The following is a 115,343-nucleotide window of genomic DNA, read 5'->3' as shown; positions in this document are numbered from 1 at the left end:
TGATGTTGGGTTTGCAAGATTCTTTCCTGCGATATCAGGAGCTGAGCCATGAACCGCTTCGAAAATCGCACAATCTTCACCGATATTGGCACCTGGAGCCATACCCAAACCGCCGACGAGGCCAGCACAAAGGTCAGACAGGATATCACCGAAAAGGTTAGTTGTTACGATAACGTCAAACTGGTGTGGGTTCATCACTAATTGCATACAGCAGTTATCTACTATCATTTCAGTTGATTCGATATCTGGGTAACGCTCACCGACTTCACGTGCGACCTTAAGGAATAAGCCAGAAGTTGATTTCAATATATTAGCTTTGTGAACCGCTGTTACCTTTTTACGGCCTTCGCGGCGCGCTAGTTCGTATGCGAAAGTTACGATTTTCTCTGCACCTTCGCGCGTGATCTTGCTCATTGCTTCAGCTTCGTTACCATCTTCTGAAACGACCTGACCCAAACCTGAGTACATACCCTGCGTATTTTCACGCACAGTGATAATGTCAATGTCGTCATAACGCGCTTTAGTGCCTTTAAAGGACAACACAGGGCGAAGGTTCGCATATAACTTAAATTGCTTACGTAAGCTTACGTTTATAGAGGTAAATCCTTCACCTACTGGAGTAGTCAGTGGACCTTTTAGTGCTACTTTGTTTTTAGCGATAAGATCTAAGGTCTCTTTTGGTAACAACTCGCCGTGATTCTCAAGTGCCATTAATCCAGCGTCAGCATAGTCATACACAAAGTCACAGCCGGCTTTATCTAAGATTTTAATCGTTGCGTCGATAATATCCGGGCCGATGCCGTCACCACGGATCACCGTGATACGTTGTTGTGTCATGAAATATCCTCTTAATCTGTTCATTTTATCTGTCGAAGCCGGCCATTTTACTTGATCGCGCGCAGCGCGAACAGTATTTATCTTCGAAATAAATATCAATAATGGCTAAATTAGTTGAAGTTCACCGGAGATTGCAGATATTCGCTCTGTTTTTCTAACAATTCATGGAGTTTGGATTCTGTTAGCGATAATCGGCTACAGGCAGATTGATGGTGAGAAAACAGCGCAGAATTATCAACTTCACCCTGGTGTAGCCACATGCGCGTTAGATAGGAAGCGATGGTTAAGCAGTCATGGTACGGTTGCTTAGCTTTGTTTTTACCTGTAGTTGAGGAAAACGTATTGGTTATTTCCGATTCTAGGTTCCACGCTTTGGCAAGAGTATAGGCGTGCTCTGTGAGGTTAATATTTAATTCATTGGGAAGTAGTGAGTCGACACTATTAATATCACTATCATCATAACGCCAATGATTGATCAGGCGGAGCGGGGCATGGGTGAAAAACGCAGAAGCGTGGATCAATGCGATTAAGCTAAATTGTTGGGGAATGCCCAATTTACAGCTCTCAGCTATTCCCGCCGCAAGCATACGATAGCAATTTACAAAGGACTTAAATTGCAAGTGTAAAGGGAACTGCGCCGCGCTCAAACGCTGCCATAAAACGTGCTCAGTCAGTACTGCTGCTATCCGTTCCATACCATGGGTCATGATAGATTGTTTGATATTGCTGACGTTAATATTGAGACGGTTTAATTGCGTAGCGGAATGGTTCAATAGTTGAGTAAATAAGGCGTTGTTATCGATTAGCTTCGCTATTTTTATAGGCTCTACATCGGGCAAACGGAGCGCTTTTAACACGTCCAATAAGTCAGCCGGTGGTCTTTGAATGCTATAAGCCTTCACATACGCTGAGCCAGCAAATTTGGCAGTTTTTGGGGTTTCGTAAAAATGTCGAAGGCGATTCACCGGCACGCGCTTTTGCAATTGAACGTGTGAGTAAAACTCAGCAGGTTTAATGCTTCTTATCTGCAGTTTGGTTTTATTTCCGTCTGTTGCAACAGGTGCTGCTATGGTTATTTGCTCACCAGTAGCATGCAGTAGCGCATAAGAACGAGACCGTTGCTTAACGAGTAAACCGGAATACACCGGAGAGCTCGGGCACAGAATAGGCTCTACGATTTGAGCCATATCATTATTCTGCCGAACTTCCTTTTTAATTGCGCTAAAAAGACTGGAAGGTTGCATGTTGGCTTTAGCAGCCAGTGCTTCTGCTATCCGCATAGCACTTACGATGATGTTGTAAATGCACCAGTCGACACGGCCAAAATCGACAATCACCGGTGTATCGGTTGGCTGCAAAGATTTTCTAAGAGCCCACTGAAAAACCTCAAAATGGTCAGTGTTAGTGGCTTGGATACAGCGTTTGGTTAAACGTTGCCTTTGTTCATCTTTACTGACTTTGCGTAATCCTGACGCCAATATTTGCCCAGCTAATACATGTTGTAGAAAGGTATCGCTAATGCGATGCCCTTTGGCAAACAACAACACTAGATTCAGTGATATAAGCCACCGGTGAGCGGTATATTTTGCGTAGATAGCTTCGCATTGAGCAAAGCTAAGATGTGCATCCGTGACCCACGCTTTAAGGAAACTATCGGCCAGCGTCAGCGACGTTTTGACCGATTGAGACGAACTTGATTCTTGATTACAGTCTCGCTGGAATTGAACAATTGCTTGAACAACCTGTTCTATTTTGGCAGTAGTTACTGTCATCCCTCAAGGAAGTTCAGGTAAACGCCATCGCCCCACGCAATTAAAATGTCATCTTCGAACAACAGCGGGGTGCATTCGTTTTGCGTGGTTATGCCATCAGACTTCATATGCTGAGTACGGTAAAACATGACCTGCATCATGCCATCACGCGTCTTTTTAGCTTCAGTAATATCTGGCGAACCTAATAATGCGAGTATTTCCTTTTTTGACGTGCCAAGGTTGAGTTTTGCAATTTGTACTTTGTTGTACTGCTCCCGATCCTCCCAATCCATATCATCTGGGCTGTCAGGAAAGAATGACACGACCGAATAGACAAACACTGCATAAAGAGCAAAACCGCCGATAACCATTTTGATTACTTTGCTATTCATGTTTCTGTTCGACTCCAACTAATTTGATCTTAACCCGGCAAGCTTAAAACGGCATGACAAAAATTTAAACATTAATTGTGTAACAAGGTTCGTATTTGCTACCTGGCAGTTTCATTCGTTGCTGTTCCACAAAGGACTGCAGCAAGGTGTCGATCATCTTCATCAATTCAGGGTCGCCTGACAAGTTGAATGGGCCTTGTTGCTTAATTTGCGCGACTGTTGACGCTTTTATGTTGCCAGCAACAATGCCTGAAAAAGCTTGTCTTAAGACGGCTGCGAGTTCAGCAATGGGTTGGTCGCGGTGTAATTCAAGCGCCGCCATCGACTCATGTGTCGGTTCAAATCGACGTTGAAAAATGTTGTCTATTTTGAGCGACCAGTTGAAACTAAACGAATCGCCAACAGCTCGGCGATATTGTTCTACTTTTTCGCGCCCTAATCGCATGCTACGAGCGACCTCTCGCGGGTCATCAACAATAATCTGGTATTTGTCCTGCGCCGCTTTACCTAGCGTGGCTCCGACAAATTTATCAATGGCCTCAAAATAGCCGGCGCTACTGGCGGGGCCGGTTAAAATAAGAGGGAAGGGGTGTTGCGAATTGTGTTCATGCATCAGTATGCCAAGGATGTACAGAAGTTCCTCCGCTGTACCCACACCACCGGGGAACACTACAATGCCATGTGCCGCTCGCACAAATGCCTCTAAACGCTTTTCAATGTCGGGCATGATGATCAGTTCGTTAACGATGGCGTTTGGCGGCTCTGCGGCAATGATACTTGGCTCAGATATACCGATATAACGGCCTTTGCGGTAACGCTGCTTAGCATGACCAATTGCGGCGCCTTTCATGGGGCCCTTCATGGCACCTGGGCCACAACCGGTACAAATATTCATCTCGCGTAAACCGAGTTGGTAGCCAACTTCTTTGGTATATTGATATTCCTCATTACCAATAGAGTGACCGCCCCAACACACGACTGTGTTGAGTTCATCGTTTCCTTCTAGGGCATCGGCATGGCGCAGCATATCAAACACCATGTCGGTGATGCTCGTGGCTGTAACATCAGATAAACGTCTAGCTACCGTAGGCTCACATTCTGCAATACCGTTATATTTAACGTGCATGTATAGAAGATCACGAAGAACCGAAAACAGGTGTTCATGTACACCTGCGATCAAACGACCATCCACAAATGCAACTTCTGGTGGATTGATCAACTCCATTTTGACGCCACGCTCACGGCGCAACAGTCGCACTTGAAACGATTCGTACGGGGCAAACAGGGTTTCAGAATCGTCTTCGTCAACACCGCTATTTAAGACCGCTAAACAGCAATAGCGAAAAATGTCGTAAAGATCACTGTTAGCTGTTTCGGTTAGTAATGTAACTTCACCTTGGGAGAGCTGGCTGATCCAGCCCACTGGGTTAAGTTGGACTCGTGTCATAATATTCAATACTAATCACTTACTATTTGGTTACGGCCATTGTTTTTGGCCTTATATAAATGCCCGTCGGCGCGATCAAATACGGTTTCTATACTATCGCTTGAATTAAACTGCGCGACGCCAAAAGATGCTGTAATGGTAACGGGCTCTTGTTTAAATTTAAAAGGTAATGCGGCGAGCTTCCGGCGCAGTTCGTCCAGCGGCTCTAAAATGTCACTTAATGAGCTGTCAGGGAACAATGCGACAAATTCTTCTCCTCCCCAACGCGCAAGGAAATCAGTTTTGCGCAGGTTGGATTTTAACTGTTTTGCGATCACTTGAAGTGTTTTATCGCCTGCCGCATGGCCGTATTTGTCATTGATTTGCTTAAAATGGTCGATGTCGATAACCGCAATGCACAGTGGTGTTTTATGTCGTTGCCAGCGATTAAATTCTTGTTCTATGCGCTCGTTGTAGGCGATCCTATTTGGGATGCGAGTTAGTGGATCTGTGTGGGTTTGCGTGCGTTGTTCTATCAGCTTTTTACGGTATTTAAGCGTGGTTTTTTCCATAGAAGATAACTCGCGCTGCAGGCTTTCGAGCAACGTAATGAGTGCTTTCTGCTCTTCTTTGTCTGCTTCTTTACGCTCATCCATGGTGGTTTGAATTTTGGTTAAGTACTGTTGTGCCTGATTCTTTAACGCACTTAAATCTTCAGATTTAACAACCGCATCGCCCAAGTCATCAATGTGAGTTTGCAATTGTGCATCTTGCTCAATTTTTTGTTCTAATTTCTGCTGAGCAACGCTTATTGTAGAGTCGATATCCTTGTTCATTTTGATGAGCGATTGATGCAACTGATCGATAACGCGAACATTGACACCGACTTCTTTGACCACTTCTTTTACGATCAAGCGTATAAAGACTAAACAGCATTCCATCAATTCGTTGGCAGATAAACCGTCTAGTAACTTATTGCGTATATCAGCGAGCTGCTTATCTTTCGGATTCTTCTGATAATAAGGCTCTATCAGTTGTTGTAACTCATTGCTGATCGCGCTGTGCAATGAGGCATCAATCGGTATTTCGACCTTGTCTGTTGATCCAGTATCTTTACCTGCGGCTTGTTTACTTGCTTTGACTTCTTTTTGCGGGTGAGTATTGTCCAGCGCCTGTTGATAAAGCTGCATTGCCTGCTCAAATTGCGGAAAAGACGAAAACATATCGCCATTGTGCATACTCAATGAAGACAAAAAACGAGCCGTTTCAGATTTCAAATTATCCGGTATCGATGCAATACCTTGCAATCGTTTTACTGCAGATTCAAGACGCCCTAATGTTTCTGAGGTTTGCTTTTTAACGGTTTTGGCATTTTGCATCAGTAACTGATTAATCTTACCGATGCTGACTGTCGCGAGCGTATAGTTAGGGGTTCCCGAGATATGACTTCTAAGGACCTTCATTTCTTGGTCAATGCTGTCGTTGGCACCCTGATAAAAATTCGATAAACGAATAATGAATTGGGCCAACTGCTCGTTCTGTTGTTTGAGCGCGTCTAGTTGCTTTTTACTCAAGATGTCCTTCTTGTTTGAGTACGAACCCTATGCCGTAAGCATTGCGCGAAAATCCAACAACGTCAATTATTTGATGAGGATAAACCTAGTGGTCTAAGTTGTTATAGATCAACAAAGACCACGTTTCCCTATGCGCTATTGTCGAGCGAGACGCAAATTAGCGTAAGGCTGCTCAAAGTTAGAACGAAACGGGTTGATATCTAAACCTCCGCGACGGGTATAACGCGCATACACCGTAAGCTTTTCCGGTTTGCAAAGGCGCATGATGTCAAGAAAGATGCGTTCAACACACTGTTCATGAAATTCATTGTGCATGCGGAAGGAGATCAAATATTTCAGCACTGCACTGTGGATCAAGCGCGGACCTTTGTAATGAATTAACACGCTACCCCAATCCGGTTGGTTGGTGATCAAACAATTAGATTTAAGCAAGTGACTGACCAGTGTTTCTGTCACGACTTCATCTGATGTTTCTAACAGTGTCGGACAATAATCGTAGGTATCAATATCGACATCTAGATCATCTATACAGTTTCCGATGAGAGGATGAATGGTCATTTGGCTAAAATCCCGTGGTGGGATCAGTTTCACATCAACTGTGGCACCTGCACACTTGGATAAGTCGCGTTGAATGGTTTGTTCAACCTCTTCTTCGCTGGCAAACGTCGACTGGTTAAAGCTATTTAAATATAACTTAAAAGACTTACTCTCAATTAAATTAGGGGAATATGCAGGTACCTGACACTGCATTATAGCGATGAGTGGCTTACCTTTCTCATTCAACCAAGACAGTTCATAGCCATTCCAAATATCGACACCGTGAAAGGGGAGAGCATCGTCCTCTAAATCGATAGTCTGTCGATTGATTTTACGCGGAACGGCTTGCAGCAGTTCTGGTGAATATTGCTCAATATATTCAACCGATTTCCCAAGGGTTAATGCACTCATTTCATCTGATGGTGGCGACTTTTCTGACATAATTTAAGGTGTTTCCTACGATTTATTGCTTTCTTCGCGGTATGATACCAGCATATTGTTAGAGAGCTGAATTTGAATGATACAAAATATTGATCACGCGATGGATGAGTTTGTCCAAGGTTATATTAGCGCAGGAGCATTGACGCCGATTGAATTTGACTCTGAGTGGCTGTCCCCGTGTGTGCAAGTCAGCGCAAACGATGGTGATTATGTTGATTGGAAACCAGTGCTGCAAAACGGACTGTGCCAATTTGGCGATATGGAGAAGGCACTTGAATTGACACTGGATGAGCAATTTAAAGCGTTTTTTTGTCGCTATTTTAGTGACCATCTTGAAGCGAGCAGTGAGCACGGCAATCTAACCCTTTTACAAGTGTGGAATGTTGATGATTTTGAACGACTACAGCAGAACTTAATTGGTCACGTGTTAATGAAGCGTCAATTAAAGCAGGCTGAAACACTCTTTTTTGCGCTGACAGATGAAGAAGATTTTATCATTAGTGTTGATAATGCTTCTGGGCGAGTTGTGCTTGAACAAGTGGGTAAAGAGCCGAGTAAAGTGTTGGCAGAAAACGTCGCTGAGTTTATTGCATCATTGCGCCCATTAACTCGCTAATTACAGCAAAGACTGGATATGCGTTAAGTGATCTTTCAGCGCCTGAAGCTCGGCTTCGGTCGATTCAATGCGTTGCATTAAAGATCTCACTTCTACGCGCAAATCATGACTGTAAGACGACATGGAAGCTGTTTCGGCTTTGTTGGGCGTTTTGGGGGCTTCCTGACCACGCTTAAGTAACAATTCTGCTTTATCTTGATTCTGCCACCATTTAATGGTTTCAATTGCTTGCGGCAAACTGGTTTTTTGCTGGGATTTCGCCCTAAGTAAACTGGTAGTAGGCTCTATACCTTTTGCGTAGAGCGATATGCACAACTGCTGTAGTTCATTATTCACGTCTAATGCACCTGATTGGACAACGTAATGTTAGTGTCAGAATTTAACCAAAATCTGTGTAATCGTCTTTGGCGACGCTTAGGATACATGACAAATTTGATACTGCCAGTAGTCAAAAACACTAAAAATTAGTGGTATAGGCGTTTAGGTTGTCGTGATTGTTCATGGGTAAATGTTTAAAGTTTATATAAATCAATGACTTAAATAAGTGGCAAGCATTTTGTAAGAGACTACGCAAATTACTCAAACAAGCATGCTATTAAGGAATATCTCAAATGCTAAAGAAATCTCTCATTGTTTGCGCGATGTGCGCACCATTATTTTTATCAGGTTGTGTTGTTTCAGTAGGTGGTGATGGTGATGGTTATCATCAGGGCAACTGGGAAAAGCGAGAGAGCAACAATCGTCGCCATATCAGTAAGCTAGACACTTCTATGACGCTAGAAGCAGTGTCTTCACGTATGGGGATGGCTGATTTTGATGAGTTTTACCAGCGCGACGGCTCTGACTTCCGCGTACTTTATTACCGCACTCAACGCTCACAAGGTGACGGTATTACCTCTAAAGACGAGTGCACGCCATTAGTATTTAAAAATGGTGTGTTAATTGGCTGGGGCGAGTCTGCACTGCGCGAATATCTTTAATGATCGCCTGCGCTAGCGCTATTTCATTGCGCTAGCGCAAGTAAACATCAATTTCTACTTTTTAATACTTTACAAATCGTTAACAAAGCCCCACTGTATAAAAATCAATCGTGAATACTGTTGCATGCGTTAGGAGCATTAAGATGGGGCAACAAGTCGTTAAACTCTCTCCAGAAAAAGTTAAGGCAAGTTACCTTACAGCAGAAGATCTTAAGGTTGCTGCGTCAATTTTGTACAACGCCTATTTTGATGACCCATTGTTTGTGGATATTTTTGATGCCGAGAAAGAAGGCTACGAAATACGCCTTCGTTCAGCAATTCGAGAAGAATTGCATGCGTTTTGGATAGGCAAACAGCCGATCATTGGGTTATTTGATGGTGAGCGACTCATCGCTGTAGCCTGTTTAATAGCGCCTGATGCGGCATTTGGTGCTGGCAGATATTGGCACTGGCGTTTAAAAATGTTGCTCACGGCGGGCTTTCTTGGCACCAAGCAAATGATCGAAAAGGAAGAAAAGGTGCGTACCTGTATGCCTGCAGAAAGCTACCACATGTTATCGTTTATTGGTGTACATCCAGATTATCAAGATCAGGGATTAGGTCACGTATTAATGAATGCTATCGATAGCGTGCTACTTGAAGATGATAAAAGCCAAGGGGTGGGAGTATACGTTACGTTGCCCAAGTGCCTGTCGTTTTTCAAAGGTGGTCATTACGATTACGAGCAAGAACTCACATTTAGCAAAATTACGGGGCACATCATGTTCAGGCCTCGCCCAGAAGGGCAATAACACGATACAAAACCTTGTAAGAGATCGCTTACATGAGCGTAGGCGATTCAGGTTTCTTTCTTAGGTTTTACGCCTACCCTAATCCTGTAACCTTTTGTTTTTAAACGTTTGTTTAGGCGCTTCACTTTAAATGGACATAATTTCTTACTTTTCTTTGAAAATTCATAGCGCGACATTTTCTCATCTCGATATAGTTATCGTGTCACAAGGAAACACGACATGTCAGGAAGACATAAGGACAGCTCAGGACGCTCTATGGATTGGAGCTGTAAGCCAGGAAGACTTGCACTATAGGGAATGAGTCAGGATGACGTGGATAACCCAGGACAGTTTCAGGATGAAACCCCCATTGCACGGATGAATGGGATAGATGGAAAATAAGGAAAGGACCTACTCAGGATGAGTAGCTCACTTAGGACGAGTGAGAAAAGAAGGAAAGGGGTGTATACGGATTTTAATCGGGAAGATTTCAGTAGCAATGGAACGCAGAGAGGGACGCTCGAATTTCTAAAGGCGAAGCAGAGATGCTTCGCCTTTTTCATGTGAACCGAGTCTACTTAAGACTAGTTGTGTCAGTAACTTTAATATCTTTTTTTATAGATAAGTTTAGTGCAGCAGCGCAAATAAAGCCCCAGAAGGGAGTGACGACACCGTTAAATAGAACATGTCCTGCTATTGTGGCGATAAATATTAAGACAATAAAAGATGCATTCGCAGCCAGAACGATGGGAGTATCTAGATTTTTTGTCAACCTAAAATAAACATAGCAATAAGAAAGAAACACAACAAAACAAAATCCACTTCCAAATAAAACAAACATATCGACTACATCAAACTCTGTTCGAGTTGACTTCAATGCTTCAAGCGATCCCGCATTAAACCCTAAAAGCAATTCACTTAAACTAGATTGAAGAAAGTAGGGGACTATATGAAAGTACTTTTCTTCTCGTCCCGAAAACAATAATCGCTGAACGCCTCCTTGCTCGTAAAAGTGTTCCATTCGAGTGAATAGAGGAGAGTTTGAAATACTCTCTAACATGAAGGTAAACGCTATAGTTAAAGCGCCTAAATAAGCAAATATCCAAATGAATGTTTTAATGTCAGCACGCATGGTAGCAATCAACGTAGCAGCAATAAAAACGCCTAAAATTCCACTTTTAGTTCCAATCAATGCTGCTATCAACATAAAGAATAGACTAGTTGCTATGTACCGTATGAATGACTTTTTAATGCTTCTAGCAAGAGATACAGATGCCGTTAGAACAACAATTCCAGAAAGAGCGTTTCCACCGTAAAAGAAGCCTTTAGCACCGAAATCTCCGTATGATGTAGTACCAAATCCGACTAGTGAAAGTATAATATTCAAAACTACTGTGGCCGTTGCGGTGTTTACAACTCGGTACACAGTCAGTTCATTTAGTGAAACAAATTGCGTTAAAACTGAAAGTACAGCAAAAAAGTATATGACTTTAAGGCCTTCCTGAAAGGCATGAATGAATCCTATATCGTCAATAAAAACAAACCTAAGCATTGCCCATGCTGTGAAAACACTGAAAAGTACACACAAGTATCTCAGAGCTATGGGTGAATATACAGTTGAATACGCGAATAAGCACAACAACAAAAGTTGCTTGTAAGCAACCGACACAATGCTGGGAAAGTTCAGTTCTGAAACAAGAAAGCCGTTGATGGAGTCGACAAGAAGATACATGGAAAAAAGTAATAATATGAAGCGTTCAAGACTTACTTGCCTTAGAGCCATGTTCTCAAAATTCATTCGTTAACTTGCTTCCTGCCATGTTTCCCAATTTTAACATTACGGCGAACAATGATAGCGGGGTTTCCGGCAACTATTACGTTTGATTCCAAAATTGACTTATTTACTATCGAACCGGCGGCAACTACAACATTGTCTACGATGACCACTCCGGGTAAAATAATGGACTTTGCCCCAATAAAAACGTTGTTGCCAACCTGAGTTGAAACATGGCGTCGATTAATGTAATCATGACTCAACAGCATTGCATCCGCAGCCACGTAGCAATATTTCCCAATTTTTAGGCCTTTCGGATTGGTTTTATCTAATTGGGCTTTTAAGCTAATTACAGTCCCCTCTCCAATATTTATTCCAAATATTGTTCTTAAGATAAATAAATTTAGAGAAACAACGCTATCCCGAATAATATTTCTTGTTTTTACGAATATATTTTTTTTGAATGTCATTTATTCTGGCTTTTTCGTGGTGTAATTAAGAAGTGGAGGATCAGGCCAAACAATGTCATACCAGTCGATAAAAACACGAAAAATAGAACTAAAAGAAATCTATTTGGTTCACTTGGTTCTATTGGTATATAAGCCGGGTCTAAGACATCGAAAATGTAATCATCAGAAATTTCGGCGAGCATGAGTTGTTTCGACTGCTCTTGAATTAAGCGGTAAAAAACTTGACGCATCTCTTGATTACTTGTTTTAGTTATTTGGCCTTCAAGATACGTTATACCTTGCTGCAGCCTTTGAATGTCTCTGGATCGCATCGCCATATTCAGCTCGCTGACAAGTTTTCTCAACCAAGCTTCTGATAAAGTAGGAGATAGGAATTGAATACTGATAGTCACAATGCCATTAGATTTGTCTCTGTCAATTTCAATCAGCTTTGTAAATCTATTGAAAAGCTCTAAATCAGAAGGAGGGGATATACTTCCGCTTCTTCCAAGCCTGACCCATTTGCTGTTTTCTGTGTCGTAGATTTGAGGGTCAATTTCCAGTTTATGAGTTTCGGAATTCCATTCCTTCCCAGCGATTAAAGGTACCTGAATTTCATTGTCTTTTATAAATTTCGTTAAAAATATTCTTGTTTGAAGATACTCAATGGCCAGAGCTACTTTGTCTCCACTGTTGTTCGGGATATTTATTCCCGCGAGAGATGCGAGCCCACCAAATTGAGCCGTCATGTTTGATAACGCTGAACTATGTGAACCTTCTGTTGGAGCTAGAGTAATTTCAGATTTGTATTCATTGGGCATACTAAAAGACCAAATTGTAGACACTACAAGAGCGCAAAAGGATATTGTTAATACGTAGTATTTTTTAAACCATAAAAATTTAATTAGATGATAAACGTCATATTCATTTGTTCGATATTGCATAAGGTGCACAAGAAACCTAAGTAAAAGACAGGCTGATAGTGTTAGTTTAAAGTCTTTACTTGGTTAAAAAAAGCTAATTAGCTAACCAGAACTATAAGTTGTCTAGATTCTTCTCAATCATTCACTGAAAATGCTTCTTAATCCTCTTTGCTAGTAGCCAGTCGCTTTTTCTTTCCATATTACTTCCTATTGAAACATATATTTACAAAGCTGTTGCCCAAGTCATGAATATTCTATCGATAAGAGTTTTGGCTTCGACTACCATCAATCTCGATTATAAAAAAATTAGGAAGCGAGATAGGTGAAGTTATTCAAGACAATGTTGATTGGAACCGCAGTAGTGGTTCAATCCTCACTGCCGATCATGGCAATGGCAAATCCAAACGAAAATACAACCACTCAGCAACAAGTTCAGTCTGCTCATGACCGTTTGTTTGCGTTATTTGCAGATTCTGATGAGCGTCAGTTAGCGTTAAACCCTATCTCGGGTTTATTTCGCGGTGATATGAGGCGAGCGCATCGATTAGGTGACTATTTGACTGACTCGCAGTACATCGCCTCTCGCACCGATACGCTACTTAATCTGGAAATGCTCAAACATATTGACCGTGAACAGTTAAACGACACTGATAAATTGGCTTACGATGTATTTAAGTATGATCAGGAACAGGCGTTGAATGGTTTGAGTGAAGAGATCCGGGCTTTGACTGCGGTACGCCCAGTCAATCATTTCAGTGGTTTTCATACTTTTTATCCGACGTTCGCCAGTGGTAGAGGGGCTGCGCCTTTTAAAACGGTAAAACATTATGAGGACAATTTATCCCGTCACAAAGATTATATTGCGATTAACGATCGCGCGATTGACTGGTTTAAACGCGGAATGGAAAGTGGTGTTTTTGAAACTAAATTAACCATCGACCGCGTGATCAAACAATTGGATACGCAACTGGCAATTCCTTTGAAGGAGTCCCAGTACTGGGGGCCAGTCACTATGTTCCCAGAAGACTTTAGCGCAGATGATAAAGCCCGTTTAACTAAAGCATATGAGCAGGCTACGCAGGCACTTTATGACGCCACAACACGTATGCGCGATTTCTTACGCGACGAGTACCTGCCTGTCGCGCGCGAAACGATTGGCTTAAGCGACATGAAGGGCGGTAAAGCGCTATATCAACAGCTCGTGGAAAGCACTACCACTTTACCGTTAACACCGGACTACCTGCATGAGTTGGGTTTAAAAGAGGTGGAACGTATTAAAACTGGTATGCTGGAAATCAAAGATGAGGTGGGTTTTTCAGGGACACTGAATGAGTTTTTTAATTACGTTCGCACGGATCCTAAGTTCCAGCCGAAGAGTAGAGAAGGTTTAACAGAAAGTTATTACACCATTGGCAAACAGGTGGACGAGAAAATTGGTGATTACTTCTCATTGCTGCCGAAGTCAGCGCTAGAAATAAAGCCATATGATCCTTCAATCGAGCAATTCAGTGCGGGAGGTTCATACCAGAGAGGGACACCCGATGGTTCACGCCCGGGTACTTTTTACTTCAATGCTTATGATCTGCCTAGCCGTTTAACAACGGGCAACGTAACCTTGTACTTACATGAAGGCGCCCCGGGTCACCATTTCCAAATTAGCCTTGCACAAGAGAACGAAGCCTTACCTGCGTTTATGCGTTTTGGTGGCAACACCGCATACGTAGAAGGTTGGGCGCTGTATGCTGAAACCTTGGGTTATGAAATGGGATTCTTTGAGAACCCGTGGAATCGTTACGGCACATTGCAGGATGAACAGTTACGTGCAATGCGTTTAGTCGTCGATACCGGTATTCATGCTAAAGGGTGGAGTCGCGAACAGGCGATCGATTTTATGCTAGATAACTCAGGCATGACACGTACCGAAGTAGTCGCAGAGGTTGAACGCTATATTGCGATTCCTTCTCAGGCGCTGGCTTACAAAGTGGGGGCTTTGAAGATCCAAGAGCTTCGCGGTAAAGCCGAAGCAGCCTTAGGTGATAAATTTGATATTAAAGGTTTCCACGCACAAGTGTTAGGTACTGGGGCCTTACCACTGGCTGTTTTAGAACAGAAGATTGATCGCTGGATCAGTGCGCAAGCGAACTAATTAGCAAACTAATGCCATGTGACCCATCAGGCCGAAACATAATGAGTATTGAGTCTGTTAGGTAAATGGCTGAAGTGGTCCTATATAGCCCGGTATAGTCGAGAGATAACACCGGGCTTTTTATTGAGCGTTTATTGGATTATTAGTTTGAGCTAATTGATAGGGTATGCGGGGACATCAATGTTGGTAACCGTTTTACCTTGCATGTAAAACCAACCTTGACTCAATGATTCTCGATTGGCAGAAAACTCAAATGCGTAGCGGCTCTTCCATACCGGCATACCTCGGTAGAATCCTGGCCGAGTGTGATCTCTGGCCACGCTAACAAGCTGTAAATTATGTTGTTTGCAGTACTGTGCGGCATATCGATTTGCCAGCTCAGTCATGGCGCGGATTTGCCAAAATTGCAGGGCAACAAGTCCGATAATTAGCAGTATGATGAGATCGTATATGTTCATTTATGATTAACTCTGACTGAATAGCCAACCTATTGCGGTGGATAAACGCTCGCTTCTTTTGGGGTTACGGATTGCCGCCAGTACCTGAGTACGGATATCGGGGATTTGTGCCAGATCAGCAAACAAACCAATGAAAAAGTCAGGCGAGTTACTCGCTTTAGCTGCATGCTCAAGAAACATCATCAGACGCTCTTCTTGTAGTAATGACCAATGACGACCAGCGATAACAATAAGCGTATCTTGGCTCACATGTTCTTGCGACAACAGACTGGTAACTACCTTGACGCGAGGCGCTGCAATTTCTGCTTGGGCCAGACTGCGTAAACACCACAAATTAAACTCAGTGTCTCCGGCTTCAGGAGAGAACAGTTCAGCAATATGGTTGGCAAGCTGATTGTCGATGGGTTTGTTTTCGAGTCCGCTGAGCAAGTGCTTTTGCACCGGGGCTGGGTATTTGTGTGAAAAGTTGTCTAGCCAGTTAAACCAATCTGCGTTTGACCCAAAGTGCACGCAGTCTGACAAACCTTGTACCGATATCTTTTGCCAGTCGAGCAGGTGGGGCGTATCCAAATATTGTTTACTGACTGCGAAATCTTTGCCTGTCGGTAACCCGCATGCTCGTCGAGAAAGCGCATTAAAATCAGCCAGTTGTTGTTGAGTTGGCGTAAAAATGTATGGGTTGTCATGTACTTTACTGGTGCTCTCAAGCGACTGAGATACATCTTGCTTGCTTTCAGCAAGTGCAGTAACCACGAGCTCTAAAAAGTGTCGGCGCGCAGCATCGACTACTTTGCCTTGTTCATCCAGTGGCAATTTGAGAAACCAAATATAGCGCTGCTCAGATAATTGCTGATTCCAATAGGTGATCCCTGTCCATTGATGCTGTTGACGAGGATAAGGCGCAGGGCGAGTACCGTTTTCAATTTCCAAAAATTGCTGCGACGGGATCTCGCGAATACCACGTCCCATATCAAACACTCGATAATCAGTGCCTGCGTGCAACAAAAACTCACTAATGGAATCGATGTTTTTTGACAATTTGACTTCTCTCTGTTTGAAAAATTTTGGCATTATACACACTGACCGTTTTTACAGCGACAGCAAGTTAATCTTGCACGAACGATTAAGGTAATGGTGTGACACTGCCTATTATATATCGGGATGAACACCTGATTGCCGTTGACAAGCCTGCAGGGCTATTAGTACATCGTAGTATGATAGCCAAGCGTGAAACTGAATTTGCCATGCAAATGGTACGAGACCAAATTGGCCAGTATGTATTTCCTGTGCACCGACTTGACCGCCCAACGTCTGGTGTATTGTTGTTTGCGTTAGACAGCGCTACCGCAGCGCTTTTGACTGAGCAATTTTCACAACGTGAAGTTGGAAAAAGCTACCAAGCGATAGTCAGGGGACACATGCCTAGGGCATGGGATATTGACTATCCGCTAAAGGAAATATTGGATCGCAAGACAGATCGTAAAGCGCGACAAGATAAGCCGCCTCAGCCAGCGTTCACTGAGTGCCATTGTATTCAGCGTTACACTATTCCGTTGCCGGTTGGGCGGTATGAAGGGGCAAGATTCTCGTATATTGATTTATTTCCCAAAACGGGGCGAAAGCATCAATTGCGCCGCCATATGGCACATATTCGTCATCCTATAGTCGGAGATACGACGCATGGAGACGGAAAACAGAATCAATTTTTGCGTCACCACTTTAATTTTCAACAATTGGCCCTAACATGTACTGAGATGACATTGCAGCATCCGCATTTGCGGCAAAAGTTGGTGCTAAAGGCAGGTTTATCCCCTGCATTTGCTCAGTTAATAGATAATTGGCGAGTATTTGTTGATGCTGGCAATGCTAATTTAGACATAAACAAGAAGACAAACGAATGAAGAAGCTTTCTATTTTTGCCGGTTCGGTATACGGCAACGCACAGCATGTAGCTGAACAAGTTCAACAAGCGCTGGAAGAAAAAGGCGTTGAGGTTGCGCTTTTTGAGGATCCCGCGGTTGATGATTTTTCACAAGCCGAAGCGGTGATGGTGATCACATCGACAACAGGGCAAGGGGATGTGCCGCCAAACTTAGAGTTTTTCTATTCTGAGTTGCGGGATCAATTTCCATTGATGTCGGGTAAGCCATTTGCCGTTGCGGCATTAGGTGACAGCAGTTACGGTGATACGTATTGTGGCGGTGGACGTCAATTTCAGGAGTTATTGCTGGAATTGCAAGGGCAGCCGGTTGTGGACATGTTAGAAGTCGATGCGATTGAAACGTTAGAGCCTGAGAGCGAAGTCGTGCCCTGGGCCTTGGCCGCGGTAGAAAAAATGTAACCATGAATTACTTGCCAACGTGCGCGTTGATAGGCGCTAACGGCAAGAGTGTAGTCGCTGAGTAAGCCATAATGTACTCAGCGACTCATCTGTTTTTAGCTATTCCGCTGCTCTTAATAAGGCATTAATCCCCACTTTCGCGCGAGTTTGTGCATCCACTTTTTTAACAATGATCGCGGCATATAAGCTGTATTTACCGTCTTTACTCGGCAAGCTCCCGCTCACTACAACTGAGCCGGCTGGTACGCGACCATAGTGAATTTCACCGGTTTCACGATCGTAAATACGTGTACTTTGACCGATATACACTCCCATTGAAATAACGCTGCCTTGCTCAACTACTACGCCCTCTACAATTTCTGAACGTGCTCCAATAAAACAGTCATCTTCAATGATGGTTGGATTTGCTTGTAACGGCTCTAGTACGCCGCCGATGCCAACGCCACCAGACAAGTGCACGTTCTTACCAATTTGTGCACATGAGCCTACGGTTGCCCACGTATCAACCATACTGCCCTCATCTACATAGGCACCTATGTTGACGTATGATGGCATTAAGACCACGTTTTTGCCGACGAAACTACCGGTACGTACGGTCGCTGGTGGTACAACACGCGTGCCGTCTTGTTTAAAGCGAGCTGCGTCGTAGTCTTGATACTTTAAGGGTACTTTGTCGTAGTACTGACTGACACCGTCATTCATAGGAGTATTGTCGTGCAGACGGAAATAAAGCAGCACGGCTTTTTTCAACCATTGGTGAACCACCCATTCGCCGGCAATCTTTTCCGCTACGCGTGCTTCACCTGAGTTCAACATATCGATAGCTTGTTGCACCGCTGCCTTTACGACATTGTGTCCAGAAGTTGGAGTGATAGTGTCACGCTGTTCAAAAGCGTCTTCAATAATGGATTGCAACTCATGCGTCATGTTGTATGTCTTCCAGTTCATCGAGGTTGGTTAAAATGCGTTTCTTAAGTTCAACTTGTTGTGCCGGGCTCAATGCCACGCCATCAGCGTTTGAAACGATAAAAGTGTCTTCCGCTCGCTCGCCAATGGTCGTGATTTTGGCGAGCTTTAAGGTTACGTCACAATCTACGAATGCGTGACCTATTTTGGCTAAAATGCCGGGGGCATCAAGCGCTTCTAATTCAATTAATGTGGCATCGTCTGAGCGGTTAAAAAAGCGCACCTTGGTGGGCACATTTAACTGTTTCAATTGACGCGCAATTTTACGAGCGTTGGTGTGCGAGCGCCCAGGCGCTGCCATTTGTGTTTTAACCGCGTCTTGCAGAGCAGTAAGTCTTTGCTCTGAATCTATGCGATTGCCATCGTTATCTAAAATAATAATGCTGTCACAAACAAACCCATCATGGGTGATGGTGATAGTCGCGTCATGAATGGATAAGTTGCGGCTATCAATAACAGAGGCAACTTGAGCAAATAATGCTGGCCTGTCTTTACCGTATATGAATAGTTCGGTCCCAGCTTTAGTTGTTGTGTTGTTAGCTTTGACCAGCAGAGCATCATCACTATCCAGCTTAAAGCCCAAGATTTCTTCAGTATGCCAGGCTATTTGTGCGGGTTTGTAGCGCGCAAAGTAATCGTGGTCAAAACGCGACCATAAGCTTTCTATTGCGTGATCTGAATAATGACCGTCGGCAAGCAATTGTCTGGCTGCATGTTTGTTCTCGTTCACCCGTTCAAAAATGGTCAACTGACATTGTAGACCGTTGTCTAGCGCTTTCTGCGTCAGTAGATACAGCTCTCTCAATAACGACGCTTTCCAATCGTTCCACAAATTGTCGTTAGTGGCACGAATATCCGCCAGGGTTAACGCATATAGCATGTTCAGATGATTATGACTTTTGATCTTGCTGGCAAATTCATTCACGACTTCGGGATCATAAATGTCGCGACGTTGCGCAACGACCGACATAAGCAGGTGATTGTGCACCAACCATGCAATCAAATCGGTGTCAGATTTAGTTAACCCATGCATTTTAGCGAATACTTTAACGTCTTCTGCGCCCAGCACAGAATGGTCGCCGTTTCGTCCTTTGCCGATATCATGGAATATAGCAGCAAGGTAGAGTAACTCTGGTTTGTCGAGATTCTTGGCAATTCGTCCACAGCGAGGGAAGCGCTTATTGTCGGGGCTAAAATAATGGTTTACATGCTTTACCAAACGATGGGTATGTTCATCTACTGTGTAGGCGTGGAACAAGTCAAACTGCATCATGCCGACAATGTGATTCCACTCCGGCAAATAGGCCTGCAAGATCCCATATTGGTGCATGATATCCCAACCAAAATCAAAGAAATGCGGATGACGCATCAACTGCATGAATTTGATTCGACATTCCGGGCGCTGATTTAAATAATCGTCCTGAAATGCGCGGCGTGCATTGCGTAGCTGTCGAATGCAATCGGTATCTAAACCACTGACACTGGGGGTATCTGCGATTAATAATAGAAAGTCAAAGATACTCTCTGGCGTGTCAAAGACATCTGGGCGAGAAGGGGAAATGAGTCCATCATGCAGTTCAAAATCGCGGTTGAGAGCGACATTGCCATAGTCCTTTTTGCCAAGAATGTCTTGGCTGAATCGCTGCATTAGCATGCGGTTTAGCTCATTCACACGTCTTACCGTGCGGAAAAAGCCTTTCATCATGCTTTCCACCGATGATTTCCCGTTATCGCCAAAGCCCAGCATTTCAGCGACATCAGTTTGATAATCAAACAGTAAGCGGTTCTCACTGCGCCCAGCCACGATATGCAAGGCAAATCGCATACGCCACAAATTCGAGCGGCACTCAATTAACTCGGCGTGTTCTTGCTTAGTAAAATAACCGTGACCAACTAAGCTCCAGCCGTCATATTCTTTAAAGTGTTTTTTCGCGACCCAGCCGATAGTTTGGATATCCCTTAAGCAACCAGGGTTTTCTTTTACATTGGGTTCTAGGTTATAGGCTGTGCCATGAAATTTAGCATGCCTATTTTGTTGTTCTTCCATTTTGGCAATGAAGAATCGGTCACTGGTCCAAACTTTTTTATCATTGACCTGCTTAAGCAGTTTTTCAAATGTCTCAGATGACCCGGCAAGACGACGACTTTCGACCAAATTCGTCGCGATGGTAATATCACCTTTGGCGAGCGTTACGGTCTCTTTAATGGTACGAACGCTTTGCCCAATATCGAGCTTGATATCCCACAATAGAGTAATGAACTCGCTTATCTTTTCACGGGTACTCGCGCTAGGTGCCTTTTCGCACAGGATAAGAAGGTCAATATCAGAATAGGGTTGAAGTTGAGCACGGCCATAACCGCCAACAGCAACTAAGGTTAAATGCTTAACTTCGTCAAGCTCATATAGGTGCCAGAGGTGTTGCAGCAAATTATCGACGAAGACGGCACGACCTGACACCAGTTCATCAACAGCCGAGGTGCTAAACGCAGATTTCAACCATTGGTAACTCTCTTTAACGACCTGCTTAAAGGCTGCGATGTCCGTTCGATCATCGAGTGAACGAACAGAGTCGATCAAATGCTCAAGTGTGAGTATATGCTGTGCTTCATCTGCCACCGTCATGATCGTGTTATTCTCTAGTGTTCAATAATGCGGTCAATGTCTTCTTCTTCGCGTAGTGTGAGGATCTCCACGCCATTTTCAGTCACCAGCAAGGTGTGTTCCCACTGCGCACTAAGACTTCTGTCTTTGGTCACCACAGTCCATTGATCAGGCAGTATCTTAGAGTAGCGTTTGCCTGCATTCACCATAGGCTCTATGGTGAAACACATGCCAGCTTCTAATACGTCACCTGTATTCGGTCTGCCGTAATGCACTACCTGAGGGTCCTCGTGAAACGTAGCGCCAATTCCGTGCCCACAATATTCACGTACAATAGAGTAGTCATGCGCTTCCGCGTGCTGCTGAATGATATGGCCGATATCACCTAAACGAACGCCCGGCTTAACGATCTTAATCGCTTTATAAAGGCTTTCTTGCGTCACTCGAATTAAGCGCTCGGCTAATATGGATGGTTTGCCGATCACGAACATCTTAGATGTGTCGCCGTGATATCCATCTTTTTTGACTGTTACGTCAATATTAATGATGTCACCGTCTTTGAGTTTTTTATCTGACGGAATACCGTGGCAAATCACATGATTGACGGATGTGCAAATTGATTTCGGAAACGGTGGATGCCCATAGTTTAGTGGAGCTGGTATTCCGCCTTGCACGTCAACAATATAGTTGTGACACAATGTGTTGAGTTCATCTGTCGTCACGCCTTTTTTTACATGTGGTGTGATCATATTCAATACGTCTGCTGCAAGTTTTCCTGCAACGCGCATTTTTTCGATTTCTTCTTGAGTTTTGATAATCGCGCCCAAAACGACCTCTAAAGAATAATGGATTAAAAATTTTCAGCGTTGAATGGTATCGTTATGTGGGCAGCCTGTACAGGTAATCCCATCAACTATAGCGCATAAGTAATATGAATAGTGTCTTTGCACGATGGCAAGGAGCACATTATCCATTTATAAAACCGCCACATTTATCGCCAACTTAATCGTTTGCTGCTGCCCTTGATGTAACGAAAAAAAGCGTTAAAAACTTGAGTGTGCTATCCAGTCGTGGTATAAAGCGCGCGCTTTTCGAAGGTGAAGAGCAAATTATATTAAAAATACACACATACATCGGCACTGATATCGGGGTGCTTACGAATGCGTAAGTCGGTATTGGGGATGTATGGAGGCCTAACCCAAATTGAGGACAATTTAATGGCAAACGTATCTATGCGCGATATGCTTCAGGCAGGCGTACACTTCGGTCACCAAACTCGCTACTGGAACCCAAAAATGAAGCCGTTCATTTTTGGTGCTCGTAACCGTGTTCACATCATCAACCTAGAAAAAACAGTTCCGCTTTTCAACGAAGCATTGAGCTACCTAACAGGTGTTTCTGCTAAGAAAGGAAAAATCCTTTTCGTTGGTACTAAGCGCGCTGCTGGCGAAGCTGTAAAAGAAGCTGCAATGAACTGTGGTCAGTACTACGTGAACAAGCGTTGGTTGGGCGGCATGCTAACTAACTGGAAAACAGTACGTCAATCAATCAAGCGTCTTAAAGATCTTGAGCAACAAAGCACTGACGGTACTTTTGAAAAGCTAACTAAAAAAGAAGCGCTTATGCTTCAGCGCGAAATGGCTAAGCTTGAGAGCAGCCTTGGCGGTATCAAAGACATGGGCGGTTTACCTGACTGTATCTTTGTTGTTGACGCGGACCACGAGCACATTGCTGTGAACGAAGCACGCAACCTAGGTATCCCAGTTGTAGGTGTAGTTGATACAAACTCTGACCCAGACGGTGTTGATTACATCATCCCTGGTAACGATGACGCTATCCGTGCTATCCAACTTTACTTGAATGCTGCTGCAACTGCGATTAACGCTGGTCGCGATAACAACGTCGAAGTACAAGCAGAAAAAGACGACTTCGTAGAAGCCGCAGAGTAATTTTGAGGCGTGCTTGGCACGCCTGACACGAATCAAAATGAAGGGGCTAAACAGCCCCTTTAGCTTATAACTTTTATTGATTGAGGAATTTAAAATGGCAGTGACTGCAGCACTGGTAAAAGAGCTTCGTGAGCGCACTGGCGCTGGTATGCTTGATTGTAAAAAGGCCCTCGTAGAAACTGACGGCGACATCGAGCTAGCGATTGAAAACATGCGTAAATCAGGTCAAGCGAAAGCGGCTAAAAAAGCAGGCCGTATCGCAGCTGAAGGTGTTATTTTGACATCTATCGACGGCAATCGCGCTACCATGATGGAACTAAACTGTGAAACAGACTTCGTTGCTCGAGACGAAGGCTTCTTGGATTTCGGTAAGAAAATCCTTGCTGTTGCAGCAGACAACAACATCAATAGCATCGAAGAGTTGAATGCAGCAGACCTAGGTGGTTCAACTGTTCAAGAAACTCGCGACACATTGGTTGCTAAAATCGGTGAAAACATCAGCCCTCGTCGTGTTATTAACATCGACGGTGATGTTTTAGGTGCATATGTTCACGGCGGTCGTATCGGTGTTGTTGCTATCCTTAGCGGCGGCGACGAAGCGCTTGCTAAAGACATCGCTATGCACGTTGCGGCAGCTAGCCCACAATACGTTAAGCCAGAAGATGTACCAGCTGACGTAGTTGAAAAAGAAAAGCAAATCCAAGTTGAGATTGCAGTTCAATCAGGCAAGCCAGCAGACATCGCAGAGAAGATGGTTGTTGGCCGCATGAAGAAATTCACTGGCGAAATCAGCTTGACGGGTCAACCTTTCGTTAAAGATCCTTCAATGTCTGTTGCTGAGTTGTTGAAGTCTAAAGGTGCTGACGTTATCAACTTCGTTCGTTTCGAAGTTGGTGAAGGTATCGAGAAGAAGACTGAAGATTTCGCAGCAGAAGTTGCTGCGCAAATGGAAGCTGCGAAGAAATAATTCAGCTTCTCGACTTTTGCATCAAGTGATTGTCAGATAAACTACGGGCACCTAAATTCAGGTGCCCTTTTTGTGAGTAGCGTTTTTAACTGGACACACATGTTTTAAACGAACTTCAATACGAGCAACCCGTAGTCATAAGGAAACCAACTTCCATGAGCGTATCGTCAAAATCAGCCTATCGGCGAATTCTTTTAAAATTAAGTGGTGAAGCTTTAATGGGGGACGAGGATTTCGGTATTGATCCGAAAGTACTCGACCGAATGGCACAAGAGATCAAAGAGTTGGTCGAATTGGGTGTTCAAGTTGGCCTAGTGATTGGCGGCGGAAACTTATTCCGCGGTGAGGGATTAGCTAAAGCCGGCATGAACCGAGTAGTTGGCGATCACATGGGCATGTTGGCAACCGTTATGAATGGCCTGGCAATGCGTGATGCGCTGCACCGTGCTTTTGTAAATGCACGATTGATGTCAGCGATTCCCCTCAATGGCGTATGCGACGCTTACAACTGGGCAGAAGCCATCAGTTTATTAAAATCGGGTCGCGTTGTTATTTTTGCTGCGGGAACCGGCAACCCATTCTTCACTACCGATTCAGCAGCATGTTTGCGCGGTATCGAAATTGAAGCTGATGCTGTACTTAAAGCGACCAAAGTAGACGGTGTGTACGATTCAGATCCCGTTAAAAATCCAGACGCAGTATTGTATGACCATATCGGCTACAATGATGTGTTAGAGAAAGAATTAAAAGTCATGGATTTGGCCGCATTTACACTAGCCCGCGACCATAATTTGCCGATTCGTGTATTTAACATGAATAAGCCGGGCTGTTTAAAGCGTGTGGTGATGGGCGAATCTGACGGAACCCTTATTGCGAATATACAACAAGACTAAAAAAATAGGACATAACCGTGATAGATGAAATTGAATTAGACGCAGAACAACGCATGGAAAAAAGTATCGCGGCGTTGAAATCACAGTTTAGTAAAATCAGAACTGGACGCGCCCATCCAAGCCTTTTAGATTCTATTCAAGTTTCTTATTATGGCGCAGACACGCCTTTGCGTCAGCTCGCAAACGTTGTAGCAGAAGACAACAGAACGTTGGCACTAACTGTTTTTGATAAAAGTGCAATTCAAGCGGTTGAAAAGGCCATCATGCAATCTGATTTAGGCTTAAACCCAATGAGTGCAGGGGCGATTATTCGCATTCCAATGCCACCTTTGACTGAAGAGCGCCGTAAAGATTTGATCAAGGTTGTGCGTGCTGAAGCTGAACAGGGCCGAGTGGCTATTCGTAATGTACGTCGTGACGCGAATAGCGACATCAAAGAGCTATTAAAAGAGAAAGAAATCAGTGAAGACGAAAGTCGCGCGGCTGAAGAAAATATCCAGACGTTGACTAATACGTTCGTGAAAAAAGTTGATAGCTTGCTTGCGGACAAAGAAAAAGAACTTATGGAAGTGTAAGTCTTTTGGACAAGTCAACCGACAGCATTACATCGCAGGTTACCTGCGATGATAGCAATGGCCAAAGTGGAGATTTCCCTCGGCACGTTGCTATCATTATGGACGGCAATGGACGCTGGGCAAAAAAGAAAGGGAAAATCAGAACGTTTGGTCATAAAGCCGGCGTTGATGCTGTCAGAGCTGCGGTAAAATATGCGCGCACGCATGATATCGAATCATTGACCTTATTTGCCTTTAGCAGTGAAAACTGGAAACGACCTGAAGAAGAAGTCAGTGTGTTAATGGATCTGTTTAATTTAGTTTTAAATAGTGAAGTTAAGAAGCTCAATAAGAATCAAGTACGACTCCGTGTTATCGGCGATCTCAGTCGCTTCGATGACAAATTAGTCAGTAAAATCAAAAAAGCAGAAGCGTTAACCCAAGACAATACAGCATTAACACTCAACATCGCGGCTAATTATGGCGGCCGTTGGGATATAGTGAATGCTGCACAACAGCTTGCATCGCAAGTTGAGCGTGGCGCGCTTAAACCTGAAGATATTACTGAATCACTATTTGACCAGCATATTGCTATGGCTGATTTACCTGAGTTGGATTTATTGATCCGAACGGGTGGTGAGCACCGCATCAGCAATTTTTTGTTGTGGCAATGTGCTTACGCTGAGTTTTACTTTACATCAACCCTCTGGCCAGATTTTAACGAAGATACATTTGCAGAAGCTGTTAGTGATTTTCGTGATAGACAACGTCGTTTCGGTCTGACTGGTGAGCAAGTGTCATGTTAAAGCAACGCATTCTAACGGCTCTCGTATTAGCGCCTCTAGCGCTAATTGCGATTTTATTCCTACCTGTTTTTGAGTTTCAAATTGCCATTGCCGGCGTCATTGCGATTGGCGCATACGAATGGGCGAAGATGTCCGGATTAGACAGCCGTATGTCCAAAGCCGTGTATACACTTGTCGCACTGACCATATGCATTTTCTTCGCTCAAGTGGTCGACCAAAACATGATTTGGTATCAAGGCCAACTCAATCCGGTGTATACCTATATATTGGGTGTAGCCTGTATCTGGTGGTTGTTTTCACTCGCCATGATATTGGCATACCCCAAATTCAGTGCGTTTTGGAAGCACAGCATTGTCATCAGAGCTATTTTTGGGCTGTGTACCTTGATCCCAACTTGGGTTGCCATTGTCTCTTTGCGCACAAGCTTGTACGAAGTTGATCCTTTTTATGGCGCTTCTTTAATGTTTTACGTCCTAGGTATTGTTTGGGCGGCGGATATTGGAGCCTTCTTCGTGGGAGTGAAATTTGGCAAGCATAAGCTACGACCAAACGTATCGCCTGGTAAAACCTTGGAAGGATTATTAGGCGGAGTTGCGGCCTCTTTCGCCATCATTGCATTTGCGGCATTACACTATCAAGTTGATCCGTCTCGCATATGGTTGCACATCGTGATTGGTGCAATTACCGTAGGGGTATCAGCGTTAGGTGATTTAAACGAAAGCATGTTTAAGCGCTGTGCTGGCATGAAAGACAGCGGGAAAATTTTGCCTGGCCACGGCGGCGTAATGGATAGAATCGATAGCCTGACCGCTGCATTTCCGGTATTCGCCTTCTGCTATGTAACGTGGATGGCGTAGTGCAGACCATTACTGTATTAGGGGCAACAGGCTCCATTGGCTGCAATACATTGGATGTCATTAGTCGCCATCCAGACAAATACCGTGTTTTTGCAATAACCGCTCATTCTCAAGCTGAAAAACTCATAGAACAAATACAACGCTTTGCCCCACGTTATGCGGTGTTAAGCGATCCTGACGCTTTCGAAAAGGCTAAACAGCTAGCTGAGCAACACCAAATCTCTACCGATATTTTATACGGTGATGAAGCATTAGCGTTTGTTGCCAGCGAGCAAGCAGTTGACAGCGTTATGGCCGCTATTGTTGGTGCTGCAGGCTTATTACCCACGATGGCTGCGGTTAAAGCGGGTAAGCGGGTGTTGCTGGCTAATAAAGAAGCTTTGGTCATGAGTGGCGAGCTGTTTATTCAAGCCGCTAAACAATATGGTGCCGAGATCATTCCGATTGATAGTGAGCACAATGCAATCTTTCAGGCTTTACCGGAAGAATATCAATACGGAGCCATTGAACAACATGGCATCGCTAAGCTCCTATTAACGGGGTCTGGTGGGCCTTTTTTGCACACTCCATTGGAAGAATTTGAACACATTACGCCCGATCAAGCCTGTGCACACCCGAATTGGGATATGGGGCGTAAAATATCAGTCGATTCCGCCACGATGATGAACAAGGGCCTTGAGTTTATCGAAGCGCATTGGCTGTTCGGTGTGCAACCAGATGATATTGAAGTGGTGTTGCATCCGCAAAGCACCATTCATTCAATGGTCCAATACATTGATGGTTCAGTTATAGCGCAACTGGGGCAACCCGACATGCGAACGCCTATCGCATACGGATTAGCCTTTCCAGAAAGGATCGATGCAGGTGTTGAGTATCTCGACTTTTCTCAATTGCGAGACTTTACGTTTGCCAAGCCCTGTTTTGAGCGATACCCCAATTTACAGTTGGCAATACAAGCGTGTAAGCAAGGCCAGTATGCGACGACCCAGTTAAATGCCGCCAATGAAATGGCGGTGGCCGCATTTTTGGATGAACAAATAAAATTTACCGATATTGCACGTGTGAATCAGTTGACGCTGAAACAATTGGAACCAAAAACGATTTCGTCTATCCAACAGATTCTGGAAATTGATAAGTCAGCTAGACGTGAGGCGGAACAGATAATTCAGGCAATATGTCATGATTGATTTCTTATGGAATTTAGGCTCATTCATTGTTGCCTTAGGTATACTCGTTGCTGTCCATGAATGGGGGCATTTCTGGGTTGCAAGGCGCTGCGGTGTGCATGTTATTCGATTTTCCATCGGCTTTGGTAAGCCGTTATGGAGGACAGTAGATAAAGCCGGAACTGAATATGTGGTTGCTGCTATTCCGTTGGGTGGCTATGTGCGCATGCTGGACGAGCGGGTAGATAAAGTCGAGCCTGAATTCGCGAGCAAAACATTCAATACTAAATCTGTTGGTCAACGCATGGCGATAATTGCAGCTGGCCCCGGGGTTAACTTTATTTTTGCCGTATTTGCACTGTTTTGTATGTACCTGATCGGGGTGCAAACGGTGAAGCCCTTGCTGGGGGAGATCCCCACGGATAGTTACGCCTATCAAGGGGGCTTAAAAGCTAATGATGAAATATTAAGAATTGGTGACAGAGAGACGGTTGATTGGTCGGCTGTAAACCTTGAGCTGATGCGTTACATCGGAGAATCCAGATTACCGCTGACAGTGAAACGAGAAAATGGCGTCACTCAACAGTTAACTTTACCTATTGATGATTGGTATTTTGACCCTGAAACACAATCAGCATGGCGAAGTTTAGGCTTGATACCTTATCGTCCAGATGTGACCCTTGAGGTTGCAAGCGTTGGCGAGGATAGCCCTGCTTTTTACGCAGGTTTGCAAGTCGGCGATCGGTTAAAGTCATTAGGAACAGAAGATATCAGCAGTTGGCAACAAGCGGTTGACATCATCACGCAGAACCCAGGTCAGTCTTTGTCTGTCAGAGTAGAGCGCGGCGGTAGAGAAGAAATTTTGGTTGTCACACTCGATTCGGTAGAATCAGAGCAGGGCCTTCGCGGGTACTTTGGGATGGCACCTCGAGTTGAACCTTGGCCAGAAGGTATTGTCTTTATTCACCAATACGGTGTTTTTGAGGCGATTGGTGGTGCAGTAGATGGTATGTGGCGATACACCACTATCAGTCTCGAAATGTTAGCAAAGTTGTTTACTGGCGATGTTTCAGTTAAGAACTTAAGCGGTCCGATTTCCATCGCTCAAGGCGCTGGAATAAGTGCAGAATATGGAATCGTCGAATTTTTAAGGTTTTTGGCGATTATTAGCGTAAGTTTGGGCATAATAAACCTTTTGCCCATTCCGCTATTAGACGGAGGCCATTTGTTGTATTTATTCGTCGAATGGATCACCGGAAAACCTGTTCCTGAGAGCGTTCAGGAAATGGGGTTTAAAGTTGGGGGCTTATTGCTGTTAACTCTGATGGGAGTTGCAATATTTAATGATATTGCCCGATTAGCATAATTATAAAGAACGTTAGCAAACGTGCGCAGGAAGAATAGTAATAAATGAAGTTTAGACAGTTTGTTGCGGCAGGTTTATTTATGTCTGTCGCTCACCTCGCCTCGGCCAGTGAAAGTGAATTCGTTGTAGAAGATATTCGAGTTGAAGGACTTCAGCGAGTCGCTTTGGGTGCAGCCTTAACCTATTTACCGGTTCAAGTCGGTGATCAACTCAATGACTTTAGGGTTTCGCAGTTAATCCGTTCACTGTATACATCTACGCACTTTGAAAACATCGAGATCCTGCGTGAAGGCAATACGTTGGTTGTGCGTGTATCAGAAAGACCGACGATCAGTGACATCATCTTTGAAGGAAATGACGACATCAAAGATGAACAATTACAAGATAGTTTGGATGGTAACAATATCCGGATTGGTGAACCGTTAGATAAAACGGTTTTAACCTCTATTGAGAACGGCCTTAAAGACTTTTTCTATAGCATTGGTAAATACAGCGCAGATGTTAATGCCATTATTACACCGCTACCGCGCAACCGAGTTGAATTGAAGCTGTTGTTTGAAGAAGGTGACGCGGCAGAAATTAAGCAAATCAATATCGTTGGCAACGACATTTTTTCAGATGCTGAATTATTCGAGCAAATGGAACTGCAGTTCAATGCGCCTTGGTGGGACTTCTTGTCTGAGACTCGTTATCAACAACAAACGTTATCAGGTGATATAGAAACCATCGAAAACTACTACAAGAATCGTGGTTATTTGCGCTTCAATTTAGATTCTACTCAAGTATCGATGACACCTGAAAAGTCTGGCATCTACATCACGATGAACGTGACTGAAGGTGAACAGTACACCATCTCAGATGTTGAATTGGTGGGTGATGTAATTGGTCATGAAGAATACATCATGCAGGTGTTGCCGTTAACATCAGGCAAAATGTATAACCAAGCTGAAGTGACTTATACCGAAGAGTTTATCAGCAAATATCTTGGTCGCTTTGGTTATGCCTATCCAACGGTAACCACAGTACCTGACATCAATGATGAAGATAAAACCGTTAAATTAACCTTGTCAGTGGATCCCGGTAAGCGAATTTACGTTAGACGACTGAATTTTGAAGGTAACGTGATTACCGCAGACTCAGTGTTGCGTCAAAATGTTAGCCAAATGGAAGGCACTTGGTTGTCGAATGCTTTATTGGAATCATCTAAAAATTCTTTGTCGCGCTTGACCTACATGGAAGAAGTCGAGTTCGATACCGTCCGTATTCCGGGTGAAGACGACAAAGTTGATGTTAATTTCAACGTGACAGAGCAGCCGTCAGGCTCGTTCAATGCGGGTATTGGTTATGGTGATAGAACCAAACTAAGCCTACAAGCCGGTATTCAACAAGATAATTTCTTGGGTACAGGTAAACAAGTCGGTATCAGTTTAAATACTGTTTCTTACCAACAATCGGCTCAATTAACTTATCAAGACCCGTTTTTTACCATTGACGGTATTAGTTTAGGCGGTGTGGTGAGTTACAGCGAATTTGATGGTGAAGACTTTAACGTTATCCGCTTCAACAGTAAGCAGTACAAAGTGGGCGCCAATATTGGTTACCCCATTGATGAGTTTAATCGAATTAATTTTGGTTTAACCTATTCTAATGTAGAGCTATTTAATCGTTCTCAATATGAGCAAACGGACCGATTCTATAGTCAATTTTTGGATGTGGATGACCCAGATGCGTCGATCAAGTACGAAAGTTATCAAGCGTCTATTGCGTGGCGACGTACCACTCTAAACCGCGGGGTTTTCCCAACGGCGGGTTCATCACAAAGTGCTTCATTCAGTATTACCACGCCTAACTCAGACGTTAACTACTTTAAGACTATTTTTGACACTAAGTTCTATTTCCCTCTTTCGCAGGATCAACGCTGGTCATTCTTGGCTCGATTGCGTTTAGGTTATGGTAATGGCTATGGTGATATTAATGGCGTAGAACAAATCTTGCCATTCACTGAGAACTTCACGGCAGGTGGTGCTGACACGCTACGTGGATTTGAAAATAACACGGTAGGTCCACGTGGTATTCAGCGATTCTCTCAAGGCGAAATAGTAGGGCCTGATGGCAACATTATTCCTGGTAGCCCTGAAAATGATTCATATTTATTGTCTGCGCGAAGCCTAGGTGGTAACGCAATGGCACTTGGGGGCTTGGAATTAATTGTTCCGACACCATTTGTAGAAGAGGATTTTGACAATTCTGTACGTACCAGCGTGTTCTTCGATATTGGTAACGTTTGGGATACGGAATTCGACTATGACGAGTATGCAAGGCTTTCAAACGCTGGTGCTGGTCGTAACGATTTTGATGAATTATTGGATTACAGCGATTGGAAGCTGTATCGCGCTTCAGCAGGTATTTCTGTACAATGGCTTTCACCGATGGGGCCTATGGTATTTAGTTTCTCTAGAGCCATTAGAGAGCGCGAGGGTGATGATGCAAGATTCTTCACATTCAATATCGGACAAACATTTTAATAACTATTCATGCTGAGATGATCAGTAGAAAACAATTTGTGAGTAAAGGAGTTCCAATTGAAAACATTCGCTAAACACATCGTCGCTAGTGCGCTATTGAGTGGTGCCCTAATGAGTGCACCCGCTATGGCTGAAATGAAAATTGCCGTAGTTGACGCGCAATCTGTTTTTCAAGCAATGCCAGAAGCTGCTGCGATTGCTGAGCAGATCCAAGCTGAGTTCAAAGACCAGATCGAAGAGATCCAGCAACTTGAGCGTGATATTCAGTTTTATGCTGAAAGCCTACAGCGCAATGCCGCGACTATGAGCGAACAAGAAAAGACAGAGATGCAAGAAAAGATTCTTGAAGCTCGTCAAGCATATGCTCAAAAAGCGCAACCATTGCAGCAAAACATTCAACGTCGTCAAGCGGAAGAGCGTAATAAGCTTGTTGCATTAATTCGTCAATCAATCGACAAGGTAGCTGCTGATGGCAACTACGACATGATCGTTGATGCCGGTGCAGTATCTTTCGTTAAGCCTGAGTTTGATGTTTCTGCCAAAGTTTTGGAAATTGTTAACAAACTTAACTAATTTGTTTGAGTGTTAAAGCTTCAGACCAAACGCTTAAGCGTTTGGTCTGATTTGTTTTTGGCGCTTTTGCGCGTATTGTTGGCAGCCAAAATTATCAACCAACTCTGACGGTAATTCAGGCTCAGAGGCAAACTGCAACGGAGGCACTTTGGCCAACTCATTAAATGCAATTGATATCCAAGAAATTCTTGATTTATTGCCACACAGATACCCATTTTTATTGATTGATCGTGTTACAGAATTTCGTTCTGGAGAAATGATCAAAGCGTATAAAAATATAACCGTGAATGAACCTTGTTTCATGGGCCATTTCCCGGGACACCCAATTTTCCCAGGTGTACTGATCCTTGAAGCTATGGCTCAAGCGGCCGGTGTGTTAGGCTTCAAGACGAAAGGTAAAAGCGACGAGCTATACTTGTATGCGGGTATTGATAAAGCGCGCTTTAAGCGTCCGGTAACGCCGGGCGATAGACTAGACTTTGAAGTTAATCTCATTAAAGAAAAACGCGGAATATGGAAATTTCACGGTGTAGGCAGTGTGGATGGTGAGGAAGCCTGTTCTGCCGAGTTTATGTGTGCAATGCGAGCGATTTAAATGACAATACATGCCACTGCAATAGTTGAACCAGGCGCTAAGTTAGGTAACAACGTGACGATTGGTCCCTTCAGTTACATCGGCAACGATGTAGAGCTAGGGGATGATTGTATCGTCGAATCTCATGTTGTTATTAAAGGGCCTAGTACGATTGGTAAGGGGAATCATTTTTACCAATTTTCCAGCATTGGAGAGGCATGTCAGGATAAAAAATACGCGGGCGAACCAACACGTTTGCATATTGGCGACAACAATATATTTCGTGAATCGGTAACCGTGCACCGCGGCACTATTCAAGATGAAAGCCTAACTCAGATTGGTAGCAATAACCTGTTGATGGTAAATGTGCATGTTGCGCACGACTGTGTAATTGGTGATGACAATATTTTTGCCAACAATGTAACCATTGCTGGCCATGTGCACATTGGCAGCAATGTTATTTTGGGTGGTCTAGCGGCTATTCATCAATTCTGTAAAGTCGGTTCACATAGTTTTGCCGGCGGTGGTGCTATTATTTTGCGTGATATTCCGCCGTACGTCATGATCAGCGGAACTAAACACGTGCCACAGGGCATTAACTCAGAAGGGCTTCGCCGAAGAGGGTTCGAAAAGGACGTTATAATGCAAATTAAACGTGCTTATAAAACTGTTTATCGTGACGGTAATACTGCAGATCAGGCTGTTGCAATCCTAAAAGAAATGGCTCAACAAACGCCGGAAGTTAAAATTCTTGCTGACTTTATTGAGCAATCTGAACGCGGCATCATTCGTTAAATAATGGCAGCCACACCATTGCATGTCGGTATTATCGCCGGGGAACCCTCTGGAGATGTATTGGCCGCAGGGCTGATGCAAGCGTTAAAACGTCAATATCCTAACATTCGTTTCTCTGGTATCGGCGGGCGGCATATGTTGGCTGAGGGGATGACATCACTGGTCGACATGGAAGAGTTATCCGTGATGGGCCTAGTGGAAGTACTCTCTCGCCTGCCGCGTCTACTCAACGTTAAGAAGCAGGTTATTACCCATTTTTCAGATGACCGCCCCGATGTATTCATTGGTGTTGATGCGCCAGATTTTAACTTGCGAATAGAAACGCAACTTAAAGCAATGGGGATTAAAACCGTCCATTATGTCAGCCCGACGGTATGGGCATGGCGTGAAAAGCGTATACATAAAATAGCCAAGGCTACAGACCTAGTGCTAGGTCTATTTCCATTTGAAGCGGCGATTTATAACCACTATGGCGTGCCCTATACGTTTGTTGGACATACGCTCGCTGACACCATACCTATTGAACCTTTTCAAGCCGAGGCGCGAACTACACTAGCGCTCGATAAGGATGATACTGTACTGGCATTATTGCCGGGATCACGACAAGGCGAAGTCAATGCACTGTTGGCGGATTTTTTAGCGGCAACTCAGCGTGTGGCTAAACAACTCAATTTGAGTAAGCCTTTGCAAGTCGTGATACCTGCCGCTAATCAGGCTCGCGCTATTCAAATAGAAAACCTATTGAGTCAATTCAAGAATGACAATAATGCGTTGGCGTTCAAGTATCATATTGTTGATGGGCAATCGCGAGAGTGCTTAATTGCATCGGATGCTGTTTTGATTGCCTCAGGTACGGCTACGCTGGAGGCTATGTTGTGTAAGCGCCCTATGGTTGTGGCGTATAAAATGGCCAAGTTAACGCGCTTTATTATGGGGTACTTGTATAAGCCTCAATATTTCTCATTGCCGAACCTGTTGGCAGATAAGCCATTGGTAACCGAACTGTTACAAGATGAGGTTAATCCTGAGAATATCGCGAAGCATTTGCTGCCGTTGTTCGGTGAGCAAGGTGAAACACTCAAAAACGCATTTACCACTATTCATAAAGAGTTAAAATGCGATGCAGATATGCAGGCTGCGACAGCCGTACTAACGTTGATTAATAAACAACAAAAGCAACAAAACTAGGTAATTAATGAAGTTAATCGCAGGTGTCGATGAGGTAGGGCGTGGGCCTTTAGTGGGGGATGTTGTTACAGCAGCCGTTATACTTGACCCCAATAAGCCCATAGAAGGTCTGACCGATTCTAAAAAATTAAGTGAGAAAAAGAGACTTTTGTTAGCCGAGCAAATCCGCGAGCGCGCATTATGCTGGGCAATAGGCAGAGCCACCCCAGCAGAAATTGACGAGTTAAACATTCTGCACGCGTCCTTGTTGGCAATGCACCGAGCGGTGCAGGAATTGAAAGTGCAACCTACTTGGGTAAGAGTGGATGGGAATCGTTTACCGAAATGGGACTATCCTTCTGAAGCGGTCGTTAAAGGCGACGCCTTGCATGCAGAAATTGGTGCCGCTTCTATTTTAGCGAAAGTCACGCGCGATCAAGAAATGCAAGATTTGCATCAACAGCATCCGGAATTTGGCTTTGATAAACACAAAGGCTACCCGACTAAAGCGCATTTCGCTGCAATTGAACAATATGGTGTACTGCCATGCTACCGGAAAAGTTTTAAACCGGTACAATCCATCCTTAGCAAAATGAATACAGGCGTATAGTTGATGTCGCAGGAAGACGAGCTTCAATCCGCAACCAATCAGTCGTTTATTCACTTACGTGTACACAGCGACTTCTCTATGATGGATGGGCTAAATAAAGTTAAGCCCATACTTGGACGTGCCAGTGAGTATGGTATGCCTGCAATAGCCATCACTGACCAAATGAATATGTGCGGTTTGGTTAAGTTTTATTCTGAGTCTCACGCATTAGGAATTAAACCGATTATCGGTGTGGATATATGGGTGAACAGCCCGTATGTTCCGGATCAGCTTACGCGCTTAACCTTGCTCGCCATGAATGAGCAAGGCTATAAGAATGTTACATTGCTTATTTCAGAAGCGTACAAACGGGGTTACCTGCACAACCGAGCGGTTGTCGACCTGCAATGGTTGGCTGAACATAATCAAGGCATTATCGTTCTATCTGGTGGGCTGCAGGGCGATCTGGGTATAGCCTTGAGCAAAGGTAATCAAGGCCTAGCTCAACAGGTGAGTTCGTTTTATCAGCAGCATTTTGCTGATCGTTTCTACTTGGAATTGACTCGCACCGGTCGTCCGCAAGAAGAAGATTATGTGCACAGTGCGGTTGCCTTCGCGTCGCAATCAGGATTACCGGTTGTTGCGACCAACGAGGTTTGCTTTATCGATCGAGAAGGGTTTGATGCCCATGAAATTCGGGTAGCCATCCATGATGGCTATACATTAGACGATAGCCGCCGTCCGAAGCGATACAGTGCTGAACAATATCTACGTTCTCAAGATGAGATGATTGCGCTGTTTGACGATATTCCTGAGGCTATCGAAAACACCGTTGAAATTGCCAAACGGTGTAATGTTACCGTCAAATTAGGTGAATATTTCTTGCCTAAATTCCCGACGGGGGGCATGTCTGATGCCGACTATCTGGTTAAGGTATCGCGCGAGGGGTTGGAGCAGCGCTTAGAGTTTTTGTTTCCGAATGAGCAGGAACGCTTAGAAAAACGACCAGAATATGATGAACGTCTACAAATAGAACTTGATGTAATCAATCAAATGGGATTTCCCGGTTACTTCTTGATCGTGATGGAGTTTATTCAATGGAGTAAAGACCATGATATTCCGGTCGGTCCAGGACGTGGTTCAGGTGCCGGTTCATTGGTTGCATATGCGTTGGCTATTACCGATCTTGATCCATTAGAGTTCGATCTTCTATTCGAACGCTTCCTAAACCCTGAGCGGGTTTCAATGCCAGACTTTGACGTCGACTTTTGTATGGACCGCCGTGATGAAGTTATTGATCACGTTGCGCAAATGTATGGTCGCGATGCCGTATCACAAATCATTACATTTGGAACCATGGCCGCGAAGGCCGTTGTTCGTGATGTTGGTCGTGTGCTCGGACACCCCTATGGTTTTGTCGATCGTATCAGCAAATTGATCCCGTCAGATCCGGGCATGACACTGGCAAAGGCATTCGATGTTGAGCCGAGACTGGGGGAGTTGGAACAAAGTGATGAGGAAGTGGCTGACTTAATGGCGATGGCAAGGGTGCTCGAAGGTGTGACTCGAAATGCCGGAAAGCATGCCGGAGGCGTGGTTATCGCGCCAACCAAGATCACGGACTTTGCACCTCTGTATTGTGATGATGAAGGTAACAACCCCGTTACTCAGTTTGATAAAAACGACGTTGAAACAGCCGGTCTGGTTAAGTTTGACTTCTTAGGCTTGCGAACGCTCACCATTATTCAATGGGCCATTGAAATGATTGGTGAGGTAGATGGTAAGCACATCGATATCAGTGCTATTCCGTTAGAAGATAAAACCAGTTTTGACATGTTGCAGCGTGCCGAAACCACCGCAGTATTCCAGCTGGAATCGCGCGGTATGAAAGACCTGATCAAGCGTCTTCGCCCAGACTGTTTTGAAGATATTATCGCTTTGGTGGCTCTATTCAGACCGGGCCCTCTTCAGTCAGGCATGGTTGATAACTTTATCGACCGTAAACACGGACGGGAAGCTATCTCTTATCCAGACGAAAATTATCAGCATGAATGCCTGCAACCTATTCTTGAGCCTACCTACGGGATTATCTTGTATCAGGAGCAGGTCATGCAGATTGCCCAGGAAATGGCAGGGTATAGTCTGGGTGGTGCCGACTTGCTTCGCCGTGCTATGGGTAAGAAAAAGCCAGAAGAAATGGCGAAGCAACGCGAAGTATTTGCAGAAGGGGCGAAGAACAACAATATCGACCCTGATTTGGCGATGAAGATCTTTGACTTGGTGGAAAAGTTCGCCGGGTATGGTTTTAACAAATCTCACTCTGCAGCCTATGCGTTAGTGTCTTATCAAACGCTGTGGTTGAAAGCGCATTACCCGGCTCAATTTATGGCGGCCGTAATGTCGGCTGATATGGATAACACCGATAAAATCGTGACCTTGGTCGACGAGTGCAGTCGCATGGGGATTACACTTCTGCCACCAGACTTGAACAGTGGACGTTACAAATTCACGGTCGACCCAGAGGGACGCATTGTTTACGGTATTGGGGCGATTAAAGGGGTGGGCGAAGGCCCTATTGAAGCCATTATCGCAGCACGTGAACAACATGGTTCATTTTCAGATTTATTCGATTTCTGTGCAAAAGTTGATATTAAGCGAGTCAATCGACGCGTGTTAGAAAAGCTGGTTTTATCGGGCGCTATGGACAATTTAGGTCCGCACCGTGCCGCGTTAATGGCCTCTTTGCCAGAAGCATTAGCCGCGGCTGATCAGCATGCAAAAGCAGAGTCATATGGGCAGTCGGATATGTTTGGATTGCTCACCACCGAACCTGATGACGTGAAACAAGCCTTTGCTGATGTGCCGCGTTGGTCTGAAAAGATTTGGTTAGAGGGTGAAAAAGAAACCCTAGGATTGTACCTGACCGGTCACCCCATCAATCAATATATTGAGGAGCTCTCTCACTATACGGATGGTCGATTAGTTGATTTAAAACCGACCGGCAGAGAAGCGACAGCCTCAGCTGTAGGCTTGGTGATTGGTGTGCGTGTCATGACCAATAAGAAGGGCAAGCGCTGGGCTATTGTGACGCTGGATGATAAAAGTGCCCGCATGGATGTTCGATTTTTTCCAGATATGTATGAACAATACGAAACTATGCTGGAAAATGACAAAATATTGCTGGTAAAAGGACAGGTCAGCTTTGATGATTTCTCCGGTGGCAATACAATTACCGCCAGAGACGTAATGGATATCGTTGCAGCCCGAGAAACGAATTTGGGTGCGATATCACTGCAAGTAGACACCAAGTGGTGTAATGTTGATGCAGTGTCTAAAATACATAAGATATTAGATAACTATCGTGGCGGCAGTTGCCCGGTTCACTTTGTGGTGAACCATCCTGACGTAGAGGTTAAAATTGCCTGTGGTGCAGACTGGTATGTGACACCGGATGACCAGTTACTGCATGATCTCAAGCAATGTGTAGGCGAAGAGTCTATCGCACTTGAGTTTAGGTAAAACGGCCAGCAAGCAGACGCGACGATAAAACGGGATAATGAATGAACTCACACTTTTTGGATTTTGAGCAACCGATCGCTGAATTAGAAGCGAAAATAAAAGAGTTGCAGCTGGTCAATCAGGATGGCGAATTCGATGTTAGCATCGAAGAAGAAATCACGCGCTTACAAGAAAAGAATGTTGAGCAAACAAAAAAGATCTTTGCCAACCTAGGCGCATGGCAGATCTCTCAGTTAGCTCGCCACCCAAACCGTCCTTACACTCATGATTATGTTGCTCGCTTGTTCAGCGATTTCCAAGAGCTTGCGGGTGACCGCGCTTACGCTGATGACAAAGCGATTGTGGGTGGTTTAGCTGAGTTTGATGAACAGCCGGTAATGATTATTGGTCATCAAAAAGGGCGTGATACGAAAGAGAAGATTAAGCGTAATTTCGGTATGCCAAAACCTGAAGGTTACCGCAAGGCTCTTCGTTTGATGAAACTGGCAGAACGCTTTGGTCTGCCAATTATCACCTTTATTGATACGCCAGGAGCTTACCCTGGAGTCGGCGCGGAAGAGCGTGGGCAAAGTGAAGCGATTGCACGAAACCTTAAAGAAATGGCAGAGCTTAAAGTGCCGGTTATTTGTACGGTTATAGGCGAAGGTGGCTCTGGTGGTGCCTTGGCTATAGGCGTTGGCGACAGAGTCAATATGATGCAGTACAGCACCTATTCGGTTATTTCTCCTGAAGGGTGTGCATCAATTTTGTGGAAAAGCGCGGAGAAGGCGCCGATTGCTGCTGAGGCAATGGGGGTAAGTGCCCAACAAATCCACGAATTAGGGTTGATCAATACCATCGTAGATGAACCATTAGGCGGTGCGCATCGTGATTTCGATAGCGCGGCGGCAAACCTAAAAGCGACGATCAAGCAACAACTTGCGCAGCTGAAAGGGCTATCTACTGAAGAGCTGCTAGAACAACGCTATGAGCGATTAATGTCATTTGGCTACTGCTAATCAAGCGTTAACTGAACGCCTTCAATCACATATTGAAGGCGCTTTTCAAACCTTTCGCGCTTCCCAATCTAAAACGCAAACAGCCTGCAAAGTATGGGTTGGCTGTTCCGGTGGTTTAGACAGCGTTTCCTTGCTGCATACCTGTGCTCAGTGGGCACAGTCGAAACAAGATGTCACCCTCGGCATTATTCATGTAAATCACCAGTTGCACCCCGACGCGATAGCGTGGCAGAAAAGTGTTGAATCGTTAGCGCAGCACTTCAATATTGAATGCGTTAGTCATGTTGTGGATGTGATTAAAGCACCGCGGCAAAGTCTTGAGGCCATGGCCCGTGATGCACGTTATGAAGCCTTCTCGCAAACTGTAATTTCAGGTGATTTATTGATGCTAGGTCAGCATCGTGATGATCAACTCGAAACCTTGTTCCTGCGATTATTTCGTGGCAGCGGCCCCAAAGGTTTAGCCGCTATGAGAACCTTAAGTTCACGTACTGTTGGCAATACTACACTCACCGTAGCGCGGCCTTTTTTGCAGGAGAGTCGCGCGACGTTAGAACACTACGCGACTCAGCATGGTTTGAGCTGGGTTCAAGATGATTCCAATTTTGATACGCGATTCGATCGCAACTTTATACGCCAACGGGTTTTTCCACTGTTAGCACAACATTGGCCAGAACGCTGGGCGGGCATGCAAAAAGCGATGTTGAGAACGACAGAGCTGTGCGCGGAGCAGGAGCAAGCATTGCAGTTTTTACTGACGGATAAATTAGCGTCGGTAACCCATGCTGATGGCACGGTATCGAAAAACGGGCTATTAGCGTTACCTGATGAAATCCAACGTGCTGTGTTAAGACTTTGGCTTGAAAGAGCTGACATAACCTTACCCAGTGAGTCAGTGTTACAGCAAATATTGGCCTTGCTTTCTAGCGCATCGGATGCGAAGGGACTTGTGTCATGGCAACAGCAAGAAGTTCGGTGTCATCAAGATAGCCTTTACGCATTGAAAAGCTGTTTTTCCCCAATGCAGTGTGACAGTGTAATCAAGGATGAAGTGAAGTTACGGTGGCAGGATACTTGGGGCAATGCCGTTGATATGTGCTTTTCTGTTCAATCAGAACGGTTGAACATTAGGGCGTCAGATGCAATGGGGAATGAGTTTACCCACACATTCAGCTCTGATCCTGCTGCTCATTGGCAGCTCAAAAGTGCTCTTTCAGACGAGTTATATGCGCCTGCAGAAAATCGCAAAGCGCGAAAATTACAGGTTTGGTTTAAAGAATGGAAAGTGGCGCCCTGGTATCGAGATTCAGTGCTAGGTCTATTCAAAGACGGACAATTACACGCTGTGCTGGTATCTGCACAACGTGTAGAGACGAACAATTGTAAACGTTGAGTTATCGGTCTGAAACGATAATTCCATTTTTGTTCTGTGCTTTCACTTGGTAAACCGCTCTATCAGCCCGCGAAAACAAACTGTCTATATTTTCTTGAGGATGCGCCATTGCACCGCCAATACTTGCGGTAATACGATGTTGTTTTAGCAATGATGAATCGGCGATAGCAAGCAAGATGCGTTTTGCTACGTCTTTCAATTGGCGCTTATTGACCGCATTCACCAAACAACAAAACTCGTCACCTCCAAATCTAAAGGCAATATCATCGTCGCGCAGTGAATGTTTTAATTGGGCAGCTACGTCTTGCAATACTTTGTCACCTTGTAAGTGACCATGGCTATCGTTGACTTGTTTAAAATTGTCCAAATCAATGACAAGCAAACCAAAGCCTACATCATGGCGATTTAATTGACCGAAAGCACGTTGTGAATGTTGCTCGAAACCAGCTCTATTACCTAATCCGGTGAGTATGTCAGTCGTCGCTTGGTTCAAAAGGCGTCGATATGCAATGGCGTGCCCTAAAGGAATACAAAAGTGAGTATGCAGGTCGTGCAGCGTTTGCTGCTCCTGTAAGGTTAATAATCGACTGAACTGATACTCAATGTATTTAGCTAAATTTGCCACTAAACCCCTACGAGAGGCACAGGGCAATGCTATCGAGATAGCGTCTTCTCGCGAGTCTCCCCACGCATAACCCTCATTGTCGATGGAAAAACTTAGCCGTCTAAGCGGCAATTTGCCGGCTAAATATTGAAAATAGTTCTCACATAACTCATCGAGATCGATGGTGGCCAGCATTAAATTCAAAAAAGCTGTGTACTCAATGGCATGAGTGATCGGTTGCGAAAAGTCCTGATTTTGGCCTTGTATTGAACGATATCCCGTCGTTTCTGACGCTGCGTAAGCGTTTTCACTGGTGGAAATAGTAAAGTCCAATGATTAGCTCCCAATGTAAGTTTAGGTTTGTGTTACTGCGATCAATGCAATACGCTAAGTAATGTCGGAATATTGACGACTACTCGGCTTAACACCTCGATATAGGTGTTTCAGCAAGAACTACGCCAAACGTGTTTTAGCCACTAAGGAGTTGGATGAGTGACCAGTGAATTCGTGCACGTGATTGTGTTGATGGTTATTGCCGTAGCACTTATTTGGTTCCTAAAACGCGTCGGGTTGCCCCCGATTTTGTCCTACCTTATTGCTGGCGTTATAGCGGGTCCAAATGGCTTGGCATTATTTACGCACCCCGAACAAATGCACTTACTGGCTGAAATAGGCATTGTGTTCTTGTTGTTCTCTCTGGGACTAGAATTTTCGTTGCCAAAACTACTGGCTATGCGTCATATGGTATTTGGTGTCGGTGTTGGGCAGGTGTTATTAACGACGGTAGCATTTTGTCTCGTGGCTTTAGGCGTAGGACTCGATCTCAATGCCGCAATAGTTGTTGGGGGAATGGTCGCGTTGTCTTCCACGGCGATTGTGATCAAACAAGTCGCTGAGATGGGCATATTACATAATCAGCGTACCCAGTTAGCAATCAGTGTTTTGTTGTTTCAAGACCTTGCTGTGGTGCCGTTCCTGATAGCTATCCCGTTAATGTCTGCCTCATCAGAAGGTGGATTTGCACTGGCTATTACACTGGCTCTTCTTAAAGGCATTTTAGTTGTCGCCACATTGTTGGCTGTTGGAAAATGGGCCTTACCGAAGTTATTTAGAGAAGTCGCAAGGGTAAGAACCGATGAGCTATTCGTCTTAACGACTATAGTTGTGGCGCTGATTGCTGCGGGTTTAACTTATTGGTTCGGCTTATCGATGGCATTGGGCGCGTTTCTAGCTGGCATGATGCTCAGTGAGAGCCAGTACCGTTATCAGCTAGAGGCTGATATTCGGCCATTCCGAGACATGTTAATGGGCTTGTTTTTTGTCACCGTTGGCATGCAGTTGAATCTGAGCTTTTTATGGTCGCAGTTACACTGGGTACTATTGGCTACTGTCGGAATGATCGTGCTGAAGGTATTGCTGATGCAATTGGCATCATGGATCTTCAAGGTGGCGTCACGAGACAGTTGGGCTGCGGCGTTAAAGTTATGTCAGATGGGTGAATTTAGCTTTGTGTTGGCGGCATTAGCCGTCAGCCATAATGTTATTTCCATTGAGGTTTCGTCATTCTTGGTGAGCGTGGGTATTCTGAGCATGGCTGTTACTCCTTTATTGATTGAACACAGTCTTACGTTGGCTATGCGTTTTAGTCAACGCAACCTGGTTTCTTCGATGACACAAGATCCAAATCACAACAGCGTTTCCGGTACTTTGACCAATCATGTTGTCATTATTGGTTTTGGGCGAGTGGGGCAAAGTAGTGCGCGTATGCTTAAGTTAGAAGGCATCGAATATATAGCCATCGATTTTGATCCAATAAGGGTGCAAGAAAGTCGCGCGGCAGGTGAGCGCATTTTATTCGGTGATGCGACAAATAAGGACATTCTGCTTAATGCGGGGATTGAAACCGCAAGGCTAGTATTGATTACTTTTGACCAGCCAGATAGAGCGAAGAAGCTGATATCCGTTACCAAACAATTGAAACCAGAGCTGACAACCATTGTTAGAACGCGTAAAGATAAACAATTGAACGCACTTTATGATGCCGGTGCCACCCAAGTTATCCCAGAATTGCAAGAAGGTAGCTTGATGCTTATTTCGCAATTATTACACTACTCTGGGGTGCCTATGTCACGTATTCTCAAACGTGTCAGGGCAGAGCGAAAAGGACGTTATGATCATATGCATGGATTCTACCCGGGGGAAACCACCGAAATTAATCCAGCAACGCAAGACAAACTTGAATTCTTACACCCTGTCATCGTCGCGCCCGATGCGTATGCTAAAGGTAAAAGTTTAGCGGAGTTGGATCTTGCGCGTTTACGCGTGACATTAAGAGGTTTGCGTCGTGATCAGCGAGAAATAGAGCATCCAGAGGCTGAAATGCAAGTAGAAGCCGGTGATGTACTCATTGTGGCGGGTAAGCCCCGCCGTGTTGAGCGAGCAGAAAGATTTATTCTTGAAGGTGATTGATACGCACTTTTCAAGCCGCGCGGTCTGAATCTTTCCGTAAATTGTCAAATTGACGATTAAGATCGTACTTTTCGTCGGTGACTATTCGTTCAAGAACCTCAATGCGCTCTTGCATTGCATCTAATCGCCCGCGTAATTGCGCATTTTCTGAAGTCACATCGGTTTCAGCCTTATCTTTCTTTTTGCTCTTTCTTGAATCGGTTAGTTTGACCAAGGTCCAACAGATAATCGCAACAATGGCAATCGCAGTAGCATTCATGAGAAGTCCCTCTTTATTGATTAAACAAAGTGTAGTCTGTATCGAGTGTTTTGCATCCCACTTGTTCATGGTATCTTGCTATGCACATCGTTACATGAACTACTTTGCAAAACGCCTACCAAAATAAAAATCCATATTAAACAATCAGTTATAATAACTTGTTGTCTAGGGTGGCTATTTTGGCTATTTGGTTTTAGCAATATTGACCAATGATTGAAGAAAAAGACCACCACTATTGGATGCGCCAAGCAATTGCCCTTGCTGCTCGCGCACAAGCGCAAGGAGAAGTGCCTGTTGGCGCTCTTGTCGTTAAAGAAAATGAAGTCATTGGCGAGGGATGGAATCAGCCGATTACATTAAATAACCCCTCTGCACACGCTGAATTGATGGCTATTCAGCAAGCCGCCGCGCATTTGGAGAATTATCGAATTCCAGATACGACTCTGTACGTAACACTTGAACCATGTCCAATGTGTGCTGGCTTAATGGTGCATGCGCGCATTGCGAATTTAGTTTTCGGCGCATTCGATCAAAAAACGGGATGTGCAGGCAGCATTATGAATTTAACCCGAAACCCGCTGTTAAACCATCAAATAAACGTTATTGGCGGGGTGTTGGCCGACGAGTGCAGTACACAAATTTCAGAATTTTTTAAATTACGCAGGGCGCAAATCAAACAGCAAAAGCAAAACAACAAGCTCTAATTTACTAGCAAGCAATTGACCATTGCTCGACCAACTCAGCTCTGACAAATTCACGTCTACGTTGCAGAATTTTTTGACGCATACGTTTGAACATTATCAAGCGCTTGGTCGTGTTACTGCGCAGGTTTCTGCGTTTTAATGGTTTGTTTCTTCTCATGTCATCTGACTCCTAACTTTTATTATTATTCCTGATAACGCACAGACATATATTGGGGCAATGAAGTGCTCTTCAAGCCTATAGCATCAGCCTATATCTACTATAGACCGCAAAGATGACATTTAGTTTTCAATCAAGTTGAATGAGGTGAACTAATCACTGCTGCTCTGGGCTAGATCACTTTGAGGAGGTTCTTCTATCTTGTCGTCTTGATGTTGCTCTAGCCAAACCAGCGTGTCGTAGTAGCGGCGAATGTTATCAACGTAGTTGACTGCCTCGTCGCCTCGCGCATAACCGTATCGAGTGGTTTTGTAATATTTCTTTTGCCTGAGTAACGGTAAATGTTGTTTAACATCAACCCACATATCCGGGTTGCCGCCCGCTCTTTGGGTCAGGATCCTTGCATCTTCTAAATGACCTAAGCCAACATTGTACGCTGCCAAAGCAAACCACGTTTTATCCGGTTGTTGGATGCGCGCGGGAACTCTGCGCAACAAACTAGAGAAATATTGCGCACCACCGCGAATACTTTGCTCAGGATCTAAACGTGAATCAACCCCCATATCTTCTGCAGTGGCGAGCGTTAGCATCATTAACCCTCGCACACCAGTGGGAGACTTTGCATCCGCTTTCCAATGGCTTTCTTGATAGCTCATGGCTGCTAACAAACGCCAGTCTAGATCACCTGCATATTGCTGAAACCATGGCTTTAGGTTCGGTAATGTTTCTTCAGCAGCTCGTATAAATTCACGCGTATCGACATAGTCAAAATTCTGCACATGGCCAAAGTATTTGTCTTCAAGTACCGTAAACGTGCCGTTTTCACGTATCATGCCGAAATATTCAATCATCGCAGCTCTGAGTGCATCATCACCTTTCGGGTTGACTGCCCAGCCAACACCTTGTTCTTGCATTAAGGTGAAACCGATACTGATTTGAGGGTATCGGCGCCTAACCAATGCAAGGATATTTGAGTCTGCGACGGTATAGTCGAGCTCACCTTGAGCCACCAGTTCGAGCAGTTCTTCAGCATCTCGCTCGTCTGTTTGACGCCACGACAACGTTTCTGGCAGTGCTGACCTTAATAGTGTTTCTGCATGACTGCTGCCTTGTACAACTAATAGCTCGCCATCCAACTGCTCGACACTGCGAGGGCGCAGATTACCCTGTAAAAACACCAATTTTTGACTGACGTCTTGATAAGCAGGACCAAAATTAAACAGCTCTTGACGGCTAGCCGTCATCGTGATGCCAGCAGCCACAATATCGATATGATTATTCGCGAGCTGAGGAAAAAGGTCGTCAATTGAATAATACGGGTAAATCTCGAGTTCTACGCCAAGGTAATCAGCGAAACCCTTGGCCAGTTCATATTCAAAGCCTTCTTTGCCTGATACCCCGTTGTAATACGTTGTGCGGCCGTAATTGGTCCCCACTTTCAAAACACCCGCGTCTAAGACGCGTTGCAGCGAGGATATTTGGGGAGGTTCAGCACATGCACTCAGTAACAGAAGGGCATATCCTGCTATGAGTTTAAAAAAAATGTTGTGCTGCCACTTTTGCATCGAGTTTTTTTCTAACCTTTGTCAGTTCACACTTATCATCAAACGCCTTATCGGCTATACTCCGCGCCTACATAAATCGTTATCACCATCGGCATGTTTGGACACTTTCAAAAAGTGCACTCCAATGGCCAAAAATGTCAGAGAAACCACTGTATGTTAGTACTGCACGGCGCTCCAGCACTTTCCGATTTTAGGCTGCAAAAAATTATCCAGCAACTTCATCAATCGGGTATCAATGTAACATCTTTATCGACCGAATGGGTGCATTTAGTTGATGTCGAACAACCCCTATCAGAGCAGAAGCTGGCGACATTGAAGCAGCTGTTAGTGTACGGGCCGAAAAATGCAGACGTGCAAAGAGAGGGAGAGCTACTCTTTGTAACGCCTCGCGTAGGTACTATTTCTCCATGGGCTTCTAAAGCTACCGATATTGCACACAATTGCGGTCTCACCGAAATCCACAGAATTGAACGTGGTTGCGCCTATTACATTGTGGCCGAGGAATATCTTACGGAAGAGCAACGCGTGATTGTTGCCGCGTTGATCCATGATCGCATGACGGAAACCGTGCATGCTGATATCGACGATGCGGATGTACTATTCCAAACGGCTCAACCTGCGCCGTTGAAGAGTGTGGATATTTTGGGTCAGGGTAAAGACGCGTTAGTGCAAGCGAATATTTCGATGGGGCTGGCACTGGCAGATGACGAAATTGATTACTTGTACGACAGTTTTACTCAGTTGGGACGCAATCCCAATGATATTGAACTGTACATGTTTGCACAGGCAAATTCTGAGCACTGCCGTCATAAGATTTTCAATGCCGACTGGACTATTGATGGTGTAGACCAGCCTAAGTCATTGTTTAAAATGATTAAAAATACGTTTGAGGTCAACCCTGAATTCGTCACATCCGCCTACAAGGATAATGCCGCGGTGATGCATGGTTGGGAAGCGGGGCGCTTTTTCCCCGATATTAACTCAGGCGAATATGCGTTCCACCATGAAGATATCGATATCTTGATGAAGGTTGAAACTCATAACCACCCAACAGCAATTTCACCATTCGCTGGCGCTGCAACGGGTTCAGGCGGTGAGATCCGAGATGAAGGAGCAACCGGAAGAGGGTCTAAGCCGAAAGCGGGTTTGGTGGGCTTTAGTGTATCTAACCTAAATATTCCAGGGCTAACGCATCCATGGGAAAAGGAATACGGTAAACCGTCTCGTATCGTGAGTGCACTTGATATCATGATTGACGGACCGCTCGGTGGGGCTGCTTTCAATAATGAGTTTGGACGCCCCAATTTGTTGGGATATTTCCGAACCTACGAGGAGCAGGTTAATAGTTTTAACGGTGAAGAAGTCCGTGGTTACCACAAGCCCATCATGATAGCGGGTGGTTTGGGCAACATTCGTCGCCAGCATACTCAGAAAGGTGAAATTACCGTCGGCGCAAAGCTCATTGCACTCGGTGGACCTGCAATGAATATAGGCCTTGGTGGCGGGGCAGCTTCTTCGATGGCATCTGGACAGTCAAGTGAAGACTTAGATTTTGCATCTGTACAACGTGACAACCCTGAAATGGAACGCCGTTGTCAGGAAGTTATCGATAAATGTTGGCAAATGGGGGACACCAACCCTATTCAATTTATTCATGATGTGGGTGCAGGTGGTCTGTCAAACGCGTTTCCTGAATTAGTCAACGATGGTGACCGTGGCGGTCAGTTTGAACTGAGAAATGTGTCTAGTGACGAACCGGGTATGTCGCCATTAGAGATCTGGTGTAATGAATCTCAAGAGCGCTATGTGTTATCTGTTGCGCCTGAAAACTTGGCGTTGTTTGAAGAAATATGTGCACGCGAAAGAGCGCCATATGCGATTGTGGGTGAAGCGACTGAGACACGACACCTCACACTCAGCGACTCTCATTTTGATAATAACCCCATTGATATGCCGCTGTCGGTGTTGTTAGGCAAACCCCCTAAAATGCACCGCGATGTTACGTCTTGTCGCGTCGCATCCGCAGCATTTGATACATCGTCTATTGATATTGAAGACGCCGCAGAGCGCTTACTGCAGTTACCGACGATAGCAGAAAAGACCTTTTTGATAACCATCGGTGACAGAACGGTTACCGGTATGGTGGCGCGTGATCAAATGGTTGGTCCTTGGCAAATCCCTGTATCAGATGTGGCGGTGACAACCTCTGCATTTGACACCTACCATGGTGAGTCTATGGCCATGGGTGAACGTACACCGATTGCGTTACTTGATCACGGCGCCAGTGCTCGTATGGCCGTCGCTGAAGCTTTAACCAATATTGCGGCAAGCAATATTGGCGATATTAAACGCATCAAACTGTCCGCAAACTGGATGGCCGCCGCGGGCCACCCAGGTGAAGATGCTGGTTTATATGAAGCTGTTAAGGCTGTTGGCGAAGAGTTGTGTCCGGCACTGGGATTGACGATACCTGTTGGTAAGGACTCGATGTCGATGAAAACACAGTGGCAAGATGGAGACGAAGCTAAATCGGTTACGGCTCCGTTGTCGCTGATCATTTCGGCCTTTGGTGCGGTCAAAGATGTGCGTAAAACCGTCACGCCACAGCTACGTACGGATAAAGGCGAAACGCAATTATTGTTAGTAGAAGTTAATGCAAACAAGCAGCGCTTGGGCGCAAGTTGTATAGCGCAGGTTTACAATGAGTTAGGTGATAAACCTGCAGACATAGATGAGCCAGCACGCTTGGCCGGATTCTTTACGGCGATACAACAAATCGTTGAGCAAAAGCTTGCTCTGGCATATCACGATCGTTCGGACGGTGGTGTTTTCACCACGTTGGTTGAAATGGCTTTTGCAGGTAAAACCGGTATTGATATCACAATGCCTGAAGGGAATGCGGTTGAATGGTTATTCAATGAGGAAGCTGGTGCAGTCTTGCAAGTTGCCTGCGACAGTGTTGATGCGGTTATGTCGCTGCTCACAGAAAACGGGTTAGGCGACAGCGTATCTATCATTGGTTCGACCAATAGTGACGATCAGATACGGTTTACGCAAAACGGCAAGAAACTCATTGATAAATCGCGCGTTTATTACAGAGGTTTGTGGGCAAGTACTACCCACGAAATGCAAAAGCTTCGAGATAACCCAGAATGTGCTGAGCAGGAACTGGCAATCAAAACAGATGCTAAAGATCCTGGTTTACACGTTCAGCTTAGCTACGATGTTAACGATGACGTTGCCGCTCCTTACATCGCTAAAGGGGTTAGACCACAAGTCGCTATCTTACGTGAGCAAGGTGTAAACAGTCATGTTGAAATGGCGGCTGCTTTTACGCGCGCAGGGTTCAGTGCCATCGACGTGCACATGAGTGACATACTGACCGGCAAGATTAGTCTAGAGCAATTCAAAGGCTTAGTTGCCTGTGGTGGGTTTAGTTATGGTGATGTTCTAGGGGCTGGGGAAGGATGGGCAAAATCCATCTTATTCAATACGCAGGCACGCGATCAATTTTCGGCATTCTTCGAGCGTAATGAGACGTTCTCATTAGGAGTGTGTAACGGATGTCAAATGCTATCAAACCTTAAGTCTTTGATACCGGGTGCTGAGTTGTGGCCACATTTCGTAACGAACAAATCAGAACGCTTTGAAGCGCGTTTTTCGATGGTTGAAATCTTGCCATCTAAATCAGTGCTGTTTGACCAAATGGCCGGTTCAAGAATGCCAATAGCGGTCTCTCATGGTGAGGGGCGCGCTGAGTTTGCACAACAAAATAGCTTGGCGAGCATTACGCAAAACAACATGTTGAGCGCTCGCTATGTTGATAACTATGGCGTTGCAACCGAACAATACCCAGCGAACCCGAACGGTTCACCACAAGGGGCGACTGCATTTACCAGTCAAGACGGTCGAGCGACAATCATGATGCCTCACCCGGAGCGGGTGTTCCGAGCGGTTGCGAATTCCTGGTATCCAGAAAGCTGGCAAGAAGACAGTGCTTGGATGCGCATGTTCCGAAATGCGCGTAAATTCGTAGGATAATAGCTAAACACGATGCTAAAACCACAAAACTGACATTTTTTTGATGTTTTTGTCAAAAAAGTGTCACTTTGTGGTTGTTTTTCTATAAGCAGTTGTTCTACCATAGGATTTCTATGGATCGTGCGCTTGGAAGCATCAATGTCTGTTGCGGAATGCAACATCAGTGGTAAACGAAGTTAACAATAAGAGACGAAAATGAATCGTTCAAGCAAAGGGTTTGGCCTTACTGGCGTGGCTATCGCTGTTGCGGCTATGATTGTGATGGCAGTATTCAGTACTTCTGCACGCTCTCAAACATTAGAACAACCATCAGAAGCAATAACCCAACAAGACCGTTGAACAGCACAAAACGTTAGTAACGTTTTTGTAAGCGCTCTCGGTTTAATTGTTTTTGGTCAGCATGCTTTTTAAGTAGTACATAGGTTGACCCCAATCCGCCATGCTGTGGTTGTGCAGAGTGGTATGCGATGACTTCTCCTAATTCCTCTAACCACTGATTGACGTAACTCTTGCAAAGTGCCGGTACAGGTTTACTTTGTTCTCCGCGCCCATGTTTGACTAGCACTGCTCGAACACCTTGTTTATGCAATCTTAAAACGTCCGAGTAGAGTCGTTTTCGCACGTCTTCCATACGCATCTGGCGCAAATCAATTACACCTTCTAAGGCATATTTGCCTAAACGCAAATTTTTAAATACACCCTCTTGAATACCGGAACGCTTAAAACACAGCATGTCGTCAGGCTTTACTGCATGGCGCAACGTTGCACTGAGCGGGTTGTTGTCATGTACATCAGTGAGTTCTAGCGCCGCTCGTTTTAAGGCTTTGGCGAGTAATTCATTGTTTCGACGCTGACTGCGAATAAGTCCATCAGCGCTGTCCTCGCTAGCGATAGGTTTTATTTCATCTAACGATTCACCTAGTGCTTCGGCAAATGACTCAAAATTTTCTTCTGTTGACATGTTTTTACTGAATGCTCTGTTCGAGATGTTTTGACTATTCAAGTGAGCTTTTGTTAGCTATTGTTTTATTCGTTGGTATACGCGTGTCTGCACGGTTTGGATTGCTTGAGTCTAGCTCTAAAGCATCACTGGGTGAGTGCGAATTAGCGTATTGTTCCACTTACTCCTGTATATAAGGGCTTCTATGCAAATTTCCAGTACGCATGACAATTTGGGCTTTATCTTTTTTATCAGTGTGATCGCAACGCTCGGTGGTTTTCTATTCGGCTTCGACAGTGGCGTTATTAATGGCACAGTAGAAGGCCTACAACAGGCTTTTCAGTCTGAAAGTATAGGGACCGGATTTAATGTCGCATCAATGCTTTTGGGCTGTGCCATAGGGGCTTTTCTGGCGGGACGTTTAGCCGATAGGTATGGGCGCAAAAATATGCTCTTGGTGTCAGCATTACTGTTTATTGTCAGTGCTTGGGGCTCGGGTGTTGCCGATCAATCTATTACCTTTGTGATGGCAAGAATTCTCGGCGGTTTTGCCGTCGGAGCAGCGTCTGTGATGACACCTGCGTACATCAGCGAGATAGCGCCTGCTGCGATACGAGGTAAACTCGCAACACTGCAACAAATAGCGATTATCAGCGGATTATTTATAGCGTTTGTCAGTAACTATCTCATTGCCGATGTGGCGGGTGGCTCAACACAAGTGTGGTGGGCTGGGTTTGAAGCGTGGCGCTGGATGTTTTGGGTTGAAATTCTGCCTGCAGCTTTGTTTTTGCTTGGTTTGCTGTTTATTCCTGAAAGCCCTCGTTTTTTGGTTATGTCGGGACGGCAGGAAAGCGCCAAGCTTGTCCTCACTCAATTGTATAACGAGCATGGTCAAATTATTTATGAGCAAATCCAGACGTCATTGACATTGCATAAAAAGCCGACTTTATCCGACTTGTTCGATGAGGTTGCGGGCAAGATACGCCCGATCGTGTGGATAGGAATAGGGCTAGCGACGTTCCAGCAATTGGTCGGGATCAATGTGGTGTTTTATTACGGTGCAGTGTTATGGCAAGCCGTAGGTTTTTCCGAATCGGATGCATTATTGATTAATATTTTGAGTGGTGCCGTGAGCATCGCCGCGTGTGTCGTCACGATATTGTTAATCGATAGAATAGGTCGTAAGCCGATCCTAATGATCGGTTCAATCGGCATGACATTGACGCTAGGTCTTATGGTATTTGCATTTGCCAATGCAGAACCCCTTTCCTCAGGAGAATTATCGCTGGGTAACTATGGCACATTGGCGTTAGTTGCGGCCAACGCCTACGTTATGCTATTCAATTTCTCTTGGGGCCCGGTGATGTGGGTTTTACTCGGCGAGATGTTCCCCAACCAAATACGCGGTTCCGGGTTGGCTATCGCGGGTCTGGCGCAATGGGGCAGCAACTTTTTGATCACCATGACTTTTCCCATCATGTTGGCAACAATTGGTTTGGTGGGGGCGTATGGTTTCTATACCGTCTGTGCAGCCATATCTATTATTTTTGTCGCCAAGTTGGTATTCGAAACCAAAGGTAAAGCGCTAGAGGAAATGAATGGTTTATAGTGATTGGCGTCCCCACCGCGACTCGAACGCAGATCTAAAGCTTAGGAGGCTCTTGTTTTATCCGGTTAAACTATGGGGACACGACTGCCGCTATTATGCGGCAGGGAATTGAAAAGCTAAACCCCTAACGTTTCACAACAAAGTCGTTTGGTTGAATATCAGACAATAGACTCCCGTCTACCGCGGCTACGGTTGCCGTATTACTGAAGACCTGCTGCACCTGAACGGTTGTTGGATGTAATATATGTTGCTGGTAAGACTGGCCGAACGCATCGACGAGTTGACGGGTTTGATAAATAGTAAGTTTGTCGCCCGCACTTACCGCATTGACTTTGCCTAAGCTAATTTGCAGTTGATTGTTTGCAACCTGCAATACTCGACCGATAGATTGTTCACAACTGAGCGTTTCGTCGAGTTCAGCTAACATATTACTGAATACTTGGCTGATCGCTTTTCCGTATTGAGATTCCCAGAAACTATTTGAGAAAACGTCTACGCTGGTAAATTTGTCATAAGGCCAAGGCGCTACGGTAGAATAGTGTGTGTCTAAAACTATGGAGGAGTCCATGCCATCGAATACGCGTACATGAACCGCAAATTCGCGTTGGGGTGTTGTGTCTTTCCAAAATGACCAAGATCGGTTTGGCCGCTTCACACTGACATCAGTTGCAGTAATTGTTAGTACGTATTGAGAATCGGTTTGCTGGGCAAGTTTATATGCTTGAGCCTGAACAGTTGATGATTCCCAATTGAATCGTTCAGGCACGATGGGCTGAACAACCAAGTGCATAGCGTGTTCATTGAACATTGAAGCGAGTCGCTTAGGAGCAGCTTCTGATAGAGCGAATATCTCTCCATCTTGTGTTTGTGAAGACGTTGCAAATGACATGTGAGTGGTGACGACAGACTTTAAGTAAGAAGATGCCTCGCACTGAACTGTTTGAGGAAAGACGTCTGCCCGAATTGAAACGGTAACGAAGTCATCGTGGTAGATTTCATCGATCAGCTCTAATTGTGATACTTCCCCTGAAGCTCTAATTTCTAGATGGTCGTCTTTTAACAATCCGTTCGTTAACTGCTGTACGCTAGTCACCGATGCACCTGCAAACAACAAAGCTTGTTTTATCGCTTCTTTGGTTGCCTGTTGCTTTGCGGTTACTTTATCACCATCGGTAATCACAGCCTGACCACTGGCTTGATACCAAGCGGCATTGGTTTGCCAAGCAGGGGCAATACACAACACAAAAACCATGAAGAATTTACTGACACTTTTCGTTTCAGCGTCACTTGAGTGAAACCTCATTAATTTTTTAAACACCTGTTGCATCGCACAAACCTCATTGCAAACTATTGGCTGTTTTCAGTGTCAATAAAATGACAACCTCAGCAAACTACACTGTTACTTTCTGTATATAGTGAGATTAATTCAATCCTTGTGCCATATTTTAAAGCCTTTATCTGGTTTGGTAATCGGTTTAATCAATATAGGGTGCACATTGGCGCAAATTCTGCTTGGTAAACTCGGTGTACGATTAACAGTTTGCGCTTCAAAGTATGAGCGCCTTTTAAGTCGAAATGAGTGAGGTGATAGGTGAGCTATAGGAAACTAAATAAAGCATTTATGCTTGTTGTATCTTTCCTGGCGTTATCAGGATGTTCTACGTTATTTACCCAGCATGTTGAGTGGGAAACCGTTGAACCTGATGAGTATCCAGTGATACGAGCGGTAGGTTATGCGCCGATTGATGCGCAGCGCGCACCCACTGATTCGGCCAAAATATTAATGGCAATCAAAGCGTCAAAGCTCGAAGCATATAGAGAGCTTGCAGAGCAAGTCTATGGACAAAGAGTCGATGGCAATCAATCGCTACAAAACCTAGTATTGGCAGATACGCAATTGCAATCCTCTGTTGAGGGAGTCATAAGGGGGGCTCGAGTACTTAAGTCTTATCCTGTAGGAGAAGACACCTACGCGACTGAAATGGAATTGGATTTTAAAAAAGTGTACGACATCTATTTGTCTACCGCTAAACCTAAGCGTATCAAAGACGTTAGATACTACTGATTTTTGTTAGGGTTAGGCGCTGATCCCTTTCCCTTTTGAGCCGCCTTGCGGCTTTCCAGACCGATCATAGGTCAGCGATTCTTTGGCTCTTGTTTCAAGCAGCAAGTGGCGTAAATGTTCTAACTTAAGTTGCCCTTGCTCCACGGCCTTTTGGTTCACTGACGTTCTAAATCTACATTGCTCAAGTAACTGAGTCGCTTCATCCAACATGTCGGATGCTTCTTTGCTCAATTTCTTTTTAGCGGTTTCTGGGTCGCCTAATTCGGCATACAAAGCGGAGATTTGGTCGTCAGTTGCTTGGATCGCATCTAACGTAGTTTGCTTTTCATCAAGGAGATTCATTAAGCTCTCGGCATCCCGAGAGCTAATCAAATGGAGTTCCGATTCTAGAAGAAGCTGAAGGTGCTTGAGGTTGTGGAGTTGGTCGCTAAGCGCTTCTTCTAAATTGGGCATAAGTACCTGTGTAACGTGCTGTTATCTGGTGCCGAAAATCTGCCCTTCTAATTTGGCGATTTTATCTGCCAGAACTTCTGGATTAACTCTGTATTCACCATTCTGTATCGCTTTCTTTAAACGATCAACTTTTTCTTGGTTAACCGGAGCCTCAGTTGCACCTTTCTTTTGCGCTTGCGTTAATTGCTGCGCAGATTGAGTTAACGATACTGAGTCTTGGCGAGGCGCAGTTTGAACAGCCGCTTGTTGAGTCGCAGCTTGTTGCGCAGCACCACCTTTGTTTTGGGCCTGTTGTTGAGACACCTTTTGGTTATCAATGGGCGTCTTTGAGAGACCATTGTTTATATTGTTAATTGCCATAATAAATTTCCACTACCTTTATACCCTCAGTCATGTTATCGGCGAGGTGCCTGAATACTTTAACTAATTTTTAAGAAAAAATCTTATTTCTCTAGCATGTATTCTAACTGACTGATATTCCCTATATTTCTATTGTGGCCGTATCGACGTTTTCGACCTTGGCGAGTACAATTTTATCAGAACGGCGGTTTTTAACCTGAATTGTGTCACCAATATTTCCGTCTTCTTGTGCGACGGCCTTAGTGCTGATACTCAAACCATCAGCCTTCGCGCTTAAGGTGATTAAATCCCCTTTGCAGACAAAGCAAACCATATTGGGCTTAATGGGCTGATCCGGTCTTACCCGATACTTCAAGCGCGCGCCGATCAACTGGTCTACATCATCGAAAGTGCTATAGCGCAATGACTTACTAGATATATCGGCGAGGCGTAAATTTTGTTGAGTCAAAATTGAGCCGGGGCTAAGCATTTCAGATGTGACGACTACGGCTTGGGTTTGCTCTATTTTAGCATTTACAAACAGATACCAATCCGTCGCTGGACAACTGACTTTGACCGTCGCATAACTACTCGTTAAGGCATTGTCTGACAAATCAAATTGATAGGCATTTTGACAAGGCTCCACCGATACTCGTCGGTCTATCGGAAATACGTCCACTAGCGTTTGTCTATTGGATATATATTCAGATTGATTTTCCAGCGCTTGAGTTACGAACGCTTCTGTTTGTTGTTCGATCAGTTCATGTAATGAAAGATCATTGGATGCAGTAGCCGGTAAGCCGCTTGCTGCCATGAACAAAAAAAATGTAGGTATTTTGATTGAGTTTAAATTTTTCATGTTCACTATCTCGCATTTTGACTATGATTAAGTAAATGCCCTGTTGCACAGTTGAATAAGTGTCAATTAACAGGCACATTTTTAAACCTATCGGATGTTTAACCGATAACACATTGTGTAACGCAACGATCGTGCCTAAATTAATCGAAGAGGTGATGTATGTCAGGAATTCTTGATTCGGTCAATCAACGAACACAGCTGGTAGGCCAGAACAGATTGGAACTGCTCCTGTTTCGGTTGAATGGGCGTCAGCGATTCGGCATTAACGTATTTAAAGTTAGAGAAGTACTACAGTGTCCCCCGTTAACTTCCATGCCTAAATTAAATCATCTAGTGCGCGGTGTAGCCCATATCCGCGGGCAAACCATTTCTGTCATTGATTTAAGCATGGCGACAGGTGGCAAGAAAATCGAAGATTTAAAAACGGCTTTTATCATCATTGCTGAATATAACCGCTCCGTGCAAGGGTTCTTGGTGGGGTCGGTTGAACGCATTGTTAATACTAACTGGGATGCCATTATGCCGCCGCCACAAGGCACTGGTCGAGCGAGTTACCTAACAGCTGTTACTGAAGTTGACAATGAATTGGTCGAAATTCTGGATGTAGAAAAAATCTTGAATGAAATTTCACCTTTAAATACAGATGTGAGTGATAGCGTCGCAAGTGATATTGATGTAGGTAAGAGCGCTGGCAAGATTATTTTTATTGCGGACGATTCTTCGGTTGCGCGCAATCAGGTTAAGAAGGCTTTGACGGCATTGGGGCTTGAAATTGAATCAGCCAAAAATGGCCAAGAAGCACTGGATAGGTTGAAAGAAATCGCTGCAGAAACGGGCGACGTGACCGATCGTGTTGGGGTTTTGGTCTCTGATATAGAAATGCCAGAAATGGATGGTTATACCCTAACGGCTGAAATTAAAAATACGCCTGAATTACAAAAGTTAAATGTAGTCTTGCATACATCGCTAAGTGGCGTTTTTAACCAAGCTATGGTGCAGAAAGTAGGGGCTGATGATTTTATTGCCAAGTTCCACCCTGATGAATTAGCAACTGCTGTGCAAAAATGGTTGCGTGATTAGGTTATAAAGGGCAGACATTGAACGACCGCGAAGTTTCTCCACGCAGTTATGACAGGTTTCGCACGTTTTTGGAAGGCGAAACCGGTATTTTGCTCGGGGAGTCGAAGCAATATTTGGTGCGCAGTCGCCTCGTTGGGCTTTTGCATGATTACCCAGAGCTTTCGTTAGACGGGATTATTGACCTGGCTATACAAGGTAGTGATCGCATGATCCGCACTCGGGTCATCGATGCCATGACAACAAATGAAACCCTGTGGTTTAGAGATAACTATCCCTTTAAGTTGTTAGAGCAGACAATTCTACCAGAGCTCGCTGAGCACACCTCTAAGTTACGCATCTGGAGTGCCGCTTGTTCAACAGGTCAGGAAGCATATTCCATTGCTATGACGGTCAAAGAGTTTCAAAGCCAAAAGCCTTCGGCCTTTAAAGCGGGTTTTGAAATCATTGGTACCGATATATCTGAACGAGTCGTTAAGCAGGCTCAATTAGGTGAATATAATGAAATGGCTATCTTAAGGGGCTTGCCTGACCATTTGCAGCGTAAGTACTTTGATCGCGGCCCTAATAATTTGCTCAAGGTAAAACAAGAACTTGCTAGGCATACGCAATTTCGAACCCTCAATTTACTCAGCTCCTATTCGGCGTTGGGGAAATTTGATGTGATATTTTGCCGAAACGTTTTGATTTATTTTTCTTCGGACAACAAAAAGCACATACTGCAACAAATTGCCGCTTGCCTATCGCCGCAGGGAAGTTTGATCTTGGGCGCGTCTGAATCAGCCACGGTAGTTGGAGACCTCTTTCAAATGAAAAAGGAATCTAATGGTTTGTTTTATAAAAGAAATTTATCACCAAAGGTAAATTAACCCCCTTTCTGTTGTATTAATCAATTAGGTTGGCACAAGCTTTGCTGTAACCACTCCAGAGTAGGAGTACGTTATGGCTATTAATCTTGACCGACTCGTCGGTTTCCATCACAAAGCGTTGCAAGTTCGCACAGACCAAATGGAGGTTATCTCCGGAAATCTGGCAAATGCTAACACCCCTGGTTACAAGGCTAGGGCTATTGATTTTAAGCAAGCTATGTCAAGTGCACGCAGTGATCAGGCTCATCAGTTAAACAAGACCCATGAGAAGCACTTAGATGGCAAGACGCAACCACAATGGGACCTACAGTTTCGAGTACCCACGCAACCTGACACCGGCGACGGCAACACTGTCGATATTCAGCAAGAACGAAATGCTTTCCTAGATGCGGGTATGCGTTATCAAGCAACCACCGAATTATTAAGTGGCAAAATAAAAGGCATGAAGAAAGCCTTAAGTAGCGGAGGTCAAGGCTAATGGCAACATTATTTAGAGTGATGGATATTGCCTCCACTGGCATGAGTGCGGAGAACGTCCGCTTAAATACGACGGCCAGTAACATAGCGAATGCAAACAGTGTCAGCAGTAGTTATGAAGACACATACAAAGCCCGTCATCCCGTTTTTGCTGCTGAATTGCAACGCGCATCGCAAGAGCAAGGGTCGGGTTCAAAAGTGAATGTATTAGGCGTTGTAGAAAGTGATAAGCCTTTACAGATTGAATACGCGCCTGGTAATCCGATGGCAGATGAAAACGGTTACATCTATAAGCCAAATGTGAACGTGGTTGAAGAAATGGCCAACATGCTTTCAGCTTCGAAAGGGTATGAGACAAATGTGCAAGTTGCTGACACGACCAAGCGATTGTTCCGTCGTGTATTGATGTTAGGTCAGGGTAACTAATTGAGTTTAAGTGCCTTGACGGCACGGCAAGAGGATTTTCATCGTGGATACGATTAAAAATACAGGATTAAATTCCCAACTGTATTGGCAAGAGGAAACAGTGCCGGTTGTTGATGGCTCAGAGCAAACGTTAAAGCAAGAAGACTTTTTTGCCTTGCTCACCGAGCAATTATCTAATCAGGACCCTACGAAGCCGGTTGACAACGATCAGTTGGTTGCTCAGATGACGTCTTTTACCACAGCAGATGGCATCAGCAAACTCAACGAGAAGTTTGAAGCCTTCTCGGCTTCGATGACGTCCAATCAGGCTCTACAAGCATCAAGTCTTATAGGGCAGGACGTATTAATTGCCGACAACAAAGGCTATATGGCGGCTGCGGGTGAAGGTATTTCTGGTGTGGTAGTCAACGACCAAACGGCTCAAAACGTCGAAATAACGATCACCAATAGTTACGGTGAAGTCATTAAGACCATCGATGCCGGCACACAAGCCCCCGGCAATATTGAGTTTAATTGGGATGGTACTGACTCAAACGGCAATCAAATGCCGCCTGGTGAATATTTTGTCAGTGCACAGGGTGAAGTTTTTGGTGAAGGTGTTGCAATTCCTACTGCAATTAACCGTCATGTCGCCAGCGTAAGTCTCGCAGGCAGTAATCAAGGTGTCATTCTAAATCTGGATGGCGATATTAGTATTCGACTAGATGATGTCATTCAGATTGGCAGCTAACAGGAGATAAGTATGTCTTTTAATATAGCACTCAGTGGCGTTAACGCAGCACAGCGTGATTTAGATGTCACGGCTAATAACATTGCTAACGTAAACACTGTTGGTTTTAAAGAGTCTCGCGCTGAATTCGGTGATGTATATGCTGCGTCGCTATTGTCCGGTGGACGCACGAAAGTGGGTGACGGTGTGTTGACCCAGGAAGTTGCTCAACAGTTTTCGCAGGGTAGTTTACAGTTCACCAATACGGCATTGGACTTAGCCATTACGGGTAACGGTTTTTTTGCGACGGTGCCAGAAATTGATTCTCGTGATTTTTCATTCACTCGTGCAGGTCAGTTTAAGCTGGATTCTGACAACTTTGTGGTTAACTCTAATGGTGACAACCTACTCGGGTTCCCCGTTAACTCTGATGGTACATCAGCTTCGGTTGCGTTGAGTACTACTGTTCCGGTCAGAATTCCTGATTCTTCAGGTTCGCCACAACCCACCTCTGAAGTAGACTTGCGCTTTAACTTACCGGCAGGTGATACGGCAAAAGATCCACTCAATTTCGACCCGACTGATCCCTTGACCTATAACGCGGCAACCTCAGTGACCATTTATGACTCATTAGGTGATAGTCACGTAATGACGTACTACTTCATTAAAGATCAAGCGGCTGGCTCTAACGAGTGGTTAATGGTCACCGCGGTTGATAATGTATTAGTTAACCAAAGCGATGAGAACGGCAATGAAGTGCTGCCTGGCGCTGCGGTTAATTTAGCCGGTAATGGTGCGAATGAAGTGTCGGCGGCAAGATTAACGTTTACTCCAGGCGGTGAGTTTTTAGGTATCTTTGGTGCTGACAACCTTCCCCCTGTATCTCCGCAAGCAAATAAACTACTGACGGCTGAACTTGGCGGCGGTATCTTAGCCAATGGTTCTGATACTACCCAGCGCATTTCAGTCAGTATGAACTTCACGCCTGGTGGTCAAACACCTGAAGAGCCAACTCAATTTGCTTCTGCTTTTGAGGTAACCTCATTAGAGCAAGATGGTTTGCCAGTTGGTCGATTGACCGGTATCGATATTGGTCCTGATGGTTTGGTTCGAGCGACATTCTCAAACGGTACTTCTGAGCCAATCGTGCGCGTTGCACTTGTTCGCTTTTCGAATGAGCAGGGCTTGACGCAACAAAGCAATACGCAATGGAAAGAGAGTATTCTGTCCGGTGAAGCATTGGCAGGCGAAGCCACAACTGGTACTTTTGGAGACATCAATTCTTCAGCGTTAGAACAAGCTAACGTGAATCTGACTACGGAATTGATTGACTTGATTATCGCTCAGCGGAACTTCCAGGCCAACTCTCGTGCGTTGGAAGTGAATAACCAGTTGAATCAGACTATTCTGAATATCCGATAACCTTGATAAATGAAGGGGCTTGCATGCAAGCCCTTTTTTTTATGTCTTTTTATTGTCAATTCCCGCTTCTAAAACCACCTTGGCACTACCCTTGCTACATCTATGGTTAAGCACGTATTAACCGTCAAGAGATTGTCATGGATAAGTTTTTATACATCGCAGCAAGTGGCGCCAAGCAAGACCTGTTAGGCACGGCGGTAAGGGCGAACAACCTTGCCAATGCGCAAACGACAGGATTTAAAGCTCAACTTGAGCAGGCAAGAGCGATGCCGTCATACGGCGAGGGTTTGCCGTCGCGCGTCTTTTCTATGACTGAAAGTCCAAGTAATAACTACGACGACGGGGCAATGATTCAAACGAACAGGCCTCTAGATCTTGCCATTCAAGGAAACGGTTGGTTCGCAGTACAAGATTCACAGGGTAACGAGGCCTATACGCGCGCAGGGAATATGCGACTGAGCGCTGAAGGCGTGCTTGAGGACGGTCACGGTAACGTGGTTGTGGGTGACGGTGGACCAATAACATTACCTATTCCGTTGGACAATATCGATATCGCTGGAGATGGCACGATCTCGTTGCGCCCATTGGGGGCGCCAGAGACGGTATTAGAAGAGATCGGGCGTTTGAAGTTAGTCAATCCAGACTATAAAGAAATGCAACGCGGCACTGACGGATTATTCAGATTAAAAGACGGTGACATCGCCGATCAGGATGAAAATGTGCGCATCCGGAACGGCATGTTGGAAGGTTCTAACGTCAATGCTATCGATGAAATGGTCAGCATGATTACCCTGCAAAGGCATTATGAAATGCAGGTTAAGTTAATGAAAAAGGCCGATGAGCTCTCGACACGCGGCAACATGTTACTGCGTATTATCTAAGTCGAATTTTTGACGCGCATGTATGTGCGCACAGTGAGGTGATTTATGCATCCAGCACTTTGGATAAGTAAAACAGGGTTAGACGCTGCTCAAACAGATGTTTCAGTGGTTTCAAACAACCTGGCAAACGCGAGTACCGTAGGGTTTAAAAAAGACCGTGCGATATTTGAAGATTTACTTTATCAAAATATTAATCAACCGGGTGGGCGCTCATCTGCGGATACCGAACTTCCCTCAGGTCTCATGTTGGGGGCTGGTTCCAAAGTAGTTGCCACGCAAAAGTCACATACACAAGGTAATTTATTAACCACTGAAAACGCATTAGACATGTCGATTCAGGGGCGCGGTTTTTTTGAAATTCTGCAACCTGACGGCAGTATCGCTTACACCCGCAATGGTCAGTTTACGCTTAACGATCAAGGACAGATTGTCACCCCTGGCGCGGGCTTCTTATTGCAGCCTGAGATTGCTATCCCCGAGGATGCTCAGCAAATCACGATTTCTCAAGATGGTGAAGTTTCTGCCACATTGCGTGGCCAAGCTGAGCCGCAAGTATTGGGGCAGATTAATTTATCTGATTTTATTAACCCAACGGGTCTGCAGCCTATTGGTCAAAACTTATTCGTTGAAACAGCTGTTAGTGGTGCGCCGATCCAAGGTATACCCGGATTAGAAGGTATAGGAACAGTGATCCAAGGTGCACTTGAAACTTCGAATGTAAATGTAACGGAAGAACTGGTGAATCTGATTGAAAGCCAACGTCTGTATGAAATGAATTCCAAAGTGATTTCCTCTGTCGATCAGATGCTAGGTCAGGTTATTCAGCAACTTTAAGCTGAGGTCGTAGTTATGAGAATCTTATTCGTTGCCATGCTATCGGTATTATTGAGTGGATGTTACTCAACACCGAATCATCAAATTCAGGCAAACGATCCATTTTATGCGCCGGTTGTACCTGATATTCCCAAAGAGACGATAGTTGAAGACGGTGGATTGTTTCGCGTTGGCATGTCCAATAGCTTGTATTCAGACGTTAAAGCGCGCCGAATTGGTGATTTGATTACAGTTAATTTGCGCGAGAATACCAACGCCAGTAAGTCTGCAGGAACATCCACGTCAAGAGGTTCAAGTATGGATTTGCAACCCATTATTGGATTGGGCGGCAACCCTGTAAATGTGGGAAATGAGTCTATTCAGTTAGGCGTTGATTCTTCGAATGATTTCACCGGTGATGCACAGGCGAATCAAAGCAACAGCCTCAACGGCAATATTTCGGTAACCGTTATTGAAGTGTTAGCGAATCAAAACTTACTGATACGCGGCGAAAAATGGCTGACGTTAAACAACGGCGATGAATATATTCGCTTAACGGGGATTATTCGCACGGCTGACATCAGTCCGACGAATGAAATTGATTCGACTAAAATCGCTAATGCTCGCATTCAATACAGTGGAACGGGATCTTTCTCTACAGCACAGAAGCAAGGTTGGCTATCAAAGTTCTTTTCATCAGAGTGGTGGCCATTATGAGGTTAACCCGAAACATATTTGCACTGTTTTTGCTATTCATTTGCTTTTCAACACAGGCACAACAAGCGCAGAGAATTAAAGACTTAGCCAGTATCCAAGGAGTAAGAAGTAACCAGTTGATTGGTTATGGTTTAGTAGTGGGTTTACCTGGAACCGGGGAGCAAAGCCCGTTCACTGAACAAAGCTTCAGAACTATGTTAGCTAACTTTGGTATCGCACTTGACCCTAACCAAAAGCCGAAAATTAAGAATGTAGCTGCAGTAGCGGTTCATGCCGAACTACCTCCTTTTATTAAGCCCGGACAAACGATCGACGTTACGGTGTCGTCTGTTGGTGAAGCAAGTAGTCTTCAAGGTGGTACCTTGCTGCAAACCATGCTTAAAGGGCTGGATGGAAATGTGTATGCCGTCGCCCAGGGAAGTCTGGTGGTTAGTGGTTTTGGTGCGCAAGGCGGAGATGGTTCAAGGATCATTGTAAACACCCCTACGGTTGGGCGTATTGCGAACGGTGCGCTAGTCGAGCGTGCTGTAGCGAGTGGGCTAATGCAAGGTGATTTTCTTACTCTGAATTTACACAACCCTGATTTTTCTACCGCAAAAGCACTGGCTGATACGATAAATATGCGATTAGGTGCATCACCACAAAATGGCTACAGTATCGCGACGCCAATTGATGCCGCTTCTGTTCGTGTTAATGCGCCACGAGATGTGGGCCAGCGAGTTGGTTTCGTTGCAACCATCGAAAACTTTTCTTTTGAACCTGCAGATGCTCCGGCTAGGGTCGTGATTAACAGTCGCACAGGCACTATTGTTATCGGGCGAGAAGTGCGTCTGCTCCCCGCGGCGATCACGCATGGTGGGCTAACCGTGACCATTGCTGAAAACCAACAGGTTTCACAACCGAATGCGCTTGCTGATGGCGAAACGGTTGTCACCACGCAATCAATCGTCGATGTGAGCTTAGCGGATAGTCGGATGTTTAAGTTTGATCCAGGCGTGACACTGGATCAGTTGGTGCGCGCAGTGAACGAAGTGGGAGCTGCACCTGGTGATCTAATGGCTATTCTTGAGGCGTTGCAACAAGCCGGCGCCTTACAAGGTGAGTTAGTGGTGATCTAATGGATGGTTCATCAGCGATAAAATCACAGCTTGAGATGGCGCGCAATGTCCATGATATGGGCAGTTTGAATCAATTGCGTAGCGCGGCCAATACCCAACAAGAAGGTGCGTTGGAAGAGGCTGCTGCTCAATTTGAAGCGATTTTTATCAATATGCTGCTAAAGTCGATGCGCAAAGCCCAAGAGGCGCTAGCGGATGAAGACAGTCCTTTCAATAGTCAACAAGTGAAGTTTTATCGCGATATGCACGATCAGCAAGTCGCCACTGATTTAGCCAGCAACGGTACTCTCGGGCTGGCGGATATTATTGTGCGCCAGCTGAGCAATGAGCACTTGACTGACAACCTTCGTGGAAGTCGTTCTGACGGCGATATTGCGGGTTACAATCAGCAAATGCGACACGCTATTGAGCAGGCTAAACAACAATTTGAAACATCGCCTACAGCCAATCGAAAACAAGCGGCATTTGCTTCCCCAGAGGCTTTCGTAGAGCAATTGTACCCGCTTGCAAAGGAGCATGCCCAGGCGCTGGGTATAGATCCTAAAGCGCTTGTCGCCCAAGCCGCAGTAGAGACTGGCTGGGGACAATTTATGATCCATAAAACCAGCGGCGAAAATACGCACAATCTATTCGGCATTAAAGCTGATAAGCGTTGGGACGGCGAAAAGGCAACCGTGCAAACGCTGGAATACAATGGTGCTGTTGCACAGCAAGAGAAAGCGCACTTTCGAGCCTATGCGAATTTTGCTGAAGGTATGCGCGACTATGTCAACTTTATTCAATCCAATCCACGCTACGAGCAAGCCGTTGCTAATGCCCATGATAACAAGGCGTATTTTAGTCACCTGCAGCAATCGGGTTATGCGACTGATCCCAAGTATGCAGATAAAATACTATCAGTGTTGAATAGCGCAACACTGCAACAATACAGTGAGTCGGAGTAAATCTAGATGATCCGCAATACTGATCTGTTTAGCATCGCCACATCAGGCATTAACGCGAGTAATCGCGCGTTAAACACTACCAGTAATAACATTGCGAATGTTAATACAGAAGGGTATGTGCGTGAGCGTACAGAGTTTAAATCACAGCTAGTCGGTGGTGTTGATTATGGGACCACCGAACGCGTTATTAATACGTTTGCACAAAATCAGTTGCGACGAGACACAACGCAGCTGGGTGAGTTTCAAGCATACACACTAAAGACCGATGCACTGGATAATGTTCTCGCAAATGAAGCCAATAGTATTTCCAATGGGCTTAGTCAGTTCTTTGCGTCATTGCAAACTTCTGCTGATGATCCCACTAACTTAGCCAGCAGAGACTTAGTCCTCAGTGAAGGCGAAGCATTGTTGCGTCGAATGCAGTCTTTATCTGATTTTATGCTGGATAAAGAAGAAGAGCTAAATCTTGAGTTTCAATTTCAGGTTGATCGAGCAAATTCTTTAATACAGTCAATCGGTGAACTGAATAAGGCCATTATTGTGGCTGAAGGAAACTCTCGTTTCGACGATCCGGGTTCGTTATTAAATGAGCGTGATCTGGCAATCAATGAGCTTGCTAGCCTAATCTCCATTGAAGTGCGCGAAAGCCCGAACCAAAACGGATCTAAAGTCGTAAACCTCACCAGTGGTGAATCTCTGGTATTGGAAGATGGTTCGTTCAACGTTTTCCAATTGGGAGGGGACGCAGACCCCACGTTCAAAGAGTTACAACTACGTACCAGCTTTACGGGGTCAAAACAGAATACCACGCTGAATATCTTTGAAGATCAACTTGGCGGCAGTATTGGCGGATTGTTCCGTTATCGCGATGAAGTACTAAACCCTGCCCAGCGTGATCTGGGGCAGTTATCTTTGGCGTTTGGTGATGCTGTCAACGCGCAAAATCGCTTAGGCATGGATTTGGATGAACAACTCGGTGGTGATATTTTTAATTTACCCCAGTTTCAAGGGCTCACCTACTCAGGGACTGATCCCAACTTATCTGTATTAGCACAAGTGACGGTAGGCGCAGGCAATACGCTGACAGATGCTGACTATAAAATCACGGTAACGAGTGTTGCGGGTGGGGTACCTGACGAGGTCACAGTTGAGCTGATTAACGCAAATGGCTCTCCCAAGCTTGATGAAAATAATAACCCCATTGTCTATACCGGAATTGCGATCAACGCGACAGGGTTCACTGAACTGCCTAATGGTATTGAAATTAACTTTGATTCTGCGGGTGGTTATGCCGTTGATAATGAATTTTTAATTCAGCCAACCCGACGCGCCGCCTCTGATGTGAGCCTTGCGACAAGAAGAGCTGAAGATTTAGCATTTGCTTTACCGATCCGTGTAGATGCCGATATAAATAACTTGGGTGACGCACAATTAGTGTCGACCAAAGTAACGAATACGACGGTTGATGGTGCCTTAGGTAATACCGCGTCTGCGTTTGATGGGGCTGGTGGTATTCATGACGCTGCATCTGCGCCTGGCGGTTTGGTTGGTGCACCGGCGGGGATTGTTTTTACCTCAGAATCATCATTTGAAGTGCTAGATGGCGCTGGAAACTTGATTGTTACTGTCAACGGCGTGACTGACTATAATAATCTATTAGCGCAGGCGTCTGCGGCGCCGGGGTGGCCAGCGGCATTTAGCGCATTGGACAATTACCCTGGGTACGACTTTAGCCTTGAAGGCAGGGCGCAACCAGGCGATAGCTTCTCTATTGCTTACAATACTGATGGTGTTAATGACAATCGAAATGCGTTAGCTTTAGCAGCATTGCAAAAAGCTGATACGGTACAACTGAGCAGCAATAACGCATCGACGCCAAGAACGTTCCATGAAGCATATGCTTCAGTCGTCAGCAGAGTGGGTGAAGATGCGGCTAGTGCAAATGTTTCATTACGTGCGGCAGAGGCTATGCATGCTGATTCTGTTGAATGGAACCAGTCGATTTCTGGCGTGAGCTTGGATGAAGAAGCGGCTAATCTCATTCGATATCAGCAAAGTTACGCTGCAGCTGCTAGAATTCTGAGTACGGCTCAAAGCTTGTTTGATACTATTTTATCTGTTGCGCGGTAGGAGTAGGTAACCATGAGAATTTCTACCAATCAAATATTTGATCAGAACATTCGCTCGATTTTAGACAATCAGCGAGGGCTATCTGATACCCAGCAGCAGCTTGCAACAGGCAAGCGGATCAATAAACCATCAGATGATCCTGTCGGTGCGGCACAGGTTGTTCGCCTGACCGAAGAATTGGATAAGATCACTCAATATCAACGTAACAATGATTTACTGGCGAGTACCTTAGAGCAGCAGGAGGCCGTGTTACGAGGCATCAACAATGCAGTGAACCGAGCGCGCGTGCTGGTGATCCAATCGGGCGCAGGGTTTACAACCGACGCCGATAGAAAAGCCATTGGTGCAGAAATAGAGCAGATCCGCAATGAAGTATTGGATCTTATGAATGCTCAGAACGCCAGTGGAGAATACATTTTTGCTGGATTCCAATCAGAATCTCAGGCATTCCAGTTTAACCCCACCGCCAGCGGAAACAAAATTTCGTTTGTAGGTGATGGCGGAACAAACAACATCCAGTTATCCGATAGTGTAACCGTACAAAGTTCTACTTCTGGGCAAACTGTATTTGAGAATGTGTTAGCCCGATACAACTTTACCGTCTCTGCCAATGCGGGTGTCACATTTGAAGAAAAATTGGTCGCACAACAGGGGACATTTGATAACTTCTTTAAAGATAATTACGATCCTGTTACACCTGCAAACAATGACTTTAGATTTACCGTTTTAGCAGGCAATCAGGTGGAAGTTTCTAATGTAGGCACTGGCGCGGTCTTGGATACATTAAATTTCCAACCCGGTGAGAAGATTAGTTATGAAGGTATGGACTTTACCTTTGACGGTGCTGTTGGAGCGAGTTTCGACATTACGCTAAATACACCAGAGAAGAAAAACTTAGCTGAAACACTGAATGATATGTTTCTAGCTCTCACAGATGACGACCTTGCCGGTATCGATTTTAAGGAAGCGATTAATGATGCGTTAGTGGGAATTGATAATGGTTTAGAGCAATTAAGCTTAGAGAATTCATCACTGGGTGGACGATTGAACGTTGCTCAATCTATTCAAGAAACCAATTTGGATCTAGAAATTGCAAATAAAGCCGCAAGGTCTGCAATTGAAGATGTTGATTATGCAAAAGCATCAGCAGAATTTGCCAAACAAGAAACGGCACTGAATGCCGCGTTAGCGACGTTTCCGCGCGTAACCAGTTTGTCGTTGTTTGATTATATTTAGGTTTAGTTCAACGACATGCATGCTAGATATATTTCACTGCAAGCATCTTGATGGCTTGAGTAATAGCTAACGTATAGATTATCGTTTTCGATGCTTAATCCAGGATAGCTGTTATCACCTGCGCTGGGTAAATCAATAAGCGGGATGAGTTTGGCGTTATTACGATCCAATTGCCAAACCCGCGTAACCATGTGTTTACCTGTCCACGCCCGCCCAGCAACGATCATGCTGTCACGCCATGTTATCCACGCGGGACCTCCAACATAGTAGGTTAAATCTTGCCATTGCCATTGAGTGTACGGAGGATTCGCGAAGCCTAGTTGAGCACTAAATGTATCAGCGTCTCGACGCACTAGTGCCCACATCTTACCTTTTTTATCCAAATGTATATCGCTTTCATTGGGATATCCCTTATCATGACGCGACAGACTCAAAACCCCTGACTTTACCTTCTGCATGTAGCGCAACGGATTGCCATGATATAAGTCTATTTGATTCGCGCGTCGGTTATAGGCAAGGCCATAGGCTTGTGATTGTTGGCTTTGAGCCCAACGAATGCGCCACAACCACCATCCATTCATCCCCAAATTGATAGCGCTAGACCAACTGAGCCCGTTGGGTGACCACCACACCTGGTTTTGCGTGCGTATCGTACGATTATCAGAATTTGAAAATCTCGCATATGCGAGTAACACCAATTTTCCACAGGGGGAGATACTCAGTTTAGGGTCGCGTAAATCAGTGTTTGGCTGTTTGATCTTGTAACGACTGACAATTAGGCCTTCATTGTCCAACTGTAAAATCACCACATAACCATCACCACTGACATGTGTGCTTGCCTCGCGAAAGCAACACCACAATGAATTTTTAAAGTGTATAAGGTCGGTAAATGCGCAGTGCTTGTGTGCATGGGTAAGTCGTTTAGTCCACAAATTGAATATTTTTTGCACTTTTTTCATTTAAAAAAACATCCGTTAAACCAGCCGATTAAGTCATAAAAAGCGGCAATTTTTTGCCGCCTGATCAATTTTTTTTCAATTTTTTATTAAAGGGTTCTTATATAGCGTCGATACAGTTCACGAGAGAGCCAGTTCATGAAACCCCCATTAAAGGGTGTCGTGTTCTACTAATTTGAACCAACTGTCGGGTAAAACCGAATGCCAGCGCGCGCTGGACTGAGAGTGTAGGAGTATCCCTTATGGCACTTTACGTAAATACTAACGTTTCAGCGTTGAACGCTCAACGTCAGTTATTCGATTCTTCAAATGCGCTTAGCACATCATTTGAACGTTTATCATCGGGTTTCAGAATTAACCGTGCGGCGGATGACGCGGCCGGCCTTCAAATTACTGATCGAATGACGTCTCAAATCCAGGGTCTAAACCAAGCGGTGAGAAATGCAAACGATGCTATCTCTTTGGTTCAGACTACTGAAGGTGCGTTAGGCGAAACAACAACCGCGCTTCAGCGCATCCGTCAATTGGCTGTTCAGTCACAAAACGGCATTAACTCTTCAGCAGACCGTTTGGCTCTGCAAAAAGAAGTGTCGGCACTGAAAACCGAAATCACACGTATCTCAACAGATACTCAGTTTAACGGTGTAAATCTATTGACAGGTACGTTCTCAGCGTCATTCCTAGTGGGTGCAAACGGTGGCCAGAATATTTCTGTAAACTTGTCTGCAGGTAACCTTCAAGGCGTAAACGGCTTCAGTGCTGCGGGCTTAGGTCTAGCAGATTCGACTGTTGCTAACGTAGCAGGTGCTTCTGCGGTGCTTAGTGCTGTAGACCAAGCATTGTCAGCGATTGGTGGTGCTCGAGCAGACCTTGGTGCGCTTCAGAACCGTTTCCAATCAACGATTCGCAACTTAAGCAACATTTCTGAAAACGTTGCAGCTGCTCGCTCACGTATCAAAGATACTGACTTCGCATCTGAAACGGCTGAATTGACGCGAAATCAGATTATCCAGCAGGCAAGTACAACAGTATTGTCGCAGGCCAATCAGCGTCCTCAGACTGCACTACAGTTACTAGGATAATAACCTGGTTATTAGCTTTACTGTTTGGTCGTAACGCCAGGAGGTAGTTTTTGGTTTGTAATCAAACAGTTGAGAGTCCGCTCACTCTCTCCTAACGAAAGAGCGCTTGGCCAGACATTGTCTGGCCATTTTTATATCTTCTATCCAATTGAAAAATAAAGAAAAACCAAATTTATTTATTTTTTATCTAAAGCTTAATTATTTCCTGCACGATAACTAGAACAAAGGCATTCGCAAAATAACAACAATAACAGCGGAGTCTTTGAGCCAAGTACCGCCTAATAATAACAATAGAGGACTTGGTTGACTGATGACCAACAGCGTAAGACTGAAGGCTTCGGTAAAAAAGTGGATTTGATCATTGTGATCGATCCGCAAAAACCAGACGTCAAAAAATAACAATAATGTCTGGCACTAAAAAATCGTTAGGAGATTAGTAACATGTCATTATTCGTGAGTACGAATGTGTCGTCGTTGAATGCTCAACGACAACTGTTCACATCAAACAATCAGCTAAACACTGCGTTTGAGCGTTTGTCGTCAGGTTTTCGTATTAACAGTGCGAAAGACGATGCCGCTGGATTGCAGATTTCAGATCGTATGACAACCCAAATCAAAGGGTTGAACCAAGCCGTGCGCAACGCGAACGATGGTATTTCGTTAGCACAAGTTGCAGAAGGTGCCATGCAGGAAATTACGGTGGCTCTTCAACGTATCAGGGTGCTGGCCATTCAGGCGCAAAACGGCATTAACACGTCGGCTGACCGAGTGGCTCTGCAAAAAGAAGTCACTGCACTGAAAACCGAAATAAGCCGAATCGCACTGACGACCCAGTTCGCAGGTGTGGATTTGTTAACCGGTGGATTTTCCGCTGCGTTTTTGGTTGGTGCAAACGGTGGGCAATTTATTTCCGTCAATATTTCGGCGGCTCAAATCCCTGGCATCAACGGTTTCAGTGCCACAGGTTTAGGTTTAGATTCAAGCCAAACAGTCGCGACGGTGCAGGGTGCTTCAGCACTTCTCACTATTGTTGATGGGGCTTTGTCCGCTATCGGTGGCGCAAGGGCTGAATTGGGTGCGATTCAAAACCGTTTCCAATCAACCATTCGTAATTTAAGTAATATTTCCGAAAATGCGTCAGCAGCACGATCACGTATACGTGATACCGACTTTGCGGTCGAAACAGCAGAGTTGACCCGCTGGCAGATTATCCAGCAAGCCAGCACTACGGTGCTAGCGCAGGCTAATCAGCGCCCTCAGGCAGCATTAAGTCTTCTTCAGTAAGCTATTGAATTCTGGAGAATATTATGTCTGAAAGGGTTGCTGGTAGCGGGGGCAGTTAGCAACACGGTAAGTAAGATAAAAAACGGTCGGATAGCAATATGTGGGGGCAGACTGCAACCGACCGGTAAGTAAGCAATTTTTCACAAGACAATGGGAGTAAAGGTAAGCTAAAACGTAACCGTCTGATCGTGGACTGCCGACTGACAAGTATAACGCCAGGAGGTAGTGAGAGGTATGAGGTCTGGAACATCATACCTGCCAGTCAGCAAGAGCAAACGCTCAGTTTAGCTTAGTCTTTCGCTCGACATGTGCCTAGCAAAAAATGTCATTCTGACAAAATCAGAAGACACATATACTAAGCATAGGTCGTGCCAACTTTATAATGGTTGGTAATCCATTGTTTTCTTGAAGTTAATGTTTTCCATGCTATGGAAAACGATTTTAGAAAACGTTAGGAGTGAGACCAATGGCTATTTATGTCAATACAAATGTCTCGTCAATTAATGCACGCAGGCAATTGATCGATTCAGGGATCAATCTCAATACCGCATTTGAGCGGTTATCTTCAGGCTTTAGAATTAATCGCGCCGCGGATGATGCTGCAGGTCTCCAGATCAGTGATCGAATGACCTCCCAGATAAAGGGCTTAGACCAAGCATCTCGCAATGCAAACGATGGGATATCACTTGCGCAGACAACAGAAGGCGCATTAGCTGAAACGACTAATGCTTTGCAGCGCATAAGGGTCCTAGCGATCCAGTCGCAAAACGGGATCAACACGTCGGCAGATCGTGTGGCCTTAGAAAAAGAAGTCATAGCATTGAAAAATGAGATAAGCCGCATAGCAGCTTACACCTCTTTCGCCGGCATTTATGTGTTGCGCGGCGACTATTCTTCAGTGTTTCTGGTTGGCGCAAATGCCGGCCAAACCATTAGTGTCAATATTTCTCGCCCAGGTGGATATGGTTTTTCAGGACTGATGAATGGCGCGCCTTTATCAGTTTTGACTACTGCGCAAGCGTCATCAGCGTTAGCCGCAATCGACAGAGCAATATCGACCATTGATGCCAAGCGGGCTGATTTGGGTGCTATTCAAAATAGATTTCAGTCAACAATCCGGAATCTATCTAACATTTCTGAAAATGTGTCAGCGGCAAGATCCCGCATACGGGATACAGACTTTGCCATCGAAACGGCAGAATTAACCCGTTGGCAGATTATTCAACAGGCGAGTACCACAGTACTAACACAGGCAAACCAGCGGCCACAAACCGCGTTGAGTTTGCTGCAGTAAGGAATTGAACGAGAGGGTGGAACTGAGAGGCCAACCTCGCCAAGGACGGCGGCCGTAAGGCAAAATAGGAAAAGTTATCCTAGAATGAAGAAGTAAAACGCCGACTAACAGGACCGAGAGTGTAGAATTTAAGGTTGAGAGGCCAGTTAAAAATCTACTAATAATCCTGCCAGCCGACAGAAACCGAATTTGCTCCATCTCCTAACGTGAGCAAGTTGGCCGGGTCCTATGACTCGGCCTTTTTTTATCTGCCAATTCTTTGACGTTGGCATTTTAATCACCATGGAGCAAAAATACTAAAGCATAAGCTATGCCAATAGTTTATTCGCTTGCAATAACCCCGCATATTCCTCATAAATCTGTTCATTTTTCTTTTCCTGTGCGCGGCAATATCTCGCATTCTTCTTCAGGTTTATTTGCATAAATTTGAATTTTAAAGTCAGCTTTTAGAAAAACTTTAAGATTTTATTCTTTAGTAAAAACAGCTGCTTATATTTTTTTTCAAAAAAAAGCAAAAAAAAACTAAAGTCCCTTATGGGGCTGCCGATACTGATAGTTGAGGGGTAATTTAATTACTTTTTAGGTTGGGTGTGTGGTAGCACTTAACCACGAGGGGGCTCTTGGTTTACGCCATGGGTTCAGATTGGAAGGAATAGCTGGTTCTCTCAAGCAAGCTGTTTCCCAGGAGGTAAAATCATGACTTTATACGTCAACACAAATGTGTCTGCGATCAACGCACAACGCCAGTTGTTCAACTCTGGTCAAGCACTTAACACATCGTTTGAACGTTTGTCGTCAGGCTTTCGTATCAATCGCGCAGCAGACGATGCTGCAGGTTTGCAAATTACTGACCGTCTTACGTCTCAAATTCAGGGGTTAAACCAAGCGGTTCGAAATGCGAATGATGCTATTTCATTGACGCAAACGGCTGAAGGCGCCTTAGCAGAAACAACAATTGCTCTGCAGCGTATACGCCAGCTCGCCATACAATCGCAAAATGGTATTAACTCTTCGTCTGACCGTTCTGCACTGCAAAAAGAAGTGTCGGCACTGAAGAGCGAAATTACGCGGATTGCAACAGATACAGAGTTTAATGGTGTAAAACTTTTGGACGCTGGTTTCTCAGCCGTATTTCTTGTCGGCGCGGAAGGTGGACAAACTATTTCGGTTAACCTGTCTGCTGGTAAGTTACAAGGTGCAACAAGCTTCAGTACCGCAGGCTTAGGCTTAACGGATACATCAGTAACGTCTGCCTCAAATGCTTCGGCAGCGATAGGCGTGATTGATACCGCTATTTCAGCAATTGGTGGGATTCGCGCGGATTTGGGGGCGTTACAAAACCGTTTCCAATCAACGATCCGTAACTTAAGTAACATCTCTGAAAACGTGGCGGCTGCCCGCTCACGGATCAAAGATACTGACTTTGCTGCGGAAACCGCTGAGCTAACGCGGAATCAGATTGTTCAGCAGGCTTCGATCTCTGTTTTATCTCAGGCTAATCAGAGACCTCAAGCTGCGTTATCATTGCTTGGATAGTCTATACTTACATGGTGAAGATTAAAGGAGGTTGATTGTGGACGCTATTAATTCGCAAATTGGCCAGACTTTTGCTGTAACATCGTTGGCAAATGGTGAAGCTTCGACACGAGTGCCTGCAAATGACACTCGTGAACTTGAACAAGGTACTGAAGCTAACCCTTCGTCGGTGAATGTTGGCAATACACCTTTACAAGAACAGCCGTCGCAGGCTCAAGATAATTCTGCAACGGCCGATATTGAGAGAGGTGAGCAGCAATCTGATAGGGAAACAGTAGAACAGGCTTCACGTGAGATTGAGCAATTTTTACAGTCGCAAAATCGAAACTTGAGCTTTTCTGTAGATCAAAATACACAGCGATCTGTGGTGACTGTTACCGAAGCGGATAGTGGCGATGTTATTCGTCAGATCCCTTCTGATGAAGTTCTTCGTTTAGCCGAAAGGTTAAGAGAATTTCAAACTGATGTCGGTAGTAGTGTTGGAGTACTGTTTAACAATCAGGTTTAGCCAGAACTCAAAACAAAGCGTGAGCTTTTGTTTAAAAGGAGTGCCGTAGATCACCGATAAATGGAGATTTGCGGCTTCTTTGTTTTGGTTGGCTGAAAAAGGTATGTAGGTGAGGTAATTTATGACCATTCAATCATTGGGTGTAGGCTCAGGGTTAGCGTTGGATGATCTAGTAACACAGTTATTAGAAGCAGAACGTAAACCAAAACAAGACAGACTCGATGCTAGAGAAGAGACTATTGAAGCTCAAATCTCCGGCTTGGGCCAAATAAAATCAAAGCTGAAAGATTTTCAGGATGCAGTGGACGAACTGCGTCGTGATAATGCCATCAACAAGCGTGAACCCACGATTACCAACCCTACTGAAGACGCTGATACGATTTCAGCGGAGGCATCAAACAGTGCATTGAAAGGTGAATATGAGATTGCGGTGAAGCAATTAGCGAGTGGTAGTCGGATTGAAACTGCCAATGCGATTGATGGTGGCTTTGCAAGCTCTTCTGATTCGGTACTTTCTTCTGGTAGTGGGACGCTGACGTTTAAAGTAGGCAATACTGGCGACAGCTTTACAGTAAATGTGACTGCCGGTATGACGCTGGCTCAGCTTCGCGAGCAGATTAATTCAAACGAAAATAATTTTGGTGTAAATGCCAATATCATTTCAACCGGTACCGCAGAAGGTGGTGCCAAGTTAGTGTTTACTTCAGACATAACTGGTAATAATAATGATCTCAGCATTGTTAATGATAATAATTTAACTGATCTGGAGCGAGTTGCCACGACAGATTCAGCAGAAACGGCGACGTACCTTTCCCCCATATTGACGGCCAAAAATGCGATAGCCAGTGTCGATGGAATTGAAGTACAAAGCGCATCAAATGAATTCGAAAATACTATTCAAAATGTCTCGTTTACAGCGAATGAACTTTCGACCTATACGGAAACAACCGATCTGGTTAATTATCCTGACGGAAAGATTTACAACACGTCAAATTTAAACATCGGCTTCGATAAAGCCGGTTTAGAAGAGAAAATCAATACCTTTGTTAAAAATTACAACAGCATTATTGATGAGATCAAAACCTTAACACGTTATGGGGAGTCAGAGCTTGAAGAAGACGGTGCTTTAGCTGGAGATTCGCTGGTTAGGGGGATTCAAACCGGTCTAGCTGGGCTCGTGGGTAGCGGTGTATCGTCTTCTGCCTTGGGTGGTTTGTTCGGCATCGGTATTGAGATTGATCAGGACGGCAAGCTCGAAATCGGATCTCTCGATTTCGGCCTCGGTAGCGGTCAGGATAGATTGACTGACGCACTGGAAGATTCTTTCGATGATGTGGCAAATCTATTCTCTGATGAAGATCAGGGTATTGCCACCAGACTGTACGACTTTATCGAGCAATATACATCTTTTAGCGGAATTCTCAGCACGCGTGAGAGGGCTGCTAAAGATGACAAAGATCAGGTGTTCGATGACCGCGAACGTTTTGAACTTCGCATGTTAAGCTATGAGCAGGTGTTAAGAGATAAGTACCTGAATCTTGACCAAACTGTGGCTAGACTGAATCAAACTGGTCAGGCATTACTAGCATCAATAGGTTAAAGGAGAAAATAAATGGCTTTAACAGGTATTAATGCCTACAAGAAAGGTGGATTGAAGCAGTCTGTAGCAAGTGCCGATCCGCATAAGCTGACTTTAATGTTGATGCAAGGGGCGTTAGATAAAATGGCCTATGCAAAGGGATGCATGGAGCGGAAGGACTTAGCTGGTAGGTCAGAGCATTTATCACGAGCAACCGCAATTGTTATCAACTTAAGGGATACACTAGACATGTCCAGTGGTGGTGAAGTTGCAGACAACCTGTATTCGCTATATGACTACATGGTCCAGCGCTTGACCGATGCCAATGTAGAAAACAGCTTGCAGATTGTAGATGAAGTGATTAGCCTGTTATCACCCATACGAGATGCATGGTTGCAGATCCCTGAAGAGGCAAAGCAACAAGCTTATGAAGCTAAGCGTCAAAAACAGCAAGCTGTGTGAATCAACGATCACTTAACCATCAAGAAACACCAGAGGCTCTTCGCGCAATAAATGCTACGTTAGAGGCATTATTGTGCGAAGACGATGTCGACAGCGAAGCGCTGTTGGCGCATATCTCTGAACGCGATTCCTTTATCCAAGACTTCTTAACTAGCTTGACGGAAGAACAACGTCGTTCATTTTCTCAACTCGAAATTGAGATCAATAATTATCTCATTGCACGAGTAGCTGAAATAGGGAAAAGTACCTTACTAGAAGCTACATCGCAGATCCGCAAACGAAAAGCGGCCAATAAGTATTTGGAGTGATAGGCGCTGAGATGCTCTGATTCATATTGATGAAAACTTGCATACACTTCGCTAAGTCGGGTGGTGTTCGGTGAAAAGGATACAATCGACATTCAATTTGCGCTTCCTTATACAAGTAAACGTTTAATCAGTGCGAATAGGAAGCTCGATATTAGTGTTTACGACGGTTATCCTGAGGCGTGTTAGCGGGAAGTAACGCTTTGATATGAATTCACAAAATGGCATCATTAATGCTTGCTTCAATGGATGTTCGTTAGGTAATGTTAACCTAGACCGGTTTGAATCAAATTCAAGGTTATTGGGTGTTGATTCTGTGCATTAGATTTCCCCTCAGCTTTTAACATGAGCTGTTGCTCAGGTCGCGGTTAAAGAATTTAACGGAAATGATATTGAATCGGCGCTTTAAAGCGCAAAGGTAGACACACCTTATATACTCTTGGATGCAGAATATGTTTAATAATAAGAGTTTGCTCATAACAGGTGGAACAGGGTCTTTCGGTAGACGTTTTATCACCCACCTGCTTGCCAACTATTCGCCCAAAAAAATCATTATCTATTCGCGTGACGAACTGAAGCAGTTTGAGATGCAGCAAGTCTATAAGGCGCCTTGTATGCGTTACTTTTTAGGTGACGTTAGGGATAAAGAGCGGCTAAAAGCGGCCATGCGTGATGTCGACTATGTTATTCATGCCGCAGCCCTGAAACAAGTACCGGCGGCTGAATATAATCCGAACGAGTGTATAAAGACTAACATTAACGGCGCTCAAAATGTCATCGATGCCGCCATCGCAACCAACGTGCGTCGTGTAATTGCGTTATCGACAGACAAAGCTGCCAACCCCGTTAATTTGTATGGCGCTACTAAGTTGGCGTCAGATAAACTATTTGTTGCGGCAAATAATATCAGTGGGGCAGTTGGCCCTCGGTTTGCAGTTGTGCGTTATGGTAATGTTGTCGGCTCTCGTGGGTCGGTAGTACCGTTTTATCGAAATCTTTTGGCTGAAGGCTGTAAAGCTTTACCTCTAACCCACGAGGAAATGACGCGCTTCTGGATCACCTTAGACGAAGGGGTTGATTTCGTTATTAAGGACTTCCAACGAATGCAAGGCGGCGAGATTTTCGTCCCTAAAATCCCCTCAATTCGGATCACAGATCTGATTGAAGCAATGAGTGGTACTAGGACTTATGATCTGGTTGGTATTCGACCAGGTGAAAAACTTCATGAAGTTATGGTTCCGGAAGAAATGGCTCACCACTCTTATGAATTTGATGATCACTATGTGATAACGCCGGCTATTAAGTTTTTTGATAAAACCATCGATTACACTAAAAACAAATTGGGTGAGACGGGTAAACCTGTGAGTGAAAAGTTCGAATACAACTCCGGGACAAATCCGCACTTTCTTACGGTTGATGAATTGAAAGCGTTGGACAAAATAACCGAATGATCCCCTACGGTAAGCACAACGTCATACAGCAAGATATTGATGCGGTTGTTGATGTCTTAACCAACAAATTTTTGACGCAAGGGGAAACGGTACCGCGCTTTGAACAGGCGTTGTGTGATTTTACCGGTGCAAAATATTCTGTTGCCGTGAATAGCGGCACCTCGGGTTTGCATGTCGCATGTTTAGCGGCAGGTGTTGGAAAAGGCGACGTTGTCTGGACATCTCCAAACTCATTTGTTGCATCTGCAAACTGTGCACTGTACTGCGGCGCTTCAGTCGATTTTATCGATATAGATCCTGTTACGCGCAACATATCGCTTGACGCTCTTTCTGCAAAACTGAAGTGGGCAGAAGCCAGCACATGTTTACCTAAAGCAATTGTTGTAGTGCATTTCGCGGGACTCAGTTGTGATATGCGCGCCATTAAGGCGCTTGTAGAGCCATTCAATATCTTACTAATAGAAGACGCAGCTCATGCTTTGGGCGGCTATTTTGAACAAACGGCAATAGGGGCATGCCAATACTCTGACATGGCCGTGTTAAGTTTTCATCCAGTGAAAAGTATTACCACCGCAGAAGGTGGCGCCGTCATGACAAATGATTCGGCCTTGGCGGAACGTTTGGTTCTGTATGCTAAACACGGGATAACCCGTGATGAAACCGCTATGACCGAAAATCACGGCCCTTGGTACTATGAGCAACAGGTGCTGGGTTTTAACTACCGCATGAGTGACATTCACGCAGCCCTTGGTCTTAGTCAATTATCTAGATTGTCAGAGTTTATTAACCAACGGCGCGCCTTAGCTCATCGTTATCATCAACGGTTACGAGTTCTTCCACTACAACTACCGCCTATCTATTCACTGGAAGATGACGAAAGTGCTTGGCATTTATACATGGTTGAAGTGTTGGGCGGAGAGCGTGATGTTGTATTTTCTAAACTGAGAGCATCTGGAATTGGCGTAAATGTGCACTATATTCCGATTCACTTACAGCCTTTTTACCAATCACTAGGATTTAAAGTGGGGCAGTTTCCAAATGCAGAAGCCTATTACTCACGGGCGATAACGTTGCCATTGTATCCAGGTTTGAGTGAAAGTGAGCAAGATAAAGTCGTTGATGCGTTACGAGAGGCTCTGTCGTGATTTTAGCAGTGATACCGGCGAGAGGCGGAAGCAAGCGTATTCCGAGAAAAAACATCCGTTCTTTTTGTGGTCAACCAATGCTAGCTTACAGCATCAACGCTGCCAAACAAAGCGGGGTGTTTGACGACATTATTGTGTCTACAGACGATGAAGAAATAGCCTCCATTGCTAAGCAGTTAGGGGCGTCAGTACCATTTATGCGACCATCAGCATTAGCAGATGATTATACGGGGACGCGGGCAGTTACAAATCAGGCGATGCTTGCATACGCAGAGCAATTTTCAAAGCCCGAATACTGTTGCTGTATTTATGCCACAGCGCCATTTCTTCAAGCGCAGTACCTGCGCCAAGGGCTTAACAAGTTACAGGCGAATACACAAAAGGCCTTTGCGTTTTCAGTGACCAGCTTCTCATTTCCCGTGCAGCGAGCGTTAAAACGATCGGGGGATGGGGTGGTTTGCATGTATCCCGAATACGCCTCGACACGATCACAAGATTTAGAAGAAGGCTTACATGATGCAGGACAATTTTATTGGGGGTCTTTCGATGGATATCTATCTGACAAAGCCATGTTTTCAGAGCACAGTATCCCCATTGAATTACCTCGGCATTTGGTTCAAGACATTGATACTGAAGAGGACTGGACGCGCGCAGAGCTTATGTATAAAGCCTATATGCAACAGGATGATTCATGACTAATATTCAGCAAGAGCGGCCTAAAATACTGCTAATTCGTATGCTGGGCCTAGGCGATGTCACGTGTATTGGTATTCCTGCATTACGCTATGTAAAGCAGTGTAATCCCGATGCGGATATCCATTTTATAACCTTTGCCGCAGGTAAAGAGGTTATTCAACTAGCAGAGCCTGATGTGACCGTTTTTGGGCTTGAGAAGGGCGAGTGGCCGGATAATATTGTCTATGCCATGGAAACTTTCCTTGGACTAGCAGAGAAAATTGTTGGTGAGGGTTATCAGCAAATTATTAACCTCGACACATGGTTTATGCCTTGCTTTCTTGCGCGTTTTCTTAAAGATGCTGGCGAGCCAGTACAAGGCAATATCATGGGTATGTCAGTTGCTGATTTAATTACCCAGTTTCAGGCGCAAACCTTAAAGCCGGAATTTGTTAATGAACCGGCTGCCTATATGCAAAGCACATGGTTTAGCATGCATCGTTGGAACAGTCTTTGGTGGCAAAGTGGATTGGCCCCTGACGGCGGCTATCCTGAGTTTTATCTCAAAACCTGTTGCGGCTTTAATGGTCTTCAGTTGGATATGCACATCGATGTGCAAGCCGATGAAAAATTGATTCAAATTGCTAAGTCGAAAAAAGTGGTGGCGTTAGCATGTGATGCGCGCACGCCAGAGCGGCACTATCCTTACGCAGATGAAGTTAAATCAATGCTGCAGCAACAAGGTGTTCATGTGTGGACAGGGTTTGATGGGGCCGTGTCGATGAAACAAACGCTGGCGATGTTGAAGGCAAGCGATTTACTCATTTCTGTGCCTTCGGCACCGCAATGGTTAGCGACGGCAGTTGAATGCCCTTCACTTATTATTACCGGGCAAGTTGACCCGCGTACGTTGATGCCAGATTACGCCACGGACATGAGTGACGTCCCTGTTGAACCTGCCGTCTTAGTTGAAGGTGTGCTAGCCATTCTTCAGGAGAGCAATGATGCATGACGTACGGATTGAAAACCGCATTATTGGGGGCAATGATCAACCTTTTATCATTGCCGAATTGAGTGGCAATCATGGGCAAGATTTAGACACAGCGTTAGCGATGATTGACGCTGCTGCTGAGGCCGGTGCAGATGCAATTAAATTGCAAACCTACACCGCAGATTCAATGACACTCGATGTGGATGCCGATGATTTTTTGATTAAAGAAAAAGATAGTCTTTGGCACGGCGAGCGATTGCACGGGCTGTATGCCAAAGCGGCGACACCTTATGAATGGCATAAAACCTTATTTGAACATGCGCAGGCGCGCGGGCTAATTGCGTTTAGTTCACCGTTTGATGAACATGCGGTAGATTTTTTAGATGATCTCGGTGTTCCGTGTTTTAAAATTGCTTCATTTGAACTGACCGACTTACCCTTGATAGCAAAGGCAGCGAGTAAAGGAAAACCGCTCATCATGTCCACTGGAATGGCATCGCTGTCGGAAATAGAAGAGGCGGTCAGCACAGCGAGAGACGCTGGGTGCGACGACTTGATTTTATTGAAATGCACCAGTACCTACCCGGCGGATGCAGGTAATACCAATTTACTCACTATTCCACACATGCGCGAGGCATTTGGGTGTCAGGTGGGGTTATCTGATCATACGCGAGGTGTCGGTGTAGCCGTTGCGTCAGTTGTGCTAGGGGCAACGGTAATTGAAAAACACTTTGTACTGGACCGCAGTGCCGGTGGTGTGGATGCCGAGTTTTCACTTGAGCCGCATGAACTAAAGTCATTAGTAGAAGAATCGAATCGTGCGTGGCTAGCCCTAGGGAATGTGCGGTATGGCGGCGTTGCGGTCGAAGAAAAGGCTAAGCAGTACCGCAGGTCAATATATGTGAGCGAAGATGTTCAGCCGGGCGATGTACTCACCAAGGAGAACCTGCGCATTGTGCGCCCGGCATTCGGTTTGGCGCCAAAGCACTTCAACTCAGTATTAGGTAAAGTAGCGCGGCACGCACTACGTAAAGGAAAACCTCTGTGCTGGGATGATGTAGAGTAACCCATGCGTTTTATTTTCTGTGTGCAGGCATCAGCCACCATTGGCCTAGGGCATTTAATGCGTTGCCAAGCATTGGCGCAAACGGTCATTGCTCACGATATGGATGCTGTGTTTTTATTGGATGATGAAACTCGTCGAATTGCATTAGCACGTCAAGATTGGCAAGGTCAGATTTTACCTTTTGATTATGCCGTGCCATTAGCACAACAACTTTCAAACCTACAAGCGACGTTGCCATTTCCAATCGAATGGATTGTCGTTGATGGTTATCAATTTACTCGAGATTTCTGTCAGCAATGGCGAGACCTAGGCCACCGCGTAGCACTATTCGACGATGATGTACATGAAACGCCTTTAGCGGCAGACGCCGTTATTAATGCTGCGCATCCACCTGATGAAGAACGTCACCACCTGTTTGGTAGTGATTTTCGATTGCTTCGTCGTGAATTTAAAACGGTAATGCCGTTAAGTGTTAGCCAGCGATTTCATTTAACCCTGAATTTTGGCGGTAGTGATCCTTTTGGTTTGACCATCCCACTGTTGAAATGTTTAGCATCTGTTGAATTTGATGCGCCCATTCGCGTGGTAACCGGCGGGGCTTATCAGCAAGTGGAAGAGTTGAATAAAGCCATCAATGACTTGCCTTTATCGATTCAGCACATTCATGATGCCCAAGATATGGCTGATGTGTGGAGTCATGCGCGTTTGGCTATTTCAGCAGCGGGTGGCAGTCAGTTTGAAATTGCAGTGTGTAAAACCCCAGCGATACTCGTGGTGGTAGCGGAAAATCAAATAACGGCAAGTCAGCAAGCTGAACAGGAAGGTTGGTGTCGAATCCACTATTTGCATGATGTTAGTGAAACAGAGAAGGCAGGGATATTGGCCGATATCGCTCGACAGGCGAAACAGTTATGGTCTGAAGCCGATACGCTTAGCCAAATGCAAGATGCACTTAATGAGCGTTACGATGCATTTGGCGGTGAACGTCTTATGGATGCGCTTTTGGAGCTCTCGTCATGCAACTAGAACAGCCCCTCGAGGGTTATCAGGTTAGGTTACGCAATATACTGCGTGACGATTTAGAGTTGTTGCGTCAATGGCGGAATAGTGATCATGTGCGCAAGTTCATGCTTACAGATGGGTACATTACCCAGGAGCAACAACAAGCATGGTTCGAACATATTCGCCGTGCAACCAACCAATTGCATTTTGTAATTGAATATCGGGGCCATCCCATTGGTTCGTGCAATATTAAAACACGTGGGCAAGCAGCCGATATTTTCTCTGCGGAGCATTTTGAACTCGGGCTTTATATTGGCGATGAGCAGTACGCAGGTAACGTAATTGCGTTTTCTCCCACGTTGTTAATGAATGATTTTTGTTTTGAACAACTTCATGCGAATCAACTGCATGCGGTAGTAAAGCCAGACAACCTAGCAGCGATGCGCTACAACGAGAAACTGGGCTACAAAATAGTTAATCGCGGTGAGTTATTTGAACTTGTGCTCGATAGACAGCACTACGACGAACACAGTAAAGTATTAAAAACGTTACTCAACAGACCGCCGCGGCAAAAAACATAAGGTATTTTATGTCGACACAACAAACTTTGACCGATGCGTTTTCTCATGCCCTCGGCATAGATGCGTCTCAGGTAACCGATTCGTTAACCTATAATACGATCCCTGAATGGGACTCAACTGCGCATATGATCTTGATCGCGGAGCTTGAAGATAAATTCGGTATCATGCTGGATACCGACGATATTATTGATATGAGCTCGGTCGCCAAAGCAAAAGAAATCCTGCAAAAGTACGACGTAACGTTTTAACAGGGAGTGGCACTTGTTAGATAACAAAGTGATACTGGTAACCGGCGCGAATAAAGGCATAGGTTTAGCTATTGCGCAGACCTGTGTGCGTTTAGGTGCGATAGTGCTGTTGGCTGGTCGAGATGAAGTGCAATTAGAGCTAGTCGCGGAACAATTGGGCGAAAATGCCATTGCAATGAGCTATGACCTAACCGATGAGGCGCAAGTGAAAGCCGCATTCGGGCATATTAAGCAGCACATCGGTCATATTGATGGTTTAGTCAATAATGCCGGTGAAATGCGTTCTAGTGCATTGGCGATGACGCGATTATCCGATTTACAGGCTCAATTATCGATTAACACGGTTGCGGCATATCAACACATGCAACTAGCGGCTAGACTAATGATGCGCCAGGGGGCTGGCAGTATTGTGAATCTATGCTCTATTGTAGGCGAGCAAGGTGCTGCCGGACAAAGTGCTTATGCGGCGTCAAAAGCAGCATTGACGGGTATTACTAAGTCATTATCTAAAGAGTTAGCCAGTCAACAGATACGCGTTAATGGCGTGGCGCCAGGTTTTATTGAGACGGCTATGACCGATGTGTTTTCATCAGAGCAACGTGCTGCTGTCATTGACGAGATCGGAATGGGGCGTGCCGGCCTGCCGCAAGACGTTGCCGATCTGGTTAGCTTCCTTTTATCTGATCATGCAAGCTATATCACCGGTCAAATTATAGGCGTTGACGGCGGTATGCGTCTTTAATTGCAGGTTGAAGGGGCGACAGTGTTTTTCCAACATTTAGATCAGTTTTCGGAAAATTCAGCGTTTATCGAGGTTAAGCCAAACGAAAGCTCCGGCGTTGAATTTAATGCCTATACATACCGACAATTGGCGGAAGACGTTCATGTGCGATGTGATGTACTCAATGCCGTCTTACCACAGAGTGAGGCCACAGAGCGTTATCTTGTAGCACTTAAAATGCATGCTTGTGTTGCCAGTGTTGTCGATTATCTTGCATTGTTGTCGAATAGTATCGTCGTGATCCTCATAGATCCTGCCATTAGCGACGATAAGCTCGACTCTGTGATCCAGCAGTATGCGCCCAATGCGATTGTAGATGAGGGACACATTACGATCCGACACACGGCAACGCAACGTATTGATAGTCGCGTTGCGCTGATGTTACCTACGTCAGGCTCTACAGGCGCTGCCAAGCATGTAGTGCTCAGTTACGATAATCTTCACAGTAATGCTGATGCTATTTGTCAGTATTTGCCGATTTTACCCAGTGATCGTGCCATCAATACTTTGCCACTGTTTTACTCTTACGGTTTATCTGTGCTGAATACGCACTTATTACGTGGCGGGTGCTTGGTATTTTCACCTTATTCCGTGGTAAACCGTGAGTTTTGGTCGATCATGCGTGAGTTGCCGGTAACGTCTTTTGCTGGCGTACCCCATACCTATGAAATGCTACACAAGCTGCGATTTGAACGTCAGGAATTACCCTCCTTACGCTATTTCACTCAGGCTGGAGGGCGACTGAAAGACACCTTAGTGTTGGCATTTGCGCATTATGCAGAGCAGCATGAAAAGCAGTTTTTCGTGATGTATGGGCAAACGGAGGCAACCGCTCGAATGGCCTTTTTGCCGCCTCATAAACTCATTCAAAAAGCCAACAGTATCGGGCAGGCTATTCCCAATGGTGAGTTTTCGATTGTCGACAATGAACTGTGTTACCGCGGTCCTAATGTGATGCTGGGCTACAGCGAATCAGTCTCAGATTTAGCAGAGTTTATCCCTATCGAATGGTTACATACGGGGGATTTTGCGCGAGTTGACGCCGAAGGGGATTACTATATTCTGGGCAGGAAGGCGCGTTTTATAAAATTGAATGGCGTACGAATGGATCTGGATGCGATTCAAGATACACTGGCAGCTCAAGGCTATACGGCGTTGTGTAGCGGAAACGATAGTCAATTGGTGGTAGCGCTTGAGTCGGTTGACGTTGATGAGCAAGCGGCGGTATTTGAGCGAGTAAAGCGGTACTTGCATCAGACTATGCATGTTCACCCTTCGTTGATCACACTATTGAATGTGGAACGCTTGCCGTTAACAGCAAACGGGAAGCCCGATTATCAGGCCATTATGCGGTTAGCTTCACTCTCTGACGAATAAGGTAATATGCTTGTGCAGCACACCAACAGTTATGACATTGCATTCAATACCCTGTCGCAACTCGATGTGTTTGGTACGGGTAAGCAACAAAAGCAACAGGCCTTGTTGAACGTTTTGCGTCATCTCAACGCATTGCACTACGAACAATGCCAGGAATATCGGCATATCGTTGATGCTTTTATACACACAGAAGCGATAGATTTGCTAGAACAAGTACCTTTCTTAGCGGTACGCCTGTTTAAGTTACTGCGATTAGCCAGTGTGCCGATGGACGCGGTTTTTAAAACCCTACAATCTTCTGGCACAACCTCGCAGGTAACCGCGAAAGTGGTGCTGGATAAACCTACTAGTCAGCGTCAATCCAAAGTATTGGTTAGCATACTGCAGCAGGTGATCGGTAAGCAGCGCTTACCAATGTTAATTATCGATGCCCCATCCACGGTGAAAGGGCCAGAGTTCAACGCGCGTGCAGCCGGTATTCAAGGGCTGGCCTTTTTTGGACGAGACCACACTTATGCACTGAATGATGATATGACGCCGAATTGGCCGGTGATAGACGCATTTTGTGCACGCTATGCTTCCCAGCCAGTGCTTATTTTTGGCTTTACGTTTATGGTGTGGCGCTATTTCATTCAAGCACTAGAGCAAGATGGGCGTACGTTATCGTTGCCCGAAGGCATCTTGTTACACAGCGGTGGCTGGAAGCAGTTAGAAAATGAAAAAGTGAGTAATACTGACTTTAAAAAGCGTTTAAATACCGCCGCCAAGGTTTCGCGAGTGCATAACTTTTACGGCATGGCCGAGCAGGTAGGGTCAATATTTGTTGAGTGCTCAGAAGGGTACTTACATGCCCCCAGCTATGCCGATGTTATTGTGCGCGACCAGCATAGTCTTCAGCCTTGTGACTTTGGTCAACAAGGTATTATTCAAGTGATATCGTCTATCCCCACCAGTTATCCGGGCCATAGCATCCTAACCGAAGATGTCGGTACGATATACGGTGAAGACGATTGCGCTTGTGGTTGGCGTGGAAAGTATTTCTCGGTGTCAGGCAGGCTGCCTAAGACTGAAGTGCGGGGGTGCAGTGATACTCATGCTCAGGGAGTGGAACATGCTCGCTAATATTCTCCTCCTAGCGCCTGCCAATCATAATATCGAACTCGCTATCGACGAAATACAGCAGTTGCCGCCTCTATTACCCTCTGATGAAGCAACTGTAGCTTTTGTAAAGGATTTATCGCGCAGGCTGTTAACCCCTGATTACAAAGCGTTTCCTGAATTGGTTGCACTGGGATTTTGGTTACGTGAAATAGTGAGAAGCCCCCAACTAAACAAGGAAACTACGCCGAATGTTTTCGTTAAAGCATTGGGGCTGGTGGTCCATTTTACGCCGAGTAATGTGGACACTATGTTTATGTACAGCTGGATATGTGGAGCGCTGTTGGGCAATAAGAATATTGTCCGTGTAGCGACACAAGAAACCGATACTCAGGTACACCTAATTGGCCTTATTAATCAGCTTTTTTCACAGCCTCAATACGCAGCCATAGCGCAAAGGAACCTATTCGTACGAACGGATAAAACATCAGATTGGTCGGCTAAATTAAGCTTTGTCGCAGATGCTCGCGTGTTATGGGGAGGGGATGACAGCGTACAAGCGATTCGACAGTTACCGAGTAAACCACGTACTCGAGACATTAGTTTTGCTGATCGTTACTCCGCAGCTGTTATCCATGCGGATGCTGTGGGCACACCTCAATCATGTCAGGATGTGGCACAGAAATTATGGAAAGATACGTTACCTCATATGCAGCAGGCTTGCTCTTCGCCACGAGTCGTTTATTGGGTGGGGGATACAGCTGCGCAGTCTGATTTTTTTGCACGTGTTGATGAATTAGCGCAGCAACAACTAACGCCATCTCCAACCCTGCGCAACGAGCAATTAGTATTCAGTCAATACTCGGCAGCGGTGTGTGGCGCCGTGACGTTGCAGTACAGAATAATAAATGTTGTAAGTTGTCAGGATGTGCAAAAGCTTCTCAGTCTGCATGGCGGTCAAATGACCTATGTTTTAGTCAATGTGCACTCGTTGCAGGATATTGTCTTTACACAATCAGAAAAGCTGCAAACTCTGACTTATGCAGGAGGAGAAAATTCAGATTTACAGGCCTTAGTGATGCGTCCTGAAATTAGCGGGATCGACCGTGTTGTTCCGGTTGGGCAAGCGTTGGATTTTGCGCCAGTGTGGGATGGCATGGATCTGTTTGCCATGTTAAGTCGCAGGATCATGATTCGCTGATGGGCCTGCGTAGAATGCTGAGCATGCCTGAAAGTGCAGTTTTCACTTCTTACGCCGATAAACAGAGAACCAAAGATAAAGGGTGAATGCAAATCCAATGACGACTGAGCTTGCAAAGAAAAGTAGTGCTAAACCGACTGCCTACATCTTTGGTGCAGGTACGGCAGGCAAACAGGCGTATAGAAACTTGCGAGATAACTATGAGGTGTTGGGTTTCTGTGATAACGATGAAAGTAAACACCACAGTGTTATTGATGGGGTGCCGGTTTATTCTCCGACCCAATTGAGCACATCGCCCGCAGAATATGTTTTTATAGCCAGTGAGTTCTTCGAACAGATCCGAAGCCAGTTAATAGAGCAATACGGAATTCCTGCTGACTCGTTGAGTCATTTGCCGGCTCGATTGCTGGCATCAAAACGCTTCGAGCGTGACATAGAATCTATTGGTTTGTCATTATCGATGTTGAATGCATGTTGCCAAATACTAAAAGAATTCAATCTTTTCCATCATATTGATGCAGGAACATTGCTGGGGTTGTATCGTGATCAAAGCCTTATTCCTTGGGATGATGATATGGATATCGCCGTAGATTCTGAAGGTGTAAATAAGATAAATGACAACCTTGAACGCTTTACCCAGTGTTTAGAATCATTAACGTCCGAAAGATGGCGTGCAGATGTATGTTACGCAGATAAGTCTTTTGGCAACGTGCCTTTGCGTGCGATTCGCTCATTTAAGTTTGTGTGTACAGTGGCGGATCGCTTTCCATCAATTGATTTTTTTGTGAAATATCGGTCAGAGGAATTTAGCGATTACTGCCTAGCCTCTAGGGCTATTCGTATGCCTGCCGAATATACCAAGAGCACTAGCACGTTCCACTGTGCAGGGTTTCACTGGCCTATTCCTCAGAATACTCATGCTTACTTGACGTATCACTACGGGAATTGGGAAACACCGGACCCTAATTGGAGTCTACAAGATTTAAATAATACGGTTACATTTTGAGTAATCTCTTGGGCTGATGAGCCTTGCTCACAACCCCGTTGGTAAAGTAACCTTATGCTACAACAAGAATAAATACTGCAGTCCACGATGCTTGACAATATTCGCACGCATTTACATGAAGATGAGTCCGCGCAACTCGAGATAGAGAAGTCGGCAGCTGAAGCGTTACAATCCACGTTCAAGCGAAATAAACAGGCATTTGCACGGTACATTCCTGCGCTGAGCCCCACCATTGAAGCGTTGTGCTGGTATAATTTAGGGGTTTTTTGCAATCGAAACGGTCAGTTCAATGTAGTTGATAAATTACAAGGGCGAACCTTGTATGGCATTGATCCGAAAGCAGAAATTGAACAGCAGTATCAAAATAGACTTGCTAACGCGCCGGTTATTAACTTTGAAGACCCTGATTCGATACTTGGTATGGGTTTACGTCAGCCTGTCGATGCTCTAGTCGTACTGGGTATTGGATTGGGGTTTCATTTACACCGTGTTATTACTTCTCACACACTGGAACACTGCATCATATATGAACCAGAGCAGCAGTACTTTTTTGCGTCATTGCTGTGTTTCGATTGGCAACATTTACTCAAGTATTGTCATGAGAAAAAGGTCGCGCTGTATTTTCAGATTGGTGAAGATGCTAGCAATATAGTCTCTGACTTGGGGGAATTGCGTGAACATTGTCCAGTCAAGCGAGCAGCGATATACAAGCATTACAACATACCTACTTTTAACGCAATTGAACGAGAACTGCGAACCCAAAAGTGGCAGGTAATCAAAAGTTCGGGTTTACCGTGGGGGAAGTACACCAATGCACGGTATGAATTACCGTTGTGGTCGTCGCCCACGACGGCTAAAGATTGGTTGCCCGTTGATAATCAACAGCACGATGGGTTCCAAAGAAACATGCGCGCTTTTGAAAGGTACTTTCCAGACATTGCGAAGCAGTTTCATAACTACACGCCTGAGCGTTGGTGTGTGGTTGAAAATGCAGATGGGCAAATTAATTTATCCAGTTTGAGGTTTCCTGAAAGTTATTATGGTGATGGTCCAAAGGAAGAAGGGGCCCTCAATTATGAAACATTTGCAAAGTACCCTAACCGAGATGGATTAGTGCTGGGTTATGACGGCACTAAACTAAAGCAGTACACACATTATAAGTTTGTCAGTGCGACGGAGCTTCTCATTGACGAACTAGAAGAGCGACAAAGTGCGTTGCCTGAGACGATCAAGGCATTGATACTGTTTGGCTTGGGCAATGGGTATCAATTAGATGCTTTAAATGAAGGCCATCAAGTCGAAAATTTATTCATTTGTGAACCTGAGCCTGATTTTTTCTATGCCAGTTTATTTGCAATTGACTGGGAGCGTATTTTAACCGAAGTCGATGAACGAGATGCTCGAATTTACATCAATATCGGCGATAACGGCACGCATTTGTTTCGCGACCTAATCAGTCAATTTTATGCCATTGGCCCCTATGTATTAGTCAACACATTCTTCTATCAGTCTTACTATCGCCCCGATCTAGTCGAGGCGGTTAACCAATTGCGAGAACAATTGCAGGTGGTGATTGCTCTTGGCGAATGTTATGACCATGCACGATATGGGATTGCACATACAGTAGAGCTAATCAATCGAGGTACGCCATTTTTAAGAGCAAACCCAAGTCAGCATCTAAGTTTTGAAACCAAAGAAACGCCGGTGTTTATCGTGGGCAATGGGCCGTCACTGGATCAATCGCTGGATATAATAAAAGAACATTCTGAACAGGCGATTATTGTTTCTTGCGGAACGGCCCTTCAAGTGCTTTATAAAAACAATATCGTCCCTGATTTTCATGCCGAGATTGAGCAAAATCGCTCAACATTTGACTGGGTTACTCGTTCTAGTACCAAAGCATTTACTGAACAAATTACGTTAATTTCATGCAATGGTTTGCACCCAGATACCGCCGATTTATTCAAAGGTGTTTTGCTGGCGTTTAAAGAAGGGGAATCTTCAACGGTTTCAAACCTGAATATCTTGAACTCCAATGATTGGCAGAAGCTTGAATTTGCCTTTCCTACCGTTACCAATTTCGTACTCAACCTTTATTTAGAGCTTAATTTTGCACAACTTTATCTAATGGGGGTAGATCTTGGCTTTTTAGACGATAAGACCCACCACTCAAAGCAAAGTGGATATTATGATGGTGACGGGAAAGAGTTATATGATTACGCAGAAAAGAATCAAACGAATATCAGAGTTCCAGGAAACTTCAAACCAGCCGTCTTTACTAAGTATGAATTTAAAGTTAGCAAAGAGATCATGGAACAGTCATTACAGGGTACATCAGTAGAGTGTTTTAATTGTTCAGACGGTGTGCGCATTGCAGGTACTACGCCCCTAACACTAGACAATGTGCTTTTGATGTCGAATCAGGAACAGAAGCAATCGGCAATACAGGAGATTCAATCCAAAGCCTATCTACCGGTATGCACAGCAAGTGACTACAAACTAAAATTTAGGCAGAAATATCAGCATGACGTACTGACTAGTGAACTCGCTCAGTATGAAGAATTAATTGATCAAACATTAAATCAAGAGCTTTCTCTAGATGAATTGTTGATAAAGCAAAAAACCTTGTTGCATGACAGTTATCAAGGCGGACGATCATTATTGTTTTATTTGCTCTACGGAACCAGCAATTATGCTAATGCTGTGTTGAGTAAACTTCAGTTAGCGATAAATTCAGATAAGGTTTCCGATAGCCATTTGAGTAAGGAACTGAATCAGGCTTTAGAGCTTTGGCGAGACACAATAAGAACTATTCAAAGTGAGTATATTAATTTTCCAAACGCATATGACTTTGCATATTCTATGCATTTTCACAGAGAGAACGCGTTACTCCAATCATCTACTGACTGTAGTACGACCTATGCTATCTGTGACGCTGAATTCTCTGGCAAATTGATCAAGTGGTTTAACTTTTTTAGCCCAAAAGACAATAACTGTGATTTGATTCTACAGTCTCGTGAATTAAATCCCGGTGAAAAGTTAATAGTATTAATTAGAGAGCCACATAAACAGTCAGTTTTGGCGGCTTTAAATGGGGTATTAGAAGGTAGTACCGGAGTAAGAGTTTTTGCTGCTATCGAGTCACTAAGTACATTGAATGAATTGCGAATGCATTACCCGCAACACCAGATCAACGGTGTGTACTGTGATAGTCCAATTCGTGACGAGGAAGCACTAAAGTCTTTTCATGCTGGTGAGAGGCCGTTTTCATTCGATGAAGTCAGTATTGCTAAACTTACGCGAGCTTCTCTTATGACAGAAGATTTTGGGTTACTCATACCTAAAGTAAAATTCACATGTGAGCGAAAAGATGTGCAATCTCAATACCAAGAGCAATTACTTCAAGATTTAAGCGATTACGAGTTTCTCTGTGACTTTCCTGATTTTATACTTGCTGCGCATAAGGCAGATGAGCTTGTGCTTAAGGATGGCGTCGGAAATCGAGGACGCCCGTTCCATAAAACGGATATGCTCATTCATCCATTCAAGCCTACGATGCAGGAGAAGACAGTAAGTCAAATAACGCAACAGTTTTATGAACGTCAAGTAGGAGGTTTTCCGCTTGACTAAAAAAGTAAATATTGACTTCGTGATACCTTGGGTTGGAGGTAATGATGAAGCTCATTTGAAGAAACGAAGGTTGTATGAAAAGAACTTTATTGTCGAAAGAAATGAAGATATAGAACACAGTATTAGCGATAAGCGTTTTATAGAGGCCGATGAGCTTAAGTACTGTTTGCGGTCAATCGTTAATCATGCACCTTGGTACAATAATATCTATTTGTTAACTGATGCCCAGGAGCCAAAGTTTTTAGACCTCGAACGGATAAAAGATGATCGTATCCACATTATCGATCACAAAGAACTGTTTAAAGGCAACCTCGAGTGCTTACCCACATTTAATACCCGATCTATATTAACCTGTATTGATAAGATCCCAAACTTGGCAGATGTTGTTGTTATTGGCAATGATGATACGTTTTTCTCCAGTTCAGTTTCTCCAGAATTTTTCTTGAGTTCTGAGGGCGTTAAAGTCTATGGAGAGTTCATTGATAATGAAGACGAACGGTTTCAAACATTACATTTTGATGCATTAAAGTTATCGAGCCAGCTTGTTCAACCGGGTTCGGCAAACTACCTTGCTTTGAGCCATGGTTTTATGCCTTTAGCATTACCTGCCATTAAACAGTGCCGGAAGAAGTTCGCTAAGCAGTTTGATAATAATATTCAGCATCGGTTTAGACACCGGTCACAGTTCTTGATTGAGGCATTAGTAAGTCTATATATGCTAAAAGAAGGCCATGCCAAATTACTTGGGACTGAGAATACGGTGCATTTCAGTTTTCAACTTTGCCGAGAAGGAACCGAAGAGAAGTTAAAGTTCCTTTTTGAGCTGCTTGCATCAGGACAAAGAACTATGTTCTGCTTAAATGATTATATTGCATTATCGAGTCGATTTAACTGGGTTGAGCCCCAATTGAATGCGCTATGTGGTGAGCGAATTCAATCTGAAATTTGATGAGTGCTCAGTGAGGGTCATGAAAGGCAATAGTTGACCGATATAAGTATGAGCGACTAGAGGAAATGCATGAAAAATATCTTAACCATTGTAGGTGCCCGCCCACAGTTCGTAAAAGCTGCAGCTTTGAGTCGAGAAATACAAGAACACACTGCGTTGCGTGAGTTCATTCTGCATACCGGTCAGCACTACGATGCCAATATGAGCCAACAGTTTTTTGACCAGCTGAAGATACCAAAGCCTCATAAGGTACTGGCACCAGATCGCAGCAATAGCAGTGCGTTTATTGGTGATACCATTGCGCAAATAGGTAATCAGATTGAACAATTAAAACCTGATGCGGTATTAGTTTATGGCGATACCTATAGTACCTTGGCAGGGGCCATTGCAGCGAATGCTCATAGTATACCGCTTGCCCATGTAGAAGCCGGGTTGCGCAGCTTTAATCGAAAAATGCCTGAAGAGCATAATCGAGTGGTGACAGATCATTTGTCAGATTTACTGTTCTGTCCGAGTCATTCTGCAGTAACTAACTTGGCGAATGAGAATATTCAATCCAGCAAATCCCGTGTGGTGACGTTTGTCGGTGACATAATGTTTGACGCACTACAACTTTTCTCCCCATTCGGGGAAGCTCCAGGTGATATTGATCTAACCAAAGAGTTTATTCTGATGACCATTCACAGGCCGGTAAATGTTGATGATGAAAAGAATCTTACTCAGATAGTGAAAGTGATTAATCAATGTGCGGAGGACTTTAATGTTATTTGGCCAATGCATCCAAGAACGCAGACAAGACTTTTAGAGTTTGGCCTTTCTACGAGTGGTGGAGTGACTGTTATTGAGCCAGCGTCGTACTTACAAATGTTATATTTGTTGCGTCACTGCAAGTTAGTATTGACTGACAGTGGTGGTTTACAAAAGGAAGCATTTTTTTCTGGGAAGACTTGCTTGGTCGCTAGAGATGAGACTGAGTGGACTGAACTAGTAGATTGCCAAGCTTCTGTTCTCATTGGTAATGGCATGAGCATGTGTGACGACATAACCGCATTATGTGTAGGGTTGCCACAGAATAAGCTCAGTGATGAATCCCCGTATGGTGATGGTGATACTAGGAAGAAAATAGTTTCTCAGCTGGTTGACTATTTATAGTCGGTTTTATTATTCGAAATTTTTAGGGTAAAAGGTTGCGTAAGTGCTATGAAGGGTAAAAAAATCTTATTGGCTTATCGTGGTAATTTTGTGAGCTGCCCGAGACCCAAACGTTTGTACTTGCATCTTCGCAATGAGAACCAAGTTGATATTTGCTCTTTAGACACCAATAGCATCGAGGGCGTTAAATCATTCCCGATTATTAAAAAAAGCATGTCACCATTCTCTAGATTGCTTAAAAAGATCTGTATTAAGTTTAAGCTTGATAGGTGGGTCAGTTATTCTGCCGCACTTGATTGCGAACTGGCCATCTCGCGTGAACAAATGAATGAATATGATTGGATCTTTGTGCATGATTTGGCACTGTTGCCATTTTTTGTTCATTGCTCAAATAAAGTCATATTCGATGCTAGAGAATATTATCCGCGGCAGTACGGTGCTACCAATGAATGGCAACAGCAATTACTAGACGTGTATGATTACTACTGTAAATCCTTACTATCAAAAATACCCAGAAAAATTACCGTTTCTCAGGGGATTGCAGATGAATACAAAAAATATTATGACGCTGATTTTAAGGTTTTCAAAAGTTTTCCCGTGCAAGATGTGATTGATAGCGGGAAAACAATTGAAATAGACAATAGTAAGATAAACCTGATCCATCACGGCGGTTGTTTGCCAAACCGCTCAATGGAAAAGTTAATTGAGTTTGGTGGTAGATTAGGCTCAGATTACCACTTATATCTAATGTTAGTTTGGCTAGATGAGAAATATTATCGCTCGATTTGTGCACTAGCTGAAAAATATGAAAACATTACGATTATCGAGCCTGTTGGCTTTCAAGAAATCATTCCATTCATTTCACAGTTTGATATTGGTATTCATTTTTTAGAGGATTTGGAAGGGCAGCATGCTGTGTCACTACCGAATAAATTCTTCGAATTTGTCGCGGCAGGCTTGATGCTACTTGTGACAGGCTCTCAGGAAATGATCACTGAAACCCGTCAGCATAAATTAGGTCTAGCTTACGATGGTGTTTCTGACTTGGGTCGATTAGAAGAAGATTTGAAGGGCCTTTCCAAGCAACAAATAAACCAATATCGTGAAAATGCTAGAGCCACAGCGCCAAATTACGATTTTGGCAAGCAGTTTGAAACTTTGGTTGATGAATTAGCATTACATTAATGCTTTTTTTAAGGCTTACTATTTATAAGTATTAGGAGATAGAGTGAACGCTTTCTTAGGCATAGCCAGTCAATACGTTCCCGATTTCTTGAAGCGGTATTTCTTTAACTTTTCTTCTCGAGCGGTGCTGTATTGCAAATCCCATCATTATCAGAAAATAGCGCTTTATGGGGCCGGTGATCTAGGTATTGAAGTATATTATCGCTTTGCAAATGAAGGAATAAATGTCGAGCTATGGGTGGATATGAAAGCGAATACGTCGACCTTTAAGTTATTTGATAAGGCAATTCAGCCTATATCGGATTTAGCGACATTGGATCCAGACGTTAACGTCCTCATTTGTAGCCAAGCTACAGTCGATTCAATGTATAAAGAGTGCATAAAACAAGGAGTTCACCACGATAGAATCGTTGTCTTGAGGTAATAAATGACGTTGTTGATACAAGACACTGATGGCAGTTCAACGGGTTTGCAGCTAGATTACAATCACGTCCGTTTAGTGTTTATAAAGGGGAGCAGCAATTGTGCAACCCGAAGAGAACCGGAGTTGTTGTAATGCCAGTAGTCTTCAAATCCAGAAGGTTGCTTCGGTTCAATAAAGTCGGGATTGGGGTCATAGTAAGGGATATTATTGTTGAAACAGAACTGCATGATGTTTTCTCTAAATGAGTGCTGTAATTCCCAAAAGAAGTGATAAGCCCTGAAGTTTCTTCTAAAGTATCTCCACCCGAGTGCAGCTCTCATTGCTTCTGAATGTTGAGACTCTCCAACATCAAACGTTGGAGAGCAAAATGGTCGCATTACTTGCAAACTTAATAAGAACTGACATTTTTTTTGATGAATGACCAAATCTCTATAACTCAGTATCTTCTCAAACAGTCCCTGCTCGAATTCGCGAAACTTGCACAATACTTCCGTCTGCATAAGTGATTGATTAGGTTGCGAGTGGTGCGCGTATAGTTCATCAGTGAAATATCTAAAGTCGTTTCCACAGGAAAAGCTCAGAACAGTATTTCCGGGAGCGAGATCGAACTCATTACATAGATGCATTTCGGTGGCTAAGTCTGCCCCTCGAGCCGCCCCATTGAAATAGCATTTCTCATCATCTAATTGAGATAAGTATGACGCTATTGTCTGATGGTCATTTACGCCAACTCCAAACAGTGAGCTTGCCCCCATCAATAAAACCTTTGGTCTGGCGGAGGCTGTAAATTCATCTAATGAAATTGGACCCACATTACCAGACGTTATACGAAAGCCCTGGTCATCTGTATTGAGGCTTGGAGAAGAGAAGTTTTTTGCTGCGCCAGACCCTTTACCAGGGATTGTAGCCTTTTGAGAGACAGACGCATCTGTAAACGCTTTAACATCTTCAAACCAAGCTGGAACTTGAGCATTAGTTCTAGAAATCGGGGTTACGCCTTGTTGCCTAACGACTGGAGTAATATGTCTAAAATTAAAGGTACGTTTGCGTGTCAAATTCGAATGCTTGCCGCTTTGAATGCGTCTAACAAACGCAGCAATACTATTGATTGTTCTAAATTGTTCCAATGCACTAGTGTCTAGATCACTGATCCGAATTGAAAAGGCGACTTCTAGATGAACAATTAAGGAAACAAAGGTTAAGGAATCAAGTACTCCTGTTTCAATTAAGTCGGTGTCGCAATCTCTATTGATAGCCTTTGAGTCGAGCACTTCTTCCAGACATTGATAAATTTTGAGTTGTTCCGTAGTCATTTCAATTTGTGCATCTTCTTGGGAAAGCGGAACTTGAGCAGTTGCAGATTCATCCGTATCTATATACGTCAGTTGTTTGTTGAGGTATTGCTGCTTTACCCGCTTTCTGGATATCTTCCCCGACGAAGACTTTAACAATGACTTAGGCTCTACAAGAGAAACTTCAAATAGTAGCGCGCTAAAAGCGGCTCTTATTTTTCTCTCGATGAGCTGCTTCACGGATGTCGGACAGGCACCCACCTTAATTTCTGCAAACACAATAACAACATCCGTTTCAGACTGCGCTTGTGTGTCGACAATGGCGGCGCATCTACCTGAAATAACACCGTCGCAACTAGATGTTATTTCTTCTAAATCTTCAGGGTAAAAATTTTCACCATTGCAAATAATGATGTCATCCGTTCTACCCAGAATAAAAAGTTCGTTATCTATAATAAAACCGCAATCGCGGGTATTAAACCATCCGTCTTGATCGATATAGCTCTCTGATTGACTGCACTTGCTGTATCCATCAAATCTGAAGTTACTGTTGATTAATATGTCACCAACATCATGTCCTTCATCAGCCTTTATTTTGACATCTACACCGGGCAACGGAACTCCGCATGAAATAACCTGCACACTGTCGGGCTTATCCGGAACAACACGTATAACACTGTTATTGTCTAATGCCTTTTTATCAAGTGAAACGCACGACAGCCCTCGTTTAAAAGGTGTCTGAGTGGCAGCGTAGGTATGCTCCGCGAGGCCAAAACAATTCGCAAACTTTTCCCATGAAAGACCAAATGGCCGGTATTTCGTAAAGAAAGTTTCTATCGTGTGCTTTCGCGTTGTCTCAGAGCTACTAATAATGCTTTTAACATGACCTAATTTGTAGCTTTCATCCGGTTTTAGGGTATTGGCGTATAAACCAAAAGCAAAATTAGGCTGCCATATTAAGGTAGACTTATGAGATTCGCACAATCGCCAAAAACGTTGTGGGTTTACTACCCAATCTTGGGCACTCAAGCTTACTAGTTTGATTCCTTTCAGTAATGGAAGCATATAGCAGGCAATAAAGCCCATATCATGATACAGCGGCAACCAAGATTGAATTTTATCAATCTGTGGTTCAATACATAAGGTTTCATAATAACAGTTGAGAAATTCGACCAGCTGAGAATGTGTTAGTGGTAACCTTTTCTTAATACCGGTTGTACCCGAAGAATACTGATGGATAACAGGATCTTGAGGTTCGATAATTGGCGCGTCCAGCGAACTGTTGAGATCTAATTGTTTGAGTGTGATCGTATTGACGAAGGGACAGACGACATCCTTAAAGTCATAACCTTCAGTCGTGACAAATGCGGCATAATCATAGTTTTCAAGACTGCTCAGCAATGATTCTAAGAATAATTCTCGGTTTGTTTTTATATTGGGGAATGTAAATATTGTAGGAATAATCCCACTTAATAAAGCCCCAATATGTGATGCATACAAATCGATAGAAGTCGGTAACGATATTAAGATTGTATCGCCCGGCTCCAATCCCTGCTGAGCATAAAGGTGTGACCAACATTTGGCCCTATCCACAACTTCGCGATAAGTGTAGAGCTCTATCTTTTTTTGTCCTTCGGGGTACAAGGTTAACCAAGGCGTTCCATCGCAGTTCTGATAATTCTGCAAAATAATGTCGCGAACACTTGCAGTCATAACTTATAGTAACCTCATACACTGATTTAACACTTTAAACATGCAAAATGGCTTTATTGTCAGCCAATAGAATCAATTCTGTAGTCCATTGATAACGTCTACCACCGTCTGGCAGTCTTGAAGGCTAATATACCCACTCATGGGAATACTGATAACTTGTGTGGCAACTTTTGCAGCTATTGGCGTTGGAGGACTGAGTGCATCGCTAAATGCTGGCTGCTGATCGAGTGGAATAGGATAGTAAATTGCCGTAGGTATGTTTGCCCGCTTCAATTGGTCTTGAAATGCCTGGCGGTTTTCAGGGGCGACCATTAACGTATATTGAGCCCAGCTAGACGTGAACCCGGATGGTACCTCTGGCTTTTGGCATTGAAAGTTTATCGCTGAGTAACATTGGCTTATTGCTTGGCGGTGCACTAATTCGTCGGGAAAGTGTGCTAGCTTCTCGATTAATATAGCGGCTTGAATAGTATCAAGCCTGCTATTCAACCCGATGCGAATGTTTTGATATTTGTGATCACCTTTACCGTGAACCCTTAGTGACCGCATTTTCTCAGCCGTTTCGTCGTTGTCGGTAAACAGCGCTCCTCCATCACCATAGCAACCAAGAGGTTTTGCCGGGAAAAAACTTGTTGTTGCAATATCCCCAAAACTACCAGAACGTCTGTTACCAATAGAGCCACCAAACCCTTGTGCAGCATCTTCAATCAGGGTTAGCCCGTAGAGCTCGCACATAGGCTCAAGAGCAAGGTAATTAGCGGGTAGGCCAAATAAATCGACAGCAATAACCGCTTTAGGCTCACCTAAATCAGAAGATCGTACGGCTTGAATGGCCGCTTCTAGCTTCACTGGATCGATATTAAACGTTGTAGGGTCAATATCAACAAAGTAGGGCGTAGCTCCGGTAAGTGCTATAACTTCAGCTGTAGCGAAAAAAGAAAACGAAGTAGTGAATACCACGTCACCGTGTCCAATATCATGACACATTAAAGCGATCTGTAACGCATCTGTCCCGTTGGCACAACTTACACAGTGTTTGACACCGACATAGTTTGCTAACTGTTCCTCAAGCTCGTATACCTCTGGCCCCATGATAAATTGACCATGATCCAACACCTTATTGATACGCTCTTCAATAGCGCTTCGCATGTGATGTAATTGCGCGTTTAAATCAATAAATTCCATATCAGACCTTTTACTACTCTTAATTTCTGCTAGGGCAAATCGAGCATACAGCGCCGGGCATCCTTAATCGGTGTTAAGATGCGTCTCTGATAAAAGGGTGCTCAAGTTGCGAGTTGGGTTTAGGTGTCATATTGCGAATGTCAGCAACCGTGCTTATAGCAGTAACGTTGTCATCTAATCCGAACCCGTTTCCAGATAGAATCGCCTCATAACTACGAGTATGCAGGTCGGTAAAACCGCCTGAAAACTCTACTTCTTGATTATCAATCAAGATACTACGATAAGTGCGTTGGCCCTTAAGGCGAACGCTTGCCGGTAAGTTGTCAAAATCAGTAGACAAAAACCAACGTACCCTTGCATTTTCGTATTCCAGAAATCCAGAAGCAGCTTGAGGTGTTGACAAAAATAATTGGTTATCCACCAACTTTCCGAATAAAAAATGCAGCATGTCAAAAAAGTGAACACCAATATTAGTTGCAATACCGCCTGATTTCTTTTCGTCACCTTTCCAAGAGGCCAAATACCACTGGCCACGAGAAGTTATATAGGTTAGGTCAACATCAAATTTTCGCTCAAGTTTTTGCGCAGCTATTTTTTCCTTTAGCGCAATAATCGAGGGGTGCAACCTTAGCTGCAATATTGTATTAATTTTTCGGTCATAGTCGCGTTCAAAATCTTTCAACGCGTCAATATTCCATGGGTTCAGAACCAGTGGTTTTTCACAGATAGCGTCGCAACCTGAGCGAAGAGCAAATCGAATATGCGAATCGTGAAGATAGTTTGGTGAACAAATCGACATATAGTCGACCTTTCTTTCACTACGTAAGCGTTTGTCTATGTGACGATCGAAACGTTCAAACTCACTAAAATACTGACAGTTTGGGAAGTAACTATCGAGTATTCCTACTGAGTCGCAGGGATCAAGCGCTGCAACTAAATCATTACCTGTTTGCTTGATGGCTTGCATGTGACGAGGGGCTATATACCCAGCAGCACCCATTAGACCGAATGTACTCATATTTGGCTCTCGTAAAACTGTATTATTCATTGTTATCGACCGCCATGTTTTTACCTTTACTCATACAAACCAATTAGACCATTGCAGACTCGAACCAGTTTAGCGTTACCCTTGGATTCGGTAAAACTTTCGTTGTGCAATAGTTGCATATAATAGCACTTAACCAATTATGAAATATGCCACTTTTTAAAGCACGGTTGGCCAATATTTTGATTAAATGCTTGTATCAATGGGGTTGTTGGCGGTGTGTCAGTTGATTTAGTAAGCGCTTAGCGACTGCTAGTCGAAGTTTTTCATTTCAGTGGAATGGAGATGAACATATTCAGGCGCGACTGAATAACGCAAATAATGAGTAAGTCGAGTAAAAGCATCTTCATTGCCTTTAAGATACAGGCCATGAACCTAGCGACTTTAATATTTCAGGTCCTGGCCGATACGAATATAGTCTCAGACAAAGCCCATGTATATATTTGATTGGTGTTGTATGTTTATTATAGTGCAGCATGTTCATGAACCTAAGCACCGGAGTGGGATATGCGAGGATGGTTGAGAGCCGCTGTTGGGTTTTTTATTGCTCCCGATAAGCTGCTTGTTATGCGTGTCAGTAAGCTTGAGTGTCAATCGGTTTCGATATTTGGAGCCGGAGACTTAGGTTTAGCGGTTTACATGCGACTCGAACAATTGGGTATACAAGTTAATGGTTGGTATGACTCGAAAGTAAAAAACGCCCCTTGCCGTTTTATTGGTATAGATTTGCTTGCCCCTTGTTTTATAAAAGAGGAGCTACCTCAATATTTAGTGATTGCCAGTGAGGCATATGCCAAAGAGATAATGGCCAGTTGTGTACAAGCGGGTTTCAAAGGACGTTTCATAACACTATGAGAATCTTATCCGTCTTTAAGACACCGCTAATCAAAACTCCCCGCCCCAGACGGCTGCTAAGTGCTCTAGAGGCCAATCATGACGTCTTTTATATCTGCCCGCCAGAAATAAACGAACAGTCTGATGATAGACGGTTCGGCTACTTGTATCGACAGCCACAATCAAAATTTACTCGGTGGCTAACCAAAACGGCGATAAAACTCAAATGCTTCAGTATTGCGAGTCGACTTGAGTCTGGTAAATATCATATACCCCCGATTAGCGATGGTGAATTTGATATTATCTTTGTCCATGATTTGTATTTATTACCAAAATTTACGGGGTTAAAAAACACTAGAGTCATCTTTGATGCTCGTGAATATTACCCAACCGAGTTTGCAGATGATCCGCAGTGGGCTGTTACGACAGGCAAGGTCGCAGAGTATACTTGTAAGCGCTATATGCCGCTGAGTGACCAAGTAATGACGGTCTCCTTGTCGTTGGTATCGCTTTATCAGCAGTTGCTAAATCGAAAGGTGATTTTTTTCCCCAGCTACCCCAAACTCAGTTACTTGATCCAACCAGAGTTTCGCTCTTTAACTAAGCCCATTCGCTTTGTTCATCATGGAAATGCCTTTAAAAATAGAGGGTTGGAGAGGATGATAGAGTTAATGGAGGTGTTAGGGGAAAACTACTATCTTGACATGATGCTGGTTGCTGCTCCGGGTAATGACTACTACGTTAGACTGCAAGAAAGAGTCAGTTCGATGAAAAATGTCAACATCATCGAGCCCGTACATCCTGACCACATTACTCAAGCTTGTAGCCGTTATGATTTTGGTTTGTATTTAATGTCAGTTAATGAAAGTCAGAATAGGTTTTGCTTGCCTAACAAATATTTTGAGTTTTTGTATTCAGGTTTACCCGTGATCACCAGTTTTTCTCGAGACATGAAAAGGCTCACTGATGAGTATAATTTAGGACTCGGTTTTTTGGACGAGAGTATTGAGGAAATCGCGCGGGCCATTCACTCGATTGATGATAAAGCATACCAACAGTATCTTCTCTCGCTGAGTAAAATTGTTCCGACTTGGAACGTGGATAATAATATCAAGAAAAACTTTCCCGAGTTGTGTTAGGGCATTCATTATATGTGCGGTATTAGTGGCGTTATCAATTTTGACCAAGCGATTGAATACTCGACGATTCATGCATTTAATCAGCGCCTGATCCATCGGGGGCCAGACGCCCAGCATGTGCGTTTATCAGCGGATGGGAGCGCAGCTTTAGGGCATTGCCGTCTCGCCATACTCGATACTTCAGCGAATGCTGACCAGCCATTTAGAAGTTCTGATGATCGTTACTGGCTGACGTTTAACGGTGAAATTTATAATTTTTTAGAACTGAAAGAAGAATTGAGTGCTTTAGGTTTTCTGTTCCGCACAAATTCAGATACTGAAGTGCTTTTATATGCTTATATTCATTGGGGGGAGAAGTGTCTGAACAAGCTCAACGGGATGTGGGCATTTGCAATATGGGACCAGAAAGAAAAAGAGTTGTTTGCATCCAGAGACCGATTTGGCGTCAAGTCGTTATATTTTTCCCATTCAACTCGTCGTTTTATGTTTGCATCGGAGCAGAAAGCTTTTTTTCTATTCAGAGGTGAGGGGATAGGCAAAATTTGCCCTAAGCTCGCTGGAGCAATTGTAATGTATCCAGAATCTATCGAGTCTAGAAGAGAGACGCTATACACCGGCATTCACAAACTTTTGCCCGGAGAGTGCCTGAGATTCCGAAAAAGCGGACTCAGTATTAAAAAATGGTGGTCAACATTTGATGAAACTGAGAACGCAAGTAAAGACGTTACTGCGGGATCTTTAGTGAAATTATTTACGCAATCTTGTGAATTGAGAACGCGTTCAGATGTCAAAATCGCGACGTCACTCAGCGGCGGGCTAGACTCATCAGCAGTAACATCACAATTGGCGATGTTTCCTAAGACTGTTACAGAGCAGCAGTTGAAAGCCTTTATTGGTTCTTTCTCTAATACGACAATGGATGAGTACTGTTGGGCCAAAAAGGTTATCGAGCAGTATGATTTGCCAAGTACAAGAGTCACGATTGATGATGGCGCTGTTTCATCGCTGATTAAAAGCGTATTAGATCTAGAAGATATAACATCTCAACCAGTATTAGGCCCTTCATTTGTCTATCAGGCTATGAAAAGTGAAGGCTTCAAGGTTTCCATTGAGGGGCATGCTGGTGATGAGTTGCTTGGCGGCTATACACGGCATATGAATGTATATATTGCAGACCTATTGAATAAAAAAAATGATCCGCTTAGTTTAAGCTATGCCATCGCAGCATTAGGGGAGTCTTGGAAGGGAAGTGATAGTGCCCAGAAGTTACGAGGGAACTTGCTCCAATTATCGCTCGACCCTGAAGCTACCAACCTCAATTTGTTAAATGCTAAACCTTATTTGAGTCAGTACTTGAAACATGAGTACGTTCCATTGAAGCATCAAGTCAAAGAGCGAGAAAATCCGCGCTACAAGAGCAAAGATATGCTTTTTCAGCGACTTTATGAAGACTTACATTACTATTCATTACCCAGTATTCTGAAGGTCTATGACCGCTTATCGATGGCTAATTCAGTTGAAATCCGTTCACCCTTTTTAGATTATCGCTTTGTATTAGCTGCGCTAAATGCCAACGCCGATTTGAAGATAAATAAAGGCCGTAGCAAAAGCCTTTTGCGTGACCATTTTGATTTCATTCCAGAAAAAATTCGATTTAGACATGATAAGAAAGGTTTCTCACACCCGTTAAAAGTATGGTTGAGTAAAGACCTTGGAATGCTAGTTAAAGATCTTGTTAGCCATCCACGCTTTTTAGATTCTAATTTGTTTGATGGGGTGGGGTTAAGTCAATTACTGCTTGGTTTTTTAGAAAATAAGCAGTACGAGCGGGTATTGATGTATTGGCCGCTAATCAATCTAGCTATTTTAGAGCGCTTTCAATCATGAATTTAGCGTTAATGAGAATACAACATTTTTTGCACGATAACGCTCATATTAATTCGATTGTTATCTGGGGCAATGGCCAACTTGGCAATTCTATCCGTAGGCATATTGAAAGCATGGATGAAGGCCTGAAAACGGTATACACAATTGATTCTGCGACTAAGGAGGCTATCGAGAAAAACGGCATAACAGTCTTCCCCATTTCCGCTCTTCCTGATTTGTCTTTCGATTGTTTGATTATCGCTTCCATTGAGTATGAATCTGAAATAATGGCAACGATAGAGCATTTATATCCGAGAGACATCGAGAAAGTGTACTCTTTTTCTACAGACCCTCAGTTGGAAAAATTAAAAGAGACGGATTTACAGTCACTCTCTTTAGAGTCACTAGTTGAACTTGTTTTTGCTTTTCCCGATTGCGCAGAAGTTTGGCATGCCCTTTCACATAATACCAGTGGTGATATAGCGCTAGCGTATGCTGACTGTGCAAAAGCGCTCAACAGTCGTTGACGGTTCCAGATCGCTCGGGTCAGTACATATTGCTTCTAAAAATTGGTTTCGGTCACCACCGTCTTTTGCAAAGTATTGCGAGGGTAGTGTGCTCTTAAGCTAAGTTTAGTCAAAGTGCACCCTTACAAAACCCTATTGCTCAGTACTAGTGATAGCCTTTTTTCATCGGTACTGCTTAAGCATTAAAGACCTATTTGTAAAGGGGTGTATTTGATCGGAGTTGCCTATTCTGCCGCCCCATATAAGGAAATTGTGTGTATTTTACTAAGCCCCAGTTATGCTAGGGTTTTCATATAGCAATTGCGTCACATTTTCCGATCGGTGGAATGCTGTATTGTAGAAGACATGATGTGAACACAAGTCGATTGTTATGCCTGTTAACTGATTAAAGGATGAAATATGAACCTCGGGGTCATAACTTATGATACACCGCACTTGAAAACTGAACAGTTAGTGATGTCATACATACGTGATACTGCGATAGACAGCGTTTCATTATTTGCATTACCGTTTAAACCACGCAAGCCGCGTGAAGTATCCTTTGAACATCGACCGGTTCAATCTGTTGCTGTCCATTCACGTCAATTGGCCGCGTTACCCAAGGTATCGTTTACGCCTTGGGATGGAAATCAGCTTATAAACGAAAATATCGACTTGTTTATTATCGCTGGCGCAGGAATTTTGGATATTTCATTCGCGCAAGGCACGCCAATACTAAATGCGCACCCAGGGATAATCCCAACCACGCGTGGATTAGACTCATTTAAGTGGGCAATACTGGATAACGATCCTGTCGGTATTACGCTGCACTTGATTGATAAAGAAGTGGATAAAGGAGAGATTATTTATATCGAGGAAACGCCAGTATTCACCTCTGACACCATACACTCACTCGCGCGTAGACATTATGAATTAGAAATTAATTTAATGAGCAATGCTCCTCACTTCATAAACAATAGAGTCAAGGAGCTGACACAAGAAAAGCCGGCAAAAATGCGTATGCCGAAAGAGCAAGAGCAGCAAATGTTGTTAAATTTTGATAGCTGGAAAGAACGTTATGCGTTGAAGTAGGCTATACGTTTGTATCAAATATCATACTTAACAGAGAAGGGTTTGCTTACAATTTGAACAGCGTTTGCTATACTCTAGGGAGGTATGAGGGGGAATTATGGTTGAGTTTAATCCACAATCGAGTTCTTCGTTGCTGCAACAAGTTCAGCAACGACAAGACACGCTACTGGAGCGTTTGGCCAGTGGGCGCCGTGTTAACAGTGCTGCAGACGATTCAGCTGCGCAGCAAATCATCGATCGATTAACTTCACAGGTAGAGGGCAATCGCCAATCGATTAGAAATGCGTATGACGGGGTAAGCCTCGCTCAAGTGGCTGAAAGTGGCCTTGAAGGCATCAATAATGATGCGCAACGTATTCGCGAACTTACTTTGCAAGCGGGTAATGGTGCATTGAATGATGCTGACCGCCGCGCAATTCAGTCGGAAATCACTCAACTGCAAGAAAATATTACTCAGACAGTTGAGCAAACAACTTTCGGCGGACGCCCATTGTTAAGTGAGTCAGGCAGTGTCGATTTTCAGGTAGGCGCAAATGCCGGACAACAGATTTCACTTGAAACCCGAAATATTCAGGAAGAGTTGCAAGGGCTTTTAAATGCTGATGTCACGACCAGCAGTGGTTTGCAAGAGGCGTTAGCGACTGTTGATGAGTCACTGAGTATTATTGGCAGTGCACGCTCGGATTTGGGTGCGACGCAGAATCAATTCGAGAGCGCAGCGCGCAATTTATCTCAGGCTGATGTCAATACCGCAGCCGCTAGAAGTCGAATTCAAGATACCGATTATGCGCAAACGGCTTCAGAAAATGCTGCAGCAGGAGTGCTAGGTCAGTCAGCGATAAGTGTTCAGGCGCAAGCCAATCAGCAACAAGGGCAAGTCTTAGCGCTGCTAAGTTAACCAACTGTTTTAAAGTATAAAAAGACGGCAATAGCCGTCTTTTTTTATGTCAATGGGTTAATCTAGTTGCGTAAAAATCGGTTATGGTTACAATCGAGTAAGCTGCATAACAATAATAACGTAACAATGCGCTCGGGGAATCAATGAACCACATACTGATTGTCAGTGACAATTCGGCAGTTATTCAGACATTGCAAACTGTGCTGCAGTTTTTATCCGAATCATTCAGCTCCAGCTCCATGGCAGATGCCTCGGCGACTATAAAATCTAGTCAACTGGGAACGGTTGTAGCTCTTGATGGTAATGATGTCGCAAACGCTACCGCATTGTTAAAAACATTTCCTGATATTCCGTTTGTTACGGTTGATAGTCATGACTTTCCGAGTTCTCAGCATAAAAATGTTGTCGCTCAGCTAACTCAACCGATTACATATCCCGCTCTAACTCAAGCATTATACAGAGCACAAGAGTACCTAAAACGCCATCCTGATAACAATAAACAGGTGCAAAGCAAAACACGCTTGTTTAGAAGCTTGGTAGGGCAAAGTCAGCAAATACAGGCCGTTAGAAAGTTAGTCGAACAGGTAGCGCCGACTGATGCCAATGTGCTTGTGCTGGGGGAGTCTGGCACAGGTAAGGAAGTTATCGCGCGAAATATACATTTCTTGTCTGGTCGCAAAGATAATCAGTTTATCCCGATTAACTGTGGTGCAATTCCGGGTGAACTGCTCGAAAGTGAATTGTTTGGCCATGAAAAGGGGGCCTTTACAGGTGCCGTGAGCAGTCGCAAAGGGCGCTTTGAACTAGCTGAAGGTGGTACTTTATTTCTGGATGAAATAGGTGATATGCCGCTGCAAATGCAAGTTAAATTACTGCGCGTATTGCAAGAGCGTACTTTCGAAAGAGTGGGCGGCACAAAGCCTATCGCGTGCAATGTTCGGGTTATTGCGGCAACCCATCGCGATCTAGAGAAAATGATCGAGCAAGATAAGTTCAGAGAAGATTTGTACTATCGCTTAAATGTATTTCCGATAGAAAGCCCCGCATTGCGAGAGCGACAAGAAGATATTCCATTGTTACTGCAAGAGCTTGTTGTACGTTTACAAGATGAAAATGAAAGCGACAATAGCGTTCGTTTTACGGATCAAGCTATACGCTCTCTCATGGAACATCCTTGGCCAGGAAATGTGCGAGAACTCAGTAATCTTGTCGAAAGATTGACAATATTGCATCCCCAGCAATTGATCGACGTGAGCGAATTACCGGCAAAATATCAACATGGTGATGTTGAACACTATGAGCCAGATTATCCTGAAGAAGTACTCGAGCGGCAGGCTTTCAATGAGTTGTTTGCAGAAAGTGCTGAACTTGATGAAGCTGAGCCGGATATTGAAACTGGCTTGCCACAAGCTAGCGAAACAGCATTGCCGGACGAAGGCGTCAACCTTAAAGAGTATCTCTCTGAACTCGAGTTGAATTTAGTCGTTCAAGCGCTAGAGCAATCCGATTGGGTTGTGGCTCGAGCGGCTGACAAACTGGGTATGCGGCGCACTACTCTGGTGGAGAAAATGCGTAAATATAATATTCAACGCGAGGTAGATGTTTAGCCTCTGCTTAAGTTTTTTTGGCGTAAATTGCCATATGCACAAACTCATCCTACCAGTATACTTCGCGCCGTTTTAATTCCTAGAGCACATTCACTTGAAAAGATTAATTGATCTTGGCTTCATCGCGTTCGCGTGCCTGACCACTATGAAACTTTCAGCAATGCCGATTGCTTTTGATGACATGGGGGATGCGAGTGCCTATATTTTTAATGACTTTACCGGCACAAACTCTGACAGCCAAAAAGCACTGTGGGTTGGCGGGAATGCTGATTTTAGCAGTTACTCAGTCGCCACATTAAATGATTGGAACTCACTGGCTTTAACAGTCCAGGGTAACTTTTCCCAGTCAGGTGGAGATGTCAATGGGCTGTCTTCTATAGGCGGTGACATTTTGATTACATCGGCTTCTGCTTTGCGCACAACAACAGAGTCTCGAAACTTTGATCAACAATATTTCACCGAGCTTTCGCAACGTTTGAGTGCACAGGAAAATGGTACTCATGCAATTGTCTGGGGCGCATTACAATTAAGCTTGTCTCGTAACTTGATTAACGACACGCTGTTTGTATCACTTGATCAGCAAATATTGGACAGTGTTTGGGGGATTTTTACCCAAGATATTTTTAACGGCACACGTGTTGTATTGAATGTATCAGGCACTGATGTATCGATGAGTGGCAGCAAAGATTGGTGGTTGAAAGATCACAACTATTCTTTTAACCATAAAGCTAACAATGTGTTGTTTAATTTCTATGAAGCTGAAAATCTGAGTATTGCCGGAGGGATTTATGCCTCAATTCTTGCCCCCAATGCGGATGTTATTGGTGGCAGTGGTGCCCTAAACGGTCAGCTAATTGCGAACAGTTTCAATGGCTCTACTCAACTAAACGACGCAGCTTTTTCGGTGGATACACCGGCAACTGATGTGTCTGAGCCTGCTGCATTTTATCTGGTCGCATTCGTTGTGTTTTTACTCGGCGTCCGACGCCTGCAAAAATTCAGATGGGTTAAGCAAGACGAAGGTTGCCCTGCTTAAGGGCGCCTAACCTCATTTGTAAACATCCAAATTTGAAGCTAATTACATGAATTTATTAGTTTTTAAAATTGGCATATCTCCTGCTACTACCTCTTTAGAGAAAACCACTGACGGGTTTTTGACGCGAGGTAGTCATGTTAATCGAAAAACAAGCTGATGAGTTACGCTATTCCGGCGGCCTATATAATCACGACATCAACCGTGATGACGACAGCTATATATCTTTGAAACGCCAATCTCAACGATTAGAGCGTCTTTTACAGGTCATGCCCGCAGGCGTTATCGTGATAGACGGCAAAGGTATTGTGCGTCAAGCAAACCGTTTAGCCCGCCAGTTGCTTGGAGAGCCTTTAGAAAAGCAAGTATGGCGAGATATTATCGCGCGTTCGTTTAAACCTAGAGCCGATGATGGACATGAAGTATCTTTACATGATGGCCGGCGGGTCAAGTTGTCGATCACACCATTGATTGATGAACCCGGACAATTGATTGTCATTACGGACCTGACCGAAACTCGTCAGCTGCAAGCGCGTATTAGTCACATGCAGCGTCTATCTTCACTGGGTAAAATGGTTGCATCACTTGCCCATCAGATTCGAACTCCGCTGTCAGCAGCGTTGTTGTATGCCGCGAATCTTGGGCAAGAATCGATTCAACCCGCAAAGCGAAATAAGTTTGTTTCTCGCCTACTGGATCGGCTACATGAGCTGGAATCTCAGGTGAATGATATGTTGCTCTTTGCAAAAAGTGGTGAGCAACAAGTGGTGTCCACCATTGCGGTAACAGAGTTGTTAGAAGACGTTGAATCAAGTTGTCAGTCTTTACTTAATAAGGCACGCGTTGGATTGAATGTAAACGTGTCAGCAGACGCCAGCGGTGTTTCACTGCTAGGCAATCACACGGCTTTACAAGGGGCACTGGTTAACTTGGTGGATAACGCTGTGCAAGTGTCTAATAGCGATGGCGAGGTGACGTTAGATATTACTGTCGATAGTAACCAAACTGAGCTGTTGATCCGCTGTTTAGACAATGGGCCTGGCATCAATAGCAGTGCGCTAAAGCGTATTTTTGAACCTTTTTATACCACCAAAACTAACGGAACCGGATTGGGCCTTGCAGTCGTCAGGCAGGCAGTATCTGCCCATAAAGGAAGGATTGAAGCAGCCAATCGCTTAAATGGTGGGGCTGAATTCAGCCTATGGTTGCCGCTGAGTCCATCAACACCGCAAGCATCGGATACACCTGTATCAGAACGCTTAGAAGAAGTGGAGAAATAATATGTCTCAAACTCAAATTCTGATAGTCGAAGATGACGCTGGTTTACGAGAAGCATTAACCGATACGCTAGAACTCGGCGGTTATAGTGTTATTGAAGCTGAAGACGCTGAAATGGCATTGATAAAGCTCAACCAACAATCAGTAGATTTGGTTGTCAGCGACATTCAAATGGGGGATATGACAGGGTTATCATTATTGCGCAGTATTAAAGCTCGCTATCCACAGTTACCCGTATTGTTGATGACGGCATTTGCAACCATTAATGATGCTGTACAGGCGATGCGAGATGGTGCGACGGATTATTTGTCTAAACCATTCGCGCCACAA

The 115,343-nt window shown here is 44.4% G+C and carries 106 protein-coding genes and 1 tRNA gene (2 of these 107 running past the window's edge); 78 read left to right on the top strand and 29 right to left on the bottom strand.

Annotated features, from left to right (window positions below):
* The 6 genes from CSH93_RS05790 to queF all read right to left on the bottom strand — a co-directional run.
* Window positions 1–837, bottom strand: partial view of an isocitrate dehydrogenase gene (locus CSH93_RS05790; RefSeq protein ID WP_100642223.1) — the 5' portion only. Its footprint begins 171 nt before the window's first position; 837 of the gene's 1,008 nt are visible here — the first part of the coding sequence; the start codon lies at window positions 835–837; its stop codon lies off the left edge, out of view.
* A 110-nt stretch (window positions 838–947) separates the two neighbouring features.
* Window positions 948–2,609 carry an HDOD domain-containing protein gene (locus tag CSH93_RS05785; RefSeq protein ID WP_100642222.1) on the bottom strand — a complete coding sequence of 554 codons (1,662 nt, stop codon included), beginning with the start codon at window positions 2,607–2,609 and terminating at the stop codon, window positions 948–950.
* Window positions 2,606–2,980 (bottom strand): DUF3192 domain-containing protein, encoded by a 375-nt coding sequence (locus CSH93_RS05780; RefSeq protein ID WP_100642221.1) that lies wholly within the window; start codon window positions 2,978–2,980, stop codon window positions 2,606–2,608. Before CSH93_RS05780 ends, CSH93_RS05785 begins: the two co-directional genes overlap by 4 nt.
* Window positions 2,981–3,044: 64 nt before the next feature.
* Window positions 3,045–4,427 carry a nucleotide 5'-monophosphate nucleosidase PpnN gene (gene ppnN, locus CSH93_RS05775; RefSeq protein ID WP_100642359.1) on the bottom strand — a complete coding sequence of 461 codons (1,383 nt, stop codon included), beginning with the start codon at window positions 4,425–4,427 and terminating at the stop codon, window positions 3,045–3,047.
* 11 nt (window positions 4,428–4,438) lie between these two features.
* Window positions 4,439–5,980, bottom strand: coding sequence for a GGDEF domain-containing protein (locus CSH93_RS05770; protein ID WP_100642220.1), 1,542 nt, complete (start codon window positions 5,978–5,980; stop codon window positions 4,439–4,441).
* A gap of 135 nt (window positions 5,981–6,115) precedes the next feature.
* Window positions 6,116–6,958, bottom strand: coding sequence for an NADPH-dependent 7-cyano-7-deazaguanine reductase QueF (gene queF, locus CSH93_RS05765; RefSeq protein WP_100642219.1), 843 nt, complete (start codon window positions 6,956–6,958; stop codon window positions 6,116–6,118).
* 76 nt (window positions 6,959–7,034) lie between these two features.
* Between queF and syd the strand changes: the two genes are divergently transcribed.
* Window positions 7,035–7,574, top strand: a complete 540-nt coding sequence (syd, locus tag CSH93_RS05760) for a SecY-interacting protein (RefSeq protein WP_100642218.1) — start codon at window positions 7,035–7,037, stop codon at window positions 7,572–7,574.
* Here syd and CSH93_RS05755 read toward each other — a convergent pair whose 3' ends face one another.
* Window positions 7,575–7,910: a hypothetical protein gene (locus CSH93_RS05755; RefSeq protein WP_100642217.1), complete on the bottom strand. Its 336-nt coding sequence runs from the start codon at window positions 7,908–7,910 to the stop codon at window positions 7,575–7,577.
* Between the two features lie 275 nt (window positions 7,911–8,185).
* On the opposite strand from CSH93_RS05755, the gene CSH93_RS05750 reads away from it, so the two are divergent.
* Both CSH93_RS05750 and CSH93_RS05745 read left to right on the top strand, forming a co-directional pair.
* Entirely contained in the window at window positions 8,186–8,554 is a 369-nt protein-coding gene (locus tag CSH93_RS05750; protein WP_100642216.1) for a DUF3192 domain-containing protein, read from the top strand.
* A gap of 143 nt (window positions 8,555–8,697) precedes the next feature.
* On the top strand, window positions 8,698–9,345 hold the full coding sequence (locus CSH93_RS05745) for a GNAT family N-acetyltransferase (protein ID WP_100642215.1): 648 nt from the start codon (window positions 8,698–8,700) through the stop codon (window positions 9,343–9,345).
* A gap of 553 nt (window positions 9,346–9,898) precedes the next feature.
* Here CSH93_RS05745 and CSH93_RS05740 read toward each other — a convergent pair.
* The 3 genes from CSH93_RS05740 to CSH93_RS05730 all read right to left on the bottom strand — a co-directional run bounded on the left by CSH93_RS05740 (window position 9,899) and on the right by CSH93_RS05730 (window position 12,491).
* Window positions 9,899–10,876, bottom strand: a complete 978-nt coding sequence (locus tag CSH93_RS05740; protein WP_124748941.1) for an O-antigen ligase family protein — start codon at window positions 10,874–10,876, stop codon at window positions 9,899–9,901.
* 242 nt (window positions 10,877–11,118) lie between these two features.
* Window positions 11,119–11,568 (bottom strand): acyltransferase, encoded by a 450-nt coding sequence (locus CSH93_RS05735; protein ID WP_100642213.1) that lies wholly within the window; start codon window positions 11,566–11,568, stop codon window positions 11,119–11,121.
* Window positions 11,565–12,491 (bottom strand): Wzz/FepE/Etk N-terminal domain-containing protein, encoded by a 927-nt coding sequence (locus CSH93_RS05730; RefSeq protein WP_100642212.1) that lies wholly within the window; start codon window positions 12,489–12,491, stop codon window positions 11,565–11,567. The genes CSH93_RS05735 and CSH93_RS05730 overlap by 4 nt, the downstream gene beginning before the upstream one ends.
* Before the next feature lie 301 nt (window positions 12,492–12,792).
* On the opposite strand from CSH93_RS05730, the gene CSH93_RS05725 reads away from it, so the two are divergent.
* Window positions 12,793–14,616 carry a DUF885 domain-containing protein gene (locus tag CSH93_RS05725; RefSeq protein WP_100642211.1) on the top strand — a complete coding sequence of 608 codons (1,824 nt, stop codon included), beginning with the start codon at window positions 12,793–12,795 and terminating at the stop codon, window positions 14,614–14,616.
* Between the two features lie 152 nt (window positions 14,617–14,768).
* On the opposite strand, the gene CSH93_RS05720 is transcribed toward CSH93_RS05725, so the two are convergent.
* Together CSH93_RS05720 and CSH93_RS05715 are read right to left on the bottom strand one after the other, a co-directional pair.
* Window positions 14,769–15,074: a DUF3301 domain-containing protein gene (locus CSH93_RS05720; RefSeq protein WP_100642210.1), complete on the bottom strand. Its 306-nt coding sequence runs from the start codon at window positions 15,072–15,074 to the stop codon at window positions 14,769–14,771.
* A 6-nt stretch (window positions 15,075–15,080) separates the two neighbouring features.
* Window positions 15,081–16,112 carry a DUF3549 family protein gene (locus tag CSH93_RS05715; protein WP_164078303.1) on the bottom strand — a complete coding sequence of 344 codons (1,032 nt, stop codon included), beginning with the start codon at window positions 16,110–16,112 and terminating at the stop codon, window positions 15,081–15,083.
* A 98-nt stretch (window positions 16,113–16,210) separates the two neighbouring features.
* On the opposite strand from CSH93_RS05715, the gene CSH93_RS05710 reads away from it, so the two are divergent.
* Window positions 16,211–16,975, top strand: coding sequence for a pseudouridine synthase (locus tag CSH93_RS05710; RefSeq protein ID WP_100642208.1), 765 nt, complete (start codon window positions 16,211–16,213; stop codon window positions 16,973–16,975).
* Window positions 16,972–17,415 (top strand): flavodoxin, encoded by a 444-nt coding sequence (locus tag CSH93_RS05705; protein WP_100642207.1) that lies wholly within the window; start codon window positions 16,972–16,974, stop codon window positions 17,413–17,415. The genes CSH93_RS05710 and CSH93_RS05705 overlap by 4 nt, the downstream gene beginning before the upstream one ends.
* A 99-nt stretch (window positions 17,416–17,514) precedes the next feature.
* Here the strand turns inward: CSH93_RS05705 and dapD are convergent, their stop codons facing one another.
* Genes dapD through map form a run of 3 tightly spaced genes read right to left on the bottom strand, consistent with a single transcriptional unit; the run spans window position 17,515 to window position 21,810 of the window.
* A complete protein-coding gene (gene dapD, locus CSH93_RS05700) occupies window positions 17,515–18,363 on the bottom strand; it encodes a 2,3,4,5-tetrahydropyridine-2,6-dicarboxylate N-succinyltransferase (protein WP_240615486.1) in 849 nt (282 codons plus the stop codon).
* Window positions 18,332–21,004, bottom strand: coding sequence for a [protein-PII] uridylyltransferase (gene glnD / locus CSH93_RS05695; RefSeq protein ID WP_100642205.1), 2,673 nt, complete (start codon window positions 21,002–21,004; stop codon window positions 18,332–18,334). The genes dapD and glnD overlap by 32 nt, the downstream gene beginning before the upstream one ends.
* Window positions 21,005–21,018: 14 nt before the next feature.
* Window positions 21,019–21,810 carry a type I methionyl aminopeptidase gene (map, locus tag CSH93_RS05690; protein ID WP_100642204.1) on the bottom strand — a complete coding sequence of 264 codons (792 nt, stop codon included), beginning with the start codon at window positions 21,808–21,810 and terminating at the stop codon, window positions 21,019–21,021.
* Between the two features lie 390 nt (window positions 21,811–22,200).
* Here map and rpsB point away from each other — a divergent pair, with 390 nt between their 5' ends.
* The 17 genes from rpsB to tilS all read left to right on the top strand — a co-directional run bounded on the left by rpsB (window position 22,201) and on the right by tilS (window position 41,674).
* The gene (rpsB, locus tag CSH93_RS05685; protein WP_100642358.1) at window positions 22,201–22,932 is read left to right on the top strand and encodes a 30S ribosomal protein S2; all 732 of its coding nucleotides are present in this window, start codon (window positions 22,201–22,203) and stop codon (window positions 22,930–22,932) included.
* Window positions 22,933–23,026: 94 nt separating this feature from the next.
* Window positions 23,027–23,899, top strand: coding sequence for a translation elongation factor Ts (gene tsf, locus CSH93_RS05680; protein ID WP_100642203.1), 873 nt, complete (start codon window positions 23,027–23,029; stop codon window positions 23,897–23,899).
* 155 nt (window positions 23,900–24,054) lie between these two features.
* On the top strand, window positions 24,055–24,792 hold the full coding sequence (gene pyrH / locus CSH93_RS05675; protein WP_100642202.1) for a UMP kinase: 738 nt from the start codon (window positions 24,055–24,057) through the stop codon (window positions 24,790–24,792).
* Window positions 24,793–24,809: 17 nt separating this feature from the next.
* Window positions 24,810–25,367, top strand: coding sequence for a ribosome recycling factor (frr, locus tag CSH93_RS05670; protein ID WP_100642201.1), 558 nt, complete (start codon window positions 24,810–24,812; stop codon window positions 25,365–25,367).
* A gap of 98 nt (window positions 25,368–25,465) precedes the next feature.
* Window positions 25,466–26,152: a polyprenyl diphosphate synthase gene (gene uppS / locus CSH93_RS05665; protein ID WP_240615508.1), complete on the top strand. Its 687-nt coding sequence runs from the start codon at window positions 25,466–25,468 to the stop codon at window positions 26,150–26,152.
* A complete protein-coding gene (locus tag CSH93_RS05660) occupies window positions 26,146–27,009 on the top strand; it encodes a phosphatidate cytidylyltransferase (protein WP_100642200.1) in 864 nt (287 codons plus the stop codon). The genes uppS and CSH93_RS05660 overlap by 7 nt, the downstream gene beginning before the upstream one ends.
* Complete coding sequence (ispC, locus tag CSH93_RS05655; RefSeq protein WP_100642199.1) at window positions 27,009–28,196, top strand: 1-deoxy-D-xylulose-5-phosphate reductoisomerase; 1,188 nt, start codon at window positions 27,009–27,011, stop codon at window positions 28,194–28,196. The genes CSH93_RS05660 and ispC overlap by 1 nt, the downstream gene beginning before the upstream one ends.
* Window positions 28,189–29,541 carry a sigma E protease regulator RseP gene (gene rseP, locus CSH93_RS05650; RefSeq protein WP_100642198.1) on the top strand — a complete coding sequence of 451 codons (1,353 nt, stop codon included), beginning with the start codon at window positions 28,189–28,191 and terminating at the stop codon, window positions 29,539–29,541. The genes ispC and rseP overlap by 8 nt, the downstream gene beginning before the upstream one ends.
* 44 nt (window positions 29,542–29,585) lie before the next feature.
* Window positions 29,586–32,066 carry an outer membrane protein assembly factor BamA gene (bamA, locus tag CSH93_RS05645; protein ID WP_100642197.1) on the top strand — a complete coding sequence of 827 codons (2,481 nt, stop codon included), beginning with the start codon at window positions 29,586–29,588 and terminating at the stop codon, window positions 32,064–32,066.
* Between the two features lie 57 nt (window positions 32,067–32,123).
* Window positions 32,124–32,639 carry an OmpH/Skp family outer membrane protein gene (locus tag CSH93_RS05640; RefSeq protein WP_100642196.1) on the top strand — a complete coding sequence of 172 codons (516 nt, stop codon included), beginning with the start codon at window positions 32,124–32,126 and terminating at the stop codon, window positions 32,637–32,639.
* A gap of 148 nt (window positions 32,640–32,787) precedes the next feature.
* Window positions 32,788–33,234: a 3-hydroxyacyl-ACP dehydratase FabZ gene (gene fabZ / locus CSH93_RS05635; protein WP_100642195.1), complete on the top strand. Its 447-nt coding sequence runs from the start codon at window positions 32,788–32,790 to the stop codon at window positions 33,232–33,234.
* Window positions 33,235–34,008, top strand: a complete 774-nt coding sequence (gene lpxA, locus CSH93_RS05630; RefSeq protein ID WP_100642194.1) for an acyl-ACP--UDP-N-acetylglucosamine O-acyltransferase — start codon at window positions 33,235–33,237, stop codon at window positions 34,006–34,008.
* 3 nt (window positions 34,009–34,011) lie between these two features.
* Window positions 34,012–35,196 carry a lipid-A-disaccharide synthase gene (gene lpxB / locus CSH93_RS05625; protein ID WP_100642193.1) on the top strand — a complete coding sequence of 395 codons (1,185 nt, stop codon included), beginning with the start codon at window positions 34,012–34,014 and terminating at the stop codon, window positions 35,194–35,196.
* A gap of 7 nt (window positions 35,197–35,203) precedes the next feature.
* A complete protein-coding gene (gene rnhB, locus CSH93_RS05620; RefSeq protein WP_100642192.1) occupies window positions 35,204–35,785 on the top strand; it encodes a ribonuclease HII in 582 nt (193 codons plus the stop codon).
* Between the two features lie 78 nt (window positions 35,786–35,863).
* A complete protein-coding gene (gene dnaE, locus CSH93_RS05615; protein ID WP_240615507.1) occupies window positions 35,864–39,283 on the top strand; it encodes a DNA polymerase III subunit alpha in 3,420 nt (1,139 codons plus the stop codon).
* Window positions 39,284–39,324: 41 nt separating this feature from the next.
* Window positions 39,325–40,281: an acetyl-CoA carboxylase carboxyl transferase subunit alpha gene (gene accA / locus CSH93_RS05610; RefSeq protein ID WP_100642190.1), complete on the top strand. Its 957-nt coding sequence runs from the start codon at window positions 39,325–39,327 to the stop codon at window positions 40,279–40,281.
* Entirely contained in the window at window positions 40,268–41,674 is a 1,407-nt protein-coding gene (tilS, locus tag CSH93_RS05605) for a tRNA lysidine(34) synthetase TilS (protein WP_100642189.1), read from the top strand. The genes accA and tilS overlap by 14 nt, the downstream gene beginning before the upstream one ends.
* Window position 41,675: 1 nt before the next feature.
* Here the strand turns inward: tilS and CSH93_RS05600 are convergent, their stop codons facing one another.
* Window positions 41,676–42,611 carry a GGDEF domain-containing protein gene (locus CSH93_RS05600; RefSeq protein WP_100642188.1) on the bottom strand — a complete coding sequence of 312 codons (936 nt, stop codon included), beginning with the start codon at window positions 42,609–42,611 and terminating at the stop codon, window positions 41,676–41,678.
* A 159-nt stretch (window positions 42,612–42,770) separates the two neighbouring features.
* Here CSH93_RS05600 and CSH93_RS05595 point away from each other — a divergent pair, with 159 nt between their 5' ends.
* On the top strand, window positions 42,771–44,747 hold the full coding sequence (locus tag CSH93_RS05595) for a monovalent cation:proton antiporter family protein (RefSeq protein ID WP_100642187.1): 1,977 nt from the start codon (window positions 42,771–42,773) through the stop codon (window positions 44,745–44,747).
* Window positions 44,748–44,757: 10 nt separating this feature from the next.
* On the opposite strand, the gene CSH93_RS05590 is transcribed toward CSH93_RS05595, so the two are convergent.
* Window positions 44,758–45,006 (bottom strand): hypothetical protein, encoded by a 249-nt coding sequence (locus tag CSH93_RS05590; protein ID WP_100642186.1) that lies wholly within the window; start codon window positions 45,004–45,006, stop codon window positions 44,758–44,760.
* Between the two features lie 209 nt (window positions 45,007–45,215).
* Here CSH93_RS05590 and tadA point away from each other — a divergent pair, with 209 nt between their 5' ends.
* The gene (tadA, locus tag CSH93_RS05585; protein ID WP_100642185.1) at window positions 45,216–45,710 is read left to right on the top strand and encodes a tRNA adenosine(34) deaminase TadA; all 495 of its coding nucleotides are present in this window, start codon (window positions 45,216–45,218) and stop codon (window positions 45,708–45,710) included.
* A 4-nt stretch (window positions 45,711–45,714) separates the two neighbouring features.
* Here tadA and CSH93_RS17905 read toward each other — a convergent pair whose 3' ends face one another.
* Both CSH93_RS17905 and mltF read right to left on the bottom strand, forming a co-directional pair.
* The gene (locus CSH93_RS17905; protein WP_164078302.1) at window positions 45,715–45,867 is read right to left on the bottom strand and encodes a hypothetical protein; all 153 of its coding nucleotides are present in this window, start codon (window positions 45,865–45,867) and stop codon (window positions 45,715–45,717) included.
* Window positions 45,868–46,019: 152 nt separating this feature from the next.
* Window positions 46,020–47,432 carry a membrane-bound lytic murein transglycosylase MltF gene (mltF, locus tag CSH93_RS05580; protein ID WP_100642184.1) on the bottom strand — a complete coding sequence of 471 codons (1,413 nt, stop codon included), beginning with the start codon at window positions 47,430–47,432 and terminating at the stop codon, window positions 46,020–46,022.
* A gap of 153 nt (window positions 47,433–47,585) precedes the next feature.
* On the opposite strand from mltF, the gene purL reads away from it, so the two are divergent.
* Window positions 47,586–51,473, top strand: a complete 3,888-nt coding sequence (gene purL, locus CSH93_RS05575) for a phosphoribosylformylglycinamidine synthase (RefSeq protein WP_100642183.1) — start codon at window positions 47,586–47,588, stop codon at window positions 51,471–51,473.
* 195 nt (window positions 51,474–51,668) lie between these two features.
* Complete coding sequence (locus CSH93_RS17900; protein ID WP_164078301.1) at window positions 51,669–51,812, top strand: hypothetical protein; 144 nt, start codon at window positions 51,669–51,671, stop codon at window positions 51,810–51,812.
* A gap of 13 nt (window positions 51,813–51,825) precedes the next feature.
* On the opposite strand, the gene smrA is transcribed toward CSH93_RS17900, so the two are convergent.
* Window positions 51,826–52,434: a DNA endonuclease SmrA gene (gene smrA / locus CSH93_RS05570; RefSeq protein WP_100642182.1), complete on the bottom strand. Its 609-nt coding sequence runs from the start codon at window positions 52,432–52,434 to the stop codon at window positions 51,826–51,828.
* Window positions 52,435–52,618: 184 nt separating this feature from the next.
* Between smrA and CSH93_RS05565 the strand changes: the two genes are divergently transcribed.
* Window positions 52,619–54,022: a sugar porter family MFS transporter gene (locus CSH93_RS05565; protein WP_100642181.1), complete on the top strand. Its 1,404-nt coding sequence runs from the start codon at window positions 52,619–52,621 to the stop codon at window positions 54,020–54,022.
* A 4-nt stretch (window positions 54,023–54,026) separates the two neighbouring features.
* On the opposite strand, the gene CSH93_RS05560 is transcribed toward CSH93_RS05565, so the two are convergent.
* A tRNA-Arg gene (locus CSH93_RS05560) sits at window positions 54,027–54,102 on the bottom strand.
* A 44-nt stretch (window positions 54,103–54,146) separates the two neighbouring features.
* Window positions 54,147–55,325 carry a flagella assembly protein FlgT gene (locus CSH93_RS05555; protein ID WP_164078300.1) on the bottom strand — a complete coding sequence of 393 codons (1,179 nt, stop codon included), beginning with the start codon at window positions 55,323–55,325 and terminating at the stop codon, window positions 54,147–54,149.
* 318 nt (window positions 55,326–55,643) lie between these two features.
* Here CSH93_RS05555 and CSH93_RS05550 point away from each other — a divergent pair, with 318 nt between their 5' ends.
* The gene (locus CSH93_RS05550) at window positions 55,644–56,087 is read left to right on the top strand and encodes an LPP20 family lipoprotein (protein WP_100642179.1); all 444 of its coding nucleotides are present in this window, start codon (window positions 55,644–55,646) and stop codon (window positions 56,085–56,087) included.
* A 12-nt stretch (window positions 56,088–56,099) separates the two neighbouring features.
* On the opposite strand, the gene flgN is transcribed toward CSH93_RS05550, so the two are convergent.
* From flgN to flgA, 3 genes are all read right to left on the bottom strand, one after another.
* The gene (gene flgN / locus CSH93_RS05545; RefSeq protein WP_100642178.1) at window positions 56,100–56,540 is read right to left on the bottom strand and encodes a flagellar export chaperone FlgN; all 441 of its coding nucleotides are present in this window, start codon (window positions 56,538–56,540) and stop codon (window positions 56,100–56,102) included.
* A 21-nt stretch (window positions 56,541–56,561) separates the two neighbouring features.
* Window positions 56,562–56,900 (bottom strand): flagellar biosynthesis anti-sigma factor FlgM, encoded by a 339-nt coding sequence (gene flgM / locus CSH93_RS05540; RefSeq protein WP_100642177.1) that lies wholly within the window; start codon window positions 56,898–56,900, stop codon window positions 56,562–56,564.
* Window positions 56,901–57,021: 121 nt separating this feature from the next.
* Window positions 57,022–57,738 carry a flagellar basal body P-ring formation chaperone FlgA gene (flgA, locus tag CSH93_RS05535; protein ID WP_100642176.1) on the bottom strand — a complete coding sequence of 239 codons (717 nt, stop codon included), beginning with the start codon at window positions 57,736–57,738 and terminating at the stop codon, window positions 57,022–57,024.
* Between the two features lie 159 nt (window positions 57,739–57,897).
* Between flgA and CSH93_RS05530 the strand changes: the two genes are divergently transcribed.
* From CSH93_RS05530 to flgL, 13 genes are all read left to right on the top strand, one after another.
* The gene (locus CSH93_RS05530) at window positions 57,898–58,818 is read left to right on the top strand and encodes a chemotaxis protein CheV (protein ID WP_100642175.1); all 921 of its coding nucleotides are present in this window, start codon (window positions 57,898–57,900) and stop codon (window positions 58,816–58,818) included.
* Window positions 58,819–58,835: 17 nt separating this feature from the next.
* A complete protein-coding gene (locus tag CSH93_RS05525; RefSeq protein ID WP_100642174.1) occupies window positions 58,836–59,684 on the top strand; it encodes a CheR family methyltransferase in 849 nt (282 codons plus the stop codon).
* Between the two features lie 73 nt (window positions 59,685–59,757).
* Window positions 59,758–60,162 (top strand): flagellar basal body rod protein FlgB, encoded by a 405-nt coding sequence (gene flgB / locus CSH93_RS05520; RefSeq protein ID WP_100642173.1) that lies wholly within the window; start codon window positions 59,758–59,760, stop codon window positions 60,160–60,162.
* Complete coding sequence (gene flgC, locus CSH93_RS05515) at window positions 60,162–60,587, top strand: flagellar basal body rod protein FlgC (RefSeq protein ID WP_100642172.1); 426 nt, start codon at window positions 60,162–60,164, stop codon at window positions 60,585–60,587. Before flgB ends, flgC begins: the two co-directional genes overlap by 1 nt.
* Before the next feature lie 43 nt (window positions 60,588–60,630).
* On the top strand, window positions 60,631–61,317 hold the full coding sequence (locus CSH93_RS05510; RefSeq protein WP_100642171.1) for a flagellar hook assembly protein FlgD: 687 nt from the start codon (window positions 60,631–60,633) through the stop codon (window positions 61,315–61,317).
* 12 nt (window positions 61,318–61,329) lie between these two features.
* Window positions 61,330–62,718 carry a flagellar hook protein FlgE gene (gene flgE, locus CSH93_RS05505; protein ID WP_100642170.1) on the top strand — a complete coding sequence of 463 codons (1,389 nt, stop codon included), beginning with the start codon at window positions 61,330–61,332 and terminating at the stop codon, window positions 62,716–62,718.
* A 137-nt stretch (window positions 62,719–62,855) separates the two neighbouring features.
* Entirely contained in the window at window positions 62,856–63,599 is a 744-nt protein-coding gene (flgF, locus tag CSH93_RS05500) for a flagellar basal-body rod protein FlgF (protein ID WP_100642169.1), read from the top strand.
* A 45-nt stretch (window positions 63,600–63,644) separates the two neighbouring features.
* Entirely contained in the window at window positions 63,645–64,433 is a 789-nt protein-coding gene (flgG, locus tag CSH93_RS05495) for a flagellar basal-body rod protein FlgG (protein ID WP_100642168.1), read from the top strand.
* 15 nt (window positions 64,434–64,448) lie between these two features.
* Window positions 64,449–65,129, top strand: a complete 681-nt coding sequence (flgH, locus tag CSH93_RS05490; protein WP_100642167.1) for a flagellar basal body L-ring protein FlgH — start codon at window positions 64,449–64,451, stop codon at window positions 65,127–65,129.
* Window positions 65,126–66,247: a flagellar basal body P-ring protein FlgI gene (locus CSH93_RS05485; RefSeq protein WP_100642166.1), complete on the top strand. Its 1,122-nt coding sequence runs from the start codon at window positions 65,126–65,128 to the stop codon at window positions 66,245–66,247. Before flgH ends, CSH93_RS05485 begins: the two co-directional genes overlap by 4 nt.
* Window positions 66,247–67,191, top strand: a complete 945-nt coding sequence (gene flgJ / locus CSH93_RS05480) for a flagellar assembly peptidoglycan hydrolase FlgJ (protein WP_100642165.1) — start codon at window positions 66,247–66,249, stop codon at window positions 67,189–67,191. The genes CSH93_RS05485 and flgJ overlap by 1 nt, the downstream gene beginning before the upstream one ends.
* A gap of 6 nt (window positions 67,192–67,197) precedes the next feature.
* Window positions 67,198–69,321 carry a flagellar hook-associated protein FlgK gene (flgK, locus tag CSH93_RS05475; protein WP_100642164.1) on the top strand — a complete coding sequence of 708 codons (2,124 nt, stop codon included), beginning with the start codon at window positions 67,198–67,200 and terminating at the stop codon, window positions 69,319–69,321.
* Window positions 69,322–69,333: 12 nt separating this feature from the next.
* Window positions 69,334–70,557 (top strand): flagellar hook-associated protein FlgL, encoded by a 1,224-nt coding sequence (flgL, locus tag CSH93_RS05470; protein WP_100642163.1) that lies wholly within the window; start codon window positions 69,334–69,336, stop codon window positions 70,555–70,557.
* Between the two features lie 2 nt (window positions 70,558–70,559).
* Here the strand turns inward: flgL and CSH93_RS05465 are convergent, their stop codons facing one another.
* Window positions 70,560–71,516: a hypothetical protein gene (locus CSH93_RS05465; RefSeq protein ID WP_100642162.1), complete on the bottom strand. Its 957-nt coding sequence runs from the start codon at window positions 71,514–71,516 to the stop codon at window positions 70,560–70,562.
* Window positions 71,517–71,755: 239 nt separating this feature from the next.
* On the opposite strand from CSH93_RS05465, the gene CSH93_RS05460 reads away from it, so the two are divergent.
* The 26 genes from CSH93_RS05460 (at window position 71,756) to CSH93_RS05335 (ending at window position 99,525) form a co-directional block, all read left to right on the top strand.
* Window positions 71,756–72,595, top strand: a complete 840-nt coding sequence (locus CSH93_RS05460; protein ID WP_100642161.1) for a flagellin N-terminal helical domain-containing protein — start codon at window positions 71,756–71,758, stop codon at window positions 72,593–72,595.
* A 441-nt stretch (window positions 72,596–73,036) separates the two neighbouring features.
* Window positions 73,037–73,879, top strand: a complete 843-nt coding sequence (locus CSH93_RS05455; protein ID WP_100642160.1) for a flagellin N-terminal helical domain-containing protein — start codon at window positions 73,037–73,039, stop codon at window positions 73,877–73,879.
* A 466-nt stretch (window positions 73,880–74,345) separates the two neighbouring features.
* A complete protein-coding gene (locus CSH93_RS05450) occupies window positions 74,346–75,173 on the top strand; it encodes a flagellin N-terminal helical domain-containing protein (protein ID WP_100642159.1) in 828 nt (275 codons plus the stop codon).
* Between the two features lie 696 nt (window positions 75,174–75,869).
* Entirely contained in the window at window positions 75,870–76,709 is an 840-nt protein-coding gene (locus CSH93_RS05445) for a flagellin N-terminal helical domain-containing protein (protein ID WP_100642158.1), read from the top strand.
* A gap of 37 nt (window positions 76,710–76,746) precedes the next feature.
* Entirely contained in the window at window positions 76,747–77,217 is a 471-nt protein-coding gene (locus CSH93_RS05440; RefSeq protein ID WP_100642157.1) for a flagellar protein FlaG, read from the top strand.
* A 121-nt stretch (window positions 77,218–77,338) separates the two neighbouring features.
* Window positions 77,339–78,817 carry a flagellar filament capping protein FliD gene (fliD, locus tag CSH93_RS05435; protein WP_100642156.1) on the top strand — a complete coding sequence of 493 codons (1,479 nt, stop codon included), beginning with the start codon at window positions 77,339–77,341 and terminating at the stop codon, window positions 78,815–78,817.
* Window positions 78,818–78,829: 12 nt separating this feature from the next.
* Window positions 78,830–79,258, top strand: a complete 429-nt coding sequence (gene fliS, locus CSH93_RS05430; protein WP_100642155.1) for a flagellar export chaperone FliS — start codon at window positions 78,830–78,832, stop codon at window positions 79,256–79,258.
* The gene (locus CSH93_RS05425) at window positions 79,255–79,566 is read left to right on the top strand and encodes a hypothetical protein (protein WP_100642154.1); all 312 of its coding nucleotides are present in this window, start codon (window positions 79,255–79,257) and stop codon (window positions 79,564–79,566) included. The genes fliS and CSH93_RS05425 overlap by 4 nt, the downstream gene beginning before the upstream one ends.
* Window positions 79,567–80,015: 449 nt before the next feature.
* Window positions 80,016–81,014 (top strand): UDP-N-acetylglucosamine 4,6-dehydratase (inverting), encoded by a 999-nt coding sequence (gene pseB / locus CSH93_RS05420; RefSeq protein WP_100642356.1) that lies wholly within the window; start codon window positions 80,016–80,018, stop codon window positions 81,012–81,014.
* Window positions 81,011–82,159, top strand: a complete 1,149-nt coding sequence (gene pseC / locus CSH93_RS05415) for a UDP-4-amino-4,6-dideoxy-N-acetyl-beta-L-altrosamine transaminase (RefSeq protein ID WP_100642153.1) — start codon at window positions 81,011–81,013, stop codon at window positions 82,157–82,159. The genes pseB and pseC overlap by 4 nt, the downstream gene beginning before the upstream one ends.
* A complete protein-coding gene (pseF, locus tag CSH93_RS05410) occupies window positions 82,156–82,854 on the top strand; it encodes a pseudaminic acid cytidylyltransferase (RefSeq protein WP_100642152.1) in 699 nt (232 codons plus the stop codon). The genes pseC and pseF overlap by 4 nt, the downstream gene beginning before the upstream one ends.
* Window positions 82,851–83,846: a glycosyltransferase family 9 protein gene (locus CSH93_RS05405; protein ID WP_100642151.1), complete on the top strand. Its 996-nt coding sequence runs from the start codon at window positions 82,851–82,853 to the stop codon at window positions 83,844–83,846. The genes pseF and CSH93_RS05405 overlap by 4 nt, the downstream gene beginning before the upstream one ends.
* Window positions 83,839–84,891: a pseudaminic acid synthase gene (pseI, locus tag CSH93_RS05400; protein ID WP_100642355.1), complete on the top strand. Its 1,053-nt coding sequence runs from the start codon at window positions 83,839–83,841 to the stop codon at window positions 84,889–84,891. The genes CSH93_RS05405 and pseI overlap by 8 nt, the downstream gene beginning before the upstream one ends.
* A 3-nt stretch (window positions 84,892–84,894) precedes the next feature.
* Window positions 84,895–85,917 carry a UDP-2,4-diacetamido-2,4,6-trideoxy-beta-L-altropyranose hydrolase gene (pseG, locus tag CSH93_RS05395; RefSeq protein WP_100642150.1) on the top strand — a complete coding sequence of 341 codons (1,023 nt, stop codon included), beginning with the start codon at window positions 84,895–84,897 and terminating at the stop codon, window positions 85,915–85,917.
* Window positions 85,908–86,474, top strand: coding sequence for a GNAT family N-acetyltransferase (locus CSH93_RS05390; protein WP_100642149.1), 567 nt, complete (start codon window positions 85,908–85,910; stop codon window positions 86,472–86,474). Before pseG ends, CSH93_RS05390 begins: the two co-directional genes overlap by 10 nt.
* Window positions 86,475–86,482: 8 nt before the next feature.
* Window positions 86,483–86,722, top strand: coding sequence for an acyl carrier protein (locus tag CSH93_RS05385; protein ID WP_100642148.1), 240 nt, complete (start codon window positions 86,483–86,485; stop codon window positions 86,720–86,722).
* 13 nt (window positions 86,723–86,735) lie between these two features.
* Complete coding sequence (locus CSH93_RS05380) at window positions 86,736–87,464, top strand: SDR family NAD(P)-dependent oxidoreductase (protein ID WP_100642147.1); 729 nt, start codon at window positions 86,736–86,738, stop codon at window positions 87,462–87,464.
* 21 nt (window positions 87,465–87,485) lie between these two features.
* Window positions 87,486–88,880 (top strand): AMP-binding protein, encoded by a 1,395-nt coding sequence (locus tag CSH93_RS05375; RefSeq protein ID WP_124748940.1) that lies wholly within the window; start codon window positions 87,486–87,488, stop codon window positions 88,878–88,880.
* A 12-nt stretch (window positions 88,881–88,892) separates the two neighbouring features.
* On the top strand, window positions 88,893–90,002 hold the full coding sequence (locus CSH93_RS05370) for a LuxE/PaaK family acyltransferase (protein WP_240615485.1): 1,110 nt from the start codon (window positions 88,893–88,895) through the stop codon (window positions 90,000–90,002).
* Window positions 89,992–91,179, top strand: a complete 1,188-nt coding sequence (locus tag CSH93_RS05365) for an acyl-CoA reductase (RefSeq protein WP_164078299.1) — start codon at window positions 89,992–89,994, stop codon at window positions 91,177–91,179. Before CSH93_RS05370 ends, CSH93_RS05365 begins: the two co-directional genes overlap by 11 nt.
* A 97-nt stretch (window positions 91,180–91,276) precedes the next feature.
* On the top strand, window positions 91,277–92,185 hold the full coding sequence (locus CSH93_RS05360; RefSeq protein ID WP_100642143.1) for a LicD family protein: 909 nt from the start codon (window positions 91,277–91,279) through the stop codon (window positions 92,183–92,185).
* Window positions 92,186–92,272: 87 nt separating this feature from the next.
* Complete coding sequence (locus tag CSH93_RS05355; protein WP_100642142.1) at window positions 92,273–95,815, top strand: motility associated factor glycosyltransferase family protein; 3,543 nt, start codon at window positions 92,273–92,275, stop codon at window positions 95,813–95,815.
* Complete coding sequence (locus CSH93_RS05350; protein ID WP_100642141.1) at window positions 95,808–96,764, top strand: Stealth CR1 domain-containing protein; 957 nt, start codon at window positions 95,808–95,810, stop codon at window positions 96,762–96,764. Before CSH93_RS05355 ends, CSH93_RS05350 begins: the two co-directional genes overlap by 8 nt.
* Window positions 96,765–96,833: 69 nt before the next feature.
* A complete protein-coding gene (gene wecB, locus CSH93_RS05345) occupies window positions 96,834–97,916 on the top strand; it encodes a non-hydrolyzing UDP-N-acetylglucosamine 2-epimerase (protein ID WP_100642140.1) in 1,083 nt (360 codons plus the stop codon).
* A gap of 48 nt (window positions 97,917–97,964) precedes the next feature.
* Window positions 97,965–99,101 (top strand): glycosyltransferase family protein, encoded by a 1,137-nt coding sequence (locus tag CSH93_RS05340; RefSeq protein WP_100642139.1) that lies wholly within the window; start codon window positions 97,965–97,967, stop codon window positions 99,099–99,101.
* Between the two features lie 43 nt (window positions 99,102–99,144).
* On the top strand, window positions 99,145–99,525 hold the full coding sequence (locus CSH93_RS05335) for a hypothetical protein (RefSeq protein WP_100642138.1): 381 nt from the start codon (window positions 99,145–99,147) through the stop codon (window positions 99,523–99,525).
* 62 nt (window positions 99,526–99,587) lie between these two features.
* On the opposite strand, the gene CSH93_RS05330 is transcribed toward CSH93_RS05335, so the two are convergent.
* From CSH93_RS05330 to CSH93_RS05320, 3 genes are all read right to left on the bottom strand, one after another.
* Complete coding sequence (locus CSH93_RS05330; protein WP_100642137.1) at window positions 99,588–102,530, bottom strand: non-ribosomal peptide synthetase; 2,943 nt, start codon at window positions 102,528–102,530, stop codon at window positions 99,588–99,590.
* Window positions 102,531–102,602: 72 nt separating this feature from the next.
* Entirely contained in the window at window positions 102,603–103,715 is a 1,113-nt protein-coding gene (locus CSH93_RS05325) for a DegT/DnrJ/EryC1/StrS family aminotransferase (protein ID WP_100642136.1), read from the bottom strand.
* A gap of 73 nt (window positions 103,716–103,788) precedes the next feature.
* Window positions 103,789–104,733 (bottom strand): Gfo/Idh/MocA family protein, encoded by a 945-nt coding sequence (locus tag CSH93_RS05320; RefSeq protein ID WP_100642354.1) that lies wholly within the window; start codon window positions 104,731–104,733, stop codon window positions 103,789–103,791.
* Between the two features lie 534 nt (window positions 104,734–105,267).
* On the opposite strand from CSH93_RS05320, the gene CSH93_RS05315 reads away from it, so the two are divergent.
* The 10 genes from CSH93_RS05315 to CSH93_RS05270 form a co-directional block, all read left to right on the top strand.
* A complete protein-coding gene (locus CSH93_RS05315) occupies window positions 105,268–105,615 on the top strand; it encodes a hypothetical protein (RefSeq protein WP_100642135.1) in 348 nt (115 codons plus the stop codon).
* Window positions 105,612–106,733 (top strand): glycosyltransferase, encoded by a 1,122-nt coding sequence (locus CSH93_RS05310; protein WP_100642134.1) that lies wholly within the window; start codon window positions 105,612–105,614, stop codon window positions 106,731–106,733. The genes CSH93_RS05315 and CSH93_RS05310 overlap by 4 nt, the downstream gene beginning before the upstream one ends.
* A 12-nt stretch (window positions 106,734–106,745) precedes the next feature.
* Window positions 106,746–108,620 (top strand): asparagine synthase (glutamine-hydrolyzing), encoded by a 1,875-nt coding sequence (gene asnB / locus CSH93_RS05305; RefSeq protein WP_100642133.1) that lies wholly within the window; start codon window positions 106,746–106,748, stop codon window positions 108,618–108,620.
* 11 nt (window positions 108,621–108,631) lie between these two features.
* Window positions 108,632–109,126, top strand: a complete 495-nt coding sequence (locus CSH93_RS05300; protein WP_124748938.1) for a hypothetical protein — start codon at window positions 108,632–108,634, stop codon at window positions 109,124–109,126.
* A 399-nt stretch (window positions 109,127–109,525) separates the two neighbouring features.
* Entirely contained in the window at window positions 109,526–110,197 is a 672-nt protein-coding gene (locus CSH93_RS05295; RefSeq protein ID WP_100642131.1) for a formyltransferase family protein, read from the top strand.
* 97 nt (window positions 110,198–110,294) lie between these two features.
* Window positions 110,295–111,095: a flagellin N-terminal helical domain-containing protein gene (locus tag CSH93_RS05290; protein ID WP_100642130.1), complete on the top strand. Its 801-nt coding sequence runs from the start codon at window positions 110,295–110,297 to the stop codon at window positions 111,093–111,095.
* 143 nt (window positions 111,096–111,238) lie between these two features.
* Window positions 111,239–112,702, top strand: a complete 1,464-nt coding sequence (locus tag CSH93_RS05285) for a sigma-54 dependent transcriptional regulator (protein WP_100642129.1) — start codon at window positions 111,239–111,241, stop codon at window positions 112,700–112,702.
* Between the two features lie 94 nt (window positions 112,703–112,796).
* On the top strand, window positions 112,797–113,738 hold the full coding sequence (locus CSH93_RS05280) for a choice-of-anchor A family protein (RefSeq protein ID WP_100642128.1): 942 nt from the start codon (window positions 112,797–112,799) through the stop codon (window positions 113,736–113,738).
* 134 nt (window positions 113,739–113,872) lie between these two features.
* Window positions 113,873–115,015: a sensor histidine kinase gene (locus CSH93_RS05275; protein ID WP_100642127.1), complete on the top strand. Its 1,143-nt coding sequence runs from the start codon at window positions 113,873–113,875 to the stop codon at window positions 115,013–115,015.
* A 1-nt stretch (window position 115,016) separates the two neighbouring features.
* A protein-coding gene (locus CSH93_RS05270) for a sigma-54-dependent transcriptional regulator (protein ID WP_100642126.1) crosses the window boundary here: on the top strand, window positions 115,017–115,343 show its 5' end (the start). The gene runs 1,023 nt beyond the window's last position; the window shows 327 of its 1,350 coding nt (coding positions 1–327); its start codon is at window positions 115,017–115,019; its stop codon lies off the right edge, out of view.

The sequence above is a fragment of the Neoalteromonas facilis genome (assembly GCF_002807665.1).
GTDB lineage: Bacteria > Pseudomonadota > Gammaproteobacteria > Enterobacterales > Alteromonadaceae > Alteromonas_E > Alteromonas_E facilis.
This window is presented reverse-complemented; position numbering and strand designations above follow the sequence as displayed.

What these genes read in the sequence shown, in the direction of transcription:
- CSH93_RS05720 (WP_100642210.1), bottom strand. Translation starts at nt 15,074, where the DNA reads ATGAACATATACGATCTCATCATACTGCTAATTATCGGACTTGTTGCC.
- CSH93_RS05405 (WP_100642151.1), top strand. Translation starts at nt 82,851, where the DNA reads ATGACTAATATTCAGCAAGAGCGGCCTAAAATACTGCTAATTCGTATG.
- CSH93_RS05785 (WP_100642222.1), bottom strand. Translation starts at nt 2,609, where the DNA reads ATGACAGTAACTACTGCCAAAATAGAACAGGTTGTTCAAGCAATTGTT.
- CSH93_RS05275 (WP_100642127.1), top strand. Translation starts at nt 113,873, where the DNA reads ATGTTAATCGAAAAACAAGCTGATGAGTTACGCTATTCCGGCGGCCTA.
- fliS (WP_100642155.1), top strand. Translation starts at nt 78,830, where the DNA reads ATGGCTTTAACAGGTATTAATGCCTACAAGAAAGGTGGATTGAAGCAG.
- CSH93_RS05390 (WP_100642149.1), top strand. Translation starts at nt 85,908, where the DNA reads ATGCAACTAGAACAGCCCCTCGAGGGTTATCAGGTTAGGTTACGCAAT.
- CSH93_RS05310 (WP_100642134.1), top strand. Translation starts at nt 105,612, where the DNA reads ATGAGAATCTTATCCGTCTTTAAGACACCGCTAATCAAAACTCCCCGC.
- tadA (WP_100642185.1), top strand. Translation starts at nt 45,216, where the DNA reads ATGATTGAAGAAAAAGACCACCACTATTGGATGCGCCAAGCAATTGCC.
- CSH93_RS05330 (WP_100642137.1), bottom strand. Translation starts at nt 102,530, where the DNA reads ATGACTGCAAGTGTTCGCGACATTATTTTGCAGAATTATCAGAACTGC.
- wecB (WP_100642140.1), top strand. Translation starts at nt 96,834, where the DNA reads ATGAAAAATATCTTAACCATTGTAGGTGCCCGCCCACAGTTCGTAAAA.
- CSH93_RS05460 (WP_100642161.1), top strand. Translation starts at nt 71,756, where the DNA reads ATGGCACTTTACGTAAATACTAACGTTTCAGCGTTGAACGCTCAACGT.
- lpxA (WP_100642194.1), top strand. Translation starts at nt 33,235, where the DNA reads ATGACAATACATGCCACTGCAATAGTTGAACCAGGCGCTAAGTTAGGT.
- CSH93_RS05455 (WP_100642160.1), top strand. Translation starts at nt 73,037, where the DNA reads ATGTCATTATTCGTGAGTACGAATGTGTCGTCGTTGAATGCTCAACGA.
- flgG (WP_100642168.1), top strand. Translation starts at nt 63,645, where the DNA reads ATGCATCCAGCACTTTGGATAAGTAAAACAGGGTTAGACGCTGCTCAA.
- flgH (WP_100642167.1), top strand. Translation starts at nt 64,449, where the DNA reads ATGAGAATCTTATTCGTTGCCATGCTATCGGTATTATTGAGTGGATGT.
- rpsB (WP_100642358.1), top strand. Translation starts at nt 22,201, where the DNA reads ATGGCAAACGTATCTATGCGCGATATGCTTCAGGCAGGCGTACACTTC.
- CSH93_RS17900 (WP_164078301.1), top strand. Translation starts at nt 51,669, where the DNA reads ATGAATCGTTCAAGCAAAGGGTTTGGCCTTACTGGCGTGGCTATCGCT.
- CSH93_RS05550 (WP_100642179.1), top strand. Translation starts at nt 55,644, where the DNA reads ATGCTTGTTGTATCTTTCCTGGCGTTATCAGGATGTTCTACGTTATTT.
- syd (WP_100642218.1), top strand. Translation starts at nt 7,035, where the DNA reads ATGATACAAAATATTGATCACGCGATGGATGAGTTTGTCCAAGGTTAT.
- CSH93_RS05730 (WP_100642212.1), bottom strand. Translation starts at nt 12,491, where the DNA reads ATGCAATATCGAACAAATGAATATGACGTTTATCATCTAATTAAATTT.
- fliD (WP_100642156.1), top strand. Translation starts at nt 77,339, where the DNA reads ATGACCATTCAATCATTGGGTGTAGGCTCAGGGTTAGCGTTGGATGAT.
- flgF (WP_100642169.1), top strand. Translation starts at nt 62,856, where the DNA reads ATGGATAAGTTTTTATACATCGCAGCAAGTGGCGCCAAGCAAGACCTG.
- CSH93_RS05325 (WP_100642136.1), bottom strand. Translation starts at nt 103,715, where the DNA reads ATGGAATTTATTGATTTAAACGCGCAATTACATCACATGCGAAGCGCT.
- CSH93_RS05485 (WP_100642166.1), top strand. Translation starts at nt 65,126, where the DNA reads ATGAGGTTAACCCGAAACATATTTGCACTGTTTTTGCTATTCATTTGC.
- CSH93_RS05365 (WP_164078299.1), top strand. Translation starts at nt 89,992, where the DNA reads ATGCTCGCTAATATTCTCCTCCTAGCGCCTGCCAATCATAATATCGAA.
- CSH93_RS05355 (WP_100642142.1), top strand. Translation starts at nt 92,273, where the DNA reads ATGCTTGACAATATTCGCACGCATTTACATGAAGATGAGTCCGCGCAA.
- CSH93_RS05295 (WP_100642131.1), top strand. Translation starts at nt 109,526, where the DNA reads ATGAACCTCGGGGTCATAACTTATGATACACCGCACTTGAAAACTGAA.
- flgB (WP_100642173.1), top strand. Translation starts at nt 59,758, where the DNA reads ATGGCTATTAATCTTGACCGACTCGTCGGTTTCCATCACAAAGCGTTG.
- CSH93_RS05555 (WP_164078300.1), bottom strand. Translation starts at nt 55,325, where the DNA reads ATGAGGTTTCACTCAAGTGACGCTGAAACGAAAAGTGTCAGTAAATTC.
- lpxB (WP_100642193.1), top strand. Translation starts at nt 34,012, where the DNA reads ATGGCAGCCACACCATTGCATGTCGGTATTATCGCCGGGGAACCCTCT.
- flgN (WP_100642178.1), bottom strand. Translation starts at nt 56,540, where the DNA reads ATGCCCAATTTAGAAGAAGCGCTTAGCGACCAACTCCACAACCTCAAG.
- CSH93_RS05780 (WP_100642221.1), bottom strand. Translation starts at nt 2,980, where the DNA reads ATGAATAGCAAAGTAATCAAAATGGTTATCGGCGGTTTTGCTCTTTAT.
- purL (WP_100642183.1), top strand. Translation starts at nt 47,586, where the DNA reads ATGTTAGTACTGCACGGCGCTCCAGCACTTTCCGATTTTAGGCTGCAA.
- rnhB (WP_100642192.1), top strand. Translation starts at nt 35,204, where the DNA reads ATGAAGTTAATCGCAGGTGTCGATGAGGTAGGGCGTGGGCCTTTAGTG.
- CSH93_RS05705 (WP_100642207.1), top strand. Translation starts at nt 16,972, where the DNA reads ATGAAGAAGCTTTCTATTTTTGCCGGTTCGGTATACGGCAACGCACAG.
- dnaE (WP_240615507.1), top strand. Translation starts at nt 35,864, where the DNA reads ATGATGGATGGGCTAAATAAAGTTAAGCCCATACTTGGACGTGCCAGT.
- flgK (WP_100642164.1), top strand. Translation starts at nt 67,198, where the DNA reads ATGATCCGCAATACTGATCTGTTTAGCATCGCCACATCAGGCATTAAC.
- CSH93_RS05300 (WP_124748938.1), top strand. Translation starts at nt 108,632, where the DNA reads ATGAGAATACAACATTTTTTGCACGATAACGCTCATATTAATTCGATT.
- CSH93_RS05385 (WP_100642148.1), top strand. Translation starts at nt 86,483, where the DNA reads ATGTCGACACAACAAACTTTGACCGATGCGTTTTCTCATGCCCTCGGC.
- smrA (WP_100642182.1), bottom strand. Translation starts at nt 52,434, where the DNA reads ATGTCAACAGAAGAAAATTTTGAGTCATTTGCCGAAGCACTAGGTGAA.
- accA (WP_100642190.1), top strand. Translation starts at nt 39,325, where the DNA reads ATGAACTCACACTTTTTGGATTTTGAGCAACCGATCGCTGAATTAGAA.
- dapD (WP_240615486.1), bottom strand. Translation starts at nt 18,363, where the DNA reads ATGAACTGGAAGACATACAACATGACGCATGAGTTGCAATCCATTATT.
- CSH93_RS05290 (WP_100642130.1), top strand. Translation starts at nt 110,295, where the DNA reads ATGGTTGAGTTTAATCCACAATCGAGTTCTTCGTTGCTGCAACAAGTT.
- pseC (WP_100642153.1), top strand. Translation starts at nt 81,011, where the DNA reads ATGATCCCCTACGGTAAGCACAACGTCATACAGCAAGATATTGATGCG.
- pyrH (WP_100642202.1), top strand. Translation starts at nt 24,055, where the DNA reads ATGAGCGTATCGTCAAAATCAGCCTATCGGCGAATTCTTTTAAAATTA.
- rseP (WP_100642198.1), top strand. Translation starts at nt 28,189, where the DNA reads ATGATTGATTTCTTATGGAATTTAGGCTCATTCATTGTTGCCTTAGGT.
- CSH93_RS05285 (WP_100642129.1), top strand. Translation starts at nt 111,239, where the DNA reads ATGAACCACATACTGATTGTCAGTGACAATTCGGCAGTTATTCAGACA.
- CSH93_RS05450 (WP_100642159.1), top strand. Translation starts at nt 74,346, where the DNA reads ATGGCTATTTATGTCAATACAAATGTCTCGTCAATTAATGCACGCAGG.
- queF (WP_100642219.1), bottom strand. Translation starts at nt 6,958, where the DNA reads ATGTCAGAAAAGTCGCCACCATCAGATGAAATGAGTGCATTAACCCTT.
- CSH93_RS05750 (WP_100642216.1), top strand. Translation starts at nt 8,186, where the DNA reads ATGCTAAAGAAATCTCTCATTGTTTGCGCGATGTGCGCACCATTATTT.
- asnB (WP_100642133.1), top strand. Translation starts at nt 106,746, where the DNA reads ATGTGCGGTATTAGTGGCGTTATCAATTTTGACCAAGCGATTGAATAC.
- CSH93_RS05360 (WP_100642143.1), top strand. Translation starts at nt 91,277, where the DNA reads ATGACGACTGAGCTTGCAAAGAAAAGTAGTGCTAAACCGACTGCCTAC.
- bamA (WP_100642197.1), top strand. Translation starts at nt 29,586, where the DNA reads ATGAAGTTTAGACAGTTTGTTGCGGCAGGTTTATTTATGTCTGTCGCT.
- CSH93_RS17905 (WP_164078302.1), bottom strand. Translation starts at nt 45,867, where the DNA reads ATGAGAAGAAACAAACCATTAAAACGCAGAAACCTGCGCAGTAACACG.
- tsf (WP_100642203.1), top strand. Translation starts at nt 23,027, where the DNA reads ATGGCAGTGACTGCAGCACTGGTAAAAGAGCTTCGTGAGCGCACTGGC.
- CSH93_RS05745 (WP_100642215.1), top strand. Translation starts at nt 8,698, where the DNA reads ATGGGGCAACAAGTCGTTAAACTCTCTCCAGAAAAAGTTAAGGCAAGT.
- glnD (WP_100642205.1), bottom strand. Translation starts at nt 21,004, where the DNA reads ATGACGGTGGCAGATGAAGCACAGCATATACTCACACTTGAGCATTTG.
- flgJ (WP_100642165.1), top strand. Translation starts at nt 66,247, where the DNA reads ATGGATGGTTCATCAGCGATAAAATCACAGCTTGAGATGGCGCGCAAT.
- flgE (WP_100642170.1), top strand. Translation starts at nt 61,330, where the DNA reads ATGTCTTTTAATATAGCACTCAGTGGCGTTAACGCAGCACAGCGTGAT.
- CSH93_RS05465 (WP_100642162.1), bottom strand. Translation starts at nt 71,516, where the DNA reads ATGAAAAAAGTGCAAAAAATATTCAATTTGTGGACTAAACGACTTACC.
- CSH93_RS05445 (WP_100642158.1), top strand. Translation starts at nt 75,870, where the DNA reads ATGACTTTATACGTCAACACAAATGTGTCTGCGATCAACGCACAACGC.
- CSH93_RS05735 (WP_100642213.1), bottom strand. Translation starts at nt 11,568, where the DNA reads ATGACATTCAAAAAAAATATATTCGTAAAAACAAGAAATATTATTCGG.
- pseG (WP_100642150.1), top strand. Translation starts at nt 84,895, where the DNA reads ATGCGTTTTATTTTCTGTGTGCAGGCATCAGCCACCATTGGCCTAGGG.
- flgL (WP_100642163.1), top strand. Translation starts at nt 69,334, where the DNA reads ATGAGAATTTCTACCAATCAAATATTTGATCAGAACATTCGCTCGATT.
- CSH93_RS05315 (WP_100642135.1), top strand. Translation starts at nt 105,268, where the DNA reads ATGCGAGGATGGTTGAGAGCCGCTGTTGGGTTTTTTATTGCTCCCGAT.
- mltF (WP_100642184.1), bottom strand. Translation starts at nt 47,432, where the DNA reads ATGCAAAAGTGGCAGCACAACATTTTTTTTAAACTCATAGCAGGATAT.
- CSH93_RS05320 (WP_100642354.1), bottom strand. Translation starts at nt 104,733, where the DNA reads ATGAGTACATTCGGTCTAATGGGTGCTGCTGGGTATATAGCCCCTCGT.
- flgC (WP_100642172.1), top strand. Translation starts at nt 60,162, where the DNA reads ATGGCAACATTATTTAGAGTGATGGATATTGCCTCCACTGGCATGAGT.
- pseB (WP_100642356.1), top strand. Translation starts at nt 80,016, where the DNA reads ATGTTTAATAATAAGAGTTTGCTCATAACAGGTGGAACAGGGTCTTTC.
- flgA (WP_100642176.1), bottom strand. Translation starts at nt 57,738, where the DNA reads ATGAAAAATTTAAACTCAATCAAAATACCTACATTTTTTTTGTTCATG.
- ppnN (WP_100642359.1), bottom strand. Translation starts at nt 4,427, where the DNA reads ATGACACGAGTCCAACTTAACCCAGTGGGCTGGATCAGCCAGCTCTCC.
- CSH93_RS05590 (WP_100642186.1), bottom strand. Translation starts at nt 45,006, where the DNA reads ATGAATGCTACTGCGATTGCCATTGTTGCGATTATCTGTTGGACCTTG.
- CSH93_RS05565 (WP_100642181.1), top strand. Translation starts at nt 52,619, where the DNA reads ATGCAAATTTCCAGTACGCATGACAATTTGGGCTTTATCTTTTTTATC.
- CSH93_RS05740 (WP_124748941.1), bottom strand. Translation starts at nt 10,876, where the DNA reads ATGCTTAGGTTTGTTTTTATTGACGATATAGGATTCATTCATGCCTTT.
- CSH93_RS05660 (WP_100642200.1), top strand. Translation starts at nt 26,146, where the DNA reads ATGTTAAAGCAACGCATTCTAACGGCTCTCGTATTAGCGCCTCTAGCG.
- pseI (WP_100642355.1), top strand. Translation starts at nt 83,839, where the DNA reads ATGCATGACGTACGGATTGAAAACCGCATTATTGGGGGCAATGATCAA.
- flgM (WP_100642177.1), bottom strand. Translation starts at nt 56,900, where the DNA reads ATGGCAATTAACAATATAAACAATGGTCTCTCAAAGACGCCCATTGAT.
- CSH93_RS05530 (WP_100642175.1), top strand. Translation starts at nt 57,898, where the DNA reads ATGTCAGGAATTCTTGATTCGGTCAATCAACGAACACAGCTGGTAGGC.
- CSH93_RS05340 (WP_100642139.1), top strand. Translation starts at nt 97,965, where the DNA reads ATGAAGGGTAAAAAAATCTTATTGGCTTATCGTGGTAATTTTGTGAGC.
- uppS (WP_240615508.1), top strand. Translation starts at nt 25,466, where the DNA reads ATGGACGGCAATGGACGCTGGGCAAAAAAGAAAGGGAAAATCAGAACG.